103 protein-coding genes are annotated in these 106,355 nt (G+C 68.5%); 64 read left to right on the forward strand and 39 right to left on the reverse strand.

Annotated elements, in window-relative coordinates; translation table 11 throughout:
* Positions 1-239 precede the first annotated feature (239 nt).
* The 3 genes from Q9R02_RS13205 to Q9R02_RS13215 all read left to right on the forward strand — a co-directional run bounded on the left by Q9R02_RS13205 (position 240) and on the right by Q9R02_RS13215 (position 4,738).
* Positions 240-1,217 (forward strand): Ltp family lipoprotein, encoded by a 978-nt coding sequence (locus tag Q9R02_RS13205; protein ID WP_305997166.1) that lies wholly within the window; start codon positions 240-242, stop codon positions 1,215-1,217.
* A gap of 69 nt (positions 1,218-1,286) precedes the next feature.
* Positions 1,287-1,994, forward strand: coding sequence for a hypothetical protein (locus Q9R02_RS13210; RefSeq protein WP_305997167.1), 708 nt, complete (start codon positions 1,287-1,289; stop codon positions 1,992-1,994).
* A 194-nt stretch (positions 1,995-2,188) separates the two neighbouring features.
* Positions 2,189-4,738, forward strand: coding sequence for a zinc ribbon domain-containing protein (locus tag Q9R02_RS13215; RefSeq protein ID WP_305997168.1), 2,550 nt, complete (start codon positions 2,189-2,191; stop codon positions 4,736-4,738).
* Positions 4,739-4,833: 95 nt separating this feature from the next.
* Here the strand turns inward: Q9R02_RS13215 and Q9R02_RS13220 are convergent, their stop codons facing one another.
* The 3 genes from Q9R02_RS13220 to Q9R02_RS13230 all read right to left on the reverse strand — a co-directional run bounded on the left by Q9R02_RS13220 (position 4,834) and on the right by Q9R02_RS13230 (position 7,316).
* On the reverse strand, positions 4,834-5,100 hold the full coding sequence (locus Q9R02_RS13220) for a hypothetical protein (RefSeq protein WP_305997169.1): 267 nt from the start codon (positions 5,098-5,100) through the stop codon (positions 4,834-4,836).
* Between the two features lie 86 nt (positions 5,101-5,186).
* Positions 5,187-5,651 carry an HD domain-containing protein gene (locus Q9R02_RS13225; protein ID WP_305997170.1) on the reverse strand — a complete coding sequence of 155 codons (465 nt, stop codon included), beginning with the start codon at positions 5,649-5,651 and terminating at the stop codon, positions 5,187-5,189.
* Positions 5,652-5,747: 96 nt separating this feature from the next.
* Positions 5,748-7,316: an HNH endonuclease signature motif containing protein gene (locus Q9R02_RS13230; protein WP_305997171.1), complete on the reverse strand. Its 1,569-nt coding sequence runs from the start codon at positions 7,314-7,316 to the stop codon at positions 5,748-5,750.
* Positions 7,317-7,355: 39 nt separating this feature from the next.
* Here Q9R02_RS13230 and Q9R02_RS13235 point away from each other — a divergent pair, with 39 nt between their 5' ends.
* The 11 genes from Q9R02_RS13235 (at position 7,356) to Q9R02_RS13285 (ending at position 20,521) form a co-directional block, all read left to right on the forward strand.
* Positions 7,356-9,461, forward strand: coding sequence for a hypothetical protein (locus tag Q9R02_RS13235; RefSeq protein WP_305997172.1), 2,106 nt, complete (start codon positions 7,356-7,358; stop codon positions 9,459-9,461).
* A gap of 264 nt (positions 9,462-9,725) precedes the next feature.
* Positions 9,726-10,508, forward strand: coding sequence for a hydroxypyruvate isomerase family protein (locus Q9R02_RS13240; RefSeq protein ID WP_305997173.1), 783 nt, complete (start codon positions 9,726-9,728; stop codon positions 10,506-10,508).
* A complete protein-coding gene (locus Q9R02_RS13245; protein ID WP_367575476.1) occupies positions 10,505-11,449 on the forward strand; it encodes a 2-hydroxy-3-oxopropionate reductase in 945 nt (314 codons plus the stop codon). The genes Q9R02_RS13240 and Q9R02_RS13245 overlap by 4 nt, the downstream gene beginning before the upstream one ends.
* A 100-nt stretch (positions 11,450-11,549) precedes the next feature.
* On the forward strand, positions 11,550-13,328 hold the full coding sequence (gene gcl / locus Q9R02_RS13250) for a glyoxylate carboligase (protein ID WP_305997175.1): 1,779 nt from the start codon (positions 11,550-11,552) through the stop codon (positions 13,326-13,328).
* A gap of 73 nt (positions 13,329-13,401) precedes the next feature.
* On the forward strand, positions 13,402-14,538 hold the full coding sequence (locus Q9R02_RS13255; protein WP_305997176.1) for a glycerate kinase: 1,137 nt from the start codon (positions 13,402-13,404) through the stop codon (positions 14,536-14,538).
* A 12-nt stretch (positions 14,539-14,550) separates the two neighbouring features.
* Complete coding sequence (gene allB / locus Q9R02_RS13260; protein ID WP_305997177.1) at positions 14,551-15,909, forward strand: allantoinase AllB; 1,359 nt, start codon at positions 14,551-14,553, stop codon at positions 15,907-15,909.
* A gap of 9 nt (positions 15,910-15,918) precedes the next feature.
* A complete protein-coding gene (locus Q9R02_RS13265) occupies positions 15,919-16,611 on the forward strand; it encodes a winged helix-turn-helix domain-containing protein (protein ID WP_305997178.1) in 693 nt (230 codons plus the stop codon).
* Between the two features lie 130 nt (positions 16,612-16,741).
* Complete coding sequence (locus tag Q9R02_RS13270; protein ID WP_305997179.1) at positions 16,742-17,221, forward strand: peroxiredoxin; 480 nt, start codon at positions 16,742-16,744, stop codon at positions 17,219-17,221.
* Between the two features lie 93 nt (positions 17,222-17,314).
* Positions 17,315-18,508 carry a GAF domain-containing protein gene (locus Q9R02_RS13275; protein ID WP_305997180.1) on the forward strand — a complete coding sequence of 398 codons (1,194 nt, stop codon included), beginning with the start codon at positions 17,315-17,317 and terminating at the stop codon, positions 18,506-18,508.
* 118 nt (positions 18,509-18,626) lie between these two features.
* Complete coding sequence (gene exaC / locus Q9R02_RS13280; RefSeq protein ID WP_305997181.1) at positions 18,627-20,150, forward strand: acetaldehyde dehydrogenase ExaC; 1,524 nt, start codon at positions 18,627-18,629, stop codon at positions 20,148-20,150.
* Positions 20,150-20,521: a DUF779 domain-containing protein gene (locus Q9R02_RS13285; protein ID WP_305997182.1), complete on the forward strand. Its 372-nt coding sequence runs from the start codon at positions 20,150-20,152 to the stop codon at positions 20,519-20,521. Before exaC ends, Q9R02_RS13285 begins: the two co-directional genes overlap by 1 nt.
* A 73-nt stretch (positions 20,522-20,594) precedes the next feature.
* On the opposite strand, the gene Q9R02_RS13290 is transcribed toward Q9R02_RS13285, so the two are convergent.
* From Q9R02_RS13290 to Q9R02_RS13310, 5 genes are all read right to left on the reverse strand, one after another.
* Positions 20,595-21,338, reverse strand: coding sequence for an endonuclease domain-containing protein (locus Q9R02_RS13290; RefSeq protein WP_305997183.1), 744 nt, complete (start codon positions 21,336-21,338; stop codon positions 20,595-20,597).
* A gap of 355 nt (positions 21,339-21,693) precedes the next feature.
* Positions 21,694-22,494 (reverse strand): ABC transporter permease, encoded by an 801-nt coding sequence (locus Q9R02_RS13295; RefSeq protein ID WP_305997184.1) that lies wholly within the window; start codon positions 22,492-22,494, stop codon positions 21,694-21,696.
* A 12-nt stretch (positions 22,495-22,506) separates the two neighbouring features.
* A complete protein-coding gene (locus Q9R02_RS13300) occupies positions 22,507-23,472 on the reverse strand; it encodes an ABC transporter permease (RefSeq protein ID WP_305997185.1) in 966 nt (321 codons plus the stop codon).
* 2 nt (positions 23,473-23,474) lie between these two features.
* Positions 23,475-24,659, reverse strand: coding sequence for an ABC transporter substrate-binding protein (locus Q9R02_RS13305; RefSeq protein WP_305997186.1), 1,185 nt, complete (start codon positions 24,657-24,659; stop codon positions 23,475-23,477).
* Positions 24,660-24,771: 112 nt separating this feature from the next.
* Entirely contained in the window at positions 24,772-25,860 is a 1,089-nt protein-coding gene (locus Q9R02_RS13310) for an ABC transporter ATP-binding protein (protein WP_305997187.1), read from the reverse strand.
* Positions 25,861-26,082: 222 nt separating this feature from the next.
* Here Q9R02_RS13310 and Q9R02_RS13315 point away from each other — a divergent pair, with 222 nt between their 5' ends.
* The 9 genes from Q9R02_RS13315 (at position 26,083) to Q9R02_RS13355 (ending at position 33,692) form a co-directional block, all read left to right on the forward strand.
* Positions 26,083-26,865: a FadR/GntR family transcriptional regulator gene (locus tag Q9R02_RS13315; RefSeq protein WP_305997188.1), complete on the forward strand. Its 783-nt coding sequence runs from the start codon at positions 26,083-26,085 to the stop codon at positions 26,863-26,865.
* Positions 26,852-27,607 (forward strand): cache domain-containing protein, encoded by a 756-nt coding sequence (locus tag Q9R02_RS13320; protein ID WP_305997189.1) that lies wholly within the window; start codon positions 26,852-26,854, stop codon positions 27,605-27,607. Before Q9R02_RS13315 ends, Q9R02_RS13320 begins: the two co-directional genes overlap by 14 nt.
* Before the next feature lie 193 nt (positions 27,608-27,800).
* On the forward strand, positions 27,801-28,298 hold the full coding sequence (gene uraD / locus Q9R02_RS13325) for a 2-oxo-4-hydroxy-4-carboxy-5-ureidoimidazoline decarboxylase (RefSeq protein WP_305997190.1): 498 nt from the start codon (positions 27,801-27,803) through the stop codon (positions 28,296-28,298).
* Entirely contained in the window at positions 28,295-28,636 is a 342-nt protein-coding gene (uraH, locus tag Q9R02_RS13330; RefSeq protein ID WP_305997191.1) for a hydroxyisourate hydrolase, read from the forward strand. Before uraD ends, uraH begins: the two co-directional genes overlap by 4 nt.
* Positions 28,637-28,800: 164 nt before the next feature.
* Positions 28,801-29,178 (forward strand): ABC transporter permease family protein, encoded by a 378-nt coding sequence (locus Q9R02_RS13335; protein WP_305997192.1) that lies wholly within the window; start codon positions 28,801-28,803, stop codon positions 29,176-29,178.
* Between the two features lie 128 nt (positions 29,179-29,306).
* Positions 29,307-30,944, forward strand: a complete 1,638-nt coding sequence (gene purF / locus Q9R02_RS13340; protein ID WP_305997193.1) for an amidophosphoribosyltransferase — start codon at positions 29,307-29,309, stop codon at positions 30,942-30,944.
* Between the two features lie 69 nt (positions 30,945-31,013).
* Positions 31,014-32,147 carry a phosphoribosylformylglycinamidine cyclo-ligase gene (gene purM, locus Q9R02_RS13345; RefSeq protein WP_305997194.1) on the forward strand — a complete coding sequence of 378 codons (1,134 nt, stop codon included), beginning with the start codon at positions 31,014-31,016 and terminating at the stop codon, positions 32,145-32,147.
* 158 nt (positions 32,148-32,305) lie between these two features.
* Positions 32,306-33,016: an alpha/beta fold hydrolase gene (locus Q9R02_RS13350; RefSeq protein ID WP_305997195.1), complete on the forward strand. Its 711-nt coding sequence runs from the start codon at positions 32,306-32,308 to the stop codon at positions 33,014-33,016.
* 25 nt (positions 33,017-33,041) lie between these two features.
* Positions 33,042-33,692 carry a nucleotidyltransferase domain-containing protein gene (locus tag Q9R02_RS13355; RefSeq protein ID WP_305997196.1) on the forward strand — a complete coding sequence of 217 codons (651 nt, stop codon included), beginning with the start codon at positions 33,042-33,044 and terminating at the stop codon, positions 33,690-33,692.
* Here Q9R02_RS13355 and Q9R02_RS13360 read toward each other — a convergent pair.
* Positions 33,689-34,612: a LysR substrate-binding domain-containing protein gene (locus tag Q9R02_RS13360; RefSeq protein ID WP_305997197.1), complete on the reverse strand. Its 924-nt coding sequence runs from the start codon at positions 34,610-34,612 to the stop codon at positions 33,689-33,691. The two genes, Q9R02_RS13355 and Q9R02_RS13360, sit on opposite strands and share 4 nt — an antisense overlap.
* Before the next feature lie 149 nt (positions 34,613-34,761).
* Here Q9R02_RS13360 and Q9R02_RS13365 point away from each other — a divergent pair, with 149 nt between their 5' ends.
* Genes Q9R02_RS13365 through Q9R02_RS13395 form a run of 7 tightly spaced genes read left to right on the forward strand, consistent with a single transcriptional unit; the run spans position 34,762 to position 41,415 of the window.
* On the forward strand, positions 34,762-35,790 hold the full coding sequence (locus Q9R02_RS13365) for an amidohydrolase family protein (RefSeq protein ID WP_305997198.1): 1,029 nt from the start codon (positions 34,762-34,764) through the stop codon (positions 35,788-35,790).
* A gap of 14 nt (positions 35,791-35,804) precedes the next feature.
* On the forward strand, positions 35,805-36,497 hold the full coding sequence (gene ligK, locus Q9R02_RS13370) for a 4-carboxy-4-hydroxy-2-oxoadipate aldolase/oxaloacetate decarboxylase (RefSeq protein ID WP_305997199.1): 693 nt from the start codon (positions 35,805-35,807) through the stop codon (positions 36,495-36,497).
* 2 nt (positions 36,498-36,499) lie between these two features.
* Positions 36,500-37,450, forward strand: coding sequence for an amidohydrolase family protein (locus tag Q9R02_RS13375; protein WP_305997200.1), 951 nt, complete (start codon positions 36,500-36,502; stop codon positions 37,448-37,450).
* A 1-nt stretch (position 37,451) separates the two neighbouring features.
* Positions 37,452-38,771, forward strand: a complete 1,320-nt coding sequence (locus tag Q9R02_RS13380) for a protocatechuate 4,5-dioxygenase subunit alpha/beta (protein WP_305997201.1) — start codon at positions 37,452-37,454, stop codon at positions 38,769-38,771.
* 21 nt (positions 38,772-38,792) lie between these two features.
* Entirely contained in the window at positions 38,793-39,749 is a 957-nt protein-coding gene (locus tag Q9R02_RS13385) for a Gfo/Idh/MocA family oxidoreductase (RefSeq protein WP_305997202.1), read from the forward strand.
* Positions 39,746-40,720 (forward strand): aldo/keto reductase, encoded by a 975-nt coding sequence (locus Q9R02_RS13390; protein ID WP_305997203.1) that lies wholly within the window; start codon positions 39,746-39,748, stop codon positions 40,718-40,720. Before Q9R02_RS13385 ends, Q9R02_RS13390 begins: the two co-directional genes overlap by 4 nt.
* Positions 40,717-41,415 carry a substrate-binding domain-containing protein gene (locus Q9R02_RS13395; RefSeq protein ID WP_305997204.1) on the forward strand — a complete coding sequence of 233 codons (699 nt, stop codon included), beginning with the start codon at positions 40,717-40,719 and terminating at the stop codon, positions 41,413-41,415. Before Q9R02_RS13390 ends, Q9R02_RS13395 begins: the two co-directional genes overlap by 4 nt.
* A gap of 38 nt (positions 41,416-41,453) precedes the next feature.
* On the opposite strand, the gene Q9R02_RS13400 is transcribed toward Q9R02_RS13395, so the two are convergent.
* Positions 41,454-42,647, reverse strand: a complete 1,194-nt coding sequence (locus Q9R02_RS13400) for a 4-hydroxybenzoate 3-monooxygenase (RefSeq protein WP_305997205.1) — start codon at positions 42,645-42,647, stop codon at positions 41,454-41,456.
* Between the two features lie 279 nt (positions 42,648-42,926).
* On the opposite strand from Q9R02_RS13400, the gene Q9R02_RS13405 reads away from it, so the two are divergent.
* Entirely contained in the window at positions 42,927-44,201 is a 1,275-nt protein-coding gene (locus Q9R02_RS13405; protein WP_305997267.1) for an MFS transporter, read from the forward strand.
* Here the strand turns inward: Q9R02_RS13405 and Q9R02_RS13410 are convergent.
* From Q9R02_RS13410 to Q9R02_RS13425, 4 genes are all read right to left on the reverse strand, one after another.
* Positions 44,198-44,947: an IclR family transcriptional regulator gene (locus Q9R02_RS13410; protein ID WP_305997206.1), complete on the reverse strand. Its 750-nt coding sequence runs from the start codon at positions 44,945-44,947 to the stop codon at positions 44,198-44,200. The two genes, Q9R02_RS13405 and Q9R02_RS13410, sit on opposite strands and share 4 nt — an antisense overlap.
* An 89-nt stretch (positions 44,948-45,036) precedes the next feature.
* Positions 45,037-46,920 carry a bifunctional sugar phosphate isomerase/epimerase/4-hydroxyphenylpyruvate dioxygenase family protein gene (locus tag Q9R02_RS13415; RefSeq protein WP_305997207.1) on the reverse strand — a complete coding sequence of 628 codons (1,884 nt, stop codon included), beginning with the start codon at positions 46,918-46,920 and terminating at the stop codon, positions 45,037-45,039.
* Positions 46,920-47,819, reverse strand: coding sequence for a shikimate dehydrogenase (locus Q9R02_RS13420; RefSeq protein WP_305997208.1), 900 nt, complete (start codon positions 47,817-47,819; stop codon positions 46,920-46,922). The genes Q9R02_RS13415 and Q9R02_RS13420 overlap by 1 nt, the downstream gene beginning before the upstream one ends.
* A gap of 103 nt (positions 47,820-47,922) precedes the next feature.
* Complete coding sequence (locus Q9R02_RS13425) at positions 47,923-48,693, reverse strand: IclR family transcriptional regulator (protein WP_305997209.1); 771 nt, start codon at positions 48,691-48,693, stop codon at positions 47,923-47,925.
* Between the two features lie 228 nt (positions 48,694-48,921).
* Here Q9R02_RS13425 and Q9R02_RS13430 point away from each other — a divergent pair, with 228 nt between their 5' ends.
* Complete coding sequence (locus tag Q9R02_RS13430) at positions 48,922-50,247, forward strand: MFS transporter (protein ID WP_305997210.1); 1,326 nt, start codon at positions 48,922-48,924, stop codon at positions 50,245-50,247.
* 277 nt (positions 50,248-50,524) lie between these two features.
* On the forward strand, positions 50,525-51,031 hold the full coding sequence (locus Q9R02_RS13435) for a hypothetical protein (RefSeq protein WP_305997211.1): 507 nt from the start codon (positions 50,525-50,527) through the stop codon (positions 51,029-51,031).
* A gap of 119 nt (positions 51,032-51,150) precedes the next feature.
* On the opposite strand, the gene Q9R02_RS13440 is transcribed toward Q9R02_RS13435, so the two are convergent.
* Positions 51,151-51,402 (reverse strand): DUF3073 domain-containing protein, encoded by a 252-nt coding sequence (locus Q9R02_RS13440; protein WP_305997212.1) that lies wholly within the window; start codon positions 51,400-51,402, stop codon positions 51,151-51,153.
* A gap of 311 nt (positions 51,403-51,713) precedes the next feature.
* Here Q9R02_RS13440 and Q9R02_RS13445 point away from each other — a divergent pair, with 311 nt between their 5' ends.
* Entirely contained in the window at positions 51,714-52,433 is a 720-nt protein-coding gene (locus Q9R02_RS13445; RefSeq protein ID WP_305997213.1) for a septum formation family protein, read from the forward strand.
* Positions 52,434-52,506: 73 nt separating this feature from the next.
* Here the strand turns inward: Q9R02_RS13445 and clpB are convergent, their stop codons facing one another.
* Positions 52,507-55,113 (reverse strand): ATP-dependent chaperone ClpB, encoded by a 2,607-nt coding sequence (clpB, locus tag Q9R02_RS13450; RefSeq protein ID WP_305997214.1) that lies wholly within the window; start codon positions 55,111-55,113, stop codon positions 52,507-52,509.
* A 235-nt stretch (positions 55,114-55,348) separates the two neighbouring features.
* Here clpB and Q9R02_RS13455 point away from each other — a divergent pair, with 235 nt between their 5' ends.
* The gene (locus Q9R02_RS13455; protein ID WP_305997215.1) at positions 55,349-56,245 is read left to right on the forward strand and encodes a DUF4031 domain-containing protein; all 897 of its coding nucleotides are present in this window, start codon (positions 55,349-55,351) and stop codon (positions 56,243-56,245) included.
* Positions 56,245-57,015 (forward strand): 2-phosphosulfolactate phosphatase, encoded by a 771-nt coding sequence (locus Q9R02_RS13460; RefSeq protein ID WP_305997216.1) that lies wholly within the window; start codon positions 56,245-56,247, stop codon positions 57,013-57,015. Before Q9R02_RS13455 ends, Q9R02_RS13460 begins: the two co-directional genes overlap by 1 nt.
* Positions 57,016-57,158: 143 nt before the next feature.
* Here the strand turns inward: Q9R02_RS13460 and Q9R02_RS13465 are convergent, their stop codons facing one another.
* On the reverse strand, positions 57,159-57,740 hold the full coding sequence (locus tag Q9R02_RS13465; protein WP_305997217.1) for a YceI family protein: 582 nt from the start codon (positions 57,738-57,740) through the stop codon (positions 57,159-57,161).
* Between the two features lie 83 nt (positions 57,741-57,823).
* On the reverse strand, positions 57,824-58,222 hold the full coding sequence (locus tag Q9R02_RS13470; protein WP_305997218.1) for a YccF domain-containing protein: 399 nt from the start codon (positions 58,220-58,222) through the stop codon (positions 57,824-57,826).
* Positions 58,223-58,368: 146 nt separating this feature from the next.
* Between Q9R02_RS13470 and Q9R02_RS13475 the strand changes: the two genes are divergently transcribed.
* Positions 58,369-59,811, forward strand: coding sequence for an amino acid permease (locus Q9R02_RS13475; RefSeq protein WP_305997219.1), 1,443 nt, complete (start codon positions 58,369-58,371; stop codon positions 59,809-59,811).
* Positions 59,812-59,884: 73 nt separating this feature from the next.
* Here the strand turns inward: Q9R02_RS13475 and Q9R02_RS13480 are convergent, their stop codons facing one another.
* Positions 59,885-60,484: a phosphoribosylanthranilate isomerase gene (locus Q9R02_RS13480; protein WP_305997220.1), complete on the reverse strand. Its 600-nt coding sequence runs from the start codon at positions 60,482-60,484 to the stop codon at positions 59,885-59,887.
* Between the two features lie 107 nt (positions 60,485-60,591).
* On the opposite strand from Q9R02_RS13480, the gene Q9R02_RS13485 reads away from it, so the two are divergent.
* Both Q9R02_RS13485 and Q9R02_RS13490 read left to right on the forward strand, forming a co-directional pair.
* The gene (locus Q9R02_RS13485; protein WP_305997221.1) at positions 60,592-61,185 is read left to right on the forward strand and encodes a HutD/Ves family protein; all 594 of its coding nucleotides are present in this window, start codon (positions 60,592-60,594) and stop codon (positions 61,183-61,185) included.
* Positions 61,182-61,832, forward strand: a complete 651-nt coding sequence (locus Q9R02_RS13490; RefSeq protein WP_305997222.1) for an MBL fold metallo-hydrolase — start codon at positions 61,182-61,184, stop codon at positions 61,830-61,832. The genes Q9R02_RS13485 and Q9R02_RS13490 overlap by 4 nt, the downstream gene beginning before the upstream one ends.
* 102 nt (positions 61,833-61,934) lie before the next feature.
* Here the strand turns inward: Q9R02_RS13490 and Q9R02_RS13495 are convergent, their stop codons facing one another.
* The 3 genes from Q9R02_RS13495 to Q9R02_RS13505 form a co-directional block, all read right to left on the reverse strand.
* Positions 61,935-63,641: a DEAD/DEAH box helicase gene (locus Q9R02_RS13495; RefSeq protein WP_305997223.1), complete on the reverse strand. Its 1,707-nt coding sequence runs from the start codon at positions 63,639-63,641 to the stop codon at positions 61,935-61,937.
* A gap of 81 nt (positions 63,642-63,722) precedes the next feature.
* A complete protein-coding gene (locus Q9R02_RS13500; protein WP_305997224.1) occupies positions 63,723-65,090 on the reverse strand; it encodes an MFS transporter in 1,368 nt (455 codons plus the stop codon).
* A gap of 196 nt (positions 65,091-65,286) precedes the next feature.
* On the reverse strand, positions 65,287-66,300 hold the full coding sequence (locus tag Q9R02_RS13505; protein WP_305997225.1) for a LacI family DNA-binding transcriptional regulator: 1,014 nt from the start codon (positions 66,298-66,300) through the stop codon (positions 65,287-65,289).
* A gap of 129 nt (positions 66,301-66,429) precedes the next feature.
* Here Q9R02_RS13505 and Q9R02_RS13510 point away from each other — a divergent pair, with 129 nt between their 5' ends.
* Genes Q9R02_RS13510 through Q9R02_RS13520 form a run of 3 tightly spaced genes read left to right on the forward strand, consistent with a single transcriptional unit; the run spans position 66,430 to position 69,646 of the window.
* Positions 66,430-67,596, forward strand: a complete 1,167-nt coding sequence (locus tag Q9R02_RS13510; protein WP_305997226.1) for a Gfo/Idh/MocA family protein — start codon at positions 66,430-66,432, stop codon at positions 67,594-67,596.
* Positions 67,596-68,810 (forward strand): dihydrodipicolinate synthase family protein, encoded by a 1,215-nt coding sequence (locus tag Q9R02_RS13515; protein ID WP_305997227.1) that lies wholly within the window; start codon positions 67,596-67,598, stop codon positions 68,808-68,810. Before Q9R02_RS13510 ends, Q9R02_RS13515 begins: the two co-directional genes overlap by 1 nt.
* Positions 68,807-69,646 carry a sugar phosphate isomerase/epimerase family protein gene (locus Q9R02_RS13520; RefSeq protein WP_305997228.1) on the forward strand — a complete coding sequence of 280 codons (840 nt, stop codon included), beginning with the start codon at positions 68,807-68,809 and terminating at the stop codon, positions 69,644-69,646. Before Q9R02_RS13515 ends, Q9R02_RS13520 begins: the two co-directional genes overlap by 4 nt.
* A 78-nt stretch (positions 69,647-69,724) precedes the next feature.
* Here the strand turns inward: Q9R02_RS13520 and Q9R02_RS13525 are convergent, their stop codons facing one another.
* On the reverse strand, positions 69,725-71,185 hold the full coding sequence (locus tag Q9R02_RS13525; protein ID WP_305997229.1) for an MFS transporter: 1,461 nt from the start codon (positions 71,183-71,185) through the stop codon (positions 69,725-69,727).
* Positions 71,186-71,245: 60 nt separating this feature from the next.
* Here Q9R02_RS13525 and soxR point away from each other — a divergent pair, with 60 nt between their 5' ends.
* The gene (gene soxR, locus Q9R02_RS13530; protein WP_305997230.1) at positions 71,246-71,698 is read left to right on the forward strand and encodes a redox-sensitive transcriptional activator SoxR; all 453 of its coding nucleotides are present in this window, start codon (positions 71,246-71,248) and stop codon (positions 71,696-71,698) included.
* Between the two features lie 88 nt (positions 71,699-71,786).
* Here soxR and Q9R02_RS13535 read toward each other — a convergent pair whose 3' ends face one another.
* Positions 71,787-72,431, reverse strand: a complete 645-nt coding sequence (locus Q9R02_RS13535) for a YoaK family protein (RefSeq protein ID WP_305997231.1) — start codon at positions 72,429-72,431, stop codon at positions 71,787-71,789.
* 69 nt (positions 72,432-72,500) lie between these two features.
* Here Q9R02_RS13535 and Q9R02_RS13540 point away from each other — a divergent pair, with 69 nt between their 5' ends.
* Complete coding sequence (locus tag Q9R02_RS13540) at positions 72,501-73,196, forward strand: hypothetical protein (RefSeq protein ID WP_305997232.1); 696 nt, start codon at positions 72,501-72,503, stop codon at positions 73,194-73,196.
* A 3-nt stretch (positions 73,197-73,199) separates the two neighbouring features.
* Here Q9R02_RS13540 and Q9R02_RS13545 read toward each other — a convergent pair whose 3' ends face one another.
* Positions 73,200-74,420 (reverse strand): MFS transporter, encoded by a 1,221-nt coding sequence (locus Q9R02_RS13545; RefSeq protein WP_305997233.1) that lies wholly within the window; start codon positions 74,418-74,420, stop codon positions 73,200-73,202.
* Positions 74,421-74,663: 243 nt separating this feature from the next.
* On the opposite strand from Q9R02_RS13545, the gene trmB reads away from it, so the two are divergent.
* Positions 74,664-75,614, forward strand: coding sequence for a tRNA (guanosine(46)-N7)-methyltransferase TrmB (gene trmB, locus Q9R02_RS13550; protein WP_305997234.1), 951 nt, complete (start codon positions 74,664-74,666; stop codon positions 75,612-75,614).
* On the forward strand, positions 75,611-76,243 hold the full coding sequence (locus Q9R02_RS13555) for a DNA-3-methyladenine glycosylase I (protein ID WP_305997235.1): 633 nt from the start codon (positions 75,611-75,613) through the stop codon (positions 76,241-76,243). The genes trmB and Q9R02_RS13555 overlap by 4 nt, the downstream gene beginning before the upstream one ends.
* Positions 76,244-76,316: 73 nt before the next feature.
* Here the strand turns inward: Q9R02_RS13555 and Q9R02_RS13560 are convergent, their stop codons facing one another.
* The 3 genes from Q9R02_RS13560 to Q9R02_RS13570 form a co-directional block, all read right to left on the reverse strand.
* A complete protein-coding gene (locus Q9R02_RS13560; RefSeq protein ID WP_305997236.1) occupies positions 76,317-77,069 on the reverse strand; it encodes an aquaporin in 753 nt (250 codons plus the stop codon).
* A 172-nt stretch (positions 77,070-77,241) separates the two neighbouring features.
* Positions 77,242-77,637, reverse strand: a complete 396-nt coding sequence (locus Q9R02_RS13565; RefSeq protein WP_305997237.1) for a VOC family protein — start codon at positions 77,635-77,637, stop codon at positions 77,242-77,244.
* A 26-nt stretch (positions 77,638-77,663) separates the two neighbouring features.
* Positions 77,664-78,347 (reverse strand): alanyl-tRNA editing protein, encoded by a 684-nt coding sequence (locus Q9R02_RS13570; protein ID WP_305997238.1) that lies wholly within the window; start codon positions 78,345-78,347, stop codon positions 77,664-77,666.
* An 81-nt stretch (positions 78,348-78,428) separates the two neighbouring features.
* On the opposite strand from Q9R02_RS13570, the gene Q9R02_RS13575 reads away from it, so the two are divergent.
* The 4 genes from Q9R02_RS13575 (at position 78,429) to Q9R02_RS13590 (ending at position 82,370) form a co-directional block, all read left to right on the forward strand.
* The gene (locus Q9R02_RS13575) at positions 78,429-79,010 is read left to right on the forward strand and encodes a carboxymuconolactone decarboxylase family protein (protein WP_305997239.1); all 582 of its coding nucleotides are present in this window, start codon (positions 78,429-78,431) and stop codon (positions 79,008-79,010) included.
* A gap of 5 nt (positions 79,011-79,015) precedes the next feature.
* Complete coding sequence (locus Q9R02_RS13580; protein WP_305997240.1) at positions 79,016-79,912, forward strand: RNA polymerase sigma-70 factor; 897 nt, start codon at positions 79,016-79,018, stop codon at positions 79,910-79,912.
* A 112-nt stretch (positions 79,913-80,024) separates the two neighbouring features.
* Positions 80,025-81,014 carry a DUF7674 family protein gene (locus tag Q9R02_RS13585; RefSeq protein ID WP_305997241.1) on the forward strand — a complete coding sequence of 330 codons (990 nt, stop codon included), beginning with the start codon at positions 80,025-80,027 and terminating at the stop codon, positions 81,012-81,014.
* Positions 81,015-81,404: 390 nt separating this feature from the next.
* A complete protein-coding gene (locus Q9R02_RS13590; RefSeq protein WP_305997242.1) occupies positions 81,405-82,370 on the forward strand; it encodes an IS481 family transposase in 966 nt (321 codons plus the stop codon).
* A gap of 210 nt (positions 82,371-82,580) precedes the next feature.
* Here Q9R02_RS13590 and Q9R02_RS13595 read toward each other — a convergent pair whose 3' ends face one another.
* On the reverse strand, positions 82,581-83,033 hold the full coding sequence (locus tag Q9R02_RS13595; RefSeq protein WP_305997243.1) for a MarR family winged helix-turn-helix transcriptional regulator: 453 nt from the start codon (positions 83,031-83,033) through the stop codon (positions 82,581-82,583).
* A 182-nt stretch (positions 83,034-83,215) separates the two neighbouring features.
* Here Q9R02_RS13595 and Q9R02_RS13600 point away from each other — a divergent pair, with 182 nt between their 5' ends.
* Both Q9R02_RS13600 and Q9R02_RS13605 read left to right on the forward strand, forming a co-directional pair.
* Complete coding sequence (locus tag Q9R02_RS13600) at positions 83,216-84,301, forward strand: ABC transporter permease (protein ID WP_305997244.1); 1,086 nt, start codon at positions 83,216-83,218, stop codon at positions 84,299-84,301.
* Between the two features lie 225 nt (positions 84,302-84,526).
* Entirely contained in the window at positions 84,527-85,537 is a 1,011-nt protein-coding gene (locus Q9R02_RS13605; RefSeq protein ID WP_305997245.1) for a glycoside hydrolase family 26 protein, read from the forward strand.
* Between the two features lie 16 nt (positions 85,538-85,553).
* Here the strand turns inward: Q9R02_RS13605 and Q9R02_RS13610 are convergent, their stop codons facing one another.
* Both Q9R02_RS13610 and Q9R02_RS13615 read right to left on the reverse strand, forming a co-directional pair.
* Positions 85,554-86,246, reverse strand: a complete 693-nt coding sequence (locus Q9R02_RS13610) for a response regulator transcription factor (RefSeq protein WP_305997246.1) — start codon at positions 86,244-86,246, stop codon at positions 85,554-85,556.
* On the reverse strand, positions 86,243-87,541 hold the full coding sequence (locus Q9R02_RS13615) for a sensor histidine kinase (RefSeq protein ID WP_305997247.1): 1,299 nt from the start codon (positions 87,539-87,541) through the stop codon (positions 86,243-86,245). The genes Q9R02_RS13610 and Q9R02_RS13615 overlap by 4 nt, the downstream gene beginning before the upstream one ends.
* A gap of 186 nt (positions 87,542-87,727) precedes the next feature.
* Here Q9R02_RS13615 and Q9R02_RS13620 point away from each other — a divergent pair, with 186 nt between their 5' ends.
* From Q9R02_RS13620 to Q9R02_RS13650, 7 genes are all read left to right on the forward strand, one after another.
* A complete protein-coding gene (locus Q9R02_RS13620; protein ID WP_305997248.1) occupies positions 87,728-88,819 on the forward strand; it encodes an ABC transporter permease in 1,092 nt (363 codons plus the stop codon).
* Positions 88,820-88,862: 43 nt separating this feature from the next.
* Positions 88,863-89,567 (forward strand): ABC transporter ATP-binding protein, encoded by a 705-nt coding sequence (locus Q9R02_RS13625; protein WP_305997249.1) that lies wholly within the window; start codon positions 88,863-88,865, stop codon positions 89,565-89,567.
* Between the two features lie 64 nt (positions 89,568-89,631).
* Complete coding sequence (locus Q9R02_RS13630) at positions 89,632-90,246, forward strand: helix-turn-helix domain-containing protein (RefSeq protein WP_305997250.1); 615 nt, start codon at positions 89,632-89,634, stop codon at positions 90,244-90,246.
* A complete protein-coding gene (locus Q9R02_RS13635) occupies positions 90,243-91,145 on the forward strand; it encodes an EamA family transporter (protein ID WP_342006921.1) in 903 nt (300 codons plus the stop codon). The genes Q9R02_RS13630 and Q9R02_RS13635 overlap by 4 nt, the downstream gene beginning before the upstream one ends.
* A 24-nt stretch (positions 91,146-91,169) precedes the next feature.
* A complete protein-coding gene (locus Q9R02_RS13640; protein WP_305997251.1) occupies positions 91,170-91,658 on the forward strand; it encodes a hypothetical protein in 489 nt (162 codons plus the stop codon).
* Between the two features lie 70 nt (positions 91,659-91,728).
* The gene (locus tag Q9R02_RS13645; protein ID WP_305997252.1) at positions 91,729-92,070 is read left to right on the forward strand and encodes a DUF1801 domain-containing protein; all 342 of its coding nucleotides are present in this window, start codon (positions 91,729-91,731) and stop codon (positions 92,068-92,070) included.
* Positions 92,071-92,233: 163 nt separating this feature from the next.
* Positions 92,234-92,824, forward strand: a complete 591-nt coding sequence (locus tag Q9R02_RS13650; RefSeq protein WP_305997253.1) for a suppressor of fused domain protein — start codon at positions 92,234-92,236, stop codon at positions 92,822-92,824.
* 399 nt (positions 92,825-93,223) lie between these two features.
* On the opposite strand, the gene Q9R02_RS13655 is transcribed toward Q9R02_RS13650, so the two are convergent.
* From Q9R02_RS13655 to Q9R02_RS13665, 3 genes are all read right to left on the reverse strand, one after another.
* Complete coding sequence (locus tag Q9R02_RS13655; RefSeq protein WP_305997254.1) at positions 93,224-94,093, reverse strand: DMP19 family protein; 870 nt, start codon at positions 94,091-94,093, stop codon at positions 93,224-93,226.
* Between the two features lie 77 nt (positions 94,094-94,170).
* Entirely contained in the window at positions 94,171-94,680 is a 510-nt protein-coding gene (locus Q9R02_RS13660) for a hypothetical protein (RefSeq protein ID WP_305997255.1), read from the reverse strand.
* A complete protein-coding gene (locus Q9R02_RS13665) occupies positions 94,677-95,129 on the reverse strand; it encodes a DM13 domain-containing protein (RefSeq protein ID WP_305997256.1) in 453 nt (150 codons plus the stop codon). The genes Q9R02_RS13660 and Q9R02_RS13665 overlap by 4 nt, the downstream gene beginning before the upstream one ends.
* A 193-nt stretch (positions 95,130-95,322) precedes the next feature.
* On the opposite strand from Q9R02_RS13665, the gene Q9R02_RS13670 reads away from it, so the two are divergent.
* Together Q9R02_RS13670 and Q9R02_RS13675 are read left to right on the forward strand one after the other, a co-directional pair.
* A complete protein-coding gene (locus Q9R02_RS13670) occupies positions 95,323-96,021 on the forward strand; it encodes a response regulator transcription factor (protein ID WP_305997257.1) in 699 nt (232 codons plus the stop codon).
* The gene (locus Q9R02_RS13675; protein ID WP_305997258.1) at positions 96,018-97,157 is read left to right on the forward strand and encodes a sensor histidine kinase; all 1,140 of its coding nucleotides are present in this window, start codon (positions 96,018-96,020) and stop codon (positions 97,155-97,157) included. Before Q9R02_RS13670 ends, Q9R02_RS13675 begins: the two co-directional genes overlap by 4 nt.
* A 2-nt stretch (positions 97,158-97,159) precedes the next feature.
* Here the strand turns inward: Q9R02_RS13675 and Q9R02_RS13680 are convergent, their stop codons facing one another.
* The 3 genes from Q9R02_RS13680 to Q9R02_RS13690 all read right to left on the reverse strand — a co-directional run bounded on the left by Q9R02_RS13680 (position 97,160) and on the right by Q9R02_RS13690 (position 99,533).
* Entirely contained in the window at positions 97,160-97,939 is a 780-nt protein-coding gene (locus Q9R02_RS13680) for a COG4705 family protein (protein ID WP_305997259.1), read from the reverse strand.
* Between the two features lie 96 nt (positions 97,940-98,035).
* Positions 98,036-98,704 carry a pentapeptide repeat-containing protein gene (locus Q9R02_RS13685; RefSeq protein WP_305997260.1) on the reverse strand — a complete coding sequence of 223 codons (669 nt, stop codon included), beginning with the start codon at positions 98,702-98,704 and terminating at the stop codon, positions 98,036-98,038.
* Positions 98,705-98,795: 91 nt separating this feature from the next.
* The gene (locus tag Q9R02_RS13690) at positions 98,796-99,533 is read right to left on the reverse strand and encodes a hypothetical protein (RefSeq protein ID WP_305997261.1); all 738 of its coding nucleotides are present in this window, start codon (positions 99,531-99,533) and stop codon (positions 98,796-98,798) included.
* A gap of 278 nt (positions 99,534-99,811) precedes the next feature.
* On the opposite strand from Q9R02_RS13690, the gene Q9R02_RS13695 reads away from it, so the two are divergent.
* Complete coding sequence (locus tag Q9R02_RS13695) at positions 99,812-103,330, forward strand: DEAD/DEAH box helicase (RefSeq protein WP_305997262.1); 3,519 nt, start codon at positions 99,812-99,814, stop codon at positions 103,328-103,330.
* Positions 103,331-103,336: 6 nt separating this feature from the next.
* Here the strand turns inward: Q9R02_RS13695 and Q9R02_RS13700 are convergent, their stop codons facing one another.
* Positions 103,337-104,002, reverse strand: coding sequence for a GntR family transcriptional regulator (locus Q9R02_RS13700; RefSeq protein ID WP_305997263.1), 666 nt, complete (start codon positions 104,000-104,002; stop codon positions 103,337-103,339).
* Between the two features lie 90 nt (positions 104,003-104,092).
* Positions 104,093-104,740 carry a TetR/AcrR family transcriptional regulator gene (locus Q9R02_RS13705; RefSeq protein WP_305997264.1) on the reverse strand — a complete coding sequence of 216 codons (648 nt, stop codon included), beginning with the start codon at positions 104,738-104,740 and terminating at the stop codon, positions 104,093-104,095.
* A 70-nt stretch (positions 104,741-104,810) separates the two neighbouring features.
* Here Q9R02_RS13705 and Q9R02_RS13710 point away from each other — a divergent pair, with 70 nt between their 5' ends.
* On the forward strand, positions 104,811-105,122 hold the full coding sequence (locus tag Q9R02_RS13710; protein WP_305997265.1) for a hypothetical protein: 312 nt from the start codon (positions 104,811-104,813) through the stop codon (positions 105,120-105,122).
* Between the two features lie 71 nt (positions 105,123-105,193).
* Positions 105,194-105,376 carry a hypothetical protein gene (locus Q9R02_RS13715; RefSeq protein WP_305997266.1) on the forward strand — a complete coding sequence of 61 codons (183 nt, stop codon included), beginning with the start codon at positions 105,194-105,196 and terminating at the stop codon, positions 105,374-105,376.
* The last annotated feature ends 979 nt before the right edge of the window (positions 105,377-106,355 follow it).

The following is a 106,355-nucleotide window of genomic DNA, read 5'->3' on the forward strand; positions in this document are numbered from 1 at the left end:
GCGCCTCCACACCCGCACGCTGCTCACGGCGACGCGCCTCACGCGCCTGCTTATCGATCATGGTCATCAGTGTCTCCGATCAATCAGGAGCACCGCCCCTCACACAAACCATCTGACACCCTCAGTAGGATTTCTTCCGTACAGAGCACCGGCCGAATTGGGGGCGTCGGGGCCTGCTTTGTATGCACTTTCGCCGAGCCCCTTCAGCGTTTCACTCGCGCATTCAGAAGGAATCACTCGTGAGCAATCCCTATCCCCCGACCGGCCAGCCGGCTCAGCCGTCCTACCCCGCGCCGCCGCAGGGCGGTTACCCGCAGGGCCAGCCTCAGCCGCCGTACGGGGCACCCCAGAACGGGGCACCCCTGTACCAGGCTCCGCAGTATGGGGCACCGCCGCAGTTCACCCCGCAGTACAAGCCGCAGGACGTGGGGACCAAGTCGTTCCTGGTGACGTGGCTCCTCTCCTTGCTGGTGGGCGGGTTCGGTATCGACCGCTTCTACCTGGGCAAGGTCGGAACCGGCATCGCCAAGCTCCTGACCTTCGGCGGTCTGGGGATCTGGGCCCTGGTGGACCTGATCCTGGTGCTGACGAACAAGCAGACAGACAAGCAGGGCCTCAAGCTGGAAGGCTATGAGAAGCACAAGGTGGTCGCGATCATCGTCACCGTCGCGGTGATCGTGGTGGGCGGTATCGGCAACGTCGTGAACGGTGTGAACTCGGGGTCCAAGTCTGCGCCGGCACTTGATGGTTCCGATGTGTCCGTGTCCACGCCCACCACCGCCCCGGCTGTGGATCCGGCCATCGCGGCCGCGGAGGCGTCCGCATCGGCAAAGGCCCAAGCGGAAGCCGCCGCCAAAGCCAAGGCGCAGGCAGAGGCTGACGCAAAGGCACAGGCCAAGGCCGAGGCGGAAGCCGCCGCCAAACGGGGGACTCCGGGCCAGCAAAATGCCAAGCGCAAAGCGGAAAGCTATCTCAACCTCACCGCGTTCTCCCGCTCCGGCCTGATCGGCCAACTCGAATTCGAGAAGTTCTCCGCAGCAGATGCCACCTGGGCGGTGGATCACCTCGAGGTCGATTGGAACGTCCAGGCAGAGAAGAAGGCAAAGAAGTATTTGGAAATGACGTCGTTCTCCCATGCAGGGCTCGTCGACCAGCTGACCTTCGAAGGTTTCACCCCGGAGCAGGCCGAATACGGCGCCACCAAGGCAGGCATCTGACCAGCTCGAATCCGGGTGGGGCCCGGAGCAACCCTGGCCCCACCCTCTCCGCCCCATAAACTGCTCTGCGTGCCTAATCAGATTCACCGCAATCGTCACACGTCGTCCCGCCGTCACCGAGCCGCGCTCCCCGCCGCATTGGCGCTGACGCTCCTCGCCCTCACGGCTTGCCAGGCGACGCCGCCGACGTCGGGTGGCGGCGAGCGATCCGCCACGTCCGGTTCAACGTCCGGTTCAACGCCAGGGACCAGCGCCACGGCGATCGCCGTCGGGAAGGGCCCGCAGTCTCCGTACACCGTCCAGCAGCAGCCTGCACCGGGTTCCTGCCAGTACCGCTACACGGCGGACAAGCAGCCGCTGCCGGATCCGAAGTGCACTCCCGGAGCCCTGAACCCGAAGGTGACCCAGGAGAATCTCAAGACCACCATCTGCCGCACCGGCGGATACACCAGTGACATCCGTCCACCCGTGAACATCACCGGGCGCGAGAAAGATCTGAACGCCAAGAGCTACTCCTTCAAGGGCAGCCTCAGCGAGGCGGAGTACGACCATCTGATCAGCTTGCAGCTGGGCGGGGACCCGAACGATCCGAGGAACCTGTGGGTCCAGCCGCCGAGCCCTGGGCACGACCCGTCCAAGGGCGTGAACAACGACAAGGACCCGGTGGAGTCCAAGCTTGCCGCTGCGGTCTGCAAGGGAACCATCAGCCTCTCCGACGCTCAGATCGCCATCGCCACCGACTGGACCACGGCGCTGAAGAAGCTCGGGCTGGGGTGAGCAACCCTTGGTCACAGCATGGATTGTCATATCGAGTCAATATGACTTGAAAACTTCGCCAAGGTTTGTCTAGCGTCGAGAAGAACCCCATCGCTTCGACGGCGGTGGGGTTCTCTCGTACGGCCGCGGGCACACAGATTTCGCACCAACCGGTGCACTGGCCGCGGCGATCCGGCCAAGTCATTGGGGTGACCATGTCCATTGAAAACCACTCGCACCACCCGGAACCGGAGCTGCCGCCCGCCGGCGGCGGCCCGGTCGTTTCGTCTCCTGCACGGTCCTTCGCGCCGCAGTCCTTGCTGCCCTCCATCATGGTCGGGGCGGTCAGCTACGGCGGAACGCTTCTGGTGTCGCTGGTGATCGTGCTTCTGGCGATCGCAGGGCTGAGCTCCGCAGATCAAGCGAAGGCTCTTGACAATCCCTTTCTGCCCCGGGAAGTCACCCCATCTCCTTGGCAATGGCTCTTTCAGCTCGCCGCCCAGCTGGTAGCCATGAGCCAGTTCGGGGCTCTGGGCACCTCAGCTGAAGTCACCGCGCCGTTCGTCGGCTCCGTTCACGGATCCGCTTCCGTCTTCGCACTCCCCCTGCTCCTGACCGTGGTCTCACTGGGGCTGTGCTTCGCCGCCAGCCGGTGGACGGCCCGCCATCGACAGGCGCCGGGTTTGACGGGCGGGCTCTGGAGCGAGGCGCTCGTGACGGCCGCAGTGTTCGCACTCCTGGTCAACGTGGTAGCTGCTCTTGCGTCGATCACGGTTCCAGTACCCCAGGTGAAGGTGAGCCCCATCAACGCGGTGACCTTCGGATCCGTCCTCGGATCCCTGGTGCTCGGGTATGCGGCCTCGGCAGCAGGCCTGTGGTCCGTCCGGACATCGGCCCAAGATCCGCGCAAAGCAGCCCTGGCGAAATGGCTCCGGCCTGCGTCCGCTGCCGGAGTGCACGGCGCCCTGTTCCTGGTCATCGCCGTCCCCGCGTTCGTGATCGTCGCCGGGGTGAAGGCGGGCTGGGTCGCGACGCTCACCGCGCCTTTGTGGGCGCCGCCCGCCGGGCTGTACCTTCTGGGTCTCGGTCATCTGAGCCCGATCAGCGCGAGCTGGTCGACGTCCTCCTCCTTCATGACCTCCACCAGTTCCCAGGACTCCGTGTTCGTGTTCGCCCCGGGACTCGATCCGGCGTGGGCCGGCTGGCTCCTGGTTCTGCTGGCCCTGCTGCTCACCGTGGTGACCTCGGTGTTCTGGTTCCTGCGGAGGGACCATGCGCGGATCAACGGAATCGGCGGATGGCTTGCGCTTCCGGCGGCATTCGCGGCACTCGGCCTGGTGGCGGTGGCGCTCAGCCCCGCTTCGGCCTCCGTAGACGGATCATCATTCGTCTCGGCCAGCTCGGGCTCTTCGCTGACACTCCTGACGCCGCTCATCATGCTCGTCTGGGGCGCCGGGGCCGAAGCCTCCGCACGGTATCTGGCGCCGCAACTGGTCCGGTTCGTCCCTGCGCCGCTGGCGGCCCACCTGCTCGGTCACGGTGAGGTCACCCAAGGTCCAGCCCTGGATACTGACGCTCCAGCGGGTACGACGCCGGCCGGCGACGGCGCGGCGACAGTCGCCGCACAGCCGGGCACCGCGCCGTCGGGCACTCAGCCGGTGACCGCACCACCGGCCGGCCACCCGGCATCCGCCTCTCCGGCGCTCACCACCCATCCGGCGCTGGCACCGCGGGAGCCGCTCACCCCGAAGGCCAAGAAGGCCCTGGCCTTCTCCTTCGGCGGGGCAGGCCTGGCGGTCCTCCTTGTGGTGGGATCGCTCGTGGCGGTGAATGTCATCAAGGACTCCAATGGTCCGGATAAGCCGGTGACCGCATATTTGCAGGCCTTGGTGGACGGCAAGGCGTCCAGGGCGCTGGAATTGGCCGATCCGGGGGTGGCGAATGACCAGCGGGTCCTGTTATCCGATGCCGTGTATTCGAAGGCGTCCAAGAGGATCGACGCATTCGAGATCGTCTCGTCCAAGGTGACCGAGGACAGCGCCGCCGTGGTGGCGGATGTCCACCAGGACGGGCGGAAGAACCGCTCCACGTTCACTTTGCACAAGGCTTCGCCGGAGTTCCTGGACGAACACTGGACGCTGGATTCAGGGCTGCTGAACAAGTTGACCATCACCCCCAGCGTCTCCGTGCGGGCTGTCACGGTCAACGGACAGGAAGTTCCCGTGACCGTGTCCACCAGCGGATACCAGAGCAGTGGCCAGACCTACCCGGCCTTGCCTGGGGAGTACACGCTGGGCCTGTCTGCCTCGGAGAAGTATCTGAGTGCGGAGAAGTCCACCTCCTTGGTGACCATCGATGGCGGGACGGCCTCCGCACCGCTGACGGTGGGACCATCGAATGCGCTGGTCTCGGAAGCATCCACGCAGGCGGACGCCCACCTGACCGAGTGCCTGAAGTCCACGGAGGCCAATCCCTCGGGCTGCCCGTTCGGCACCTACCTGAGTTCCTCCACCCGGAACATCAAGTGGTCCCTGGTCAGGAAGCCGGCATACCAGTTCAGCAACGAGGCCACGGGGCCGTTCAGCTCGGGATGGCAGATCCATAGCGATGAAACCGGCAAGGTCAAGGTGAGCTACGAACGGGACAGCAGCTATGGATTCGGCACACCGTCCTGGAAGCCGGACTCGGAGACGCAATCCTTCACGCTCCGCGCCACCGTGACTGTGGAGAACGGCGCCGTGAAGCTGGAATACTCGCGGTACTGACGGTGTCTATGGGCTGATGACGTCCATGCTCCATTCGCAAGGAGGGGCCGGGTGATCCCGGCCCCTCCTCTTGTCGGCGCCACTGAAGAGCCTCGTCACTCCGCCCCGGACTCGTCCAGGATCCGGGCGAGCGTCTTCCGATGAGGCTCCGGCCAGCCCAGCGGATCTTCAGGATCCACTTCGCCCTGTTGCAGGGCCCACCACAGGGTGGAGGTCATGGGGCATTCGCCACAGGTGCGCGGGGAAACCACACCGAACTGCCCAATACGCGGCGGATAGTCCCAGCCGGCGCTGTACGCTTCCTCTGACGTGAGCGTCTCCGCCCTGCCGCAGACCTCGCAGACATGCTCGAATGCGTTCATGCCACCGAGCTTATCCAGGCACTCAGACATCGGACCTGCCCACAGCCAGCGCCTTGACCGCCAGGGCACCGCTCCATGCCTCGAAACTACTCCTCCGATTCCCCTAACAGTTCGGCAGCCGCAGCGTACTTGGCCGTCAGCCTCACCCGGGCGTCCTCGGGCAGTAGCGCCATTCGTGCGGGGTCCGTGTTGTCGGCGAGATCCGCGCGCTTGACCATCGGAGCCAGGCGGTCCGCCCGGATCCGGGCGAAGTAGTCCTCCTTCGCCTCACCGGACCTCTTGGTGACCGCATCCACAGCGGTCACCACGTCGTCCGGGAACCCGAGCGAACGCAGCACCGCCAGGGTCACCTCAGTGTCCTCAACCACGTCGTGCAGAAGCGCCGCCGCGCGGGCCTCCACCGGTGCGTCCGGATACAGGCGCACCAGGTGCCTCTCCACCCTCCGCGGGTGCTCGATGTATGGCAGTCCGGCCTTGTCCGTCTGGCCGAGGTGGGCCTGCTCGGCCACTTCATCGGCGAGCTCCACAAGACGGTGATCAGTGATCTCCATGGTCAAATCCTCTCGGTATTCTCCGCCTATGGCCGTTGCCACAGGCAATGCCTGCTACGGGTCCGGACGCACAATCGGCTCAGGCACGATGAGTCCTCAGAACGGCGGATCAGAATCCCCGTGTTCGGCTCCGCCCTCATCCCGAAATCGCGAGTCCTTCCTGTCCCTTGGCGAACTGCTCCCCGTCCAGCTTGCCGGCGTCGGCGGCCTGTCCACATGGTGCCGCCCTGTGGGACTCGTCCATTCCAGGTCCCCACCGCCCGCCTGCCGGACCTTCCATCTGCCGTGATGTTTCAGCATGTGGTGTCGCCGGCACAGGCCCGCCAAGTTCCCTACCGCTGTTTCACCACCGAGCGCTGCATCATGCGCGTGGTCCAGGTCCAGCTCGCGGGCTTTGATCCCGCACCCTGGGAATCTGCACCGGGAATCACGTGCCGTGAGGAATCTCCTCAGCTCCTCACTCGGCCGGTACCTGTCCACTGCCAGCACGGCCCCGGTGATCGGGTCCGTCAATACCCGGTTCCACACCGTCGCGTTCCCCATCAGCTGCTTCGCCGCTTCCGGGTCGATCGGGTGTTTCCCGTTCAGCTCTGCCGCCACCCTGCCGCGCCCCGCCCTGTCCGTAGCATGTCGGCTGGACGGCCCGTCCCCCAAGGCCGGGCCGTCCAGAAGGGTCAGCACCGGAACCGTCACCTCCACATGTGCCACGATCCCGGCGAGAATCCCATCCTCGGAGTCCATCCCGCTCGGGATACCCCGCAGCAGCACATCCGCGAGGAGATCCGCCCGCAGCTGATCGACCGTCCTGCAATCCTTGTGCGGTCGGCCATTCAGCGGCGCATCATTCGATGCTCCCGTCTTCACCGTCCCCGGACACGTCGCCGCACTCGATTCCACATGAGCCTTCGCCATCCGCGTCAGCCGATCATGAATCCCGTGTGCGGCCGCCGCCGGCAGGATCGCCGCCAGTTCGGCCATCCCGTCATCCAGCGGCTTCACCATCACGCGACGTTCCTCGGCAGCACGCTCGTGACGTGTGGCCAGCAGCTCCGGCTGCGCTTTCTCCGCCTCCCGCGCTGCGAGCCTCCGCACCCGGGAGGGAGTCTGCTCCTCCGCACACGGCACCACCACTGATTCGAACCCGGCCCGTGCCCCAGGATCAGTCAGCGCGGCACCGGCTCCCTGAATCGCCCGCACGTGCGCCAAGCCGATCCGTCCGTCGAAAAGCGCATCGAATGTCGCAGGGAACTTGTCCAGGAGTTCAACTGCCTCCCCCATCTGCCGCTGCACGGTCCGATCGCTGGCGCGCGTCGCCGTCGCGGCCTCCGCCGCCACCGAACGCTCCGCCATCTCGGCCGCCCGCGAATCCCACAACCCGTCCGCGAAGCCATGCGATGCGCCGTCGTCGTTCTCCGCCATGATGCCCGCCAACCGCGAGAGCATCGCCAAGGTGTACTCGCGCAGGGCCTGCAGGCCCGCGATGGAGGACTCCAGGGACTCCAGCGTGGAGATCATCTCAGCGAGCAGACGCTGCTGGTCCGCCGCTTCGTCGGATGCCGCGTCCTGAGACGCAAAGCCTGTGGTGGTCTCCATGAATCCATCAAAGCAGGGGGGTCTGACATTGTTTTCCGGCTCGGAAAAGTGGTCGGAAGCGATTTTGTTCACCCGTCCATATCCACCGGGTGAGTAGGGGGTGGGTACGTGATGAAGATCGTCCCTGGGCAGAGCTATGAGATCCCCAGTACGCACCTGACGTGGGAAGTGATCACGCCCTGGGCGAATGAGACCTTCACCGTCGAGGGCGATGCCTTCAGCGACTACGACCATGCATCGCTCGGTGAGATTGCGCTGAGCGGCCCCGGCGGCGAGTTCCTGGCCCGCCTGATGCTCAGCGAGCTGATCTATGAGGATCTTCAGGTACGGTCCCCGCCCGAAACTCTGTCAGTCCCCGTCCACTACTCTGTGCCCAAGGCCGAAATCCGGCCGGCTGGAATGGGGGGAACCATGCCACCACGTAAGCGGCACCGCAGCAGAACCGAACAGCCGGCCCAAGCCGGCCCTCCAACATCCGGCGCCGAGGCGTCCGGCACCGGCGAGACACCGGAGCCACCGGCCCTGACACCTGACGAACTGGCAGCGCTGCTCTACGATCCGGCCCGCAGCACTCCAGTGGTCGTCGTGTCGCTGGTGTCCGATCCCGGAGGAGAGAACATCGACGTCGCGCGCCTTCGGAACGAGCTTCAAGACGTGGCTCCCGTCCACACGCTCATCAACGGGCCTCAGACCTACGCGTTCATGGACCTCATGCCTGAAGATCTCAACATCTTCGGCAAGGCCGCACGGGCGTACCCCGTGGGCACCGCATGGATGTCCCGCCGCGACCTCAGCCCCCTCCACCTGGTGAAAGACACGGACGCTCAGACGGCTGCCGCCCGGGTACTGAAGGACGCCCAGGGCATGGCGGAAAGCACCGAGTGGCACTCCGAATCCCCGGCGCCGACGGCTCCCACGCCTGTCATGCGGCCCGGAAGCGTCATCGGCTTCCCCACGGAGGATCAGGCGTGGGTCACCTTCGATGACGGCGACAAAGCACTGATCGACCGCGATCCCGGCCTTCCCCCGGTCCCCCTGTCCTGGCTGCTGAACCAGGGCCAGGCAGTGGCAGGTCTGCACGACCAGGCACGGATGAGGCTCCATGTGCCCCTCCGGACTGCGCGACTGGTCCTCCCCGAGCTCTATCCGGCCGGCAGTGTGGCACTCGCCCTGGTCACCGCGGTGTCCGCCCATGACGCGACGTTGGCGCTCCTCCCCGGAACCGACATCCGAGTGCCGGTTGACGCCATCTCCTCCAATGAGCTTGACAGCCCGGAAGATCTGCTGAGCGTCGGCGAAGTGGTGGCGGCCCGGGTGGGCTATCACAGCGGCGCACTGACGCTGAGCCTTCTGGACGTGGACGATGACGAACCCATCAGGATGGCCCCCGCACTGCTTCAGGGCGGCACCCCCTGGCTTCAGAAAGACCGCCATCTGTACTCCGAGGAGCCACCTCAGCACCCCGAGGCGCCGCCGCAGCCGCCGGCATCATCCGAGGCCGTCGCACCGTCCAAGACTCTGCACCAGGTCCAACTCGCTCTTGCCACCGCCAAAGCGGAGATCAGCAGACTGAACGACGACGTCGCGCGGCTGGCCGCCGGCGACGCACGGATGGCGCAGGAGCTGGCTGAAAACCGCCGGCTGGCCGCAGAAGCGGACCGGCTCGCGCGGGATCTGCACGACGCCCAGGACAGGACCCGTACTCTGCAGGAGGATCTGAGCAGGGCCCGCCAGGATCTCCGAACACTGAAGACCAAGCACCGGAACACCGTGTCCGGCCCGGGCCGGCTTGAGCCCGAATGGTTTGCCGATCCGTCCGACTGGTTCAGGATGGAACTGGACCTGGCGTGGGCCGAACGTGTCGGCGCCGCGGAGAAAGCCGAGTTCCCCCTGAGGGAGTACAGGTTCGGACCCCGGTTCGTGGAGAGCCTGCTCGCTCAGCCCGTTCAGAAGAGGGGCAAGCTCTTCCGTGCCCTTGTGGACCTGATAGCCAACCGCCAGGACGCCCTCCGCACCCGCGGAATCCACGAACTTCGCAGCTCCGACGGCGGCGATTCCCCGCCGCGGACCCGCCAGGGCGACAACGGCACTGAGACCTGTTTCCGCATGTACGCCGAAGAGAATGCGCCCGCCGCGCTGCGGATTCACTATTGGAAAGGTGAATCCCAGCGGATCGAACTCAGCCGCGTGGTGATCCACGACGACTACGAGCCGTGAGCATCACCGCTGATGGGTCCGGGCGCCTCCGAGTCGCGCCGCCCGGCTGAGGACCAGGGGTGGGGCGCGCATTCACACGCCCCACCCCTACTTTTTGTATCCCATTCACCATTCCGTGACCCACCCCACTTGACGCCCCCCGACCCCGTTCGTAGACTTTTCACTAAGCAAAACTTTCTTTCCACTCTACGGAAACAGGCCGAACCCGGCCGCAGGGTGGAATGAGCGCAACCGCAGGGCGATGAAGCCCAGGAAGGACACGCCATGACGTACTCCGTGAACTGCTCCATCCTCTTGACCGAGCTCCCCCTTCTGGAGCGCGCAGCCGCTGCCAAGGCGGCCGGTTTCGACGCCGTCGAGTTCTGGTGGCCCTTCGCCGAGGCCGTTCCGGCCGACGCTGATGTCGACGCCTTCGTGAACTCCATCCAGGACGCCGGCGTGCAGCTGGCCGGTCTGAACTTCTTCGCCGGCGACATGGCCGGCGGCGACCGCGGCCTGGTCTCCTGGACCGGCCGTGAGAGCGAGTTCAAGGACAACATCGACGTCGTCGTCGGCATCGGTGAGCGCCTCGGCACCAAGGCCTTCAACGCCCTCTACGGCAACCGCCTCGAATCCTCCACTCCGGAGGCCCAGGACGAGCTGGCCGTGCAGAACCTCGTGGCCGCCGCCCAGGGCGTCGCCAAGCTCGGCGGCACCGTGCTGCTGGAACCGGTCTCCGGCGCCCCGCTGTACCCGCTGAAGACCGCCGCGGAGACCTTCGCGGTCATCGCCAAGACCCAGGGGGCCGGCGTGGACAACGTCAAGTTCCTGGCGGACTTCTACCACCTGGCCGTGAACGGTGACGACGTCGCCGCCGTGATCGAGAATCATACCAAGGACTTCGGCCACATCCAGATCGCGGACAACCCCGGCCGAGGCGCCCCCGGCACCGGCGAGCTCCCCCTCGGCGAGTGGGTCACCCGTAGCCGCGAGCTCGGCTACGACGGCGCCATCGCCCTCGAGTACAAGCAGCCGCAGGAATCCGCTTTCGCCTGGCTGGTCCGCTGAGCGCCGACGCTCGGCCCGGACTCACTGACCACCTTCAGCACGAACGACCAAAAGGACTTCCAATGACCAACGTCACCGTCATCGGCCTCGGCATCATGGGCCTCCCCATGGCCAAGAACCTCGTCAACGCCGGCTTCAACGTCACCGGCTTCAACCGCTCCCAGGACAAGATCGACGCCCTCGTGGCTGCCGGCGGCAAGGGCGCCTCCAGCATCGCCGAGTCCGTCCAGGACGCCGACGTCATCATCACCATGGTTCCGGACTCCCCGGACGTCGAGGGCGTCGTCTCCGGCGCCGAGGGTGTCTTCGCCAACGCCAAGTCCGGCGCACTGTGGATCGACGCCTCCTCCATCCGCCCGGATGTGGCCGTGCGCCTCTCCGCCGCCGCCCGTGAGGCCGGCCTCCGCCCGCTCGACGGCCCCGTCTCCGGTGGCGAGCAGGGTGCCATCGACGGCGTCCTGTCCATCATGGTCGGTGGCGAGGCCGCTGACTTCGAGGCTGCTCAGCCCGTCCTGAACGCCGTGGGCAAGACCATCGTCCACGTGGGCCCCTCCGGCTCCGGCCAGACCGTGAAGGCTGCCAACCAGCTGATCGTGGCCGTCAACATCCAGGCACTCGCCGAGGCCGTCGTCTTCCTCGAGGCCTACGGCGTGGACACCGACGCCGCCCTCAAGGTCCTCGGTGGCGGCCTGGCCGGCTCCAAGGTCCTGGACCAGAAGGGTCAGAAGATGCTGGACCGCAACTTCGACCCCGGCTTCCGCCTGGCCCTGCACAACAAGGACCTCGGCATCGTCACCTCCGCCGCCCGCGAGGCCGGCGTCGTCGTCCCGCTCGGCTCCGCCGTGGCGCAGCTGGTCTCCTCCCTCGTCGCCCGCGGCGACGGCGGCCTGGACCACTCCGGCCTCTTCAAGCTCACCACCGAGCTCGCCGGCAAGAACTGACCCTTCTCACACAGAACTTGTACGACGGCGGCAGCCGGCTCTCGCAACAAGCGGCGGCCGCCGTCGTACACCCTCACTTTCAAAGCTTTAGGAGCACAAAATGGCAAAGATGCGCACCGTTGACGCTGCCGTAGCCATCCTGGTGAAGGAAGGCGCCATTGAGGCGTTCGGCCTGCCCGGCGCGGCAATCAACCCCTTCTACTCCGCGATGCGCGCCAACGGTGGCATCCGCCACACGCTGGCCCGCCACGTGGAAGGCGCCAGCCACATGGCTGACGGCTACTCCCGCGCGGCCGATGGCAACATCGGCATCTGCATCGGAACCTCCGGCCCCGCCGGCACCGACATGATCACGGGTCTGTACGCGTCCTTCGCGGACTCGATCCCCATGCTCTGCATCACCGGCCAGGCCCCCGTCGCCAAGCTGCACAAGGAAGACTTCCAGGCCGTGGACATCGAGTCCATCGCCAAGCCCGTCACCAAGATGGCCATGACCATCCTGGAGCCCGGCCAGGTCCCCGGCGCCTTCCAGAAGGCCTTCCAGCTCATGCGCTCCGGCCGTCCGGGCCCGGTCCTCCTGGACCTGCCCTTCGACGTGCAGATGGCCGAGATCGAGTTCGACATCGACGCCTACGAGCCCCTCGAGGCCTCCAAGCCGGCCGCCAGCGATGTTCAGCTGAACAAGGCCCTGGACATGCTGCTCGCCTCCGAGCGTCCGCTGATCGTCGCCGGTGGCGGCATCATCAACGCCGGTGCCTCCGAGCAGCTCGTCGAGCTGGCCGAGACCCTGAACGTGCCGGTCATCCCGACCCTCATGGGCTGGGGCACCATCCCGGACGACCACAAGCTGATGGCCGGCATGGTGGGTCTGCAGACCTCCCACCGCTACGGCAACGCCACCTTCCTGGAGTCCGATTTCGTCATCGGCATCGGCAACCGCTGGGCCAACCGCCACACCGGTGGCCTGGACCTCTACACCCAGGGCCGCAAGTTCGTGCACATCGACATCGAGCCCACCCAGATCGGCCGCGTCTTCGCGCCGGACCTGGGCATCGCCTCCGACGCCGGCGCCGCTCTGGAGGGCCTGGTCCGCCTGGCCAAGGAGCGCAAGGCAGCCGGTCAGCTGACCGACTACACCGCCTGGGTGGACGCCGCACAGCAGAAGAAGGGCTCGCTGCAGCGCAAGACCAACTTCGACAACGTGCCGATCAAGCCGCAGCGCGTGTACCAGGAGATGAACAGCGCCTTCGGCAAGGACACCACCTACGTCAGCACCATCGGTCTGTCCCAGATCGCCGGCGCGCAGATGCTGCACGTCTTCGGTGCCCGCAAGTGGATCAACGCCGGTCAGGCAGGCCCCCTGGGCTGGACCGCTCCGGCCGCCCTCGGCGTCGTGCGCGGCAAGCCGGGCGAGACCGTCGTGGCCCTCTCCGGTGACTACGACTTCCAGTTCATGATCGAGGAGCTGGCCGTCGGCGCCCAGTTCAACCTCCCGTACATCCACGTGGTGGTGAACAACTCCTACCTCGGCCTGATCCGTCAGTCCCAGCGCGGTTTCCAGATGGAGCAGAACGTCTCCCTGGCGTTCGAGAACATCAACTCCCCGGAGACCGACGGCTACGGCGTGGACCACGTCAAGGTCGCCGAAGGCCTGGGCTGCAAGGCCATCCGCGTGCAGAACCCGGACGATCTGGGTGCCGCATTCGAGAAGGCCCGTGCCCTCATCGAGGAGTTCAAGGTTCCGGTGGTCGTCGAGGTCATCCTGGAGAAGATCACCAACATCTCCATGGGCACCGAGCTGAACAACCTGACCGAGTTCGAGGAGCTCGCGGAGAAGGGCGCCGACGCCCCCACCGCGATCGTCGCTCTGCTCGACTAGCATCCAAGCATGGGCGGGCCGGCACGCCGGCCCGCCCATTCCACCAGTCCCCGCACCGACGAAGGAGTTGAGCATGCGGATCGTGATCGCCCCGGACAAGTTCAAGGGCTCGCTTTCGGCCCCCGAGGTCGTGGAGCATCTGACCACCGGTCTGCGCGCCGTCGACCCCACTCTTGAGGTGCTGGGCCTCCCCGTGGCCGACGGCGGAGAAGGAACCCTGGACGCCGCCATCGGCTCCGGTTTCACCCGCCGCAGCGTCACCGTGGCCGGCCCCACCGGCCAGCCCGTCGAAGCCGACTTCGCCGTCCGCGGCGACGAGGCCGTCATCGAAATGGCCCTCGCGTCCGGCCTGGCCGTCCTCCCGGGCGGCGAGAAGGACGGCCGCGGCGCCACGAGCCTCGGCACCGGCCAGCTCATCCGCGCCGCCCTGGACGCAGGCGCCCGCACCGTCATCCTCGGCGTCGGCGGCAGCGCCAACACCGACGGCGGCGCAGGCGTCATCAAGGGCCTCGGCGGCCGCTTCCTGGACGCGCAGGGCGAAGAACTGCCCGACGGCGGCGCCGCGCTGGCGCTGCTGGACCGCGTCGACCTCTCCGGGCTGGACGTCCGTCTGGAAGGCACCCGCTTCATCCTCGCCAGCGACGTCGACAACCCCCTCCTGGGCGACAACGGCGCCCCTGCGGTCTTCGGCCCCCAGAAGGGCCTCTCGCCGGAGGACGTCACCGAGATCGACGCCGCGCTGGCCCACTTCGTGGACGTCCTGGGCCGTGAGATCGGCGCCAAGGCCGCCACCGATGCCGCCGCACCCGGCGCAGGTGCCGCCGGCGGTGTCGGCTACGCCGCCCTCGCCGTCCTGGACGCCGAGCGCCGCCGCGGCGTCGACGTCGTCCTCGACTTCACCGGCCTGGCTGGAAAGCTCGCGGGCGCCGGGCTGGTGATCACCGGCGAAGGCAGCCTCGACGAGCAAAGCCTGGGCGGCAAGACGCCCATGGGCGTCGCCGACGCGGCCCGCGCCGCAGGCATCCCCATCGTGGCCGTCTGCGGCCGCACCCTCCTGAACGAAGAACAGATTTCCACCTCCGGGTTCCAGGCGGTGTACTCCCTGACGTCCATCGAGGACGATATCGACAAGTGCATCAACGAAGCCGGACCGCTGGTGGAGAAACTCGGCGGAATCATCGCCACCAGTCTGATCAAGCAGAGCAACTAGGACAGGATCAGCATGTCTGAAGAACAGAACACCGCAGCAGCATTCGATCTGGTCATCCGTGGCCAGCGTGTGCTGACCAGCGCGGGGATCGCCCCCCGCGAAGTTGCCGTCAAGGACGGCCGCGTCGTCGCCATGGAGCCCCTGGGCAACGGCCTCGTGGGCGCCGAGACGATCGAGCTCGCCGACGACGAGACCCTCATCCCCGGCCTGGTGGACACCCACGTGCACATCAACGAGCCCGGCCGCACCGACTGGGAAGGCTTCGCCTCCGCCACGCGTGCCGCCGCCGCCGGTGGTGTCACCACCGTCATCGACATGCCGCTGAACTCCATCCCGCCCACCACCAATGTGGAGAACCTGGCCCTCAAGCGCTCCGTCGCCGAGAACCAGGCGTTCGTGGACGTCGGGTTCTGGGGCGGTGCCATCCCCGGCAACACCGGCGACCTGCGCCCGCTGCACGACGCCGGCGTGTTCGGCTTCAAGAGCTTCCTGCTGCACTCCGGCGTGGACGAGTTCCCGCACCTCGAGGCCGAGGAACTGGAGACGGACCTGGCCGAACTGCGCAAGTTCGACTCCCTCATGCTGGTGCACGCCGAAGACTCCCACGCGATCGACCGTGCGCCGCACGCCGAGGGTGACATCTACGCCAAGTTCCTCGCCTCCCGCCCGCGCGGTGCCGAGAACAAGGCCATCGCCGAGGTCATCGAGCGCACCCGCTGGACCGGCGCCCGTGCCCACATCCTGCACCTGTCCTCCTCGGACGCCCTGCCGATGATCGCCTCCGCCAAGCGCGACGGTGTGAACCTGACGGTGGAGACCTGCCCGCACTACCTGACCCTGAACGCCGAGGAGATCCCCAACGGCGCCACGGCCTACAAGTGCTGCCCGCCGATCCGCGAGGCCTCCAACCGCGAACTGCTGTGGAAGGGCCTGGAAGAGGGCACCATCGACTGCATCGTCTCCGACCACTCCCCCAGCACCCTTGACCTCAAGGACCTGGAGAACGGTGACTTCGCCGTGGCCTGGGGCGGCGTGTCCTCCCTGCAGCTCGGCCTGTCCCTGATCTGGACCGAAGCCCGCCACCGCGGCATCCCGCTGGAGAAGGTCGTGAGCTGGATGTCCACCCGTCCGGCCGAGATCGCCCGCGTCCCCAACAAGGGCCTCATCGCGGTCGGCTACGACGCCGACTTCTCCATCTTCGCCGCGGACGACGCGTTCGTGGTGGACGTGAAGAAGCTGCGCCACAAGAACCCCATCACCCCGTACGACGGCCGCGCCCTCTCCGGCGTGGTCCGCAAGACCTACCTGCGCGGCCAGGTGGCCGACGGCACCCAGCCGATCGGCAAGCTGATCCGCCGCGGGGGCATCTGAGGCGGCTCCATGAGCGCCCAGGCGATTCACCACCGCTCTGACACCGGCCATCCCGGCCCGGTGGGACGCCCCCTTTCGGCGGCGTCCCACCGGGGGCCGGTGCCCGGTCAGGACGATGGGCAGGGTGCGCGGCCTCGCATGGCCGCCCACGGCGCCGGGCTGTTCTTCCAGACTCCTCAGGAGCTCACCGACGAACAGTTCGCCCGACTCGAGGAACTCATCCTCACCCGGCTGCATCACATCAATCCCGAAGCTGAAGCCATCCTCTGGAACGTCCCCGACGCCGAACTCGAAGCAGCCCGCGAGGCATCCCTCGCCGAGGACGCGGCGGCCATCGCGGCAGCGGACGACGTCGCCGGTTCCGGCGATGACGGTGCGCACGTCCACGAAGTCGACGTCGACCTCGCCGCCGACCAGGTGCGCGTTGACGGGGCTCCGGTCTCCTTCAGCGGCGTCGAGTACCGGCTCCTGCGGTACCTCGTGCAGCACTGCTCCCGTTCGGTTCCCCGTCAGGAGCTGGCCGACTTCCTGATCTCCCTGGATGCCACTGCGGCTCCGCGGTCCATCGACGTCTACGTCAGCCGGATCCGCCGCAAGCTCGGCCCCGTGCGTCACGTAGTGGAAACCGTTCGCGGAGGCGGCTATCGTTTCCAGGCCGGACGGCACTCCCGCGTCCGCGGCCCGGCCGAGTACTCCATCTGAGTGACGCACCGCCGTCGCCGGAATAGCGAAGCCGCGGCGAACGCTGTATCCACCAAGACCATCTGCGGGACGGGCCACCGTCCGGCCCGCAGCACCGACCAGACCGACGAGAACTGATCGAGGATCCATCATGACTGCAACTCCCGCTGTGAAGCTCATTCCGGGCGCCGAGGCCCCGGACTTCACCCTCACCGACGGCAAGGGCGAGGCTCACCGCCTCTCCGACTACCGCGGCAAGAACGTGGTGGTGTACTTCTACCCGAAGGCCGCCACCCCAGGCTGCACCACCGAAGCGTGCGACTTCCGCGACTCCCTGGCCGGCTTCAAGGGCCATGGCTATGAGGTCCTGGGCATCTCCCCGGACCCGCAGGAAGCCATCGCGAGCTTCGCCGATGACTTCAGCCTGAGCTACCCGCTGCTGGCCGATCAGGACCACAAGGTGGCCCTGGCCTACGGCGCCTGGGGCGAGAAGCTCCTGGACGGCGAGGTCGTCGAAGGCCTGGTCCGTTCCACCGTGGTGGTGGACCCCGAGGGCAAGGTGAAGCTGGCCAAGTACCAGGTCGCCGCCGACGGTCACGTCGCCGCCCTGAAGGACGAACTGGGTCTCTAAGTCCCTCTCGCCCGTCTCCGCGAGAAGCCAGTTGAGCACAGTGTTCCGCTTCGGGACTGTGCTCAACTGGCTTCTCGCGTTCATACTGGCGGGGTGGGAACCGGCATGCGCGCGGAGGTCGCGGACTCCTGGCACCGCTCCGCCGCGGCGGGGGTGCTCGCCGAGGAGGCGGCGGCCCCTATCACCCTGGACCACGCGGAACTGAAAGACGTCCGCGCGGCGCATCCGCTCGCCCAGGTCTTCCCCCTGCTGGACGACGTCCTGGGCCAGGCCGCGCGCGACTGCGACGCCGTCATGGCGGTCTCCGATGAGGCCGGACAGCTCCTCTGGGTGTGCGGCTCCGCCTCGGCGCTCCGCCGGGCCGAGGGCATCGGCTTCGTCGAGGGCAGCAACTGGGACGAGCGGCTCGCCGGCACCAACGCGCCCGGCCTGGCCCTCCGCCTCGACGGCCCGTCCATGATCACGCGCGCCGAGCACTTCCGGCAGTCGGTGCAGAGCTGGAGCTGCGCCGCCGCGCCCATCCACGACCCCACCACGTCCCGCCTCCTCGGCGTCCTGGACGTCACGGGCGGTGACACGATCGTGGTGCCGCAGACCATGGCGCTCATCCGGGCGGCCGTGCGCCTCGCCGAGTCGGAGCTCGCACGGGAGGTGCGCACCGCCGTCGCGCCGGAGCCGGTGCTTCGTCCCCAGCTCCGCATCGAGCTCCTCGGCCGCGGCGAGGCTCTCCTCCTGCTCGACGACGCGCGGGGCCACCGTGCGCGCCTCCGCCTCTCGCCGCGGCACTCCGAGCTGCTGGCACTACTCGCAAGCGCGCCACAGGGGCTCTCCGGCGATGAGCTCGCCGTGCTGCTCTACGAGTACGACGGCGGCTCCTCCACCTTGCGCGCGGAGGTGAACCGTCTGCGGAACCTCCTCAGCGAGGACTTCCTGGCGTCCCGCCCGTACCGGCTCAAGGCGGAGGTGGGCGGCGACTGGCTGGCGGTCGAGGCCAAGCTCGCCGCGGGCGACGTCGGGGGTGCCCTGAGGATCTTCCGGGGGCCGCTGCTGCCGCGTTCCACGGCGCCCGGCGTGGTCCGGCTGAGGGAAGCCCTGAACCATCAGCTACGGGCCGCCCTGCTGGCCACCGGGCAGCCGGACCTGATCTCCGCCTGGACCCGCTCGGCCTGGGGCTCCGACGACTACGAGCTCTGGTCGCGCCAGCGGGACCTGCTCTCCCCCGGCGCCCCGCTGCGTGCCCTGGCCGAAGGGCAGCTGGCTCGGCTGGAACGCGAACTGGGGCTCTGAGGCGGGTCGCCGCCGTCGTCGTCGAGGAGGCCGCTGGGAGGCAACATCGCTGCAACGTCGCCGGACCTAGCGTGTGAATTGCGTCACCGTCGACGCCATTTCATGCAAGGGAGCAATCATGACCGTCTACGCAGCGCCCGGCCAGGCCGACTCGCTCGTCTCCGTCCAGCCCCGCTACGAGCACTTCATCGGCGGCGAGTGGGTCGCCCCCGTGAAGGGCCAGTACTTCGAGAACATCTCGCCCGTCAACGGCAAGCCCTTCACCGAGATCGCCCGCGGCACCGGGGAGGACATCGAGGCCGCGCTCGACGCCGCCCATGCCGCCAAGGACGCGTGGGGCCGGACCTCCCCCGCCGAGCGCGCGAACATCCTGAACCGCATCGCAGACCGCATCGAGCAGAACCTGCCCATGCTCGCCGTCGCGGAGACGTGGGAGAACGGCAAGCCCGTCCGCGAGACGCTTGCCGCGGACCTGCCGCTCGCCGTCGACCATTTCCGCTACTTCGCCGGCGCCATCCGCGCCCAGGAGGGCGGCATCAGCGAGCTGGATGACAGCACCGTCGCCTACCACTTCCACGAGCCGCTCGGCGTGGTCGGCCAGATCATCCCGTGGAACTTCCCCATCCTCATGGCCACCTGGAAGCTGGCGCCGGCCCTGGCGGCGGGCAACTGCGTGGTGCTCAAGCCGGCCGAGCAGACCCCGTGGTCGATCCTCAAGGTGGTGGAATTGATCGCGGATCTGCTGCCCGCCGGCGTGCTGAACGTGGTCAACGGCTTCGGCGTGGAGGCCGGCAAGCCGCTCGCCTCCTCCAACCGGATCGCCAAGATCGCGTTCACGGGGGAGACCACCACGGGCCGGCTGATCATGCAGTACGCCAGCCAGAACATCATCCCGGTGACGCTGGAGCTGGGCGGCAAGAGCCCCAACATCTTCTTCGAATCCGTGGCGGCCCAGGACGATGCGTTCTATGACAAGTCCCTGGAGGGCTTCGCGATGTTCGCCCTCAATCAGGGCGAGGTGTGCACCTGCCCCAGCCGCGCGCTGGTGCAGGAATCCATCTACGAGCGCTTCGTCTCCGACGCCGTGGTCCGCACGGAGAAGATCGTGCAGGGCAATCCGCTGGACGACGCCACCATGATCGGCGCCCAGGCGAGCCGGGACCAGCTGGAGAAGATCCTCAGCTACTTGGAGATCGGCAAGCAGGAGGGCGCCAAGGTCCTCACGGGCGGCGAGCGCAACGTCCTGGAGGGCGATCTGGCGGAGGGCTACTACGTGCAGCCGACCATCTTCGAGGGGAACAACTCCATGCGGATCTTCCAGGAGGAGATCTTCGGGCCCGTGGTGTCCCTGACCTCCTTCTCCGATGAAGCCGACGCGCTGGGGATCGCCAACGACACCCTGTACGGCCTGGGCGCGGGTGTCTGGTCCCGGGACAACGCGCAGCTGTACCGGGCCGGCCGGGCCATCCAGGCGGGCCGCGTGTGGACCAACTGCTACCACGCGTACCCTGCGGGGGCGGCGTTCGGCGGGTACAAGCAGTCCGGCATCGGCCGGGAGAACCACAAGATGATGCTGGACCACTACCAGCAGACCAAGAACCTGCTGGTCTCCTACGCGCCCGACGCCCTCGGATTCTTCTGATGGCCAGAGTGGCGGTCACCGAGGAGGCGGCGGAGCTGATCCGCCGCCTCACGGAGGACAACGGGCCGCTCATGTTCCACCAGTCCGGGGGCTGCTGCGACGGCTCCGCGCCCATGTGCTATCCCGACGGCGAGTTCCTCCTGGGAGACGCGGACGTGCACCTCGGTGACCTGCCGGTGGGGCTGGAGCGGGCCGTGCCGGTGTGGATGTCCGCCGCGCAGTTCGAGTACTGGAAGCATACGCACCTGACCATCGACGTGGTCCCCGGCCGTGGCGCCGGCTTCTCCCTCGAGGCACCCCTCGGCGTCCGCTTCCTGATCCGCTCCCGCATCCTGACCGACGAGGAGTACGCCGAGGACGAAGGCCTCTGAGCCCCCCTTCCTCCCCCCACCCCCCCCCCCGCGAGAAGCCAGCTGAGCGCGGTGTTCCGCCGCCGCACCGTGCTCAACTGGCTTCTCGCGTGGCGGGAGACCAGCCGGATTGCTCGAGAATCCTGCGGATCTTAGTCACAGCGTGGGGAAAGTTCCCCACGAGATCGTCCTTGCTGATCCGGATTTCACGCCAGCCGAGCTGTTCGGTGAGCGCCTGGCGCCGGATGTCCTTTTGGTACTGGTCGGACCCTTCGTGGTGTTCCCCGTCGTACTGGATGGAGATCCGTCGTTTCCGATATGCCAGGTCCGGCCACACCGCCGCTTTGCCGTCCGGAGTCCGGAGAATATGGTTGAGCACCGGTTCCGGCAATCCGTGCTCATAGAGCGCAAGTCTCAAAGCGGACTCCTGGGGTGAATCCGCTCCGACCCTGATGAGTTCCAGAGCCGCTCGGGCGTTCTTCACCCCTCGCATGCCTGGGTGCTTACGGATCACCGCGTCCAGCTCTTCAACCGAACAGATCGCACGCCTCGGAACCGGCGCCTCAGGCCCGTGTTCGCACACGAGAAAATCCCCGGCCGCGACCAGATCCGTGAGGTCCAGGCGCACTGCGAGATCCAGCCAGGTCCGCGCGGGGCTGGTGATCCTGAGGCCCTCGAGCAGAACCACCTCGCCTTCTTTGAACGTCACCACCCGCCCGACCACGTTCTTGCGTCGAGCACGATTCCGCCCCCTGGCTCGCCCCAGGTACACACGCCAGTCCCCGCGCAGGCGTGATGGCAAAGGCATGTGGTGGACCCCGGCCGCGGTCAGGTCCATGATTGCTGCGCCGGGGTCATCGGCCGTGTAGGCACGCAACGCCGCAGGCCCTCGCAGATCTGCCTCCAACGGGATCCGAATGCCTCGTGAAACCACCCTCAGATCACTCGCCCGTACCCGGCCCCGGCTGACACCGTGAACCTTTCCCTCGGTGACGGTGAACGATCCGGCGGCTAGAACGGGAGGAAGCGGTTGACGCAGCATGCTCCATAGTGGCCGGGATTCAGGTCGCCTGGACGGTTATCCACAGGCTCAGCACTCCCACACCCACGCGAGAAGCCACGTGAGCACGGTCTCGGGACGGAACACCGTGCTCACGTGGCTTCTCGCGGGGAGGAGGGGGAAGGGGGAGCCCCTACTTCGCCGCCACGGTGTCGGAGGAGAGCTTCTGGGCCAGCCAGATCGGCAGGATCGAGACCACGATCAGGACCACGGCCACCACGTTGACCACGGGTGCCTGGTTGGGGCGGAACAGATTCTGCAGGATCCAGATCGGCAGGGTGGTCTCCCCGGCGCCGATCGTGAACGTGGTCACGATGATCTCGTCGAAACTCAGGGCGAAAGCGAGCAGGCCACCGGCCAGCAGGGCCGAGCGGACCTGCGGGAACGTCACCTGCCAGAACGTGGTGAACACTCCGGCGCCGAGGTCGGCGGAGGCCTCCTCAAGCCCCGGGTTCACGCGCCGCAGCCGGGCGATCACATTGTTGAACACGGTCACGATGCAGAAGGTCGCGTGCGCCACCACCACGGTGAACATGCTCAGCGGGATCCCGAGGATGGTGGTGAACATGTTGTTCAGTGCGATGCCGGTGACGATGCCCGGCAGCGCGATCGGCAGGATGACCAGCAGATTCACCACGTCCCGGCCGAAGAAGCGGTACCGCTGCAGCGCCAAGGCGAGCAGCGTCCCCAGCACCAGCGCCAGCAGCGTCGCCACGGCACCCACCCAGAGGGAGGAACCCAGAGCCGAGCGCACGCCGTCGTTCTCAAACGCCCGGGTCCACCACTCCAGGGTGAAGCCCTTGGGCGGCCAGCCGAACGTCTTGTCCGCATTGAAGGAATTGACCACCACCAGCAGCAGCGGCGCGTAGATGAAGAACAGGACCAGCCCGGTGATGACACCCAGGGCCCATTTGGCGCCTCGTGAAAGCCTCATGGCGGGCCCTCCTTACAGTTCGTCCAGGGCGCCGGTCCGGCGCACCACCAGCAGGTAGATCATGATGATCACGATCGGGATCAGGGAGATCGCGGAGGCGAACGGCAGATTGTTCGCGGCGCCCACATTGCTGTAGACCACCGTGCCGAGCATCTGCGTCTTGCCGCCCACGATCTGGGCCGTGATGTAGTCGCCCAGCGTCAGGGAGAAAGTGAAGATGGTCCCGGCGATCACGGACGGCACCAGGAGGGGCATCACCACCAGCCGGAGCGTCGCCCAGGGCTTGGCGCCCAGGTCCCCGGAGGCCTCCAGGAGGTTGTCCGGCACCTTCTCGAACCCCGCGTGGATGGGCAGGATCATGTACGGCAGCCAGATGTACGCCAGCGTGAGGACCACGGCGGTCTCGGAGTACCCCGGGGAGTTGAGCCCCAGCGGCGCTCCGAGCCATTCGAGCAGCCCGCCCTCCGCCAGCACGTTCCGCCACGCGTACGCCTTCACCAGGTAGCTGGCCCAGAGCGGCATGAGCACGGCCGCCAGGAGGAGCCTCTGCCAGCGGGCCGTGGCCACCTTCGCGATGAAGAACGCCAGCGGAATGGCCACGACGGCGTCGATCACCGTCACGAGCACGGCGATCCACACGGTGCGGAGCGCGATGCCCTGGTAGACCGGGTCCAGCACGGCCTGCTTGATGTTGTCCAAGGTCCACGCCTGGGAGACCTTGCCCGTGAACGAGTCCACGCTCCACAGCGCGGTGATCAGCAGCGCCGCGAGGGCCGCGATGTAGACGAGGACCAGCCAGCCGGCCGGCGCCGTGAGCAGACCCGCCAGGCGGGCCCGGGGTGACCGGTAGAGGAAGCCCGAGAGCGCGCTGGTCCGGGCGCGGGGCACGTCGCCGTGCCGGGCCGGAGCGCCGCTCTGAGCGGGGCCGCCTCCTGGAAGTGGGCCCGGGGCGCCGGGCTGGCTGAGCTGGATCGACATGACTAACCCTTGATTTCCGTCCAGGCCTTGGTCCAGGCCGAGTAGTCGGTGCACTTGGCGTCGGAACGGCCGTCCAGGCACTTCTCCACCGGGGTGGTCCAGTACCAGATCTTGGAGGCGTAGTCGGCGTCCTTCACGTGGTAGGTGTCGCAGAACTTCTTGTCCGAGGTCAGGTCACAGGCCTTCGGGTTGGCCGGGGCCTCGCCGAAGTACTCCGCCACGGCGGCCTGTGCCGTGGGGCTCGCGATGTAGTCCAGCCACTTGTAGGAGCAGTTGGGGTTCTTGGTCTTGGAGCCGATCATCCAGGTGTCGGACCAGCCCGTGGCGCCTTCCTCCGGCAGCACGGTGGCCACCTTGGTGCCGTTGCCCTCGGCGATGTTGGCGCCCACCTGCCAGGTGGTGCCGAGCACGGTGGAGCCGGAGCCGAAGGACTGCACCTCCTTGGTGACGTCGTTCCAGTACTCGCCCACGTTCTTCTTCTGGTCCTTGAGGAGGTTCTTGGCCGCGTCCAGCTGCTTCTCATCCAGCGCGTACGGGTTCTTGATGCCCAGATCCGGCTGGTGCTTCATGAGGTACATGGCAGCGTCCGCGATGTAGATGGGCGAGTCGTAGGCGGTGACCTTGCCGGCGTACTGGGAGGAGCCCTCGAAGACGGACTTCCAGGACGTCGGCGCCGGGCTGACCTTGTCCGTGCGGTACATCAGGACATTGGCGCCCCAGCCGTGTGGCATGCCGTAGTTCTTGCCGTCCACCGTGTTCCAGGCCTTGTCCTTCAGGAACGGGGAGACGTCCGCGTAATTCTTGAGCAGGCTCGTGTTGACGGCCTGGACGTCGCCGCCGGCCACGAGGCGGAGGGAGGCGTCGCCGGAGGCGGAGATGACGTCGTACTGGCCGGTCCGCATGAGGGTCACGGCTTCGTCCGACGTGCCGAACGGCTTGAAACTGACCTTGCAGCCGGTCTCCTGCTCGAACGGGTGGACCCAGTCGACCTTGGGGTCGTTGGATCCGTCTTCGACGTATCCGGGCCAGCCGAGGATGGAGACCTGGCCTTCGCCCTGCCCGATCTCGGTCTTGGTGGGGGCCGGGGCGGCGCTGCCGCCTCCGCCGGTGGTGCCACAGGCCGTGAGGGCGAGAGCCGCGATCGCGGCGAGGCCCACGGCCTTGAGGCGCATGCTGGTGCGTGCCACTGGAGTGTCCTTTCACTGGGTGCTGCTGAGGTGAATCGTGCGGTGAATTCTTGACGGGGGGAACGACGACGGCGCGCGGCCGGCGTCGGTGAAGTGCGGTGAGGTGTCGCGATCAGGCGGCGTCGGGCAGCCAGACGGCGTCGTGCTCGGCCCAGGCGACGGTGACCCGGTGCCCCTTCAGGGCGTCCGTGTCCGGCACGTCCCCGTGGACGAGGGCGATGACGGTGGGGCCGGCGTCGAGCTCCACGTGCACCTGGGTGGCGTGGCCGACGTAGACGGCGGAGGTGACCCGCCCGGCCAGGACCCGGGCGCCCGGGGTGAGGTGGCCGGCGTCGTGCGCCGTGGCCTCCCAGTTCAGGTGCAGGCGCTCGGGGCGCACCACGAAACTCGCGCCCGGCCCGGAGGCGGTCCCGCCGATGCCGGCGGTGAGGATGTTGGAGGTGCCCACGAAGTTGGCCACGAACGCGGTCTGCGGGCTGCGGTAGATCTCGTGGGCGGAGCCGGTCTGGGCGATGCGGCCGTTGCTGAAGACGCCGATCCGGTCGCTCATGGTCAGGGCCTCCTCCTGGTCGTGCGTGACGAAGATGAAGGTGATGCCCAGGGAGCGCTGCAGTTCTTTGAGTTCGATCTGCATCTGCTGGCGCAGCTTGAGGTCCAGGGCGCCGAGGGGTTCGTCCAGGAGAAGGACCTTGGGCTCCACCACCAGGGCGCGGGCCAGGGCGACGCGCTGGCGCTGGCCGCCGGAGAGCTGCGCGGGGCGGCGGGCCACGAACTTGCCCAGCTGCACACGCTCCAGGGCCTGCGCGGCACGTTCCCGGCGCTCGTTCTTGCCCATGCCGCGGACCCTCAGGCCGTAGGCGACGTTGTCGATCAGGGACATGTGCGGGAAGAGCGCGTAGTCCTGGAAGACGGTGTTGACGTCCCGTTCGAAAGGGGCCTTGGTGCTGACGTCCGCGCCGTCCAGTTCGATGGTCCCGGAGCTCGGGAGCTCGAAGCCGGCGATCATCCGCAGGACCGTGGTCTTGCCGGAGCCGGACGGGCCCAGCATGGAGAAGAACTCGCCCTGCCGGATGTCCAGATCCACGCCGTCCACGGCATTGACGTCGCCGAAGGTCTTGACCAGCTTCCGCAGGCGGATGGCGGGGACCTCGGCCGGGGCCGTGATGGGAGCCGCCGTGGGGCTCTGTGCCGTTTCACTCATCGCAGTGCCTTTTCTCGTGTTCCGGGGCCTGGGGAGGGCCCGTGGTCCTGGACGATCTCCGCGTGATGCGGCTCACATCCGAGCTTCTGCGCTAAAGACTATTACTTCAGAGGATTTATGTATAGACCCCACTCTGAAGCCGGACTACCATGGCCGATACCGGGCACATCTGTCCGTCAACCCACACCGGACCACGGAAAACGCAGCACGAGGGGGCTGGGAATGTCGCTTTCGCCACTCGGGGCCTCGCGCAGCCTGGCGGCCCTGTTCACGCCCATCAAGTCGGGCGGGCTGGTGGACGAGGTGTGCTCCCGGATCGAGCTGGCCATCGAGACCGGGCTGCTCAGCGCCGGGCAGCGGCTCCCCAACGAGGTGGAGCTCGCCTCCGCCCTGGGCGTCTCCGCGGTCACCACGCGCGAGGCGCTCTCCCAGCTGCGCGGCCAGGGCCTCATCCGCACCGTCCGCGGCCGCAGCGGCGGCAGTTTCATCGCCGACGACGCGCTCCCCTCCCCCGACAAGGCGCGACGCCGACTGGCCTCGCTCACGCGCCTGCAGATCACCGACCTGAGCCTCCACTACCAGGCCATCGCCTCGGCGTGCGCGGCGCTGGCCGCCCGGCGGGCGACGCCGGATGATCTGGAGACCCTTCACGAACTGGCACAGGGCCCCGGCGGCGGTGTCACGGACCCTCTCGCCTGGCGTATGACCCACTCCGAATTCATGCTGGAGGTCGCCGCCGCGGCCCGTTCGGCGCGACTGGCCCGCGAACTCCTGCGAATCCAGGCGGAACTGGGCACCTTGACGCTTCTCCCGTTCGGGGACGAAGCTTTCCGTGCGGAAGCGAGCCGGCTCCACGAGGCGCTCGCCTCCGCAATCGAGCGGCAAGACCCCCCGGCCTCCGAGGCCCTTGTCCGCGAACTCATCCACAACACCAGTTCATGGCTGCTCGACGAACTCTCCGCCGGGCCGCTCAGCCGCAAGGAGGCGGCTCATGACCCGCACTGACGCCACAGACTCCCCCCTGACTCCAGACATCACCCCGGCCTCCCCCGCGGCCGGACCCGCCGAAGACACCCCCGAGTCCTTGCGGCAGCTGGACGCCCTGCTGAGCGGCCTCACCGCACAGCTGGCCGGCTGGGCCGAGCGGACCACGGACTGGCTCGGCCGCACCTCCCGCGTGACCAGCACCTCCGTGGACAAGTTCGTCCGCCCGGCCGTGGAGACGCTCCTGCAGCAACCCGGATCCCCCATCGCCGGGGCCGGATTCATCGCCACTCTGGGACTCCTGGCGCCGGACCGCAGTTACATGGCCTGGTGGCAGGGCGACGACATGGAACGCGTGGACGCCCTGGCCAACTTCAGCCCGCAGCCGGTCAGCCGGTACATGCGCGCCGAGTGGTTCCGCGTCCCCGTCTCCACAGGGAAACCGCATGTCACCGGCCCGTACATCGACCTGCTCTGCACGGACGAGTACGTCTGCACCTTCACGTACCCGGTGTTCCGGCTCGGCGCCATCGCGGGAATCGTCGGGATGGACGTCACGGCACAGAAGCTGGAGCTGATGGTCCTGCCTCTGCTTCGGCAGCTGGGCCCCACCGCCGCGATGGTGAACCAGGCCGGACGGGCGGTGGTCGCCGTCGCGACGTCGACGGACGCCGGCGACGCCGTCCGCGCGGCTCCCGGCGCCAGGAGCCATCCGGTGGGCGGGCACTTCACGGTGCTCACCGCCGTTGAGCCGGCCAGCTGAAGCGTCCCGCAACCCCATCGCTCTCGCGAACCGTCAGTTGATCGCAGTCGCATCGGATACGACTGCGATTAAGTGACGTCTCGCGTCAGAAGAGGGGCCGGAACGGACTGTGACGCTTGACACCTCCACGCCTGAACACGTTGAATAATTACGCATACCGAAAATCAACTTCCGCATTGCGAAATAGGTGTTTATGAACCTCGAGGAATTCAATGCCCTGTCCCGGGAGGACGCCATCGCCGTCGTCCGCCCGGCCCTGGACATCCAGCGCTGGATCGAGGCCGTGGTGGACGCGCGTCCCTACGGCTCCGCCGGCGATCTGAGCGAGACCGCCGGCACCGTGGCGCACCCGTTCAGCGCCGAGGAGCTCGAGTCCGCTCTGGCGCACCACCCGCGCATCGGCGAGAAGGCCAAGGGCGACAGCAAGGAAGCCGCGCTCTCCCGCAATGAGCAGTCCGCCGTGGACCCCAACGACCGCGAGGTCCAGGATGCCCTGGCCAGCGGCAACGCCGCCTACGACGCCAAGTTCGGCCGGGTCTTCCTGATCCGTGCCGCCGGCCGCAGCGCCCAGGACATCCTGGCCGCTCTGAACGAGCGCCTGGGCAACACCCCTGAAGAAGAAGACATCATCGTGGCGGACCAGCTGCGGCAGATCGCCGTGCTCCGCCTGGAAGGAGCCGTGCAGGCATGAGCGTTTCCCAGATCACCACCCACATCCTGGACACCGGTTCGGGCCGCCCCGCCGCCGACGTCCCGGTGGTCCTCTCCGTGAACAACGACGGCGCGTGGAGCGAAGTCGCCCGCGGCGTCACCGACGCGGATGGCCGCATCAAGAACCTCGGCCCGGAGGCCGTGGCCGGCGGCACCTACAAGCTGACCTTCGCCACCGGCGGCTACTACGCGGCCAGCGGCCAGGACACCTTCTTCCCGGAGGTGGACCTCACCTTCTCCGTGGCCGACTCCGGCGAGCACTACCACGTGCCGCTCCTGCTGAGCCCGTTCGCGTTCTCCACCTACCGCGGCTCCTGAAGCCCGGCCTTCAGCCACGCGAGGTAGCAGATCACGCCCCTAAAACTCGGTTTTAGGGGCGTGATCTGCTACCTCGCGCGTGGGTTACAGGGTGCGTCACGGGACTGCGGGGATCCGGAGGGAGCTCGCAGGGAACATCCAGTGATCCGGGATACCCTTGATCCATGCAGCAGGACCGCGCCACTCACGCCGACGCCAGCCTCGAAGAGCGTCAGATCACCGTTCGCACGGCACCCAAGTACGTGCCGTTCCTGGTGGCCGGTGGACTCATCGGCCTGGTGGTCGCCGCGATCTCCGCATTCGGCTTCCCCACGGTGCAGTCCGTGAGCAACCCGGCCCGCTCCTATGACCCCAGCACGGTGTTCGGCTTCCTGGCCGTCCTGTATGCCGGACTCGGCGTAGCCCTGGGCGCCGTGGTGGCCCTGGTCCTGGACCGCGTGGGGCGCCGCAACAGCCGCGTCGCCACGGTCCGCGCACTCAGCAGCGAGGAGAACCGCGCCGAAGAGGAGCGCACCGCTGCCGCCGAAGAGCGCGAGGACTGAGTCCCCCGGACTCCCGCACGAGAAGACTTCATACGACGGATCCGCAGGCCGGACGCCCATGGCGTCCGGCCGTCGTCGTACTCCCTGACGAGTGTCCTGGGTATCCCACGGCATGCGATAATTGACCAGTGGCACGCGGCGACGGAAAACTCTCACACGATCTTCTCCCCGGTGAAAAGGGCCCTCAGGACGCCTGTGGCGTCTTCGGCGTCTGGGCACCCGGTGAAGAAGTAGCAAAGCTCACCTACTACGGACTGTACGCACTGCAGCACCGTGGTCAGGAATCCGCAGGCATCGCGACGAGCGACGGCCAGCGCATCAACGTCTACAAGGACATGGGTCTGGTCTCCCAGGTCTTCGACGAGACCACCCTGAACACCCTGACGGGCCACCTTGCCGTGGGTCACTGCCGGTACTCCACCACGGGTGCCAGCCACTGGGCCAACGCCCAGCCGACGCTCGGCGCCACCGCCAACGGCACCGTGGCCCTGGCTCACAACGGCAACCTGACCAACACCGCCGAGCTGCGCCAGATGATCATGGACCGCACCGGCGGCGCCCTGAGCGGCGAGATGAAGCAGGGCAACACCTCGGACACCGCCCTGGTCACCGCGCTCCTGGAAGGCGATGAGGGCAAGACCCTGGAGCAGACCGCCCTGGAGCTGCTGCCCAAGATCAAGGGTGGCTTCTGCTTCGTCTTCATGGATGAGGGCACCCTGTACGCCGCCCGCGACACCTACGGCATCCGCCCGCTGGTCCTCGGCCGCCTGGAGCGTGGCTGGGTGGTGGCCTCCGAGCAGTCCGCCCTGGCCACCGTGGGCGCCAGCTACATCCGCGAGATCGAGCCGGGCGAGTTCCTGGCCATCGATGAGAGCGGGGTCCGCACCCAGCGCTTCGCCAAGGCCACCCCGGCCGGCTGCGTCTTCGAGTACGTCTACCTGGCCCGTCCGGACGCCGCCATCGCCGGCCGCTCCGTGTACGAGGCCCGCGTGGAGATGGGCCGCCAGCTGGCCCGCGAGAACATGCATGAGGCGGACATCGTGATCCCCGTGCCGGAGTCCGGCACTCCCGCCGCCGTCGGCTACGCCGAAGAATCCGGCATCCCGTTCGCGCACGGCTTCGTCAAGAACTCCTACGTCGGCCGCACCTTCATCCAGCCGTCCCAGACGCTGCGCCAGCTGGGCATCCGCCTGAAGCTGAACGCCCTGGATTCCGTGATCCGCGGCAAGCGCGTGGTGGTGGTGGACGACTCGATCGTCCGCGGCAACACCCAGCGCGCCATCGTCCGCATGCTGCGGGAGGCCGGCGCCAAGGAGGTCCACGTCAAGATCTCCTCCCCGCCCGTGCAGTGGCCGTGCTTCTACGGCATCGACTTCGCCTCCCGCGCCGAGCTCATCGCCTCCGGCGCCTCCATCGAGGAGATCGCCAAGGCCATCGGCGCCGACTCCCTGGGGTACATCTCCGAGGACGGCATGATCGCCGCGACGCACCAGCCGCGCGAGCGCCTCTGCACCGCCTGCTTCACGGGCAAGTACCCGATCGCACTGCCGGATCCGGAGCTGCTGGGCAAGAACGTGCTGGAGCGCGACGGCGACGCCTCGGCTTCCGGCACCGCCCGGCCCGCCGTCGAGCTGCCCTCCCCGGCGGAGGACGCCCGCGTGACGGCCTCCGGCGACGTCGTGGCCGGTGCGACCGGCTGCGACCCGGGCCCGGACTCCGAGTTCGAGAACTTCCTGACCGAAGAAGACAAGCACCCCGCGTCCTGAGCACCCCACCCGGGCCACAGCCTTGCGCCTGACCGAGAACCAGCCCAGAGCCTGAAAGAGAACCAGACCATGAGCTCCTCCCCCGCAGAGAACGGCATCACCTACGCCTCGGCCGGTGTCGATGTGGAAGCCGGCGACCGCGCCGTCGAACTGATGAAGGACGCCGTCAAGGCCACCCACAACTCCTCCGTGCTGGGCGGCGTGGGTGGTTTCGCCGGCCTCTTCGACGTCTCCCGCCTGGTCAGCTACAAGAAGCCGCTCCTGGCCACCTCCACGGACGGCGTGGGCACCAAGGTCGCGATCGCGCAGGCCATGGACATCCACGACACCATCGGCTTCGACCTGGTGGGCATGGTGGTGGACGACATCGTGGTGGTGGGCGCCGAGCCGCTCTACATGACCGACTACATTGCCTGCGGCAAGGTGGTCCCGGAGCGCATCGCGGACATCGTCCGCGGCATCGCGGCCGCCTGCTCCGTGGCCGGGACCGCCCTGGTGGGCGGCGAGACGGCCGAGCACCCTGGCCTGCTGGGTGAGCATGAGTACGACGTCGCGGGCGCGGCCACCGGTGTGGTCGAGGCTGACGCGCTGCTGGGCCCGGACCGGGTCAAGGCGGGCGATGTGGTGATCGGCATGGCCTCCTCCGGCCTGCACTCCAACGGCTACTCCTTGGTCCGCCGCGTCATCAACCACGCCGGCTGGGAGCTGGACCGTCAGGTCTCCGAGCTGGGCCGCACGCTGGGCGAGGAGCTCCTGGAACCCACCCGCGTGTACGCCGCGGACTGCCTGGACCTGGCCCGCGCCTTCCCGGTGAACTCCTCCGCCGCCATCCACGGTTTCAGCCACGTGACCGGTGGCGGCCTGGCCGCCAACCTGGCCCGCGTGCTGCCGCAGGGCCTGCTGGCCACCGTGGACCGCAACACCTGGGAGCTGCCGGCCATCTTCAAGCTGGTCTCCGAGCTGGGCAATGTCCCGCTGCCGGACCTGGAGCGCACGCTGAACCTCGGCGTGGGCATGGTGGCGATCGCCTCCCCCGAAGCCGCCGACGCCGCCGTCGCACGTCTGAACGAGCGCGGCCTGCCGTCGTGGGTCATGGGCACCGTGGCCGAGGACAGCGGCGCCTTCACCGGCACCGTGGACTACGTCCAGGGCGCCAAGGGCGTGGACGGCGGCGCCGTCCGCCTGGTGGGCCAGTACGCCTGACCCTCGCTTTCATCGACTGCTCCATAAGGTGCCGGAATCCCTGGTTTTCGGGGTGAAAACGGCATCGTATGGAGCAGTCGATTTTTAAGCCGCCCGTGAGATCCCATTGAACGGAATTGCCGTGGGACACGGAGACCACCGGGCCTAGCGTGTGAGCCATGACACACTTTGTTCTGGTTCACGGCGCCTTCCATGGTGGATGGTGCTGGTCTGACATCGTCGCGGGACTTGACGCGAAGGGCCACACAGCAGTGGCCCCGGACCTTCCCGGCTCCGGGGATGATCCCACCCCCGTCTCCGAGGTCACCCTCGAATCCGCCGCCGCGCGGATCGTGGAGGAGCTCAAGGCCGAGGACGGACCTTCCGTCCTGGTGGCCCACAGCATGGGCGGGATCGTCATGACCCAGGTGGCCGCCCAGGTCCCGGAGCTCATCTCGAAGATGATCTACGTGACCGCATTCCGGCCGGTGGACGGCGAGTCCCTCCTGGCCCTCGCGGGACTCCCCGAAGGCGCCGGAGACGGCGTCCAGGCGAACAGCACCGTGGCAGGAGATCCACCGGTGGTCATCTTCGACATGACCAAGTCCCACGAGGTCTTCGGCACCGGCGTCCCGGCGGATATCGCCCAGGCCGCGGCCGAGCGGCTGACGCCTCAGCCGGCTTCCCTGTTCGCCACCCCGGTCAGCATTGCGGGTGCGCAGCTTCCGCCCACCGAGTACGTCATCTGCACCCAGGACCGCGCGATACCGCCGGCCCTCCAGGAGCTCATGGCCGCCCGCGCCCCAGAGGCCACGATCCACCGTCTGGACACCGGCCACTCCCCGTTCTACTCCGCGCCGGAGGAGCTGCTGGAGATCCTCCTCGGCTGAGCCGGACCCGGGGTATTCTCGGTGCATGCTGACTCCGACCCCCGTGACCCCTTGGGTTCTCCAGACCCCGCAGGACGTGGCCCGGCTCCTGGACGCCGTGGACGTGCGCTGGTGGCTGTCAGGAGGCGTGGCCCTGGACCACTGGCTGGGCCGGAAGATCCAGGAGCGCGGCAACACCGATGTCAGCACGACGTCGGCCGACGTGGCCCGCCTGGTGGACCTCCTGCCGGAGCGGTTCAGCGCCTGGGTCGCCGTGGACGAGGTGCTGACTCCGTGGAATGAGGTGCCGGAGGGCGTCGACGTGCAGCCCGTGTCCATTCACGACGATCAGGCCGGTACCTGGGTGCTCCGGGTGAACGTGGAGGACGGGATTCAGCGGGCCTGGCTGTACCGCCGGGACCCTCGTCTCCAGCTCCCCTGGGAGCGGGCGGTCCTGGACGTCGGCGGCATCCCGACCGGCGCACCCGAGGTTCAGCTGGTCTGGAAAGCCCTGCGGCCGCGCCCCCAGGATGACGTGGACAAGGACGCCGTGCTCCCGGCCCTTTCCGAGGAGGCCCGTGCCTGGTGGGAGCGGTCCATTCTGTCCGTCCATCCGCACTCCACCTGGTCGATCCATCTGCGCAGCCCCTTCGCGCCGGCCAAGGCCAGCTGGAACCGGCCCCGTCGCAACGCTTAGCCCTGTTCCGGCCCCTCAGTGCGGTAGGCCTCCGAGGCCACGGCGTCGAACACCAGCGAGCGGAACCACCGCTGAGCAGGGGACAGGCTCGCCTCGCGGCGGGTGTAGAGCGCCACGGGGTTGCTGGCGCCCGGCCACGGAAGGTCCGTGATCGTCAGGCCGGGGAACCAGCCCCTGAAGACCTCCGCCACGTGCCGTGGCAGGAACACCACCAGATCCGTCGCTTCCAGAACTGCGGGCACCGTTGCGTAACCCTCGACCGTCAGGGCCACCTGATCCATCAGGCCATGCTCCACGAGTGCTTGAAGAGGGAAGACGTGACCACCGCGGGCGGACACCCGGACGAACCGGCGCCCCTCGAACATCTCCGGCCCCACGGGAGGCAGAGCGTGCTTCCCCGCGCACAGCGCCACATACTCCACGTCCCGGACCGTGGTCCGCCAGAGGAGTGGATCGGCCATCAGCATGACGGTGATGGCCAGGTCGATGGTGCCGCGGCTCAGGCCGTCCTGCACCTCATCGGAATCGAGCCGCTCCACTTTCAGCTGGATTCCGGGCGAGGCGCCGGCGAGCGCCTCCATGATGGGCGGCAGGAAGGTCTGCTCACCGATGGACGTCAGGCCCAAGGAGAATTCACCGGTGAACGTCATCGGGTCGAAGTCCCCCGGGTCACTCAGGGCGTTCTCGATCTTCACCAATGCGTCCTGCAGCGGACCGAACAACGTGGTGGCGCGCGCCGTGGGGACCATGGCGTGGCCTTCCCGGCGGAACAGGTCATCTCCGAACTGTTCCCGGAGGCGCCGGACCGTGTAACTCACCGTGGGCTGGGTGACGTGAAGGCGGTGCGCGGTGGCCGTCAGGCTCCGCAGCTCGTACAGCACCACGAAGGTCCGCAGCTGGTTCAGGTCGACGAGTTGCACTATAGATCCCCTCTATATATGGAGGCTCGAATATCTATTCGACTATAGCGTGTGGCGCGGCTTACAGTCGTTGCAACGGCATCCGGCAGAGGCGCCGGCGCGGGACCCCACAGCAGTCGGTCCACGGCCTGGAGGGACAAGGACGCACGATGATCATCGACATTCATGGCCACTACACCACGGCACCGGCTCCGCTGGGCGCCTGGCGCGATCTGCAGATCGCCTTCACGGAAGGCCGAGGAGAGGCCCCCGATCCGGCCACGCTGCGCATCAGCGACGACGACATCCGCGAAAGCATCGAGGCGAACCAGCTCAGGCTCATGAAGGACCGCGGCAGCGATGTCACCGTCTTCAGCCCCCGCGCGTCGTTCATGGCCCACCACATCGGCGACCTCGCGGTCAGCGAGACCTGGGCGCGGATCTGCAACGACCTCTGCGCCCGCGTCAGCGAGCTCTACCCCGAGCACTTCGTCATGGGCGCCATGCTCCCCCAGTCCCCCGGCGTCGCACCGGAGACCACCCTCGCCGAGCTCACCCGCGCCGTCGAGGAACTCGGTGCGGTCACGGTCAATCTCAACCCGGATCCCTCCGGCGGCAAGTGGACGGCGCCGGCGCTCACGGACCGCTCCTGGTACCCCGTGTACGAGAAGCTCGTCGAATACGAGATCCCAGCGATGGTGCACGTGAGCACCTCCTGCAACCCGGCGTTCCACACCACCGGCGCGCACTACCTCAACGCGGACACCACCGCCTTCATGCAGCTCCTGCAAGGCGATCTGTTCCGAGACTTCCCGGACCTCAAGCTCGTGATCCCGCACGGCGGCGGCGCGGTGCCCTACCACTGGGGACGTTTCCGCGGTCTCGCGATGGCGCTGGGCAAGCCGGAGTTCGAGGAGCACCTGCTGAAGAACGTCTTCTTCGACACCTGCGTGTACCACCAGCCCGGCATCGACCTCCTGACCTCGGTGGTGCCCACGGACAACATCCTCTTCGCCAGCGAGATGATCGGCGCCGTCCGCGACATCGATCCCCGCACCGGCCACCACTTCGACGACACCAAGCGCTACGTCGATGCCACCCCGAACCTCGACGACGCCCAGCGCGCCCAGGTGTTCGAAGGCAACGCCCGCCGCGTCTACCCCCGCCTCGACCGCGCCCTCGCGGCGCGGGGGCTCTGAACAGAGGACCCCTCATGCGATTGAACAATCTCGGCATCGTCCACACCCGCATCGACCGGCCGGACCCGGCCGACGTCGAGCGCCTGTCCCGGTTCGGCGTCGCCACCATCCACGAGGCCATGGGCCGCGTGGGACTGCTGCGCCCCTACATCCGGCCCGCCTACCACGGTGCCAAGCTCTGCGGCCCGGCGGTCACCGTGCTCCTGCAGCCGGGCGACAACTGGATGTTCCACGTCGCCGCTGAGCAGGTGCAGGAGGGTGATGTGATCGTGGCCGGCTGCACCACGGAGAGCGAGGACGGCTTCTTCGGCGAGCTGCTCGCCACCTCCCTGACCGCCCGCGGCTGCAAGGGCCTGGTGATCGACGGCGGTGTCCGCGACGTCGAGGACCTCGAGAAGATGGAATTCCCGGTCTTCTCCCGCGCCATCAACGCGAAGGGCACCGTCAAGGCCACGCTCGGTTCCGTGAACATCCCCGTGGTGGTCGCCAACGCCGTGGTCAACCCCGGCGACGTGGTGGTGGCCGACGTCGACGGCGTGGTGGTGGTCCCGCGCGAACTGGTCGGGGCGGTGGCGGATGCCTCGCAGAAGCGCGAGGACAACGAGGAGGCCAAGCGCGTGAAATTCCGCGACGGCGTCCTGGGCCTGGACATCTACGGCATGCGCGAGCCGCTCGCGAAGGCCGGCCTGGAATACGTGGAGGACTGAGCATGGCACACGGAGACACCACCGGCGATTTCGAGAAGTCCCCCGGCTGGCTCGACTGGTACGACGGCCCCAGCACCCCCGCCTTCACCCTGCCCGAAGGCGCCGTGGACGCCCACTGCCACGTGTTCGGCCCAGGCGGGCAGTTCCCCTACGCCCCGGAGCGCAAGTACACGCCCTGTGACGCCTCCGCGGATCAGCTGTTCGCGCTGCGTGATCAGCTGGGCTTCGAGCGCAATGTGATCGTCCAGGCCACCTGCCACGGCGCGGACAACCGGGCCCTGGTGGACGCCCTGCAGCGCAGCAACGGCCGCGCCCGCGGCGTCGCGACCGTCCGCCGCGACGTGACCGCGGAGCAGCTCGCCGAGCTGCACGCGGCCGGTGTCCGCGGCGTCCGCTTCAACTTCGTCAAGCGCCTGGTGGACCGCGTGCCCACCGACTCGCTCGAGGAGATCGTGGCGAAGATCGCCCCGCTCGGCTGGCACGTGGTCATCTACTTCGAAGCCGAGGACCTTCCGGAGCTGTACGGCTTCTTCTCCTCGATCCCCACGGATGTGGTGGTCGATCACATGGGCCGGCCGGATGTCACCAAGGACCCGGACGGGCCCGAGTTCGCGCTGTTCCTGCAGTTCATGCGGGAGAATCCGAACGTGTGGACCAAGGTCTCCTGCCCCGAGAGGCTCTCCGTCACCGGGCCGCGCGCCCTGGACGGCGAACAGCACGCCTACACCGACGTGGTGCCGTTCGCCCGCCGCGTGGTCGAGGAGTTCCCCGGCCGCGTCCTCTGGGGCACCGACTGGCCCCACCCCAACCTCAAGGACCACATGCCCGACGACGGGCTGCTGGTCGACTACATCCCGCGGATCGCGACGACACCGGAACTGCAGCGGCAGCTGCTGGTGGAGAACCCCCGTCGCCTCTACTGGCCCGAATCACTGAACACCCAGGGAGCATGACATGGCACTCGACAAGCCGTACAAGGACGTACCCGGCACCACGATCTTCGACGCCGAGCAGGCCCGCAAGGGCTACCACCTGAACCAGTTCTGCATGTCCCTGATGAAGCCGGAGAACCGCGAGCGGTTCCTGGCCGACCAGGAGGCGTACCTGGACGAGTGGCCGCTGAACCCCCGCCAGCGTCAGGCCGTCCTGGACATCGACCTGAACACCTGCATCGCCGAGGGCGGCAACATCTACTTCCTGAGCAAGATCGGCGCCACCCACGGCCTGAGCTTCCAGCAGATGGCCGGCTCCATGACCGGCATGTCCGAAGCCGCGTACCGGGACATGATGGTGGGCGGCGGACGCCGCCCGGAGGGCAACCGCCTGAAGGACCTGGACGGCTGGACCCCGCCGCAGCCCGGCGAGAAGGCCGAGACCCTGCGCCAGGACGCCCCGGCCGCCTACACCTCCGCGCTGTTCACCTCCCATGTGCCCGCCATCGGCGCGGCCATGGACCTCGGCAAGACCGAGGAGCCGTACTGGAAGAAGGTCTTCGACGGCTACGAGTGGACCCGCAAATGGGCCAAGGAGAACACGCCGGACGTGGTCATCCTGGTCTACAACGACCACGCCACGGCCTTCGACTCCTCCATCATCCCCACCTTCGTGCTCGGCACCGGCTCCGACTACCCGGTGGCCGATGAGGGCTACGGGCCGCGCCCGGTGCCGGACGTGAAGGGCTACCCGGAACTGGCGGCGCACATCGCCCAGTCCGTGATCCAGGACGACTTCGACCTCACCCTGGTCAACGAGATGGTGGTGGACCACGGCCTGACCGTCCCCCTGTCCCTGGTCTTCGGCGACGTCGAAGAGTGGCCCTGCAAGGTCATCCCTCTGGCCGTCAACGTGGTCCAGTACCCCGTGCCATCCGGGCGCCGCTGCTACGAACTGGGCCGCGCCCTGCGCCGCGCCCTGGACAAGTGGGACGGCGAGCAGCTCAACGTGCAGATCTGGGGCACGGGCGGCATGAGCCACCAGCTCCAGGGCCCTCGCGCCGGCCTCATCAACGAGGAGTGGGACAATGCGTTCCTGGACCACCTGATCGCCGACCCCGTGGGCCTGACCGAATGGCAGCACATGGAGTACGTGGACGAGGCCGGTTCCGAGGGCATCGAGCTCGTGGACTGGCTGATCGCCCGCGGCGCGATGGATGATCAGTTCGGCGGTGGATCCCCCGAGGTCAACCACCGTTTCTACCACGTGCCCGCCTCCAACACCGCCGTGGGTCACCTCGTGCTGACCAATCCGTCCGTGCAGGACCCGGCCACGGCCTGAACCGACCCCTAGGAGATTCGAATGAGCAACAGCAGGACCCGCGTCGCCGTCGTCGGCGCCGCCGGCGCCTTCGGCATGAAGCACCTGGACGGCCTGGCGAACATTCCGGAGGCCGAGGTCACCGTGGTGAGCGGCACCCGCCCTGAGCCCACCCAGGCGGTGGCCGAGAAGTACGGCGTGCCGCACGCCGTCGTCGGCCTGGACGCCGTGCTGGAGCGCGACGACGTCGACGCCGTCATCCTCGCGACGCCCACCGGACTGCACGCTTCGCAGACGCAGGCCGTGCTCGCCGCGGGCAAGCACGTGCAGGTGGAGATCCCGCTGGCCGACTCCCTGGCCGATGCCGAAGCGACCCTCGCGATCGCCGACGCCTCGGACCTGGTGGCCATGGTGGGCCACACCCGCCGTTTCAACCCGTCCCACCAGCTGGTCCACCAGCGCATCGCCGCCGGCGAGTTCAACGTGCAGCAGATGGACGTGCAGACGTACTTCTTCCGCCGCAGCAACACCAACGCCAAGGGCGAGCCGCGGACCTGGACCGACCACCTCCTGTGGCACCACGCCGCGCACACCGTGGACCTGTTCGCCTACCAGGCGGGGAAGATCGTGCAGGCGAACGCCATTCAGGGACCGGTCCACCCGGAGCTGGGCATCGCGATGGACATGTCCATCCAGCTCAAGAGCGAGAGCGGCGCGATCTGCACGCTGTCCCTCTCCTTTAACAACAACGGCCCGTTCGGCACCTTCTTCCGCTACATCGGCGACACGGAGACCTACATCGCCCGGTACGACGATCTGGTCAACGGCCGGGACGAGCCGATCGACGTCTCCAACGTGGCGGTCAGCATGAACGGCATCGAGCTGCAGGACCGGGAGTTCATCGCCGCGATCCGCGAGGGCCGGGAGCCGAACTCCTCACTGCGCCAGGTGATCGACTGCTACCGGGTCCTCGGGGCGCTCGAGGAGCAGCTGGCGTGATCCTGCCACGGATGGGCCTGGGCTGCATGAACGTCAGCCACGCGTACGGCGTCGCCCCCACCCCGGAGGAGGGGGCGACGCTGATCCGCGCTGCGCTCGACGACGGCGTGCGGCTTCTGGACACGGCCACCCTGTACGGCGGTGGGCGCAATGAGGAGCTGGTGGGGCGGGCGATCGCCGGCCGGCGCCACGAGGTGATCCTGGCCAGCAAGGGCGGGATGGCCCTGGTGGACGGCGTCAAGACCATCGATGGACGCCCGGAGACACTGCGGGCCCAGGTGGAGGCCTCCCTGGGCCGGCTGGGCGTGGACCACATCGACCTCTACTACCTGCACCGCTGGGACAAGAGCGTCCCCATCGGGGAGAGCGTGGGCGCCCTCGCCGAGATGGTGGAGGCCGGCAAGATCGGCGCCATCGGGCTCTCCGAGGTGTCGGTGGCCCGTCTGCGTGAGGCGCAGGCCGTGGCTCCCATTGCCGCCGTCCAGAACGAGTACTCGCTGTGGAGCCGGAATCCCGAGCTCGGGATGCTGGAGGCGACGCGGGAGGCCGGGGTGGCCCTGGTGGCGTTCTCCCCGGTGGCGCGCGGTTTCCTCGCCGACGGGGTGTCCAGCCCGGCGGATCTCTCCGAACGGGACATCCGCCGGGCGATGCCGCGTTTCCAGCCGGAGCACTGGGCGGCGAACGCCGCGCTCCTGCCCGCCTGGCGGAATCTCGCCGCGGACGCCGGCTGCACCCCCGCTCAGCTGGCCCTTCTGTGGCTGCTGTCCCGGGGCGATCACGTGGTCCCGATCCCCGGGACGACGAGCGTGGCCCATCTCCGCGAAGACTTCGCGGCTCTCGGTCTGCAGGCCGATCCGGCCGTGCTGGCCCGGGCCGATGAGCTGATCGGCACCGCGACGGTGTCCGGGCAGCGCTACAACCCGGCGCAGTCGGCCGAGGTCGATTCGGAGACCTTCGAGGACGCGGCATGAAGGCCATCTCCTCGATGGCCACCCGACAGGTGCTGTCCGACCTCCTGAGCGCGGCGGAGTCCGCCGGGCTCGGATCGGTGGCGCTGGAGTCCGTGGGCGGTGTGGACGCGGCCAAGCGCGTGGCCGGCGGCGAAGCGCTGGACCTGGTGTTCCTGGCGGACGGTGCGCTCAGCACCTTGGCCGAGGCCGGGCACGTGGACGGCGCGACGATCAGGCCCCTGCTGCTCTCCCAGGTGGCCGTGGCCGTCCCGTCCGGTGAGGACCGCCCGGCCACGCGCCCGGAAGACGTGGCTTTCCCGGACGCCGACGGCGTCCGTCAAGCACTGCGGGAGGCCTCCCGGATCGGGTACTCGACCGGGCCGAGCGGCACCGCGCTGCTCCGCATGATCGACGCCTGGGGCCTGATGTCCGACGTCGGCGATCGCCTGGTGCAGGCGCGTCCCGGCATCCCGGTGGCGCGGCTGCTCGCCGCCGGCGAGGTGGATCTCGGCTTCCAGCAGCTCAGCGAGCTGGTGGGGGAACCGGGAGTCCGCATCCTGGGTGTTCTGCCGGCCGATTGCGCCGTCAGCACCGTGTTCTCCGGTGCCGTGGCCACCGCCTCGGAGAACCCCGCCGCCGCCGCGGCGGTCCTGGATCACCTGGCTTCTGCCGCAGCAGTCGAGCTGAAGACGGCACACAGTTTCGATCCCTGCTGAACCGGCCCCGGGCCGTGAGGCCCGGGGCCGGCGACGGCTCAGGCGCGCGGGGACGGCCAGCCGGTGTAGCACTCGGCCAGGTAGGAGGCGCCGTGGCGGGAGGACACCACGGAGTTCAGTTCACCCAGGCGGCGGGCCTGATCGAACTCGCTGTCCCCGGGGGCGGCGTGCAGCATGGAGGTCATCCAGTAGGAGAAGTGCTGGGCCTTCCACACCCGGCCCAGGGCGACGTCGCTGTAGGTGTCCAGGCCTCCGGTGGAGCCGGTGCGGTAGTAAGAGTCCAGGGCCTCGAAGAGGACCTTCACGTCATGAATGGCCAGGTTGAGGCCCTTGGCGCCCGTGGGCGGGACCGTGTGGGCGGCGTCGCCGGCCAGGAACAGTTTGCCGTGGCGCAACGGCTCCTGGACGAAGCTGCGGAACGGGAGCACCACCTTCTCCAGGACGGGACCCTCCTTCAGCTCAAAGCCGTTGCCGTTGACCCGCTGCCGCAGGGTGGACCAGATGCGCTCGTCATCCCAGTCGGCCACGTTCTCCCGCGGATCGCACTGGAAGTACATGCGCTGCATGATCTCCGTGCGCTGACTGATGAGGGCGAAGCCGTGCTCCGAGTTGGCGTAGATGAGCTCATCCGAGCTGCGGGGTGCGTCGGTGAGGATGCCGAACCACGCGAACGGGTACTCCTTGAAGTACCGACGGCGCGTCTGCTCCGGGATGAGGCCGCGGCAGTAGCTGCGGGACCCGTCGGCGCCCACCACGAGGTCGGCGCGGAGCTCGGACTCCCGGCCGTCCCCATCGGTGAAGGTCAGCGCGGGGTCCGTTTCCGCGCCTTCGATGCTCACCCCGGACACGCCGTACCGGACGTCTCCGCCGTCGGCCTCCCGGCGGGCCGCGAGGTCCGCGAACACCTCGGTCTGCGGGTAGAGCCACACGGACTCCCCCACCAGGTCCTGGAAGTCGATCCGGTGGCTCTCCCCGTTGAAGCGGAGCTCGATCCCGTCGTGGCGGTCGCCTTCCCGCAGGACACGGTCCGAGACGCCGGATTCCACCAGCAGCTTCACGGTCCCGTGCTCCAGGATGCCGGCCCGGACGGTCTCATGGATGGCCTGCCGGCTGCGGGCTTCCAGGACCACGGACTCGATCCCCTGGCCTGCCAGCAGGTGGGAGAGCATGAGGCCGGCCGGGCCTCCGCCCACAATGGCGACCTGGGTGGTGCTGGTCGTGCGTCGACTCATGGACAGACTCTCTTTCACCTGCAGACCGGCCCTCCATCGGACCGGCTCCGGACAACTGCTCCGAGTGTGCTCCAGATCACCGCCGCCACGCCAATGGCATTCCATTGAACGGAAGCCGATGCACCTGCTCGCCTCCCAGCCCGCCGATCCAGATTTTCCATTCAACGGAATGCGCCATTCCGGACGCAGCACCGAAAGTGATACACCTCTCACCATTCATCCTCTGACGGAGGTTCTCCCGTGACACAGTCGTCCCCCTCCCGCACATCCACCCCGGCGATGCTCTGCTGGCTCGCCATGGTCCTCGACGGATTCGACCTGGTGGTTCTGGGTGCCGTCATCCCCACCCTGCTGAAGTCCAAAGAACTCGGCTTCGACCCCGCCGGCGCCACCCTGGCCGCCACGATCTCCCTGGTGGGCGTGGGCATCGGTGCCCTGTTCATCGCCCCGCTCTCCGACACCTTCGGCCGCCGGAAACTCCTGGTGGCCTGCGTCGCCTGGTTCTCCATGTTCACGCTCGCCGTGGTGATCGCCCCGAACGTGGCCGTTTTCAGCCTCTTCCGACTGTTGGCGGGCCTCGGCCTCGGTGCCTGCCTGCCCGCAGCCCTCGCCTATATGAACGATCTGGCGCCCGCCGCCTCCGCTGCCCGGGCCACCACCCGCACCATGACCGGATACCACGCGGGCGCCGTCGTGACGTCCCTGCTGGCCTTGCTGCTGATCCCGAACTGGCGCGCCGTGTTCGTCATCGGCGGCCTCGCCGGACTGGCGCTGGCGCCGCTGCTGTGGTTCAAACTGCCCGACTCCGCCCCGCGGCCTGCCGCGGCGGGCGCCGAGAACACCACGAACGACGGCGCGGGCCGGCGTTCAGCGTCGAAGCCCGGCTTCGCGGCCCTGCTGCAGAAGCCCTACCCGCTGGTCGCCGCGGGCGTCGCCGCCGCATCCTTCATGGGCCTCCTTCTGGTGTACGGCCTGAACACGTGGCTCCCCACACTCATGGCCGGCGCCGGCTATTCGATGAGTTCCTCCCTGACGCTGCTGTTCGTCCTGAACGTGGGCGCCGTTGCCGGCCTCCTGGTGGCCGGCTGGCTCGCCGACCGCCACGGGACCAAGCGCATCGTCCTGCTATGGTTCGGGCTGTCCGCCGTACTGCTGGCCTTGCTGAGCCTGAAGCTGCAGAATGAGGTCCTGCTGGATCTGGCCGTGTTCATCACCGGAGTGTTCGTGTTCAGCGCCCAGGTGCTGGTATACGCGTGGGTCAGCCAGCCGTTCCCCCGGCATCTCACCGGCACGGCGCTGGGGTTCTCCGCCGGCGTGGGCCGGCTGGGAGCCATCCTTGGCCCGGCCGTGACCGGCGCCCTGGTGACCGCGAAGATGGCGTACCCGTGGGGCTTCTACGTGTTCGCCCTGGCCGCGGTGGCAGCGCTCCTGGCCTTGGCATTCATCCCGCGCCGAGTGACCCCGGAAGCCCCGGACGCGGCCGTCGGACAGCCGGGCGGCCGCTTCCGGCGGTCCACGGCGATCGACGAGGTGCCCCGTTCCCTGAACGGCTAATCGCGCCGCAGGTCTTCCAGCCCGCTCCGAATCCGGCGGGAGGCGAGCTGAAGGGCCCGCACCACCTCCCGCAGCCGGACCTCGTCCAGCGGGACCACCACGCCCAGCGCGGCCACCGCCTGTCCCTTGGCATCCAGGATGGGTACGGCGATGCCCCAGGTCTCCGGGTCGATGGCGCCGGCCAATTGGGCATAGCCGTTCCGGGCGGCCTCCGCGAGATGCTGCCTCAGCACCTCGGCGGCGGCGAAGCCCCGGGCTTCCAGCCCCTCGAGGTACGCGGTCTGCACGGTGCGGGACTGGAACGCCATGAGCGCCAGTCCTGCGGAGGAGATGTGGACGGGGAGGCGGCCGGCCACCGTGGCCCGGTTGACCACGGATCCCGGACGGGAGAGCCGTTCCACGAACAGGGCGTCCTCTCCGTCCAGGACCGCCAGGTTGACGTTCTGACGCAGCACTGTGTGGATGTCCTCCATGAACGGCAGCGCCACGGTCCGCAGTTCCAGGGTGGGGGAGTTCCGGCTGACCAGCTCCCACAGGTGCAGACCGAGTTTCACGGAGCCGCCCGCGCCGAGGTCCAGGAGGCCATGGGCAGCCAGTTGCCGGACCAGGCGGTGGGTGGAGGAAAGCGGCAGGCCGGCGCGTTCGGCGAGCTCGGACAGCGGCAGCAGGACGGTGCCCTCGGGGAACGCAGCCAGCAGCCGGACCACGCGGTCCACCACGGAATCACCGGATGGGGAGTTCGCCATGCACTTCTCCTAGGACGGCCCGGCACCCCAGGTCTGTTCATTCAATGGAACAGACCCAGGGTACCGCCGAGGTCTCCCGGGACGGAACGTCAGGCCACGCCTCTGGACTGCCGGGCGTCGTACTGCACGGCGTGCCGGACCGGGGCGTTGGCGGCACCGTAGCCGTCATAGCCCCCGCGCCGCTCCACCACCTCGAAGAACACCGAGCCCACCGTGGCCGTGTAGAAGTGCAGGAACTCGCCCTCCCCGTCACGGTCGTAGAGCAGATCCAGCTCGCGCAGGGTGGCCAGGAAGTCCGGCTCCAGGGAGAAGCGGGCGTCAAGGTCCTCGTAGTAGTTGGCCGGAATCGGCAGGAACTCCAGTCCGCGTTCCTTGGCGGCCCGGGCCATGGCGACGAGGTCATCCACGGCGACGGCGATGTGCTCCTGATAGCTCTTGCGCCCAGGGGCGCCGTCCGGGGCACCCTGCTGGACGATCGGGGCCAGGTTCAGGACCAGGCGCACCGCCCGGTCCGAGGTCTGCATGACCTGGGACCGGACCAGCCCGGTGGGGCTCGGCACCTCGGCGAACGGCGCCGGCTCCAGCGCCAGGGCACTCGTGTAGAACAAGACCGCCTCATCGAAGTGCTGCCACGGCTGGGCGAGGTTGACGTGATCGATCACGGCGTACAGGGACGTCGGTCCGGCGTCCTGTCCCTCCCCGAACTCGTGAGTCCACGCCGCCGTCCCGTCCGGGCTCGCCTGGCACAGGAAGATCTCCGTGGAGTCCGGAGCCGCGACCCCCTGGAACATCTCCTCGTCCGCCTGCACCGTGCGAGGCACCACGGGCGCCTTGAGCTGCTGGGCCCGGGCCGAGGCCAGCACCGGGGAATCGACGTCGAAGCCCAGAGCCGCGATGGCCGGCTCCGCCTGGGAGGGCGCCTGCTCGTTGATGATGACGCGCGCCTGCCCCAGGGTCCACAGCTGGACGTCCTTGGTCCGGTGGCGGCCCGCGAACGCGAAGCCGAGCTGCCCCAGCAGCGTCTCCAGTCCGGCGGTGTCGTCCGCCTTGACCTCGGCGAAGTCGAACCCGGTGGTTTCCGGCACCCGGGGCAGGGTGGCCAGCTCCATGGGATGACGACGGCGGTGCGCGGCCGGCGCGCCGCCGTCCTGCACGGTGAGCCGGCGTGCGCTCTGCTCCTCGAGCCAGATCAGCGAGCGCATGGCGTCCACCGCCGTGCGGTCCACATCGGACTGCCGGAAGACATCGTTGAAGACCTCCAGGGACACCGGGCCGGAGTAGCCGGCGCGGACCACATGGGCCATGAACTTCGCAAGGTCGAACTGCCCTTCACCGGGGAAGACGCGGTGGTGCCGGCTCCAGGACAGCACATCCATGGACAGCCGCGGGGCGTCGGCGACCTGGACGAAGAAGATCTTCTCCGGGCGGAACGCCTCGATGGGGGCGGTGTCCCAGTCTCGGGAGAGGATGTGGAAGGAGTCCAGACACGTGCCGAGGTTCGGATGATCCACCATCTCGACGAGCCGGTGGGCGTGCTCGTAGTCATTCACGTACTTGCCCCAGGCGAGCGCCTCATACGCCACCTTGACCCCGTGTTCCCCGGCCAGCCGCGCCAGGCGCGCCAGCTGCTCGGCGCGCAGGCCGTCGTCGTCGATCTGCGCGGTGGCGACGTTGCTGCACACCAGGATGGTGTCCATGCCCAGGCGGGACATGAGGCGGAACTTCGCCTCGGCGCGCCGGAGGTTCTCCCGCAGAAGGTCCTCCGGCACGCTGTCGAAGTCGCGGAACGGCTGATAGAGGTCCAGCCCGAGCCCCAGGTCCGCGGCCAGGGCGCGCACGTCCTCCGGACTGAGCGGGGAGGTGATCAGGTCCTGCTCGAAGAGCTCGATGCCGTCGAAGCCGGCGATGGCACAGGCCTGCATCTTCTCGCGCAGGGTGCCGGACAGGCAGACGGTGGCGACCCCCGTGCGCATCAGAGGCCCGCCCCGGCCGTCGCGGGGGCTTCCTCGGCCGCGATCAGCTCCAGGAAGTGCTCCCGCATGCGGCCGGCGTCGGCGTCGCGCCCTGTGAAGAGCCGGAAGGCGTCCGCGGCCTGGCCCACGGCCATGCGGCCGCCGTCCAGGACCCGGCATCCGGCAACCCGCGCCTCGCGCACCAGCTGCGTCTCCAGCGGCCGGTACACCACGTCCGCCACCCAGTGGCGGCTCTCCAGGAGCCCGGTGTCGAACGGCGCGCCCGGGTGGGCGGCCATGCCGACCGGAGTGCAATTCACGACGCCGTCTGCCTCCGCGAGCAGCGCCGGCAGCTCGGCGGCGGCGTGGGCCGTCACCCTCGTCTGGGGGAACAGCTCACCGAGCGCCTCCGCCCGCTCCGCACAGCGCCCGGGATCGGTGTCCACAAGGTCGAAGACGCGGACACCCGCGGTCAGCAGGGCGTCCGCGACGGCGGACCCGGCCCCACCGGCCCCCAATTGGACCACACGGTCCAAGGCTGCGCCCGGGAGGCCGTCCGCGAGCGCCCGGCTGAATCCGGAGAAGTCCGTGTTGTGGCCGATGAACCGTCCGTCACGGATCAGGACGGTATTGACGGCGCCGAGCCGGCGGGCATCGTCAGACATCTCGTCCAGGTGCTCCAGCACCAGCTGCTTACAGGGATGCGTGACATTCAGGCCATTGAATCCCAGCCGCGAGGACCAGAGCAGCACATCGCCGATCGCGTCAGCGGGAAGCCCGATGCCCGGGAGGTCGAGCGGACGGTACAGGTACCTCAGGCCCTGGACATCGCCCTCCCGTTCGTGGAGGGGCGGCGTCAGGGAGGGCAGAACGCCGTCCCCCACCAGACCGATCAGGACTGATTCTGCGTGAGTGCTCATGCTCAGTGCTCCTTCAGAGGCACCATGGGGCGGTGCCGGGCCAGGCGGCCCGGGCTCCCATCCCGTTCGGATTCGGTACGTGCATGGTCAGGAAGTGGTCCGCTCAGCGCAGGGGGAGCCTGGCCGTGAGCTCCGCCGCCGCATCCTTCAGGAGCGGCACCACCGTCTGCAACTGCTCCACACTCATCCGGAAAACAGGCGCCGCCGTCGCGAGCGCCGCGAGCGCCACGCCCGTGGCACCGAGGACCGGCACGGCGATGGCCCTCATGCCGATCTCGTTCTCCTCGTCCATCAGGGCGTAGCCACGGCGCCGCACGGTCTCGATCTCGGCACGGAAGGCCTCCCGGTCCGTGATCGAGTGCTCCGTGAGCGCGTCCAGCTCCAGCCCGGCCAGGAGCGCCTCCCGCTCGTCCTCGGAGGCGAAAGCCACCAGGACCTTGCCCACCGCGGTGGTGTGCAACTGCCCCAGGTGGCCCGGGTCACTCGTGACGCGGAACATCTGCGGCCCGTCGACCTTGTTCACCGTGAGGTAGCGGTGCTGGTCCCGTACGGAGAGGATGGTCGCCTCGCCGGTCACGTCGGTGACACGCTCCAGGACCGGGCGCGCCGTCCCGGCGAAGCCGTGATGGTTGGACACCCGCTGTCCCAGCTGGAAGACCCGCAGCCCGAGGTGGTACCGCCGGCCTTCCGGCTCGTAGTCGACGAAACCGTCACGGGTCAGGGAGCCCAGCAGGCGGTAGGCCGTGCTGAACGGAAGGTCGGAACGGCGAGCCAGTTCGGCGGCGCTCGCACCACGAGGCTCATCGCCCAGGAGCACGAGCAGGCTCAGCGCCTTGCCGATCATGTCCGTCTTGGCGGTTTCCTTCTCACTCATGGGCAGAAGATTGCCACATTATGAGAGCTGTGTCTAGATCGTGAGAAAAAATCTTGACAGTGACCGCGCTCACAGCCAGAATCTTCTATATCGCAATAACAGTTCCCATCATCCGGAAACTGACTCCTCGAGGCGGACCTTCTCACTCACTGTCCTCCCGGACCCTGGCCGGCCCCGGCCGGCGACAACACTCCAGATGCGACATCGCCGTCACACCGAAGGAACATCATGAATCAGACCCTTCCGCCCGCAGCACCGGGCGCCATCCCCTCCGGAGCGGCCACCAGCCACTCCGGCACTCCCCGGAAGGCCGCACTCGCAAGCTTCCTCGGCAGCGCGGTGGAGTACTACGACTTCTTCATCTTCGGGTCGGCAGCGGCGCTGATCTTCCCCCACGTGTTCTTCCCGGACGCGGACGCCAACGCCACCGTCATGTCCTTCGCGACCTTCGGCTTCGCCTATGTGGCCCGTCCGGTCGGCGCGGTGTTCCTGGGCCACTTCGGCGACCGGATCGGCCGGCAGAAGGTGCTCCTGTTCACCCTGGTGCTGATGGGCGGGTCCACCTTCATCATCGGCTGCCTCCCGGACTTCAAGACCGTCGGATGGTGGGCCCCCGCACTGCTGGTGCTCGCCCGCCTCTGCCAGGGCCTCTCCGCGGCCGGCGAGCAGGCCGGCGCCTCCTCCATGACCCTGGAACACGCACCGGACAGCCGCCGCGCCTTCTTCACCTCCTGGACGCTGACCGGAACACAGGGCGGCCAGATCCTCGCAGCCTTGGTCTTCATCCCCGTGGCCGCTCTCCCGGACGCCGTCAAGTACGGCATCGGCTGGCGCATCCCGTTCTGGCTCAGCGCCGTCGTCGTAGTGGTGGCGTTCTTCATCCGCCGCAGCCTGCACGAGCCGGCGGCTTTCGCGGAGACCAAGAAGGTGCGCCTGCCGTTCGCGGAGCTGATGACTCACCACTGGCGTGACGTGGTCCGCGTGATCTGCTGCGCCTTCATCGCCGCCATCAGCACCGTGTTCGGCACCCTGGCCATCAGCTACGGCAAGGACGTGGCCCATGTGAACAGCACCATCACCCTGTGGCTCGTGGTGGTGGCCAATGTGGTGGCCTTGGGAACCCAGCCCTTCTTCGGAACGCTTGCCGACCGGATCGGCCGCAAGCCGCTGTTCATCTACGGCGCCCTGTCCAGCGCGGTCATGACGCCGCTGTTCTTCCTGAGCCTGCAGTCCGGTTCGGTCCCGCTCATGTTCGTGGCCGCGATCGCATACTTCTCCTGCGGTTACGCCGCCGCGAATGCCGTGTGGCCGTCCTTCTACGGCGAGATGTTCAGCAGCCAGGTCCGCTTCTCCGGCCTCGCCATCGGCACCCAGCTCGGCTTCCTGATGGCCGGCTTCGCGCCCACCATCGCCTCCGCCATCGGCGGCACCAAGCCGGGCGGCTGGGTGCAGACCTCGGTCTTCGCCGCCGTCATCTGCCTCATCGCCGCCGGCGCCGCACTGACCGCCAAGGAGACCGCCAAGGTGCCCACCCGGGAACTCGGCCTGAAGTGACCCCCTGAGCATCGACTGCTCCACAGAGTGCCGTTTCCGCCGGATTTTCCGGGCGAAACGGCACTCTGTGGAGCAGTCGATGTCGTTTAACGGGCGGAAACACCTCTGGCGCCGGACCCCGGGCGATGGGAACATATGTCATCGCACCAGATGCACACTCACGAATATTGGGGGAATCATGTCCAGCAGCTCTTCTGCGTCTGGATCCACTTCAGATCCGGACGTCCCACCGTCGCCTGAAGAACAGCCTCGCTACGGCGCTCGAGCCTCGACTGGCGTGCCCGCCTGGCAACCCGAGGTCCGGGCCCCCGCCAGAGTCTCTTCGCCCTCGTCCACCGGCGACCCCGGCCTGGCCGGCGGAACGCTGCTTGCACTCGGCACGGTTCCCCTGGGCGTCTTGGCGTGGGCCCTCCTCTGGAACGCGCACGTCATCTCGTCCGTGGTCGCGTTCGCCGTCTCCCTGCTCGCGGCTCAGCTCTACATCATCGGCAGCAGGCACCGCGTCACGAGGACAGGGGCATGGGTCGTCATGGCCATCACAGTTCTCACCATGGCCCTGAGTTTCCTTGCAGGGATGTGGTTGGACATGATCGACGTCGTCGGCGGCCACCCCTTCGCCTGGATCGGATCGTCGGGCCCGTGGGAAGAGCTCTCCTGGAATCTCTCCGAGAACCGCGAGTATCAGAACGAGATCATCCAGAACCTGTGGTCGTCCCTGCTCTTCGGCGGCCTCGGCTGCTTCTTCACCTTGCGCCGCCTGTTCGCCGCCACCAAGGGCCGCTGAGAAGCCGGCTCACGGAAAGGTCCCCGCACATGACGAAGGCACCGGCGCATGACGAAGGCCCCGGCCGGATCGCTCCGGCCGGGGCCTTCGGTGTGGACGAGTGTCACCGGGTCATCGCATCAGCTGATGCGGCGGGTGTCCGTCTCATCCTCATCGTCGTCATCTTGATCGGCGTATTTGTCCTCATACTCCGAATAGTCGGGTTCAAAAGGATCCGCCTCCAGCGACGCGGCAGCACCACGGCGGCTGCTCATCTGTGAATTGGATGCCCCGAGTTCTCGTTGCAGCGCAGAATAGTCAGTGTTCGGGGAGTAGTACTTGATGTCCCGAGCCTGCTTGGTTGCCTTAGCCTTTTGACGGCCGCGCCCCATGGCGTGACCCCCTCTGTACGTCGATCCGGAGGTGGTCGCCCTGGCAGGTAGCGAGGCCCCGGAATGTTTGGTCAATGTTTCGTAGTTCTAGATTACATGCTTTCCCCTCCAGACGCGTGGTCGAGACCATGCGTCCGGCCCGGCCAGAGCCTGGGAGCCGGCCGGGAGAATGCCAGGAGCAGCGCGCTTCGGTAGAGTCATGGGTAGCAACAGTCCCGCGTGATCACGTGTTTTCTGCGGCCCCGACCGGGCCCGCAGCGCTTCAGCACTGCCCCGGGACGGCATGACGGAGAACAGGGTGGAGTTTGGCTATGAGCGAACCGACGCAGGGACCCGACGACGCCGGAGGCGCCGCCGGTGGCACCCCGGGTGGGCAGAACCTGCCGCCGGAGCCCGACCACGCCCCGTCGGTCCAGAACCTGCAGAACGCCTACCCGGGCCATACCCCTCAGCCGTTCTCCCGCACCACCGCCGCGAACCGTGACCGGAAGAGGCTCATGATGATCGGCGGCGCCGCCCTGGGCGGCGTCGTGGTGATCCTCCTGATCATCTGGCTGGTGAACCTGGTGGTCGGAGGGATGACACCCCACGTCGCCCCGGACGGGACCGCCACCACCTCCCAGAGCAGCCAGGCGCCGTCGTCGTCTCCATCCGGCGGCAGCACCACCCCGCCGTCCGGGGCCCAGACCATCAGCGCCCTGGATGCGAAGCAGGGCGAATGCTTCTGGGGCTACCCCAATGACAGCAACTCGCAGCTGGTGGTGGTGGACTGCGGCACGGCGCATTCCGCACAGCTGGTGAACGTCTTCTACTACCAGAGCAAAGACGCCTTCCCCGGCACGGACGCCTTCAAGACCAAGGGCCGCGAGCTCTGCCGCACGGCCACCCTCTCGCCCGATGTGGACTCGGTGGATCTGCGTCAGCGCTACGCCTACCCCAGCCAGAAGAGCTGGGACGCCGGCGACCGTCGCGTGGACTGCATCATCTTCACCGAGGCCGGAAACTCGCTCACGGAGAGCCTGGCCAAGTAGGCCCGGGCCTCCTTGGCCGGACGCAGCGAAGGGCCGCATCCCTGAGAGGATGCGGCCCTTCGTTCTGCCTGGACTACCCGCGGGTGACGCTCAGCTCGCCGAGGTCCTCGCTCGTGTCCACGGCCACGGTGTCCCCGTCCACGATCTCGCCGCCCAGGATGGCGCGGGCCAGCCGGTCCCCGATCTCCTTCTGCACCAGGCGGCGCAGGGGCCGGGCGCCGAAGGCCGGATCGTAACCGGTCATGGCCAGCCAGGCCCGGGCACCGTCGCTCACCTCGAGCGTCAGGCGGCGATCCCGCAGGCGGTGGGCCAGTTCCTTGACCTGGATCTCCACGATCTCGTTGAGCTGCTCCACGGAGAGCGGATCGAACATGATGACCTCATCCAGACGGTTCAGGAACTCCGGCTTGAAGGAGGCCCGGACCACGTCCATGACGGCGGTGTTCTTGGTCTGCGCGTCCAGGGTCTGGTCCACCAGGAACTGGCTGCCCAGGTTCGACGTCAGCACCAGGATGACGTTGCGGAAGTCCACGGTGCGGCCCTGGCCGTCGGTGAGGCGGCCGTCGTCGAGCACCTGCAGGAGGATGTCGAAGACCTCCGGATGCGCCTTCTCCACCTCGTCCAGCAGGACCACGGAGTACGGACGACGGCGGACGGCCTCGGTCAGCTGTCCGCCCTCCTCGTAACCGACGTACCCGGGAGGGGCGCCGACCAGGCGGGCCACGGCGTGCTTCTCCGAGTACTCGCTCATGTCGATGCGGACCATGGCCCGCTCGTCGTCGAAGAGGAAGTCCGCCAGGGACTTGGCCAGTTCGGTCTTGCCGACGCCGGTGGGGCCGAGGAACAGGAAGGATCCGGTGGGCCGGTCAGGGTCGCTGATGCCGGCCCGCGCGCGGCGCACCGCATCCGAGACGGCCGCCACGGCCTTCTTCTGCCCGATCAGGCGCTCGCCCAGGAACTCCTCCATGTGCAGGAGCTTCTGACTCTCACCCTGGAGCATGCGCCCGGCGGGGATGCCCGTCCACGCCTCGATGACCTCGGCGATGTCCTCCGCCGTGACCTCCTCGGCCACCATGGCGGCGGGCTTCTCGCCCTGCTGTGCTTCATTGTTCTGGGCCTCGGCGGCGGCCGCGGCCCTCAGCTCGGCCTCCAGCGTGGGGATCTCACCGTAGAGGATGCGGGAGGCCTCCGCGAGGTCGCCCTCGCGCTGGGCCTTGTCCGCCACGGAGCGCAGCTCGTCCAGCTTGGCCTTGAGCTCCCCGACCCGGTTCAGGCCGGCCTTCTCCGCCTCCCAGCGGGCGTTGAGCGCGGCCAGCTCCTCCTTCTTGTCCGCCATGTCCGCGCGCAGCGCGGCCAGACGTTCCAAGGATGCCGGGTCCGTCTCGTCCGCCAGGGCCAGTTCCTCCATGGTGAGGCGGTCCACGGCACGGCGCAGCTGGTCGATCTCCTCCGGGGCGGAGTCGATCTCCATGCGCAGCCGGCTCGCCGCCTCGTCCACCAGGTCGATGGCCTTGTCCGGGAGCTGCCGGCCGGAGATGTAGCGGTTGGAGAGGTTGGCGGCCGCCACCAGGGCGGAGTCCGCGATCGCGACCTTGTGGTGCGCCTCGTAGCGCTCCTTCAGGCCACGGAGGATGCCGATGGTGTCATCCACGCTCGGCTCGCCCACGTACACCTGCTGGAATCGGCGCTCCAGGGCCGGGTCCTTCTCGATGTTCTCGCGGTACTCGTCCAGGGTGGTGGCGCCGATCAGGCGGAGCTCACCACGGGCCAGCATCGGCTTGAGCATGTTCCCGGCGTCCATGGCGGATTCGCCGGTGGCGCCGGCGCCCACCACGGTGTGGATCTCATCGATGAAGGTGACGATCTGCCCGTCCGAGTTCTTGATCTCCTCCAGGACGGCCTTCAGCCGCTCCTCGAACTCGCCGCGGTACTTGGCGCCCGCCACCATGGACCCGAGGTCCAGGGCCACGAGGGTCTTGCCGCGCAGGCTCTCCGGGACGTCCCCGGCCACCATGCGCTGGGCCAGGCCTTCCACCACGGCGGTCTTGCCGACGCCGGGCTCACCGATCAGCACGGGGTTGTTCTTGGTACGGCGGGAGAGGACCTGGATGACGCGGCGGATCTCCGCGTCACGGCCGATCACCGGGTCCAGCTTGCCGGAACGGGCCACGGCCGTGAGGTCAGTGCCGAACTTCTCCAGAGCCTGGAAGGTGTTCTCCGGGTCCGGGCTGGTGACCTTGCGGTCGCCGCGGACGCCGGGCAGGGCGGCACTGAGCGCCTCATGACTGGCACCGGCCTCACGCAGGAGACGCGCGACGGCGTCGTTCCCGGCGGAGAGCCCCAGCAACAGGTGCTCGGTGGAGACGTAGCTGTCCCCGAGGCGTTCCGCCTCGTTCTGGGCGGCCTGGACGGCCTGCAGGCCCTGACGGGAGAGCTGGGCCTGGGCGACACTGCTTCCGGAGCTGGAAGGCAGGGCCTTGATGGCGGCGCTGGCCTGCACGCTCACTGAGTCAGGATCCACGCCCGCCGCCTTGAGCAGCGCGACGGCCACGCCTTCCCGCTGATCCATGAGGGCCTTCAGCAGGTGGGCGGGCTCCACCTGGGGGTTGCCCGCGGTGGAAGCGTTCATGGCGGCCGCGGACAGGGCCTCCTGGCTTTTGGTGGTGAACTTGATGTCCAAAAACGGCTCCTTCCAGCACGCGCGCGGACCTTGCGGGGTTCTTCCTTCATCCAAGCGCCGACGCCTTACAGTCGTCAACGCATCTAAGTTGAGTCTAGTCAGCTCAACTTTGGGAGTCAAGTTATCCACAGGGCCGGTGGCGTCCAACTGGTCCGGACTATTTGTCGGTATCGGACCCTCAAAACGACAGATCGTCCCGACCAGTTGGCGTGGCACCTCGGCATAGGATTCCAGCATGACCGTGCTGATCGATCCCCCGTTCTGGCCCGCCCACGGCACGGTGTTCTCCCACCTGATCTCCGACTCCTCCCTGGACGAGCTGCACGCCTTCGCGGAGGCCGCCGGCATCCCCGAGCGGGCCTTCGACGGCGACCACTACGACGTCGCGGAGCGCCACTTCGAGCGGCTCGTCACCCTCGGCGCGGTCAGCGTCAGCGGCAAGGAGCTCGCCCGGCGTCTCGCCGCGAGCGGCCTGCGGATCCCCGCCCGCGAGCGCCCGTCCAAGCTGCTGCCCGCCCTGCGGCACCGCTGGGAGACCCTGCTTCCGGGATGGCCCAGCCTGGGTGAGGAGCTGCTGGAACGCTGGGGTGAACCGCACCGGCACTACCACTCCCGGGTCCACCTGCTGAACGTCCTGGAGGCACTGGAGCTCCTGCTGCCGGAGTCCGGCCTGGCGGAGGACGCCCGCCGTCCTCTGCTCCTGGCCGCCTGGTTCCACGATGCCGTCTACCAAGGCGTCCCTGGGCGGGACGAGGAGGACTCCGCCCTGCTCGCGGAGCACTCCCTGCACTTCCTGCCCGGATCCGAACGCGCCGAGGTGGCTCGCCTGGTCCGGCTCACCACGGACCATGCGCCGGGCCCGGAAGACCTGCCCGGGCATCTCCTCTGCGATGCGGACCTCTCCGTTCTCGCCTGGCCCCAGCCCCGCTACGCGCGCTACCTGGCCGCGGTGCGCGCCGACTACGCCCATGTCCCGGACGCGGACTTCGCGCGCGGCCGGGCGGCCGTCGTCGGGCAGCTGCTGGCTCTGGACCCGCTGTTCCACAGCGCGACGGCGCGGCGGCTCTGGTTGCAGGATGCGCAGCGCAATTTGCGCTCGGAGCTCGCCGCGGCACCGGAGGAGAGCGCCTGATGCATGCCGCGCACCGGCAACTGCCGTACACCGTCCGCCTCGACTGGGGCCTGAAGGGTGCCACCGCCATCCTGCCCGGCGCCCAGGCCGCCGTCGTGGTGGACACCTTGTCCTTCTCCACCACCGTGTCCGTGGGTGTGGAGGCCGGACTCGCGGTCATCCCGTTCCGCACCGCACCGGGCGATGGGGAGTTGCAGGCCTCCGCAGCGCGCCTCGCCGCCGAACGCGGCGCACTGCTCGCGGGGCCGCGCAGCCTCACGCAGCTGAGCCTTTCGCCGTCGTCGATTCTGGCGCACGCGGCTCGCTCTGAGGGCGGCGAGCTGGTCCTGCCGTCGCCCAATGGCTCCGCCATCTCCCAGCACCTGGCCGGGCACGTGCCCCAGCTGCTCGCCGGCACACTGCGCAATGCGGGCGCGACGGCGGCCTGGCTGTCCCGGCATCTGCCGCCGTCCGCCGTGATCGCCGTCGTCGCAGCCGGGGAACGCTGGCCGGGCGGCGCCCTGCGTCCTGCGCTGGAGGATCAACTGGGCGCCGGGGCAATCCTGGCTGCGCTGGCTCGCCCGGCGGCGCAGCTGTCCCCGGAGGCGAGGGCCGCCGTCGCGCTCTTCGAGGCGTTCCGCGACGATCTGCCGGAGCAACTCCTGGAGAGCGCCAGCGGCACCGAGCTGGTCATGCACGGCTTCGGGCACGACGTCGAACTCGCGGCGCAGCTGGATGCGTGCACCGTGGCGGCCCGCTACCAGGACGGGGCGTTCCGCGCGGTTTCCTGAGCGGGAGAGCAAGCGGTGGTGCTCCTCCGGACGCAGAAAGGCCCCGGAGAACACCTCTGCGGTGCCATCCGGGGCCCGGGCGGTCGGATGCCCCACCCTTCCCCCTCTGGGCGGTGCCCGTCACGTCAGTGCAAGGGAGGTTTCTAGTCCGAGTCGCCGTCCGTGTCGCCATCCGCGACGGTCTTGACCGCCGAGATCTCGAACTCCAGAAGGATCCGGTCCGAGACCAGGACACCGCCCGAATCGAGCGCGGCGTTCCAGTTCACACCGAACTCCTTGCGGTCGATGCGGCGGGAGCCCTCGAAGCCGGCACGGAGGTTCCCGGACGGGTCCTTCTCCACGCCGATGAACTCGATGGGAACCGCGGTCTCCTTGGTGACGCCCTTGATGGTGAGGTCGCCGTTGACGATGTAGCTGTTCTCCTCCACCTGGTCGATGCGCTTGGACACGAAGACGATCTCCGGGAACTGTGGGGCATCGAAGAAGTCGTTGGTGCGCAGATGCCCGTCACGATCGGCGTTGCGGGTGTCGATGCTGGCCACCTGGATGGTCAGCTTCACAGTGGACTTCGTCGGATCGTCGGCGTCGACGACGATGACTCCTTCGATGTCGTTGAACGCACCGCGGACCTTGGTGACCATGGCGTGCCGGGTCGAGAACCCGATGCGCGTGTGGGCTGGGTCAAAGGTCCACTCCCCGGCGAGGGAGCTGTCAATTTCTGGCATTCGTGCCACCTCCTGATTTCACCATCTCAAGGTATCCCGCGTTGCGACGGTGCACCAGAAGTTCAGCCCGTTTGAAGTGCAGTTCAGCGGTACGCGGCGAACTGGGCGTCCGTGGGGACGATCTCCTTCCCGAGCGGCATGAGGGACACGGGGATCAGTTTGAGGTTGGCGATTCCCAGCGGGATCCCGATGATGCTCACGAACATGGGGATGGCCGTGACCACGTGGCCGATGGCCAGCCACACGCCCGCCATCAGGAACCAGATGACGTTGCCCAGCAGGGGAAGCGCACCACCGCCGCCCGGCCTCTCCACCACTGTCCGGCCGAACGGCCACAGAGCGTACGCGCCGATGCGGAAGGCTGCGATGCCCCAGGGGATGGTGACGATCAGGAGGCAGCACAGCAGGCCCGCCGCGAAATAGCCGATGGCCAGCCAGAAGCCGCCAAAGACCAGCCAGATCAGATTCAACAGGGTCTTCATACCTCCAGTCTGCCAAGGAGGACCGACAGAATCCCTCGGGGTTTCCCCGGAGTGGACCCTTGTCCTGTCCCCGGGCGGGGGGCATAGTTCGTAGAGACCAGCCGGGTGACGGCCCGGCACCTTGTCCCTGAAAAGCGAGGCCCGGCATGTCATCAGCACCCAACCCCCTGTCGATCTTCCGGAAAAAGCCCATCGAGGAGATGGAGGAGGAGGGTGGCGGCGAAGGCGGACTGTTCCGCTCCCTCGGCCTCTGGCAGCTGACCGCGATCGGCGTCGGCGGCATCATCGGCGTCGGGATCTTCTCCCTGGCCGGCCTGGTGGCCCACGGCGACAGCGCCAACCCGGGAGTGGGGCCCGCAGTGCTGATCTCCTTCCTCATCGCAGGCGTCGCCTCCGCCGCCGCGGCCCTCTCCTACGCCGAGTTCGCCGGCATGATCCCCAAGGCCGGCTCCGCGTACACCTACGGCTACGTGGCCCTGGGCGAGGTGATCGGCTGGTTCATCGGATGGGACCTGCTGCTGGAATACGTGGCGATCGTGGCCGTGGTGGCCATCGGCATCTCCGGCTACCTGAACTTCTTCCTGGCGGGCCTGGGATTCCAGCTGCCCGTGGAGCTGACCTCCACTTTCGACGAGGGCAAGGGCGGCTGGATCAATCTGCCCGCCATCCTGGTGTGCCTGCTGGTCACCTGGATCCTGAGCCGCGGCACCAAGGCCTTCGGACGCTTCGAGCTGATCGCAGTGGGCCTGAAGGTGGTGCTCATCCTCTTCATCATCGGCCTGGGCGTGTTCTTCGTGAACACCAAGAACTACAACCCGTTCATGCCCACCGGGTTCGGGCCTGTCTTCACGGGCGCGGCCACCGTCTTCTTCGCGGTGTTCGGCTACGACGCCATGAGCACCGCTGCGGAGGAGGCCAAGGAGGGGAAGAAGCACATGCCCAAGGCCATCATCCTGTCCCTGGTCATCGCCATGGTCCTGTACGTCATGGCCACCCTGGTCCTGACCGGCATGCAGAACTACAAGGACATCGACCCCAAGGCGGGCTTCGCCTCCGCCTTCTCAGGTGTGGGCATGCCCGTGATCGCCACGATCATCTCCGCCTTCGCCGTGCTGTCCATCCTGACCGTGATGCTCACCTTCCTGCTGGGCGTCACGCGCGTCTGGTTCTCCATGAGCCGTGACGGGTTGCTGCCCAAGTGGTTCTCCAAGGTGGACCACGGCGGCACCCCGCAGCGCGTCACGTGGATCGCGGGCGGCGCGGCGGCGCTCCTGGCCGGGGTCCTGCCCATCCGACAGGTGGCGGACCTGACGAACATCGGCATCCTGGCCGCCTTCGTGGTGGTCTCGGTCTCCGTGATCGTGTTCCGCTACTCCCGGCCGGACGCTCCGCGCGAGTTCCGGCTGCCGTTCATGCCGGTGGTGCCGCTGATCGGCGTCGTATCCTCGCTGTTCCTGATCTCCCAGCTGCACTGGGAGACGTGGCTGCGCTTCGGCGTCTGGCTGGTGATCGGCCTGATCATCTACTTCAGCTACGGCAGGAAGAACTCGGTAATGAACCCGGGCAGCCCCCGGAACCTGGTGGATTGAGTTGAGTGCTCAGTTGTGGCGGCTTGAACGCCGTGTATCCCGCCACAACTGAGCAGTCAAGGCGATCGAAGAGCTACTCCCCCAGCGCGGCGGCCACGAAGGCGCGGATCTTTCCCAGATCCTTGACGCCGCGGGAGCTCTCCACGCCGGAGGAGACATCCACACCCCAGGCCTGGGCGGCCTCCGCCGCGGAGGCGACGTTGCCGGCGTCGAGCCCTCCGGCCAGCAGCCAGCGGCGGCTGTCCAGCCCGCGCTCCCGCACGGAGGCGTAGTCCCAGGATTCACCGGACCCGGGGATGGACGCGTCCACCAGCAGCAACTCCTCGCCCCAGTCGGCGAAGACGCGGTCCGGGTCGTCCATACGCACGGCCCGGATCACGGAGAAACCGCGCTCCTGCAGGGCGTCGACCTCCTGCGGGGTGCGTTCGCCGTGCAGCTGGATCCAGCTGAGCCCGGCCTCCTCGGCCAGCTCAGCCGCCTCCGCAATGCTCTCGTGACGGAAGACGCCGACGGCGGCCACCTCCACCGGCACCTCGGCGAGCAGGGCGCGCGCCTGTTCCGCGCTCACCTGGCGCGGGCTCGGGGTGAGGACGAATCCCACCGCATGCGCTCCGGCGTCGACGGCGGCACGCACCGAATCAGGCGTGCTCAGGCCGCACACTTTCACGAACATCAGGGGTCCTCCCGGGAAAAACAGTCCCTATGACGGTATCAAGACCGCCCCGTTCCGCCCCTATCGGAGTCCCGTCCTAAGCTGTGTGATGTACCGAGAGGAGCCTCATGGAGATCATCCGTTTCGCCGGCATCCGGCCCGAACCGTGGCGCAACGGCGGGGGTGTCACGCGCGAAATCGCACGTCATCCGCTCACCGGCGAGTGGGACTGGCGGGTCAGCATCGCCGAGGTCGGCACCGCAGGCGCCTTCTCCACCTTCGCGGGCATGGAGCGTGTCATCTCCGTGATCGACGGGGAGCTGCTGCTCCTGACCGTGGACGGTGTGGAGCACGCCATGGAGAAATACCGCCCGTTCCGCTTCTCCGGGGATGCCGAATCCGGTTCCGCACTCCCCATGGGTGACATCCGGGACCTCAACGTGATCGCCCGCCGCGGCGCATACAAGGGGTACCTGTCCATTCTGGAGCTCTCCAAGAAGCGCGCCCACCCGGTGTTCGACGGGCAGCTCGCCATCCTGCTGGAAGGCAAGGCGGCGGCGAACGACGACGGCGGCGAGGGCACCGGTGAGCCGGTGGAACTGAGCCGCTACGACGCCGTCGTGGGCACCGATGAGGGCAGCCCCGAACTGCTGGGACGCGGCTTCGTGGCCGTCATCTCGATCGACCCTGTCAGCGAAGACTCCAAGGAGGAGCCCGCATGAGCACCCTGCTGCACAGCGATGACAACATCACCATCCGCACCATCTCCGTGGGCGGCATGGACAACAACGTCTACCTGCTCACGGCGAGGGCCACGGGCGCCCAGGTGCTGATCGACGCCGCGGACGACTTCCCGGCGATCCAGCGGCTCCTGGCCGAGGGCGCCGCCGATTCGGCCGCGACGGCGTCGCTGGAGCTGATCGCCACCACGCACCAGCACTGGGACCACGTGCGCGCCCTCCGCGATCTGGTGCACGCCACGGGCGCCCGGACGGCCGCCGGCGTGGACGACTCCGCAGCCCTCCCCGTGCCGGTGGACGTGCTGCTGGAGCACGGCGATGTGAGGGCGTTCGACGGTTTCGGGCTCACGGCGGTGCACCTGCGCGGCCACACGCCGGGGTCGATCGCGTACGTGTACCGGGACCCGTCCGGCCGGGCACACGTGTTCAGTGGGGATTCCCTGTTCCCGGGCGGCGTGGGCAACACGGACCGCGACCCCGCCCGCTTCGCGCAGCTCTTCCGCGACGTCAGCGACCGGCTGTTCGCCCTCTACCCGGACGACACCGCGGTGTACCCGGGCCACGGCAAGTCCACCACCCTGGGCGCCGAGCGCCCTCACCTGCCCAAGTGGAAGGCGCGGGGCTGGTAAAGGTCGCTAAACGCCATCGACTGCTCCGTAAAGTGCCATTTAACCCGGATTTCCGGGGATTCTGGCACTTTACGGAGCAGTCGATGCGTGGTTAAGCCGGGATCAGCGGCCGCGGCGCTCGTTCGACGCCGGGGCGGAGGCGCGGCGCGGGCCCTTGCGGGGCGGGCGGCCGGAGCCGGAGTTCTGACCGCCGGAGCCGAAGGAACCGCCGGAGGTGCCACCCGTCGTCGACGACCACACCGGGGCGCTGCCGCCACGGGGCGCCGAGGAACGCGGAGCGGAGGACCGGGCGGAGCCGGCGCGCTCGGGGCGTCCAGCACGCTCGCCGCGCGGGGCGGCGTGCTCCGGGCGGGCCTGGCCGGAACGGTCGTTGCGGGAGCCGGTGGCGCCGCGCTCGGGACGGGAGCCGTCACGGTTCGCGGCTCCGCGGCGGCGGCCGCGTCCGCCCTCGGAGGCCGGAGCCTTGGCGGCGTCCGCCGTCGCGCCCTGACGGGAGCCGGACGGCGAACCGCCCTGGCCGCCACCGCGGCGGGCGCGCTTGCGCTGGGCGTTGGCGCCGGTGGAGCTGCCGCCGCCCTGCTGCGGGGCCTTGGCCGCGACGGCCGCGGCACGGGAGGCGGGGTCCACGACGGCGGCCTGCTCGCCCACGAAGTCCAGGATCTCGGTGGAGCCGGGCTTCACCGGGGTGAAGGGCGCGTTCACGCCGGCGGCGCGGAGGAGCTTCTGCACCTCGGAACGCTCCTCTGGCAGGACCAGGGTCACCACCGTGCCCTCGGCGCCGGCGCGGGCCGTGCGGCCGGACCGGTGCAGGTAGGCCTTGTGCTCTGCGGGCAGGTCGACGTGGATGACCAGCTCCACCTCGTCCACGTGCACGCCGCGGGCCGCGACGTCGGTGGCCACCAGGACCTTGACCTCGCCGCTGGAGAACTCGGCCAGGTTGCGGTCACGGGCGTTCTGGGAGAGGTTGCCGTGCAGGTCGACGGCGGGGATGCCGTTGGCGGTGAGGACCTTGGCCAGCTTCTTGGCGGCGTGTTTGGTGCGGGTGAACAGCACGCGCTTGCCCACGCCGGACGCCAGCTGGTTGATCAGGACCTTCTTGGCCTCCTTGTCCTGGGCCAGGAACACGTGGTGCTCCATGGTGGTCACGGCCGCCTTGGGCGCGTCCACGGAGTGCGTGACCGGCTTCTGCATGTAGCGGTTGACCAGCTTGTCCACGCCGTTGTCCAGGGTGGCGGAGAAGAGCAGGCGCTGGCCGCCGGCCGGGGTGGCGTCCAGGATACGGCGCACCACGGGCAGGAAGCCGAGGTCGGCCATGTGGTCCGCCTCGTCCAGGACGCTGATGCTCACCTGGTCCAGGGATACGACACCCTGCTTCATGAGGTCTTCGAGGCGGCCCGGGCAGGCGATGATGATGTCCACGCCGGCTGCGAGGGCCTTCTCCTGACGGGCCTGGGGGACGCCGCCGTAGATCACGGTGGTGCGCAGGCCGAGCGCCTCGGCGAGGGGGGCCACGGTGCGGTCGATCTGGGTGGCCAGCTCACGCGTGGGGGCCAGCACCAGGCCGCGCGGGCGGCGGGTGCCGGACGGGCGGCGGCCCGCTGCGTCGTCATCGTCGGCCAGGCGGGAGACGAGCGGGATGGCGAAGGCGAGCGTCTTGCCGGAGCCGGTCTGGCCGCGGCCGAGCACGTCACGCCCGGCCAGGGTGTCCGGCAAGGTCTTGACCTGGATGGGGAACGGCTCGGTGATGTCCAGGCTGATGAGCGCGGAGGTGATCGCGGCGGGCACGCCCAGTGAGGCGAAAGAAGTCATAGGGGAAGTCCTTGGGGAACTGTGGCCCAGGACAGGAAGCCAGGGCAGCCGGCGCCGCGCAGTGGGCGCAGGCCAGACGTTCTAGTCTACCAGCGTGCGGGTGCGTGGCGCGATCACCAGCATGGCCACCCCGCACAGCACCGTCACGGCGAACAGTCCCGCGTAGGAGTTGGCCGCGCCGGCCAGGGCCGCGAAGACCAGCCCGGAGACCGCCACGCAGAGGGCGTTGCCCAGGGAGTCGGCCATGGCCAGGGCGGAGCTGTTGAAGCCCTGCTCCCCCGGCCGGGACATGGCCAGGACCATGACGCTCAGGCGCGGGAACATCAGGCCCATGCCGGCGCCGCCGAACAGCCACACCCCGATCAGCAGCCACGCCGGACCCTGCAGCAGAATCACCACGAAGATGCCCGTGACCACGCCGAACACCACGGTGGAGCCGATCCGCACGGCGCGGTGGTGGGGCAGCCGGGCGGCCCCCAGGCGCCCCTGGATGCCCGAGGTGATGCCCCAGGAGACGGCGCTGCAGGTCAGGGCCAGGCCCGCGAAGGACGGCTCGAAGTGGTAGACCTCGTACAGGGTGCGGGGCAAGTACACCTCGGTGCCGAAAAAGGCCGCGGAGCCGATGGCGCGGGTCAGGACCACGCTGGGCAGGCCCCGCTGCGCGGTCAGCGTGCCGCGCGGGATGAGCGGACGGATGGCGAAGATGCAGAGCGCGATCATGGCCACGGCCAGCACCCAGCCCACCACGGGGATCTCCGCACTCAGGTTCAGCCCCATGACGGACGCGGCGGCCACCACGGACCAGAACAGACGGCCCCACGGATAGGGCGCGACGGCGGTGGGCGGCTCTTGCGTGCGGCTGAGCCGCTGCAGGGCGGGGACCAGGCCGAGGAGGGCGGGGATCACCAGGATCAGGACGCCCAGGAACACCCAGTGCCAGCTGAACGCCTGCGCCACGAGACCCCCGATGTAGGGGCCGACGATGGAGGGCAGCACCCAGGCGGCGGCGAACGCGGCGAACATCTTCGCGTGCAGATCCGCCGGGAAGACCTTGCCCACCAGGACGGTCAGGGCGACGCCGTTGGCGCCTCCCGCGAAGCCCTGGATGATGCGGCCCAGGACCAGGAGGGGCATGGTGGGGGCCGTCCCGGCGATGATCAGGCCGAGGGTGAAGAGCGCCACCGAGCCGTAGATGGCTCCGACCGGGCCACGGCGGTCGGACCAGCTGCCGGCCAGGACCATGCCGATCACGCTGGCGGCCATGGGACCGGCGAATGCCAGCGCGTAGAGCTCCTGCCCGCCGAGCTCACGGGCGGCGACAGGCATGACCGTGGTGACGGCCATGGATTCGAACGCGTTGAAGATCACCAGCGCCAGCAGGCCGAGGGTGGTGAAGAGGTACGGAGGGGTGAAGATCCCGGTGCGGGTGATGGTGGCGGCGGAATGCACAGATCCATTGCACCGCCGGGGTGAACACCCTGCCAAGACGGGAGTGACGCTGTCCAGTCAAGCGAACACGAGTGCACAGACGGACAGGTTCCGGCGACCCCTCCCGGCCCCCGCGAGACGGCATTTGATCGCAGTCCGGGGCCGGCGCACTGCGATTAAATGCTGTCTCGCGGGCGGGGGCGGGAGGAGGGAGGGTTCAGACCCGGCGCGTGGACTCGCGCAGGATCACCTGGCCCCGCACCGGCTCGGCTTCACCGCCCAGGGCCACGCGGGCCGCGGCGGCGCCGATCCCCTCCAGGGGCAGGTGCACCGTGCTCAGGCCCGGCTGGAAATCGCGGAGCGTGTCGATGTCGTCGAATCCGGCCAGACCGTAATCCGACGGAGCGTGCAGGCCCTGCTCCCGCAGGGCCGCGGCGACTCCCATCGCCATGCGGTCATTGGCGGCGAAGACCACGGGCCATTCGCCGCGCTGGCGCGACTCCCGCAGGACCGGTACCAGCGCCGCACCCGCCGCGAACCCGCCGTCGCGCCCGAAGGCCGCCCGCCGCAGGCTCGCCTCGCTCAGCCCACGCGCGGCGAGGGCGCCCCGGAAACCGCGCAGCCGCTGATCCGAGGTGAGCAGCCCCTCCGGTCCGCCGACCAGGTGGAAGGACCGCGCGCCGTCGTCGATCAGCGCGTCCGCGAGTTCTCCGGCGAGCCGCTCGTGCGGGATCTCCAGGACGCTCGCGTCATCCGTGAGCGCGTGCCCCAGCAGGACCAGGCGGCCGTCGTTGCGGAGATAGCGCTCGGCTTCCCGGCGAAGGGCGGCGTTGTCCGGCGACTCCTGTCGGCTTCCGGCGAGCACGACGGCGTCCGCGCGCCGGGACGCGAACACCTCCAGGGCGGCGCGCTCCTCCGCCGGGCCCCCGTCCGTGCCGGCCAGCAGGAGGGTGCGGCCCTCGGCCTGGGCGACGCGCTGGACACCGCGGGCGATCGAGGAGAAGTACGGGTCCGCGATGTCGTGGACGATCAGGCCGAGGAGGCCGCTGCTGGAGCGGGCCAGGGCCTGGGCCTGGGCGTTCGCCACGTAGCCGAGGGCCTGTGCGGCGTCCCGGACACGCTCCGCGACCCCTGCGCCAGGGGTCCGCGCCGAGCCGTTGAGGACCCGGGAAGCCGTGGCCAGGGAGACCCCGGCGGCCTGCGCCACCTGGCTCAATGTCACTGCGCCCATCGTCCTCCTTCGTCGCTGGCATCATCTCATGCCGGGAAAGTTTCGGAAAGCGCTTGCCAAGTGGCGAGGCGCGCGTCACACTGGGTTCGGAAAGCGTTTTCCATACGTCGAGACCCCTCAGGAGAGCCGATGACCACCACCCGCACGCTCCGCATCGCCATGAACGGCATCACGGGCCGCATGGGCTACCGCCAGCACCTGCTGCGTTCCATCCTGCCGATCCGCGACGCCGGAGGCTTCCTCCTGGAGGACGGCACCCGTGTGCAGGTGGAGCCGATCCTGGTGGGCCGCAACGAGGCCAAGATCCGTGAGCTGGCGGAGAAGCACAAGGTCGGCGAGTGGTCCACCGATCTGGACGCCGTCATCAGTGACCCCACCGTGGACATCGTGTTCGACGCCTCCATGACCAGCCTCCGCGCCGCCACCCTGAAAAAGGCCATGCGCGCCGGCAAGCACGTCTTCACGGAGAAGCCCACGGCGGAGACCCTCGAGGAGGCCGTCGAGCTGGCCCGGATCGGGCGGGACTCCGGCGTCACCGCCGGCGTGGTGCATGACAAGCTCTACCTCCCGGGCCTGGTCAAGCTCCGTCGCCTGGTGGACGAGGGCTTCTTCGGCCGCATCCTCTCAATCCGCGGCGAGTTCGGCTACTGGGTGTTCGAAGGCGACGTCCAGGCCGCCCAGCGCCCCTCCTGGAACTACCGCAAGGAGGACGGCGGCGGCATGACCACGGACATGTTCTGCCACTGGAACTACGTCCTGGAGGGCATCATCGGTTCCGTGAAGTCCGTGACCGCGAAGACCGCCACGCACATCCCCGTCCGCTGGGACGAGTCCGGCCGCGAGTACCGGGCCACCGCGGACGACGCCTCCTACGGGATCTTCGAGCTGGAGACCCCGGCCGGCGACCCGGTGATCGGCCAGATCAACTCGTCCTGGGCCGTGCGCGTGCACCGCGACGAGCTCGTGGAATTCCAGGTGGACGGCACGCACGGCTCCGCCGTCGCCGGCCTGCGCAACTGCGTCGCCCAGCAGCGCGCCCACACGCCCAAACCCGTCTGGAACCCGGACCTGCCCGTCACGGAGCCGTTCCGCGAGCAGTGGCTGGAGGTCCCCGCCAACGCCGAACTGGACAACGGCTTCAAGCTGCAGTGGGAGGAGTTCCTGCGGGACGTCGTCGCCGGCCGCAAGCACCGCTTCGGCCTGCTCTCCGCGGCGCGCGGCGTGCAGCTGGCCGAACTCGGCCTGCAGTCCTCCGCCGAACGGCGCACCCTGGACATCCCGGAGATCGTGCTCTGATGGCGGCCCTCCTTCTGCCCGCCGTGGACGGCGGACTGTATGAACGCGCCCTCCGCCCCGCCACGGCGTGGGCCCGGCCAAGCACACCCCTGACCTCCCGGCACGCCTACGCCGCGGCCCACGTCATCCCGAGCACGACGGCGGAGAACACCTCCGGCGCCCCGGCGCGGCTGGACTGGGACGCCACCCTGGCCTACCGCCACGAGCTCTGGTCCTACGGCCTGGGCGTCGCCGACGCGATGGACACCGCCCAGCGCGGCATGGGCCTGGACTGGGCGGCCACGCAGGAGCTGATCCGGCGCAGCGCGCAGGAGGCGGCCGCCGTCGTCGCGTCCGGGCAGCCTGCACTGGCCGGGAAGACGGTCCGTGACCTCCTCGCCTGCGGCGCCGGGACGGACCAGCTGGATCCGGCGGACGTGCCGGACGGTGAGGCGGGGCTCGCCGTCGTGCTGGAGGCCTACCGCGAGCAGCTGGCCGTGGTGAGCGGTTCCGGCGCCAAGGTCATCCTCATGGCGTCCCGCGCGCTGGCGCGGGTGGCGCGTGGCCCGGAGGACTACCTGCGGGTCTATTCGACGCTCCTGCGGGAGGCCACCGAACCGGTCATCCTGCACTGGCTGGGCACCATGTTCGACCCGGCGCTTGCCGGGTACTGGGGTGCCGACGATGTCGCCGCGGCCACGGAGACGTTCGTAGGGCTGATCCGTTCGCATCCGGACGCGGTGGACGGTGTGAAGGTGTCCCTGCTGGACGCCGCGCACGAGGTCGCCCTGCGCGCCGCACTGCCGGACGGCGTCCGGCTCTACACCGGTGACGATTTCAACTACCCCGAGCTGATCGATGGGGACGGCGAGCGCCACTCGGACGCGCTGCTGGGCGTCTTCGCGGCGATCTACCCGGCGGCGTCGGCGGCGCTGCAGGCGTACGACGCCGGCCGCCCGGCCGAGGCGCGCGGGCTCCTGGATTCGACGCGTGAGCTGGGCCGGCAGCTGTTCAGCGCACCGACCTTCTACTACAAGACCGGGATCGCGTTCCTGTCCTGGCTGAACGGCAGCCAGCCGGGCTTCCAGATGGTGGGCGGGCTGCATTCGGGCCGTTCCGTGCCACATCTGGTGCGGACTCTGGAGCTGGCGGACGAGGCGGGGCTGCTGCTGGACCCGGAACTGGCGGCGGCCCGGATGACCGGATTCCTGAGCGTGAACGGAGTGATCCTGTGAGTGACTTCTCCCGCCTGTCCCTGAACACGGCCACCACCAAGAAGTGGACGCTGCAGCAGGCCGTGGACGGCTGCGTCCGGGCCGGCATCCCGGCAATCGGGCCGTGGCGGGACCGTGTGGCCGAGGCCGGGCTGGAGAACGCCGCCCGGATGATCCGCGACGCCGGCCTGCGCGTCTCCTCGCTCTGCCGCGGCGGCTTCCTGACGGCCGCCGATCCCGAGGGGCAGGCTGCGGCGCTTCAGGACAACCGGCAGGCCGTGCTGGAGGCCGTGGCCCTGGGTACCTCGGAGCTGTTCCTGGTGGTGGGCGGCCTGGCACCGGGCGAGAAGGACGTGCTGGCGGCGAGGCAGCGGGTGGCGGACCGTCTCGCGGAGCTGGTGCCGTTCGCGTCCGCACACGGGGTACGCCTAGTTCTGGAACCGCTGCACCCGATGTACGCGGCGGACCGGGCGCTCATCTCGACCCTCGGTCAGGCCCTGGACCTCGCGGCGCCGTATCCGGTGGAGGCCGTGGGCGTGGCCGTGGACACCTTCCACGTGTGGTGGGACCCGGAGCTGAAGGTGCAGATCGAGCGTGCCGGCCGCGAGGGCAGGATCGCCTCCTACCAGGTGTGCGACTTCAACCTGCCCATCGCGGCAGACGCCCTCCTCTCCCGCGGCATGATGGGCGACGGCGTCATCGACTTCGCCACGATCACCGCGTGGATTCGCGACGCCGGGTTCACCGGGGACATCGAAGTGGAGATCTTCAACCAGGAGATCTGGGACGCCGACGGAGACGAGGTCATCGCCACCATGAAGGAGCGCTACGCGGAGCTGGTCCTACCGCACGCGTGAGCGTCCCAGCCCGTCACCGCGAGCGGTCATTTAATCGCAGTGTTTCCGCGGCGGACTGCGACTAAATGACCGTTCGCGTCAGGGGGCGGGGTGTGTCCGCACTCGCCCCGCCACCGACGCACCCAGCACCGCCACGGCACCCGTCAGGGCGAACACCCCGGCGAAGGCCTCGCCGGACCCCAGGACGTGGAACACCAGGCCCGTCGCCGCGAGGGAAAGGGCCGCGCCGAGGGAATCGGCCACGTTCGCCGCGGAGCCGTTGAACCCCTGGTTCCCCGGGTTGGAGAAAGCCAGCACCAGGACGCTCAGCCGGGGGCTCATGACACCCATGCCGGCGCCGGCCAGGAGCCAGCCGGCGATCAGGGCCGCCGGGTGCCAGTCCCCCACGGTGGCGGCCAGGACTGTCACGATCGCCACCACCAGGAACAGGGCGCCGAGCCGCACGAACGCGGCGTCGTTCATCCGTGCTGAGAGCCGGCCTTGCACGGCGGAGCCCACCGACCAGGCCACTGCGGAGAAGGTCAGGGCGAGCCCGGCCGTGGAGGGTTCGAAGCCGTGCCGGTCCATCAGGACGTACGGCACGTAGACCTCGGCCCCGAAGAACGCGGCGCCGGCCAGGAACTTCATCATGATCACGGACGGCAGGCCCCGCCGGCCCGTCAGGACGCCACTCGGCAGGAGCTTGCGGACCGTGACGAGCGCCAGGACGACGGCGGCGAGCGCCACCAGCCAGGACCACTGCCCTACCTCGACGGACAGGTTCAGCCCCAGCACGGCGAGCGCGACGACGGCGGCGAACCCGGCCCGCGCGCCGGTGCCGCGGGAGGCGGCCGGGTCGGCCGTGAGCTGCTGGGAGGTGAGGTCGCCTGGTGCGGCGGGCGCGCCGCCGTCGTCCACCTGCTCACGGGCGGCGAGGCGGCGCAGGGCGGGGACCAGCATGGCGAGGGCCGGGATCACCAGGAAGACCACACCCAGGAACACCCAGTGCCAGCTCAGGTACTGGGCCACGAGCCCGGCACAGAAGGGGCCCACCATGGACGGGACCACCCAGGCGGCGGAGAACGCGGCGAAGATCTTCGGGTGCAGCGCGGCGGGATAGGAGCGGGCCACCAGGACGTAGAGCACCACGTTGATGGCACCGCCGCCGAAACCCTGGATGAGGCGTCCCGCCAGGAACACGGGCATCGACTGGGCCAGGCCCGCCACCAGGAGACCCAGGGCGAAGACGCCCGTGGACGCGAAGAGCGGAAGCGCGGGGCCGCGCCGGTCGGTCCAGGCTCCGGCGAGGACCATGCCGACCACGCCGCTGGCGAGCGGGCCGGCGAAGGCGAGGGCGTAGAGGGCGGTGCCGTTCAGATCGCGCGCCACGAGCGGCATGACGGTGGTGATCGCCATGGCCTCGAAAGCGGCCAGGAACACGAGGGCGCACGTGCCGAGAGTGGTCAGGAGGTGGGCCGGGGACAGGACCCCCTGCAGGGCTGCGTCTTCGGGCGGCGCGTGATCGTGCGCGTCTGTGCCGGAGGTGCGAGTGGATACCATGGTCCTGACGCTACGACCTCAACTATGGTTGAGGTCAAAGCCGATCGGAAGGAGCCGGCCGTGCCACAGATCCCGGGCGGGAAGACGCATGAACTCAGCATCGGTGAGCTGTCCGCACGCAGCGGCGTACCGGCGTCGGCCCTGCACTTCTACGAACGCCAGGGGCTCCTGCAGGCCGGCCGGAACGGGCTCAATCAGCGCGTCTACGCACGGGACGCGCTGCGGCGCGTGGCGTTCATCCGCACCGCCCAGCGAGTGGGGATGGCCTTGAAGGAGATCCAGGCGGCGCTGGACTCTCTGCCGGAGGGCCGGACGCCCACCAAGAAGGACTGGTCGCGGCTGTCCCGGCGCTGGCGGGAGGAGCTGGACGCGCGGATCGCGGCGCTGACGCACCTGCGGGACGATCTGGACTCCTGCATCGGCTGCGGCTGCCTGAGCCTGAAACGCTGTGCCTTGCAGAACCCGGACGACGAGCTCGGCCGGCAAGGCAGCGGGCCGTTGCTGTGGGAGTGAGGTCCGTTTCTTGTCCGCGAACCGTCATTTAATCGCAGTGTTGTCGCGTGCCACTGCGATTAAATGACGGCTCGCGGGGCGGAAGGGCTCAGGCCTGAGCCCGGCGTAACGCGACTGTCGTCCAGCACAGGAGCATCGCGGCCGCGAACCACAGGCTCGTCAGTCCCGTCAGGCTGTAACTCACGGCGCCCACCACGGCACCGGCCGCGATCATGCTCCACAGGGTGAAATGCCGCAGCCACACCCCATGCGGCTCGGCACCCGTGAGCGCCGCCGCGAAATGCTGGCCGGTCTTCACGAGCGTCCCGGTCATGTACGTCAGCGCGATACTGACCTCGCCGTTGCGGGTGTAGGAGGTGTTCACCACGCCCATCGCCATGGCCAGCAGCGGAGGCACGACGACGCCGGCCGAGAGCGCCGGGAGGAGCGCGGCCAGGGCGATGAGCGCCGTCGTCGTGGCCAGGACCGCGGGCAGCCTCCGGGTGCCGGCGTTCCGGAAGGCCAGGGTGCTGAGCACGACGCCCAGGCTGAAGAATCCGATCAGGCCCAGGGCGAGCCCGGCGCCCGTCAACGAGCCGTGCACCAGGTCCGAGCTGGCGCGCGTGGTGTTGCCGCTCATGAAGGAGACGAAGTACCCGCCCAGATGGATGTACGCCACGGCGTCGATGAATCCGGCGACGGCGGACAGTCCACCGGCATAGAGGATGCCCCGCCAGGGCAAGGACGCGGCCACGGCAAGGCCTTTCGGACGGAGGATCAGGACGGATTCAGCGTAGCGCCGCCGCTGGCTAGGATCGGGATCATGACCTCCGCACCCGCCGGGCCCGGCCTGCCGGGCACCACACCGCGCAAGCCGTCGGCCGCCCGTCAGATCCTGTGGCTGATGCTGCTCGTGGTGACCGGGGTGCCGCTCCTGTTGGGCGCCTGGATCGGGCTGGTCCTGCTCGGGGAGGACCGGGGCTGGGGGCAGAGCGCGAATCAGGTGTTCGCGTGGGAGATCGCGGCCATGATGGCGCTGGTCCTCTGGCCGCTGGCGATCCGCGGTTCGCACCGCCAGTTCTGGCACAACCGGGGCAGACGCCCGCACGAGGTCGCCGAATGGGGCTCCGAGCCCACGGCGCCGGTGCCGAAGGTCCCCTTGCGCCCGGGCCAGTGGATCGGGAGGGCCACGGTGGTGGTCCTCGGCGGCGCAGGGATCCTGGCCGTCAGCGGGCCGCAGGAGGTCACGCTCCTGATCCTGAGGGCACTGGGAGTGGAGAGCATCGGGCCGGACTCCGTGTGGGGTGCGCTCCAGCTGGTCACGGTGCTGCTCCTGATGGGGCTGTTGCTGCCGGTCATGGCTCTGACCGAGAGGTCAGTCCGGAGGCACCCGAAAGGCAGCCAGGAGCGGTTCCGCTTGGAGGTTCAGCAGCACTGGTACCTGGCCGCCGTCACGGCATGGGTCATCAGCGTGGCGATGGGACTGATGTTCTCCGCGCTGATCCTCGCCTATCTCTGACCGTCATTCCACGTACCGGCGCCGCCCGGCCATCCAGCCGAACACGGCACCGGCCAGGGAGATGCCCAGGAACATCCATCCCGCCACCGTGAAATGACCGGTGTTCTGGTGGATCTGTGCCACCAGGAACGTGCCGGCCGACCCCACGCCGTAGCCCACGCCCTGCATCATCCCGGACAGCCGCGCGGCCGTGTGCTGGTCCCGGGTGCGCAGCATGATCATGGTCAGCGCCACCGCGGTCAGGGCACCTTGGCCGAGCCCGAGCAGCGAAATCCACACCCAGATCCCCTCGAGCGGGCCCAGGATGCTGAGCGCGAACCCCGCCCCGGTCATGAGGGCCAGCGTGGCGTTGATGATCCGCTGGTCCCAGAGCTTCGCCGCGAGCGCGGGCGCGAACAGCGACCCCAGCATCTGCAGCAGGATCGAGACGGAGACCATCACGCCCGCGGTGCCGCCGTCGATCCCCCGGTCCCGCAGCACCGGCGCCAGCCAGGCGAACACGCTGAACGAGCTCATGGCCTGCAGCACCATGAACAGCGTGACCTGCCACGCGACAGGAGAGCGCCACACGTCCGCGCCCTCGTGGTCCGCGACGGCCGCCCGGTGCGGCGCGTGCACGGCGAGCGGGGCGAAGAGGAGCGCGACGACGGCGGCCGGCACCGTCCACGCGAACAGCGCCGTCGTCCATTGGCCGCTGAGCTCGAAGAGCGGGTAGGTGAAGCCGGCGCCGAGGGCGGCTGAGGCGCAGATCGCGGTGGTGTAGAGGCCGCCCATGAGGCCGAGGCGGTGCTGGAAGTCGCGCTTGACCACGGTGGGGAGGATGACGTTGCACAGGGCGATCGCCGCCCCGCAGAGGGCGGTGCCGAGCAGGAGGAACGGCAGGTGGCCCAGGGTCCCGAGCTCCGTGGGGCGGATCGCCAGGCCGCCCGTGAGCACCAGCATGGCGCCAAGGAGGACACGTTCCGCGCCGAAGCGGCGGGCCAGGACCGGGGCGAGCGGCGCGAAGACGCCCAGGAGGGTCGCGGGCACCGTGGTGAGTGCGGTGACGGCCCATTCGGGGATGGCCCCGGCGGCGCGGATCTCCACGAGCACGGCCGCGAAGCTGGAGAAGACGGTGCGCAGATTGAGCCCGATCAGGACCAGGCAGACCCCCAGGAAGGCGAGCCGGGCGCGGCTGGGGGCGGTGGTCTCGAGGGCGGGGGTCTGCGTCTGCACGCTATCCATTGTCCCGCCCCGGCCGCATTCACCGCCCCGCCCCGGCCGCGGCCCCTCCGCCCAAACCGACCGTCCTGCCCGGGCCCCTCCGCTGAAACAGTGGGTTTCCGTTGAAACAGTGGGTCTAAACCACTGTTTCAACGGAAACCCACTGTTTCAGCGAGGGAGGCAGCCTCGAAAGAGAAGGGTCACGCCGGACGCCGCCCGCCCGGCTGTCACCCCGCCCCGGTACCCTGGAACACGATGAACGGCATGGATTCCCCCACCCCCACGGACGCCCCTGAACCGCACCAAGGCGCGGAGCAGCACCAGACGCACCACCCCATCACGGAGGGCAGCCAGGCGTCCTTCGGGACGTACCGGCGCAATCCGGTGAGCTTCGTACGCCGCGGGACCCGCCTGCAGGGCCGCCGCCAGGCCGCCTGGGACGAGTACGCGGACCGCTGGGTGGTGGACGTGCCGCGCCAGGTGGCGGACACGAGCGTGCACCCGGACTACGTGTTCGACGCCGAGGCCGCCTTCGGGCGCACAGCACCCCTGGTGGTGGAGATCGGCTCCGGACTGGGCGAGGCGGTCACGCACGCCGCCGCCGAACACCCCGAGTGGGACTTCCTGGCCGTGGAGGTCTACACGCCCGGCCTGGCGAACACCCTCATGAAGATCGCCCAGGGCGGACTCACCAACGTCCGGGTAGTCCAGGCGAACGCCCCCGAGGTCCTCTCCACCATGCTTCCGGCCGGTTCGGTCAACCAGGTGTGGGTGTTCTTCCCGGACCCGTGGCACAAGGCCAAGCACCACAAGCGCCGCCTCATCCAGCCGGCCTTCGCGGAGCAGGTGGCCCAGGCCCTGGAACCGGGCGGGCTGTGGCGGATCGCCACGGACTGGTCCAACTACGCCATCCACGCGCGCGAGGTGCTGGACGGTTCGGCGGACTTCGACAACGTGCACGAAGGCGAGCGCAGCGGGGCGGACAGCCCCCTGACGCAGGTGTGGGCGAGCGGTGTGGAGACCGTGGTGGGCGGGGCACCGGTGCGGGAAGGCCGCGCGCCGGTCAGCACCTCGCACACGGGCCCCAACGAGGGCGTGGACCAGGACGGCGGCTGGGCCCCCCGCTTCGAGGGCCGCACCCTGACGAGCTTTGAGCGCAAGGCCCTCGAGGCCGGCCGCATGGTCTTCGAACTGACCGGGAAGAGGAAGCCGTGAGCGACGTCGTCGTGCCCGTTCCGCTGAACACGCAACAGAGCGCGACCGTCCTGGGCGAGGACGGCCTGCGCCGCCCCGCCTGGGCGGCCACCGACACGCTCATGCGCGAGTACTACGACACCGAATGGGGCATGCCCGTCCGGGACGAGCACGGCCTGTTCGAGCGGATCGCCCTGGAGGGATTCCAGGCCGGACTGTCCTGGGCCACCATCCTGAAGAAGCGGCCGGCGTTCCGCGAAGCGTTCGCCGGCTTCGTGCCGGACGCGGTGGCGGCGTTCACGGACGACGACGTGGAGCGGCTCATGCTGGACGCCGGAATCGTGCGGAACCGGGCGAAGATCCTGGCCACCATCGCGAATGCGCGCGCCACCGTGGCGCTGCGCGACGAGGGCGGGCTGGTGGACTTCGTGTGGCGGTTCCGGCCGGCCGAGACGCCGTCCCCGCGGACGTTCGCGGAGATCCCCACGGTGTCCGAGGAGTCGAAGGCGCTGTCCAAGGCGCTGAAGAAGAAGGGTTTCGCCTTCGTGGGGCCCACCACGATGTTCGCGCTCATGGAGGCGATCGGGATGGTGGACACGCACCTGGTGGACAGCCACCGGCGCGGCTCCTCGGGGGTTTGGACGGCGTAAGTCTGGACGGCGTAGCCTGCGGACGAAAAGGCGGCGGCCACCGGAAGGTGACCGCCGCCGTCGTCGTGCCGGATTACTTGGAGACGCCCTCGAAAAGCGGCTTGTGGATGAAGCCGGCGATCAGGCCGCCGACGATCGGTGCCACGATGGAACCCCACAGCTGTCCCAGGGCCGTGCCACCGCCGAAGACGGCCGTGGCGATGGAACGGGCCGGGTTGAAGGAGCCGTTGGTCACCGGGATGGCGACCAGGGCGACCACCGTCAAGGTCAGGCCGATCGCGATGGGCGCGAAGTTCCCGGCCCCGCGCTTTCCGGTCACGGCCAGGATGACGGTCACGAAGATGGCCGTGGTCACGACCTCCGCCAGGAAGAACGCGCCCAGGCCATAACCGCCCGGGGAGAGCTCGCCCCAGCCTGTGGAGGCGAAGCCGCCCTTCTGGGCCTCGGCGAACGCACCGTCCTTGCCGCCGGCCAGGATGCCGGCGAGGACCGCGGCGGCCACCACGCCGCCGACGATCTGGGCGATGAGGTACCCGGCCACGTCTTTCCAGGCGAAGCGGCCCCCGGCCGCCAGACCCAAGGTGACCGCGGGATTGAAGTGGCCACCGGAGATGGGGCCGAAGGCGTAGGCGCCGATCAGCACGGAGAGCCCCAGGGCGAAGGCCACCCCGAGGAATCCGACGTTCAGACCACCCTGGCCCTTGCCGAAACCGGCGGCGAACAGGGCGGTGCCGATGACGGAGAACACCAGGAAAAATGTGCCGACAGCCTCAGCGCCAAGCTTGGCGACGACTGAGGGAGCGTCGGGAGCAACGGATTCAGACATGGTTCCTCTTTCCGATCTCATGAGTTTGGAGTAACAATCCACAGCCTAAGCTCGGCATTCCCGCAGGCCAAGCGACCGTTTTCATTTTTTGACAAGAATATTCACGGAGTTTCTCATTTCGTGATCTTGCAGCCGAGGCGCCCCGGACGGCAGGTCCGGGATGTCTCAGTCCTCACGCACCGGGCACCGGAACCGGCGCGATCCGGGCCTTGAGAAGGCAGAACTCATTGCCTTCCGGATCAGCCAGGACGTGCCAGTTCTCTTCGCCGGTCTGGCCGATGGCCGCCGGCTTCGCACCGAGCGCCAGGAGGCGCTCGAGTTCCGCGTCCTGGTCCCGGTCCGTGGCGTTGAGGTCGAGGTGCAGCCGCGACTTCCCGGGCTCCGGGGCCTCCCGGTAGCTGAAGAACAGCGTCGGCTGCGAGCCGCCGAAGCCATCCCGGGCACCGATCTCCACGGAACCGTCCTCCTCCCGTCCCAGGACCACGAAGTCCAGGACCTGGCACCAGAAGGCGGCCAGGACCTCCGGTTCGCGGCAGCCGAAGACGAGTTCACCGATGCGGCAGGCCATGTGCAATCCTCCAGTCTGTTTCAGTTTCAGGCGTGTTCGGCCTCGTAGCGGACCTTCAGCGCCCCGCGTTTGACCTTGAGTTCCAGGATTTTCACGTCCCGCAGATCGGCCAGGCTGGCCACATGCGTGCCACCGCAGGGCTCGGAATTCACGCCCGCGATCGTCACGGTGCGGTGGCCTGCATCGTCCATGCTGGCGGTGACGGCACCGCCAGTGGCGAGCACGGAGTCCAGGGCCGCCTGCAGCTCGGCGCGGACCGCGTCGCGGAGCTCCGGCGTCGCGAGTTCGGCCTCCAGGCCCTCCGGGTCGAAGTCCAGGCGCGCCTGCCCCGGGTAGTGGCTGTGGCCGGTGCTCTGCCAGCCGCGCGACTCGCCGAGGTGGCCGAGCACGTGCCCGGCAGTGTGCAGCGCGGCGTGCCGCAAGCGCCGCTCAGGGTCGACGGCGCAGCCCACCTGAGCGCCGACGGCCGGCAGCGCGGCGTCGTCGGCGGCGCTGAGGATCACCAGCCCGTCCTCGGTGCGCGACGGCGTCACGGGAGTCCCGCCGACCGTCCCCTCATCGGAAGGCTGGCCGCCGCCCTTGGGATGGAAGATGTTGGGGCTGAGCGCCACCCAGGCGCCGTCCTCGTCCCGGCCATCGGCCACCACTGTGGCCTCCGTGGCGAAGAGATAGGTGTCGCGGTAATAGGCCTGGTCCTGGGAGATGCTCATGAATTCACCCTAGCTGTCACAGATCCGGCCCGGGCGGTGTCTTCATGTGCACCAAGGAAGTACCGACCCGCAGGAGGAGTCATGACCACCCGAATTCCCGCCACCGAGATCACCGGCCTCTACGGCGCGCTGGTGAAGAAGTTCAGCACCAAGATGTTCGGCCGCGTCCCGGAGTCCCTGGGCGTGATGTGGCACAGCCCGGCCGTGCTCAAGGCGTCCATGGGCTTCGGCCAGAAGCTGCAGAAGTGGGATCACTGTGACGAGTCGCTGAAGTCCTTTGCGCACATGGCCGTGGCCTCCTACATCGGCTGCACCTGGTGCCTGGATTACAACTACTTCATGGCCTACAACCAGGGACTGGACTTGGAAAAGGCGCGGCAGATCCCGTGCTGGCGCGACTCCGATGTGTTCAGCCCGCTGGAGCGCGACGTCCTGGAGTACGCCGAGGCCATGAGCAGCACGCCGGTCACGGTGTCTGACGAGCTCTCGGCCCGGCTGCTGGAACGGCTCGGAGCACCGGCACTCGTCGAGCTGACCAGCGTGATCGGCTTCGCCAACCTGACCACGCGCGGCAATGTGGCCATGGGCATAGAGTCCGAAGGCTTCGCGGAGTCCTGCGAGCTGAAGCCCCTCGCCGCGCGCAGCGGCCGCACGGTAGCCTGAGCGCCATGAGCCCCGGCGTCGCTGACAGCGAGGACCCGTTCGTCACCCACCGCAGCCTCCTTTTCACGGTGGCTTACGAGGTGCTCGGCTCCGCTGCGGACGCGGAGGATCTGGTGCAGGAGGCCTGGCTGCGGTGGGCCGGGCTGGCCCCGGACGCCCGCGCCGAGGTGCGCGACCCACGTGCCTATCTGGTGCGGACCGTCACGCGCCTGGCGCTGAACCGCCTCCGCACGCTGGCGCGGCGGAAGGAAGACTACATCGGGGAATGGCTGCCGGAACCGCTGCTCACCGTGCCGGATGTGGCCGACGACGTCGAGCTGGCGGAGAGCGTCTCGATCGCCATGCTGACGGTGCTGGAGTCGCTGACGCCGGTGGAGCGGGCGGTGTTCGTGCTGCGCGAAGTGTTCGACACCCCGTACGAGGAGATCGCGCAGGCCGTGGACAAGACCCCGGCCGCCGTGCGGCAGATCGTCAGCCGTTCCCGCTCCCATGTGGCCGCGCGTCGCCCGCGCGTGCACGTGGACCGCAGCGAGCAGCGCGAGGTCGTCGAGCGGTTCCTGGCGGCGGTGAGCACCGGAGATGTGCAGGGGCTCATGGATGTGCTGGCACCGGATGTGGTGCTGATCGCCGACGGCGGCGGGCTGGCTCAGGCGGTCAAGGTGCCGGTGCTCGGCCTGAAGAAGGTCATCAACCTGCTCAAGTCCTTCCCGAAGGCCGCCGTCAACCCGCGCAGTGCCGTCCTCTGGCTCAACGGCCTGCCGGGCCTGCGGATCGACGACGAGGTGGCCGGCCCCACCCTCATCAGCGTGGCGGTGGAGGACGGCCGGATCACCAGGATCTTCGCGATGCGGAACCCGGAGAAGCTGGGTGGGGTGGAAGACGTGGTTCCGCTGGCGCGTTGACGGGGTTGTGGATCCACGACGAGCCCATCACTCGCGGTGGGTCGTTCGAGATACTTCAAGGGGCATACGGCATGACAGGGCCCATACTGAAATTCAGACCAGGAGGACAGAAATGAGTGCCGTAAATCGGAAAGTATCGACCGAAGAAGAGTATCGGAGACTCCGCGACGAAGCCTCACATGTCTTCGATCTCGCCGTCAGGTTTCCCAATCGTCCGCACCGGAGGTCGCCTGCTCATATTGCAATTCTTGACTGGGACTGGTTTCTCGGCGATGACTTCCCGACGGCCCTCAAGGCTCTCGCGAAGCGCGATGGGACCGACATGGCCGTACTCGTGGCTGTAGATCCGGACGACCCTGGCGAGCTCCACATGGAGGACGACTTCCCCGCAGCAATCATTCAGCCCAGTGCATTTTCTTCCGAGGCTTACAATCAGATCATCCTTCCAAAGCTGACAACACTCGGATTTGACGGAATCTACATGAGAGCTGACGTTATCGCGATCTACTCACGGTCATTCAGATGGTCCATCTGGGCGGAAAGAACCTGGGAGTTCGCAGTCATCTGCGCCGAATTTGACCTCCACTTTCTTGGATCCATGGACATTCCCGTCGCTTTCGACTTCAGGCAGGCAGTCAACAATCTTTGGCCGTCAGTAGATTTCTCAAAGAGTCGTGAAGAACAGACTGAAAACCGGCAACGGCACCTGTCTCGTTTCGCCCAGAGCTACTCGGAACAGGTGCCACAGCCCGTCGGCGTCAAGGCTGAGAACGTTGCATCGATTGGCGCTCTCATTCACGAATTTCCGGAACTCACGGAAATTCTTCAAGAGTCATTAGAAGATAATGAGGGCCAAGTCCTCGCCCACCTGATCATGGCAGATGTTTTTCGCTGGATGGCCGCCCACGTCGAAAATGACCGGAGCGCGTGCCAGTCCATTGTGAATTGGCTTGAAAGAGAATTTGAGAGAGGTCCTGACGAAGTTAAGAATCTCATCATCGTCAGCGGAGTAGAGCTGATACCCGACCCGGGCGACACGGGCGCCGAACTCCGGGACATGCTCGGACCCTTGTTAAAGAGCATGGACCCCTGGATCATCTAGCCATCCGCATAAGCCGAGGTCGAAACACTTGCCCCCGACGCCACCCCCTTTGACCGCCGCTCTCGCGACTCGAATGAAGAGAAGGCTTCGCAAACGTCGAAAACGTGGACGACTTCCTCCGCGCTGAACCATTGACCACACGCTGCATCGTCGGGAGAACTCGAAGTCGAGACGGCGCCCCGGCACACGGGGCGACTTTCTGGTGAGCAAGGCCCGGAGTACAGATGACGGTGTCTAATGGGAGCCTTCAGAACGAGTGTCCGGCTCTCTTGTAGTCTGCGCACTAGGTGTACCCGGCCAGGACGTTGGTGGCGGCGAGCCTGGTTGATTGAACGAGAACCTCCGAGTGGGATGTGGCTTGTCTAAGGCCCACTCCCACCGGAGGTTCTCGTGTCCCACAGTAGTGCCCGTTTGACCGTCCGTGGTCGGCGGCTGATCGTTCAACGACCCCGGGCTGGCTGGCCCCAGTCTCACATTGCCGCGGCGATGGGTGTCTCGCGCAAGTGCGTGAAGACGTGGCTCGACCGATACGCTGCCGAGGGCGAGGCCGGTTTGGCAACCAGGTCATCAAGGCCGCACACGATGCCTACCCGCACCAGCGACGAGGTGGAACGGAAGGTCCTCGCGGCCCGTGCCGAGCACCGTGATGGTCCGGACGTGCTGGGTCCGAAGGTCGGGGTGCCGCCGCGGACGGTGTCACGGATCCTGCGCCGTCACGGCGTGCCGTATCTGCGTGAGTGCGACCCGATTACCGGCGAGGTGATCCGTTCCTCAAAGCAGACCGCTGTGCGCTACGAACGCAAACGACCAGGCGAGCTGGTCCACATGGATGTCAAGAAGCTCGGACGCATTCCCGACGGAGGCGGTTGGCGGGTTCACGGCCGCGGCAACGCGTCGATCCAGCGTGACCGGAACGCCAAGGTCGGGTTCGATTACGTCCACTCAGTAGTCGATGACCATTCCAGATTGGCTTACAGCGAGATCCTGGCCGATGAGAAAGGCCCGAGCTGCGCCGCGTTCCTTGAGCGCGCCATCGCGTACTTCGCCGACCACGGAATCACTCGGATCGAGCGGCTGATGACCGACAACGCGTGGGCCTACCGCTGGTCACTACGCGATGTATGCGCCACCCACGGCATCCGGCAGAAGTTCATCAAACCCCACTGCCCCTGGCAGAACGGGAAAGTGGAACGCCTGAACCGCACCCTGGCAACCGAATGGGCCTACCGCCAGGCCTTCACCAACAACGACCAGCGATCAGCCGCCCTTGCACCCTGGGTCGAGTACTACCACAATGAACGACGCCACAGCGCACTCGGAGGCCAACCACCCATCAGCCGACTGCAACCAAGCTGATGGCCGGGTACAACTAGTGCGATCAGCGACGAATCCGGACCTGACGGGTCGAGGCCCGGAAAACCGGCGCCTTCGAATCCACGGAAGCGACCATGGCGAAGCGACGGAAATGACTGTTCGAGCCGTCAGAGACTGACATACTCGAACGACTTCGGAAGCGGCGCCCAGCGCCAACTTCCCAACGCCTCAAAATGCCAACGCCGTTCAGCCTTACCCCTCCCCCATCGCGTCATTGAAGCGGTCCAGCATGAGCGCGAACGCTTCGAGTTCCTGCGTGCTCCAGCCCTCCAGACGCTCCCGCATCACGTCGTTGATGAGCCGGGCCGAGGCCTGCAGCGCGGCTTCACCGGCATCCGTCAGCCGGAGCGCCTGGCTCCGGCCGGTGGATCCTTCCTCGTCCGTGGCCATGAGGCCGAGCTTGGCCAGAGCGGCGAGCTGGCGCGAGACCGTGGAGCGGTTCAGTTCGAAGTGCGCGGCCATGTCTATGGCACGGCAGCCCGGATGGGAGCGGATGTACTCCAGCATCGAGTGGTCAACGGGCGACAGGGCCTGATTCGCGCGCCGCACGCGCGCGCTCCCCCGGCGACTGACCGTGGTGAGGTTCGTCTGAATACGCGCAATCGCGGCGTCGTGCGCCACCCCGTCCTGCCCAGCTGCTCCCATGCCCCAAGCGTAGTTCGAGCGGCCCCAGCCCCTTGACTGCTCAGTTGTGGCGGGATGACGGCCGGGAATGCCACCACTACTGAGCACTCAACGGGGTGGGACGATAATCGATTGTTGCACAATGCAACTTATGGATCTATAGTTGTTAGCGAACCTAATCTTCTTGGATTGAAAGCCGGCACATGTCCACGCACCGCCTCCCCGCCGTCAAGACCCTCCCCTCGCCGCGCCCGCGCTTCTGGCCGAGCGGCAAGAGCTGGGGGCACATCTTCATCCACCTGCTCATCCCCCTGGTCATGGGCACCGGCATGGCGTTCGCCTACCTGGGCGGCTTCCACGCTCCCGCCCCGCACAACGTCCCGCTGGCCGTGGTCGGCGCCGGGCCCGAGGCGAAGGTGTTCGCCCAGACCCTGAACGACAAGGGCGACGGCAAGCTCCAGGTCGCCACCCTGGCCACCGAGGCGGACGCCCGTCAGCAGATCATCGACCAGAAGATCACCGCCGCCTACGTGCCGGCCAAGGACCACGCCACCCTGATGGTGTCCAACGCGTCCAGCCAGGCCGGCGCCGCCACCGCCGAGGAGGTCTTCCTCCCGATCGCCTACCAGCAGCACCTGCCCTTCAACGTGGAGGACGTCCGCCCCGGCAATGAGAACGACCCCGCAGGCCAGGCCCTGTTCTTCATGCTGGTCGCCATGAGCGTCGGCTCCTACGCCAGCGTCGTGGCCCTCGCCGCGGCCACCGCCAAGCTCAACGTCGGCGTCCGCCTGCTGACCGCCGCCGGCGTCGGCGTCGTGATGTCCGGCATCAGCACCCTCGTGGCCGGCCCGGTCTACCATGTGCTCACCGGCAACGAATGGGCCATCTGGCTCATGGGCGCCCTGTACTCCTTCGGCATCGTCACCGTGGGCCTGGGCCTGCACCCGATCCTGGGCAAGTGGACCACCCCGGCCCTGACCATGCTGTTCGTGATGTTCAACTTCACCAGCAGCGGCGGCGTGTTCCCGTCCTTCCTCTCGCCGTCCTTCTTCGCCGGGCTCAACACCTTCTGGAACGGCGCCGCCTGGCTGACCTCCGCCAAGGACCTCACCTACTTCCCCGGCGCCCAGTTCGGCGTCGAAGGACTGAAGCTGGCCCTGTGGGCCCTGGTGGGCGTCGGGCTGATCGTCGCCACCCACCTGGCCACGGTCAAGAAGCGTCAGCTGGCCGACGACGCCGCGCTGGTCACCGCCGAGGAAGAGGAATCCTCGATCGTCGCGGCCGGCTGAGCCGGGCTCACCACGCGAACGCGGCGTCAGAAACCGCAGCGCGGGGCCGCTCCTCGCCCGATCCGGGACCGGAATCGGGCGAGGAGCGGCCCCGCGTTCGTGCGAGATGAAGGTCTGGTGCGAGGGGTGTCAGCGCACGTACGATTGAATTCCGTCATGCCGGTGACTCGTGGTGTCGTATCGGCTTTCGGGCCGGTCATATGGCTCTCCACGGAGGAACCCTCAATGTCCCACGCTCACTCGCTCCGGTCCACCGCGTCCGGGCGGACCACGCCCGCCGCACTGTCGCGGAGGGCTCTTCTCGGATCTCTCGGCGCGGCGGGTCTCGCCGCCACCTTCACCGCTTTCGCACCCACCGCGGCACAGGCCGCGACAAGCACCAAGAGACTCACCTTCGGCGTGGCCAATCCTGGCGGCCCTCTCGACTCGTCGTATCTGTCCTCGCTGACGTCCCTGGTGGGCGAGGCACCGCGACTGCTGGAGTTCTACAAGGACTTCCGGCAGCCCGCCCCGGTCTCTGAGATCTCGGCGGCCCTCAATGCCGGCGCCCGCCCGGTCATCACCTGGGAGCCGTGGGCCGCGGACGGCGGCCTCACTCAGCCCGGTTACTCGATGGCAAGCATCGCGGCCGGCGCCTTCGACGGCTACCTGAACAGCTGGGCCTCCGCCCTCGCCCCCTATGGCGACAGCGTCTCCATCCGCTTCGCCCACGAGATGAACGGCAATTGGTACCCCTGGTGCCCCGGGGTCAACGGGACCACCGCCGCTGACTACGTGGCCGCCTGGCGCCACGTCTGGGCCGTCCTGGCCGCCGGAGGGGCCACGCCGCGGTGGATCTGGTCCGTCAACGACCCCTACCCGGGTTCCGTCCCCCTGGACCAGGTGTACCCGGGCAATGATGTGGTGACCGAGCTGGCCCTGGACTCCTACAACTTCGGAACCAGCCAGAGCTGGTCCACCTGGAAGACCCCGTCTCAGGTGTTCGCCCCCGGGCTGTCGGCCCTCCGCGCACTCGGAACGGGCAAGTCGATCCTGGTCTCGGAGACCGCATCCAGCGAACTGGGCGGCTCCAAGCCCAACTGGATCCGGGACGGTATCGCCTACCTGGACGCCCAGGCGGACGTCAGCGGCTTCATCTGGTTCGACTTCCTCAAAGAGACGGACTGGCGGATCAACAGCAGCACGGCCTCATCCACCGCGTTCCGGAAGGCTCTGGCCAGTCGGTCCACGGTCTGAGCCGGACCATTCGCCGTCACGCGTCCGGGACGCGGATGATCTTCTTCTGAACGGCCACCGTGATGGCGGACGTCCTGTTGTCCACGCCGAGCTTGGCGTAAATGTGCACCAGGTGAGTCTTGACCGTGGCCACGGAGATGAACAGCTGCCGGGCCATGGCCGTGTTGGTCAGGCCCGTCGCCAGCAGTTCCAGGATCTCCACCTCCCGCGCGGACAGCTGCGGTTCGGGGTTGCGGAGCCGGCCCACCAGGCGGGCAGCGACCTCGGGAGCCAGCGCGGTCTCTCCCGCGGCTGCGGCCCGCACCGCGGCACGGATCCGCCCGGACTCCGCGTCCTTGAGCATGTACCCGCTCGCCCCGGCATCCAGGGCGCCGAGAATGTCCGAGTCGCTGTCATACGTGGTCAGGACCAGGACGGGCACCGGCACAACGCCGCCGTCACCGCCGCGGATGGCCCGCGTGGCCGTCACCCCGTCCATACCGTCACCCATCTGCAGGTCCATGAGCACCAGATCCACCGGATCGCCCAGAGTCTGCCGACGGCGCAGTTCCTCCAGCGCGGCGGCTCCGTCCGAAGCCTGAGCCACCACCTGGATCCCGGTCTCCGCCACCGGAGACTCCCGGGCAGACGGGACGTCCGGTTCCTCCAGCATGGCCTTGAGGCCGGCCCTGACCACGGGATGGTCGTCCACCAGCAGCACTCTGATCATGGCTGTTCCTCGCCTTCCACCAACATCTCATTCGCCCCGCCGGACCGTTCCGGGACCCGGATCGCCACCACGGTCCCCTCCCCTGGGGCGGATTCCACCACCAGGCTCCCACCCAACGCCTCGACGCGCCCCCTCAGCAGCCCGAGACCCAGCCCCGCGCCCGGGGACGGGACGGACGGGTCGAAGCCCGCGCCGTCGTCGAACACGTCCAAGGTGAGCTCCTCCTCGAGGAAGCCCAGCGTCAGCACGGCGTGCCGTGCCCGGGCGTGCCGGAGCACGTTCGCCAGCGACGCCTGGGAGGCCCGCAGCAGGTCTTGTACCAGTTCAGGCCCAAGATCCCGGGGATCACCGCTGAGACCGAACCGCACCTGAAGATCGCTCCCCGCGGCCTGCGCCTGCCGCTGGGTGTCCTCGCACAGCGCGGTCAGCAGCTCCGGCAAGGTCACCGATGCGGAGGCCCCCGGCGAGCGCACGAACTCCCGCGCCTGCTCCAGCGCCGCGGACGCGGTCTCCTCCACCACGCGCAGCCGCTCCCGCGCCACGGCGGCATCCCCGGCGTCCAGGGACCGCTCCGCCGCCCGGCTCATGAGCACGATCGAGGAGAGCCCCTGTGCCAAGGTGTCGTGGATCTCCCGGGCCAAGCGGGTCCGTTCCGAGAGCACCCCGGCCTCGCGCTGGGTGGCGGCGAGTTCGGACCGGGCCGCCCGGAGCGCGGCCGCCACGCGCCGCTGCTCCTCCGCCTCGCGGTACAGAGCCTGGTAGCTGAGAGCCGTCACCACCGCGAAGGCCGCTCCGAAACTCGGGCCGATCACCAGCGCCGCGTTCCAGGCTCCGGGCGCGGTATGCAGGCCGAGCGCCAGGAGCAGCACCACAGTGGTCCCCACCACCGCGGCGAGGCCCCAGCCGCGCGGGAGCAGATGCAGCTGCAGGAAGAACAAGGGGAACGCCAGCCAGACGAAGTCCGCAGAGATCAGCAGCAGGACGGCCCACAGGAGCACGACGACGCCCAGCCACGCCCGCGCGTACGGCACCGGGTCGAAGCGGCCGGCGTCGAGGGCGTGCCGTTTCTCCGCAGCCGTCCCGCCGAGATAGACCCCGGCAAGGAGGGCGGCCGCGCCGTACACGGCGTACGGGGCCCAGGCGGGACTCCCCGGCGTTCCGGGGAGCGCCAGCGTGTACCGGACCACCCCGAGCAGCAGGAGCGCCGCGAAGCCGAGATGGAGGCTGACACGCAGCACGCGCAGGATCAGCTGCGTGCCGTGCCCCGGCGTCTCCGGGTCAGTTCCGAGTCCCATGCCCCAACGATAACGGCGAGGACCGACAGGGTTTCCGGCACCGATCAACCGATCGGTTGATTTCCGGCTCAACCTCACCATCCACGCAGGTCAACCACCCCGCCGATGTGCCGGAGACGGATCCGCGGGACGCTGGAATCACCCCGGGAAATCACCGGGGAAACACCGCTTCAGGAGCCACACACCATGTTCCTCGCCCTGCGCGACATCCGCTTCGCCAAAGGCCGCTTCGTCCTCATGGGCGGCGTGGTCGCACTCATCACGGTCCTGCTGGTCATGCTCTCCGGCCTGACCGCCGGACTGGCCCACCAGTCGACCTCGGCCATCGGCGATCTGCCGGCCGGCCGCGTGGTCTTCGGCGCCCCGAAGGGCACCGACGCCAAGGCCAGCTACGCGGACTCCGAGGTGACCCCGGAGCAGGCCACCGAATGGTCCAAGGCTGCCGGCAGCACGGTCATCCCGCTGGGCATCTCGCAGGGCAAGCTCCGCACCGGCAAGGCCACTGACGCCGCCGCGGACGGGGCCCGGACCGCCAATGCGGCCTTCTTCGGCTCGGAAACGGTCAATGGGGAACAGATCACTCCTGTGGAGCCGGGCAAGGGCGAAGTGGTGCTCAGCCAGTCCCTGGCCACCTCCCTGGACCTGGCCCAGGGCGGGACGCTGAACAGCAACGGGCTGGACCTGACGGTCAAGGCCGTGGTCCCGGACGAGTGGTACTCCCACATGGCCGTGGCCTGGGTGGGGCTGGCGGACTGGCAGCAGATGAACCGCGGGCGGGCCGCCACCGCGCTCGTGGCACCGGGCGTCGACGCCGCCGCCGCGCAGCGCGCGGACTCCGCCACCGCCATGGTGAGCGTGGAGCGCAACGCGAGCTTCCAGGCCCTGGAATCCTTCAAGAGCGAGAACGGCTCGCTGCTGCTGATCCAGGCCTTCCTGTACGGCATCTCCGCCCTGGTGGTGGGCGCGTTCCTGAGCATCTGGACGGTGCAGCGCACCCGCGACATCGCGGTGCTGAAGGCGCTCGGCGCCACGCAGGGTTACGTCCTGAAGGACGCCCTGGCCCAGGCACTCTCCGTGCTGATCAGCGGCACCGTGCTCGGCGCCGTCGTCGGCGGTGTGGGCGGCTGGTTCGCCTCCCAGGCGGCGCCGTTCGTGCTCGGCCCGATGACCGTGGCCGTGCCCGTGGTCGGCATCGTGCTGCTGGGCCTGGCCGGCTCCGCGCTGGCGGTCCGCAAGGCCACCCGGGTGGACCCGCTGCTGGCCCTCGGCGGCAGCTGAGCCGCGCACGCCCGACCATCCCCACGACATTCAGGAGAACCCCATGACCACCGCCCCCGCCCTCGAACTGCACTCCGTCACCGTCGATTACCCGGACGGCTCCGGCACCATCACCGCCCTGGACCAGGTGTCCCTCACCGTGAACCGCGGCGAGTTCCTGGCCCTGACCGGCCCGTCCGGCTCCGGCAAGTCCACACTGCTCTCCGTCGCCGCCACGCTGGTGGCCCCGACCGCCGGCCGCGTCCTGGTCGACGGGCGCGAGGTCCAGGGGCTGGGGCGTTCCGGGCAAGCGGAACTCCGTCGCGAGAAGCTGGGCATCATCTTCCAGCAGCCCAATCTGCTGCCCTCGCTGACCGCCGTCGAGCAGTTGCTGGTCACCCAGCACGTGCGCGGCTTCGGCAGCCGCAAGCAGCGCGCGACGGCGGTGGAGCGGGCGCGCACGCTGCTCGCCGCCGTCGGGCTCGAAGGTCAGGAGAACAAGCGTCCACACCAGCTCTCCGGCGGCCAGCGGCAGCGCGTGAACATCGCCCGGGCGCTCATGGGGCAGCCGAGCGTGCTGCTGGTGGACGAGCCGACCGCGGCGCTGGACGCCGAGCGCAGCCACGCCGTGGTGGAGCTCCTGGCCCGGATCACACGGGACTTCGGGACCGCGACGGTCATGGTCACCCACGATCTGGAGTTCGTGGACCTGTGCGACCGCGAGGTGCACATGCGGGACGGGAAGCTCAGCGAGAGCGTCGCCGCCTGATTCCAGCAACGCGGGGTCATGCGGCGAACGTATAGTGCACGACTTAGTGCACTATGATGCACTCATGAGTACCGACGCCGACCTCCTCGCCGCCACCATCGGCGCCCGGGTGAAACACGAACGCCAGGCCCGCGGCTGGACCTTGGACCAGCTCTCCGACGCCGCGGGCGTGAGCCGCCGCATGGTGGTGAACGTGGAGCAGGGCGCCGCCAACCCCAGCATCGCCACGCTCCTGCGTCTCAGCGACGCCCTGGGCGTCGGCCTCCCGGCGCTCGTGGAGCCGCCCCACACGCACGGCGGCAAAGTCACCCGCCGCGGCGACGGCGCAGTCCTCTGGACCGGCGAACACGGCGGTCGCGGCGTCCTGGTGGCGGGAACCGCCTCGCTCGACGTCGTGGAACTCTGGGACTGGACCCTGGAAGCCGGCGACAGCCTCAGCAGCGAGCCTCACGCGCCGGGCACCAAGGAACTTCTGCAGGTGCTCAGCGGACAGCTCACGGTGACCGTGGCAGGCGAGCCGTTCACGCTCGGTGCGGGCGACGCGCTCAGCTTCAGCGGCGACGTCGAGCACTCCTACGCCAATCCCGGGCAGGACACCACACGCTTCTCCCTCTCCGTCTTCGAACCGGGCGTCGGGGCCGGTCACCTGAATCCGGCCCACCGGACGGTGGCACCGTGAGCTTCGTCCAGCGCCGCGACGCCGCCCTCCCGCCGTGGATCCCCGCGATCGTGGCGATGTTCTCCGCCCAGTTCTGCTCGGCCCTCTCGATCGGGCTGATCGACGTCATCGGCCCGGCCGGCACCGCCTGGCTGCGCCTGTGCATGGGTGCGCTGATCTTCCTCGCCCTCGCGCGGCCGCCGCTGAAGAAGGTACGACGGCGGGACGTGGCGCCGCTGCTCGGCCTCGGCGCCGCCTCGGGCGGGATGATCGTGTTCTACATGGCCGCGATCGACCGGATCCCGCTCGGCACCGCCGTGGCGATCGAGTTCCTGGGCCCGCTGATCGTGGCGGCGGTCCGCAGCCACAATCTGCGCATGATCGTCTGGCCGCTGCTCGCGCTCGGCGGTGTGGTGCTCCTGACCGAGCCGTGGGCCGGGCAGGTGGACCTGCTGGGCGTGGGCTTCGCCGTCCTCGCGGGAGCGTCCTGGGCCTCTTACATCCTGCTCACCCAGCAGGTCGGCGACCGCTTCACCGGGCTCAGCGGCCTGTCCATGACGGTGCCGATCGCCGCCGTGGTGACGTCCGTCGTCGGCGTCCCGCAGGCGATCGGCCACCTCTCCTGGGGCATCGCGGCCGCCGCGTTCGGGCTGGCGCTCCTGGCGCCCGTACTGCTGTTCGCGCTGGAGATGTATGCGATCCGCCGCATGACCGCGACGGCGTTCGGCACGCTCATGGCGCTGGAACCGGCGTTCGGGCTGCTGCTCGGCCTGGCCGTGCTGCACCAGGTGCCGTCGTGGCTGCAGGTCACGGGCATCGTCCTGGTGGTCCTGGCCGCGGCGGGCGCGCAGCGCGGCGGGACGCGGACCCCGCCGGCCGTTGTCGAAGCGAAGGACCCGGCCGTCACTCCCGCTGGTTGAGGGGGCCGGACTGGTCTCCGGGTTATGTTCTCCCTCATGGACAGCAGGACAAAAGATCGGGCGCGCTCGATCTTCACCTCCGGGCAGGTCGGCCTGATCCCGCCTCACGAGCTCCCGGACGTCGCGACCGAACTCCTCGTCATGGGGTACGACAGCCCCACGCTTCGCGAACTTGCGGGGCTTCCCCCGGGCGATCGCTCAGATGCCGCGGAACTCTGGGAAGCAGCTCGCGAAGAACTCGGATTCCGCCCCGAAACCGATGAAGAAGCTGCACGTTTCCTTCTCCGGCACTGGGCCCAGGAGATCGCTGAGGGGCGGCTCGAGGTCGTTCCGGGGTCGAGGCGGATGCTTCGCGTCGGGTGGTTCCCGCTCGATCAACCGGAGGAGCTGGTCCCTCTGCTGAACCTCCTGGACGACTGGGACGAAATCCCCAGGTTCCGCGAGCGGATCGCCTCCGAACTCCTCGTCTTCGCACAGGACTACGTCCACGAAAGGCCCCGGCCATCGTCGTAGGCTGGAACCGGTTGCCCGCCGAAATCGCAGGCAGCCGGCACTCACGGCACCTTACGAAGGAGGCTCACCCATGATTTTCGGCAAGAAGGGCGACGACGCGGCCCTGGCGAAGCTCCGCGAAGCCCCCGCGCCCTACGGCGGGATCGGCGAGCGCCTGCACGCCCTCATCCGGGAGAATGCCCCGGGCCTGGAGCCTGTGGTCCGCTGGGGCCTCCCGTTCTACGTCAAGGACGGCGAGGACATCTGCTACATCAAGACCGGCAAGGACTACCTGGCCTTCGGCTTCGGCGAGTCCGTGAACCCGGCCTTCCAGGAGGGTGCGAACCTGCACCCGATCGTCTGGAACATCACGGCCCTGGATGCCGACACGGAGGCCACCCTCGCGGACCTCATCCGCAAAGCGGCGGGCTGACACCCACACCTCGGCCGGCTTCTTCCAGGCTGAAATGGCCGGCAGAGATCACGTGAATCGGGTCAGGAGGGGTCTGCTGCACGAATTGGTGGCAGTTTGTTCATGCGGCAGACCCGTGGGGTGTCCCTAGAGTGTCCACTCTGCAACCGCCGAGGAGGTAATAATGACGCCCGTTTCGGACCGTGAGACGCCTGGTCTCATCGCGCACTTCGAGCGCACTTTGGGGTTGATCACGGCTGGATGGTCAGTTGATCCTGATGGAATAAAGATGCCATATCAGGTCGTCCAGTTCACCGGCGGGTCCGACGAGGATTCGGTCGGCTACGCGACGCTCGGCTTGAGCAAACACTCGCTGGTGTCGACAGTGTCCGACCAGACTATTCGTCATGAGCTTCTGATGCTTGCCCCGAAGGGCATGAAACCGGATCTCCCTGCTGGCCTGCTTCAGCAGGTTGCGTCGATGGTTCTTAAAACTCATCATGCGCTGCTCCGCGGGAATGCTGTCGGTCCAGCAGGTGCACTCGTTCCAGGATCGGAGCTGACAGCGCTGTATGCAACTATGCCGAGCTACATTCCTACCGATTTCGCGACCTACTCTGGCGCCGACGGCGACGTCGCCGTGGCATGGTTGGTGCCGATCACTACAGGTGAAGCGAACTTCGTCTCCAGCCACGGCTGGAGTGCATTTGAAGATGCCCTTGTCGAGCAGGATCCTGATCTGGTCGACTTCAACCGGCATGAGATGGAGCTGTAGCCGGACTGCCCCGGGTTGATGTCCGGGCCGCTGTTCGTGAAACTACAGGCGGAGTATCCGGGAACGGATCGCACCGCTCTGTCCGCACTAGGACGGACGCTATAAGGTCCTCTGGAACCATCTGCCCGGACATTGCGCCGACAAAGACCAGGAGCCGTCGCGAGGAAACGTCACGCCGTGATGCTCCCCCGTCACGGATCCAGCGACTGTCCACCCTTGCAACGGATCGGCGTTGCCGAGGGTGACCAGGAACAAAAACCCGTGGGAGACAGTTCTGACACTTCTTTCAGCGAGCCACCGATGAAATCCTTCAGCTTCGACGCCCGCGACATAAACGACCGTTTAAGACGCGCGACGACGGCGGGCAACCCGCCGTCGTCGTCCGCTTCTGAAGGGTGGTTACGCCTCGACGCCTGCGTCCTCCAGCTCCTCCTCGTCGATCTCCTCGATCTCGACCACCGCGATGACCTCCTCGCCCTCGGCACGCAGCATTAGAGCCTCGTCCTCGAGTTCGATCATGAGGTACTCCTCGCCGTCGGCCAGGAAGTGCCAGGCCAGGACGGTCTCGCCCTGGTAGACGTGGTTGGGATCGCCCAGGGTGATCTTCTCCAGCTCCACCTCGGCCAGGTCGCAGAGCTCGCGGATGATGATCTCGAAGTCCGGCATGTCCTCCACCGCGGCGGCCTCGGCGGCGGCGCGGCGCTCCTCGAGGTCCTCCACGGTCTCCAGCCGGGCCTCGATCACGGCCTCCAGGCCGTCCTGGTCCACCACCTGGAGGGTCTCCAGGTTCCGCAGCCACTCTGCGTTGAGGGCCATGATGTCCTCGGTCTCCAGGAGCGCCTCGAACTCGTTGTCCAGCTCCTCCTGGGCCAGGACCGCGTCGCTAACCTCGGCGTCCTCGTCCTCGGAGTCGCCGTCCAGGTACGCATCCGTCTCCTCTTCAGAGAGGGCGTCGAAGGCCTCGGCGGTGCGGTTGAAGAGTTCCAGGTGCTTGACGGCGCCCATGCCCTCCAAGCCGCCGCGGACGTAGGCATCCACATCCTCACGGTCTTCGGCGGTGAAGACGTACTGGGCGAAGCCGCCGCCCAGGGCCTGAGTCAGGTAGAAGTCGACGTAGTAGCTGCGCAGGGCCTCGGCCGCGATCTCGTCCTCGCCCAGGAACTCCTGGTACATGGCGTTGACCACGGTGACGTTGCCGTCCACCACCTCATCGGGGCCGGCTTCAAGGCTCTCCTTGAACAGGACGACGGGAAGCTGCTTATCGGTCATGCTGATCCTCACTCGAGAAGTCCACGGGACACCTCCGACCGTACGCGCCCAGCCTGGGCGCGGCCGGTGAGGACAGGTCAAGGACGGGTGAACCTTGGGTGAACGACGCCGGGGTGCCGGCGCGTGCGCAGCCACGGTACCAGCTGCACCACGGACAGCCGCGCGGCCGCCGCCGGGAACAGGAGCACGACGGCGCCGAGCGCCAGCATGACGGGGTACTGGACGATCAGCTGGTCGCTGAGCCAGTAGCTGGCCAGGACCAGCGTCGCCGCGGCCGCGACCCAGCGCGGCAGCACGCCCAGCACCAGCAGCACCCCGAGCGCCCCTTCCGTGAGCGGCACGGCCACGCCCGCGAGCGCCGGGGCCGCGCCGATCGTGTGGGCCAGGAGGTCCGCATACCAGCCCGGCACCCGGCTGTTGCCCGCGGTGCTCTGCACCACCAGCCCGATGTCCGCGGCGCCGAAACCGGCCGCGAACTTGGTGCGCGACTCCCCCAGCCACAGCACACCCAGCGCGACGCGAGCCGCGACCGCAAGGTACGGAAGGAGGCGGGCCGGCGTCGTACGCCCTCTCAGCTGCGCGTTCATTGCAGCTTCGCCGCCCCGAAGACGGCCTTCGCCTTGTCGCAGTGGATGACCACGTAGCCGTAGTCGCCCGTCATGATGCCGTTGAGCATGAAGCTCTGGGAGGCGGCGTCGGACTTCACGGGGGCGATTTCCTTGCCCGCCATGACGGATGCCTCATCCGTGCCCTTGGTGAGGTACACGTGCAGGTCCGGGCCCATGTCGGAGCTGAATCCGGAGAGCATGAGGTCCCCGCTGGTGAGGGTGGCCATGCCGGCGACCTTCTTGCCATTGAGGCCGGCGAAGCCACCCGTGAGGGACGCCGCATGGGACATGGACTCGGTCATCATCGGTGATGCCGCCGTCGTCGCCGGCGCCGCGGAAGGAGCCGACGACGACGCCGGGCTGCCGCAGGCGGCGAGCCCCAGGCTCGCGGTGGCCAGGAGAACGGTGGCGAATGCTGCTTTGCGCATGATGGATTCCTCGGTTCGTGAGAGTTCTCGGATTCGGATATCGGAGGCCGGGCTCCGGCGATACCTTCACCGTAGGAAACCGATGCGGCCCGGTGGCGGGTCCTGTCAGCTCTGTAAGTGATGTCAGGGCTGTAAGGGTTTCGGCGCTGTAAGGACCCGCTCGGCTGTCGGGGCCCACTGGTAGCCTCCTGCCATGAACAGCTCCCCGGAGATCCTGGTGGTGGAGGACGACCGAACGGTCCGCACCGTGGTGGGCGACTACCTGAGCACGCAGGGCTTCTCCGTCACGCTTGTGGACAACGGGGCGGACGTCCTGAGGCAATTCGCGGAACACCGGCCTGATCTGGTGGTCCTGGACCGCATGCTGCCGGGCCTCAGCGGGGACGAGGTGTGCCGTCGGCTCCGTGAGATCTCGGACGTGCCGATCATCATGCTGACCGCCCTGGACGCTGTGCCGGACCGCATCGCGGGGCTCGAATCCGGCGCGGACGACTACCTGGCCAAGCCGTTCGCACTCAAGGAGCTGCGGCTGCGGATCGACGGCCTGCTCCGCCGGGCCCGGCAGGCCGGCTCCTCGCCGCTGGAGTTCTCCCTGGGACCGTTCCGCGTGGATCCCGCCAAGCGACGCGTGTGGCGGGACGGAGCGGAGATCTCCCTGACCACCCGCGAGTACGAGCTGTTCCTGTTCTTCCTGCGCAATCCGGGCCGGACCGTGACCCGGGAGGAGATCCTCCAGGAGGTCTGGGAGTGGCATTTCGGGGACGCCTCCAACGTCACCGTGCACATCCGCCGTCTGCGGGAGAAGGTCGAGGCGGACCCGCGCTATCCAGCCCATCTGGTGACCGTGTGGGGCTCCGGCTACCGCTTCGACATCCGGGGTGAGCGGGAGTGATCGCCGCCCAGGACTTCCTGCAGATCATCGTCACCACCTTGGCGGTCACCCTGGCCGTGACCCTGCTGGAGGTGGTGCTGCTGCGCTTCTCCCGGCGGGCCTCGGTGGCCAGCCGGGGGCTGATCGTCACCCTGGGGGCGTTGGCGTCCGTGGTGCTGTCCGTGCTGGTGGTGGCCGGGGAGATGTACCTCTCCGGGCATGACACCCAGATCCTGCTCTGGATGGTGTGCGCCTCGGCGGTCCTGTCCCTTGCCGCGGCCTGGCTGGTGGGGCGGGGTCTGGCCCGTTCACTCGGATCCCTGCGGCTCACAGCTGGAGCGGTGGACGGGTCCGTCCCGGTCCACGCTGACCGGGACGCGCCGCGGGAGGTCCGGGCGGTTTCGGAGCAGCTGGCGGAGACCTCCCGGCGCCTGGCCGAGGCACGCGCCGAGCTGCGTGAGCTGGAGAAGGCCCGCAGTATGTTCTTCGCGTGGATCAGCCACGATCTGCGCACCCCCATCACCGGGATCCGCGCCCTCGCAGAGGCACTGGAAGAGGGCGCCGCGGACGACAGGGCCGACTACCAGCGGCAGATCCTGACCCAGGCGGACCGTCTGAGCCGCCTGGTGGACGACCTCTTCGAGCTGTCCCGTCTCCAGGCAGGCACCTTCCAGCTGGCCCGCCAGGAAGTCGACCTGGCGGACGTGGTGTCCGACGCCGTCGCGGACCTCATGCCTGCTGCCCACCGCCGGGGGGTGACGGTCAGTGGGGAGGAGGTGTCCGGCGTCGTACTCCCGGTGGATCCTCACGCGGTGACGCGAGCGGTGTCCAATCTGCTGGCCAATGCGATCCGCTTCGCCCCGGAGGGGTCTGAAGTCAGCGTCGCCGTGCGGGCCGAAGGAGCCAGCGCCCTGATCCGGGTGCGGGACCACGGCCCCGGCGTCCCGGCGGCGGATCTGGAGCGGATGTTCGACGTCGGCTGGCGTGAGCTCGCGGCCGAAGGCACCTCTGCAGGTGCGACTCCGGCGACCGGAGCGGGGGCCGGGCTGGGCCTGGCGATCGCGCGGGGGATCGCCGAGGCGCACGGCGGCCATGCGGCGGCGCGGCGGGCAGAACCCGGGCTGGAGGTGTCGATCTCGCTCCCGCTGAGCGGCTGAGGCTACCGGGAGACGCTCGCGGTCTCGAGAGGCTGCCCGGCGGTCTTCTGCTGCCGGTGCATCGCGGCCACGCCGACGACGATGAAGACGGCGAGCACGGCGGCCACAGGGCCGTCGCCCCAGCCGATGCCGCCGGCGGCCGGTTCCTTCCCGGACCAGTCGGCGAAGGAGGCCCCGAGGGGCCGGGTGACGACGTAGGACGTCCAGAACGCGAGCGTGGCGTTGAGGCCGGCGAAGCGGTAAGCGAGGCCGGGGATGGCGAAGAGGACCGCGAAGACCAGGCCGGCGTCGAGGAATCCGAGGTGCGCGGTGTAGGCGAGGAGGTCGCCGGCGGCGGTGCCGAGGGCGAAGGTGGCCAGGACGGCGGCCCAGTAGAAGAGCTCGCGGCGGCCGCCCGTGATGCTGTGGATGGACAGGGTCCCTTCGACGCGGCGCCATACCAGGAAGATCACGGCGAGCGCGGCGGCGAAGGCGACCGTGGAGACCAGGTAGGGGATGCCGAGCACCACGTGGATGACGTCCGCCGCCATGGTGCCGAAGACGGCCACCATGGTCACGGCCAGCCAGTACACCCACGGGATGTAGCGGCGGCTGCGGAGCTGGATCCCCAGCGCGATCACGAAGACCAGGAACGACGCGCCGACGGCCAGATACGGGTCAACCGTGTTGACCATGAAGTCGGAGGCGGACTCGCCCAGGGCCGTGGTCAGGAGTTTGACCACCCAGAACAGCACCGTGACCTGCGGGACCTTCCGCAGCCCGGTTGAACGCACCTCGATCACGCAAGAACCACCTTTCACACGCACCAGCCCCTGAACCCTAGCGGTGCCGGGTGGGAGAACGCTGGGCGGTGGCTGTGGGCGGCTGGTTTCGGAGGGTCAGCCCTCGGTGACCTGGATGCCGGCCTGGAACGCCATCTGAACAGCCAGTTCGCGAACCTGCGATTCGGTCAGTGTGGCACCCCGCAGGCCCGTGATGGCGGTGAAGGCGTGGGCGTCCAGACCGCGCAGGTCCACGTCCGCGGCATCGAGGTCCCGGCTGTCGACCTCCTCGGCCTGGGATTCCTGGAAGGCGACGCGTTTGAGCTTCGCCAGGGGCACATCCAAAGTGCGCAGACGGCAGCCGGAGACTTTCACATCCTGGGCCGTGGATCCGGATAGGCCGAGATAGTCGATTCGGACGTCCCGCAGTTCCAGGCTGTCGATCTCGGCGCCGGAGAGGTCCAGGGTGCCGATCCGGCCGCCGGCCAGGCGGACGCGGCGGACCCGCGCGTTGCGCAGCACCAGTTCCGTGGCCTGCAGCTCCTCGATCTCCACGTCCACCAGGGTGGCGCCGGTGAGGTCCAGGCGGTCCACCTTGGCGTCCCGGAGGATGCTCTCATTCAGGTTCGCATGGCCTGCGTCGACCTCGCCCTCAAGGCCGGTGATCAGGCTTTCCTGCACCTCGTCGTAGCGGCGCAGCCCGTCCACTTCGCCGAGTGCGCGGGGCAGATCCGGGGCGGAAACCCGGGGCGCCGCAGGGCCCTTCTTCCTCGCTGTCTGTGCCATGTCTCCAGCGTAGGCGCCACACCCGGAAGCGCCAGAGGGATTCCGCCTGGCGCTGATTCGGCCGGGCCTGACGTCGTCGTATGTCCCCCAATCAGTGCGGTCGAGTTCCGATGAGCCCCGGAAGTGACGATGTGTTTCTCATCCAGTCCGCAAGATCCCGGTCCAGTAAGCCTGTCAGCTTCAGACAAGCGTCGTGTCCGTCTTGGATTTGGAGCCGAGTCTGCTGACCCGGAAGAGGGAAACCGGAGACAAACGGTTCATGATGCGCCGCCCGATTCCTCACCGCGTGCACGATCGAAACCACGCCCAGCGTCCAGCTCCGGGTGAACTGTGAGCCGTCCGCCGCCGCGACCAGACGTCCGCCGCGGAATGCCTTGCTCAGGACACTGTTCCACAGCCCCTCGTGAGAAAAATGAAACCGCTGTGGTTCCTTGCCCACGTAGCCGCCAGGTTCCAGCAACCCTCTCCAAAACCCGAACATGAGGCCTGCGACAAGATGCCCATGCGTCCGGCGTGCCTGCGGCAGCCTGTCCCAGGCCTGAGCCAGTTTGGAACGACTCGGGCTGTCCAGGCCGATGTCCTGTGAATACCAATCGGCTCCATAGGCCTTGACCAGTTGCACATCCATTGCGTTTCGCAATGCGACCTCCACGATGGCAATGTCCGCTAGAAACGCAGCAGCGATATCCCGGTCCCAGACATAGAAGTCCCTTGCGAGGGTCGCATCCTGCTGCGCCGCAGCCAAGTAGGTGCCCATCCGGATCGGCGTGACCGCGATGTCGAGAGCCTGACTGTGAGCGCCATTGACCCAGGCTTGGCTTCCCGCCACAAGTTCCCCCCGCTAATGTTGAAAGCGAAGTCCCCGGATCCGCCTCTCTGGACATGAGCCATGAAGCGGCCGGGGTTTTTTAGTTCCTCCAATCTAGTGTCTAGCGCGCCGGCTTCGCCGTCGTCGTGTGACCCCGTGCCTGTGCAGCTGCGCTCGCCCCGGGAACCTCGCCGGTGTGGGCCCAGGCCGGAGACGGTCCCCTCGCGCATTAGCGTCCAATGCGCTCCCCAACCTCGCTGCGCTCGGCCGGGGTCCCCTCGCGCATTAGACTTGGCAAGATGGCCACCTCGCAGGCCCAGGAACGCTTGGGCACCCTCGCCGCGCGCTTCAGCGAAGCCAGTGTGGAGCGCGGGTACGAGTATGCCCGCCAGGAACGCGTCTTCAATGTGGTGTTCGGCCGCACCACGGGTCTGCTCACGGGCCGCGTGGACGGGACCCACTCCTACCGCTCGGTGGCCAAACTCCAGCAGCAGGACGACTCCTGGACGCTCCTCACCGCCCTCTGCGACTGCCCGGTCCGTCAGGACTGCAAGCACGTGGTCGCGCTCCTCTTCACCGCCCTGGACCGGGGCCTGCTCGACTCCGACGACGTCGTGGCGCGCCGCCGCCGCGGTCCCGCGCCTCTGCCGGGAAGCACCTCCGCCCCTGCCGCCGCGGCGAGCAGCGCACCGAAGCCGCAGACCTCCGCCTGGGAGAAGGCCCTGGCGCCGCTGATGCCGGAGTCGGCCGCGCCGTCGTCGGCCACGGTGCCCCAGCTGGCCCTGCTCTTCGAGGTGACCGAGGCCAAGCCGGCCGTCTCCCGCGCCGGTCGCGTCTACAGCCCCGCCGAGCCCGCCGGGCTGCGCGTGCGCCCGCTGTCCATGGGCGCCCGCGGCAAGTGGATCAAGAGCGAGGTGGCCTGGACCAACATCAACTACCTCAGCTACTACCGGAAGTTCTCCCGCGAACAGACGGACGCCCTGTCCGAGTTTCTGGACATGGCCCGGATCCCCGGCCAGTACCCGGGCCAGACCGGCCAGTGGCTGGAGCTGACGCATTACAACGGACGGCACCTGGCCCAGGCCCTGGCGGATCTGTCGGCCAAGGGCATCGTCTTCGTGCAGGACGCCGATCCGCGCTCCCCCGGCGTCCGCCTGGAACGGGACATGGCCACGCTGGAACTCTCGATCGACCGGCGGCCGGACGGCGGCCTGGACGTCGCTCCCCGCGCGGATCTCCACGGCCGTCCCCTGGACCTGAAGCACCTGAACTTCACGGGCGAACCGGCGTCGCTGGCGTTCCACAGCGCCCCTGCCACGCCGGGCGGCACGGCGGACGGCACCCTGGTCCTGACACCGCTCGCCCCGGCGAGCGCCGAGATGATCGCCTTCGCCCGCGCGGCCGAGCCGGTGCACATCCCGGCCGAGGACGAGGAGCGCTTCCTCAGCGATTACTACCCGCGGCTGCGTCAGGGCGCCCCGGTGGTGGCGGCGTCGGAGGAGGTCAAGCTCCCCACCATCGGCAAACCGGTGCTGTCCCTCCTGGCGAACTACCGCAAGGATCACCGCCTGGACCTGCACTGGGAGTGGCACTACGAGAGCAACGGGAAACAGATCTCCCAGCCGCTCCTCTTCGACCGCCAGGACTCCGGGTACCGCGACGAGCGGGAGGAACGGCGCATCCTCCATGAGATCGGCAAGCCGTGGGAGCTGGTGCCGTCCCTGGCCACCGAACCCACCCTGGCGGCCGACGGCGCGTGGACCATGCCGGGCCTCGCCCCGGCCGCCACCCTGCACGGCATGGACACCGTGGCGTTCACGGAGGAGCTCCTCCCGGCGCTGCGCGCGCTCCCGGACGTGGACGTGGACGTCAACGGCGTGGTCCCGGACTACCGGGAGGCCGTGGAGGCGCCCGTGGTACAGGTGTCCACCCTGGAGAAGGACGACCGCGACTGGTTCGGCCTGGAGATCGTGGTGACGCTGGAGGGCGAGCAGGTGGCGTTCGGCCAGATCTTCTCCGCGATCGCCTCCGGCCAGACCCGCATGGTCCTGCCCAGCGGCAAGCACTTCCCCCTCGACACCCCGGAGCTGCAGCAGCTGCGCGAGCTCATCGAGGAGGCCCGGTCCCTGTCTGACCGGCCCGGCGAGGAGCTGCAGATCAGCCGCTTCCAGGTGGGCCTGTGGGAGCAGTTCGCGGCGCTGGGCGTGGTGAAGGAGCAAGCACAGGAGTGGCGGAACAGCGTGGCCGGCCTGCTGAACCTCGAGGACGCCACCCAGGATCTCGAGGCGCCGGCCGGGCTGAACGCCGATCTGCGCCCGTATCAGTTGCAGGGCTTCCGCTGGCTGCGCTTCCTCCACGACCACCGGCTGGGCGGCGTCCTGGCCGACGACATGGGCCTCGGCAAGACCCTGCAGGCCCTGGCGCTGATCTGCTCGCTGCGGGAAGACGGTGCCGGCAGCACCGTGCACGACGACGGCGACGCCGGCTCAGCCGGGGACGGCGCCTCCCCCTCGGTGCAGGAAAGCAGTGGTGAGGGGCCGTCGGAGGAGGCCGCGTCGTCGTCAACCGCCACGCGCCCGGCACCGTTCCTGGTGGTGGCGCCCAGCAGCGTCGTGTCCAACTGGGCGATGGAGGCCGCGCGCTTCGCGCCCGGGCTGAAGACCGTGGCCGTGGCCGAGACGTTCAAGCGCAGCGGCCTGGACCCGGTGCAGGAGTTCGCCGGGGCGGACCTGGTGGTGACGTCCTATGCGCTGTTCCGGCTGGAGCTGGAGCACTACCAGAACGCCGAGTGGGGTGCGCTGGTGCTGGACGAGGCTCAGTTCGTGAAGAACCACCAGTCCAAGGCGTACCAGGCGGTGCGGAAGCTGCGGGCGCCGTTCAAGCTGGCGATCACGGGCACGCCGCTGGAGAACAATCTGATGGAGCTGTGGGCGCTGCTGTCGATCGTGGCGCCGGGCCTGTTCCCCAGCCCCGGGAAGTTCTCCGAGTACTACCGGCGGCCCATCGAGCTGCACGGTCACCCGAAGCTGCTGGGCAAGCTGCGGCAGAGGATCCGGCCGCTCATGCTGCGCCGTACCAAGGAGCAGGTGGTCAAGGAGCTGCCGCCCAAGCTGGAGCAGGTGCTGACCGTGGAACTGAATCCGCGGCACGCGAAGGCGTACCAGACGCATCTGCAGCGGGAGCGGCAGAAGATCCTGGGACTGCTGGAGGACGCCAACAAGCACAGGTTCACGATCTTCCAGTCGCTGACGCTGCTGCGGCAGATGGCGCTGGACCCGTCCCTGGTGGACGAGGAGCTGAGCGGGGTGCGGTCCAGCAAGCTGGATGTGCTGTTCGAACAGCTGGAGGACGTCCTGGCGGAGGGGCACCGCGCCCTGATCTTCAGCCAGTTCACCGGGTTCCTGGGCAAGGTGCGGGAGCGGCTGGACGCGGACGGCGTGCAGTACGCATACCTGGATGGGGCCACGCGGAAGCGGCAGGACGTGATCTCCTCCTTCAAGGAGGGCGACGCGCCGCTGTTCCTAATCAGCCTCAAGGCCGGCGGTTTCGGCATCAACCTGACCGAAGCGGACTACGTGTTCCTCCTGGATCCGTGGTGGAACCCGGCCAGTGAGGCACAGGCCGTGGACCGGGCGCACCGCATCGGGCAGGACAAACAGGTGATGGTGTACCGGCTGGTGGCCAAGGACACCATCGAGGAGAAGGTCATGGCCCTGAAGGTCAAGAAGTCCAAGCTCTTCGATTCCGTGGCCGGGGACGAAGCTCTCGCCTCCACGCATCTCACCGCGGAGGACCTGGCGGGCCTGTTCCGGGAGTGAGCCTCCTTAGAAGTCCTCGGTGGGTTCCAGCACCTCGGGCTTCCACTTCAGGTGGACCGTGGCCAGGCGCTCCAGCAGTTCGAGGTCCCGCGCCGCGATGGCGTCAAAGAGTTTGCGGTGCTCATTGGTGACGTCCGGGGAGTAGGTGCGGCGGGTCATGAGCCAGCGGAGGCGGCTGCTGATGGTGCCGTACATCTCCATGAGGAGGTCGTTGCCGGCCAGGTAGACCACGGCCTCGTGGAAGTCCGCGGAGGCGAGCTGGGCGTCGACGTTGTCGCCGTGTTCGGCGGCCATGGCCTGGCGGTTCAGGACGGCCTCGAGTTCCTGGAGGCCTTCCGGCTCCCAGCGCCGCGCGGCGAGGAGGAACGCCTGGCGTTCGACGACGGCGCGCACTTCGTTGAGTTCGGCCACGTCGCGTGAGGTGAACTGGCGGACGACGGCGGGCATCCGGGGCTGCTGGACCACCAGGCCTTCCGCGGCGAGCTGTTTGATGGCCTCCCGGATGGGGATGCGGCTGATGCCGAGTTCCACCGCGGTTTCGCGTTCGACGAGCTTACTGCCCGGCTCACGGCTGCCCGTGAGGATCTGCGCACGGAGCACCCGGAGGGCGCGCTCGGACTCGGCTTCGGAGCCCTCCGCGTAATCAGCCAAATCAAAGTCGTGTGTCGACATGTCCAGAGTATGCAGTATCCGGGGCCTTCTCCTGTAATGGTTCCCGGATCATTAAGTGAACGCTCGTCCGGGCACCCGGAACGGGGACTCTCACCGGGCCAGGATCAGGCCTGGGACGGTGTCCGCGATCCAGGCCATGGCACGGTCGGCATCCCAGCCGCGGTCCTGGGTGAGGGAGAGGAACATGCGGGGGCTCAGGAGGGACAACAGGACGTCCAGCGCGCCGTCGAGCCCCAGATCATCACGGAAGGAGCAGCGCGTGGCGAGGTGCGCCAGGAAGTTCCGGTAACCCGCCTCCCGGAGCCGCTCGACGCGTTCGAAGGTGGCCCGGGCGTCCGGGTCGGTGCCGGCGGCGGAGCGGGCCACCTCGTTCATGGCGCTGGCCCGGACGAAGATGCCCTTGCCCGCGAGCACGAACCGCCGGAGCGCCTCGATGGGGTCCTGTTCCTCCAGCACGGCGCGGTACCAGTCGGTCTGTTCGGGCGGCGTGGGGGGCTCCTCGCCCAGAACGGCGTTGTCCACCACGGCGCCCAGGAGCTCCCCCTTGGTGTGGAAGACGAAGTGCACGGTCTGGACCGCCACACCGGCGCGAGCGGCGATGGCGCTCATGGTGGTGGCGTGGTAGCCATTGGCGACGAACTCCTCCTGGGCGGCGTGGATGATGGCCAGCCGGGTGGCCCGGGCCTTCTCCCGCCGTGTCAGCGGTGCGCCGTCGTCAGAACTCTTGACCTGCTTCACACTCCGGAGCATACTGCAGTTATTCACTAGTGAACGTCACTAGTGAATAACTCAAAGGAGATGAGATGCCATGTACGCCGTCATGGGGACCTGGAAGGTTCCGGGCTCCCGCGAAGAGATGATCGACGGCCTGGAGTCCAGCGTCATCCCGTTCATCAAGACCCTGCCCGGATTCCTCAGCGCGAGCTTCAGCTACGACGAGGAACGGGGCACCAATCACAGCCTTCTCATGTTCAGCAACCGCGAGAGCGCCCAACGCTTCGTCGACGTCAGCTACGAGCAGCGGCGCGAGGTCCAGCAGGAGGCGGGCGTCGAGCGGATGGGCGAGTTCGTCGTCGTCGACGTCCTGAAGATGGTGGAGGCCGCGGGCGCACCGGCGTGAAGCGCCTGTCCCTTTCCGGGGGGCGGGCGTAGCCTGGGAGGACACTGTTCAACGCCTGTTCAGGAGGGGTCATGGCAGACTTCCGGAGCTACACCGCAGAGGACCGCAGCAGCTTCGTGGCTCCGTCATGCGAGCTGTGCGGTCAGCACCGCCACATCCGCTGGGTACCGGCGGACGACGGCGGGGACCCGCCCCGCTGGACGCCGCGAGACGCCGGCTGCAGCAACGAGGCGTGCAGCGACTTCCGGGGGTAGGGCGCACGACTCATAATCGTGAGCGGCTGATCCACTGATTGGCGGCCGCACGTTGCGGTAACCCGATTTCGCTCTTGCTCGGTAACCTCTTTGTCGCACTGGTATTCGGACACTGAAATCGGCGCGCGAACTCGTCGAGTGCCCTCGCCCCCTTCAGCGGGGAATGCTCCGCGCGAACGGCGAAACGCAGGCGGATGTCCAGCCCCAACCCCCGCATGCGGGGACCGATCATCTTCAACGGTCAGGAAATCGCTGATGTGGAGCCTCAACGCCCACTCGCAGGCGCTGATCCCGACGAAGGACCTGGGTCCCGCGGTGAGCCGACTCAACCCCCGTCTGCAGGGATCAGACCCAGCCCATGACCGTGGTGTCCATGAATTCGAGCCTTAACCTCCGCTCGCCGAGACTGGCCAAATCTGCGGTTCAGTGCGCCGCATACGGATGACGGCAACCCCCGCTCTCAGGGACCAACCCCGGTCGTCCCGGAAATGACCGAGTACCCGGTGCCTCAACCCCCGGGTGCAGGGACCGCCCAAGGCGCTGGGGATCCCGCTCGGGGAACCGCGGCCTCAACCCCCACCGACAGCGACCACCCACGCCGGCTTTCTTCGCCCATTTGTTCGCCAACCCTCAACCCCCACCCACAGGGACCATCCCGTCGGTGCCGTCTACCTCGAAGACCTGCACCGGCCTCAACCCCCACCCACCGGGACCACCCCTGGTCGCGGGGCTCGGTTCCCTGGCCACGGCGCCGCAACCCCTACCCACAGGAACCACCCGTCGTAGTCGAGCACGAGGCCAGCGGCTCCTCGTCTCAACCCCCACCCACAGGGACCGCCCGGCGCCGTCGCGGATGGTGCGCGCGGGTTCTGGCCTCAACCCCCACCCACAGGGACCGCCCCGCCGTGGACGCGCTGACGATGTCGATGCAGCCCCTCAACCCCCACCCACAGGGACCGCCCGTCGAGCCATGCGTCAT

Origin of the sequence: Arthrobacter horti (genome assembly GCF_030731045.1) — a bacterium.
Lineage (GTDB): Bacteria > Actinomycetota > Actinomycetes > Actinomycetales > Micrococcaceae > Arthrobacter_E > Arthrobacter_E nanjingensis.

What these genes read in the sequence shown, in the direction of transcription:
- Q9R02_RS13615 (WP_305997247.1), bottom strand. Translation starts at nt 87,541, where the DNA reads ATGGGACTCGGAACTGACCCGGAGACGCCGGGGCACGGCACGCAGCTG.
- Q9R02_RS13480 (WP_305997220.1), bottom strand. Translation starts at nt 60,484, where the DNA reads ATGTTCGTGAAAGTGTGCGGCCTGAGCACGCCTGATTCGGTGCGTGCC.
- Q9R02_RS13595 (WP_305997243.1), bottom strand. Translation starts at nt 83,033, where the DNA reads ATGGGAGCAGCTGGGCAGGACGGGGTGGCGCACGACGCCGCGATTGCG.
- Q9R02_RS13560 (WP_305997236.1), bottom strand. Translation starts at nt 77,069, where the DNA reads ATGTCTGAATCCGTTGCTCCCGACGCTCCCTCAGTCGTCGCCAAGCTT.
- Q9R02_RS13215 (WP_305997168.1), top strand. Translation starts at nt 2,189, where the DNA reads ATGTCCATTGAAAACCACTCGCACCACCCGGAACCGGAGCTGCCGCCC.
- Q9R02_RS13525 (WP_305997229.1), bottom strand. Translation starts at nt 71,185, where the DNA reads ATGGTATCCACTCGCACCTCCGGCACAGACGCGCACGATCACGCGCCG.
- exaC (WP_305997181.1), top strand. Translation starts at nt 18,627, where the DNA reads ATGACCGTCTACGCAGCGCCCGGCCAGGCCGACTCGCTCGTCTCCGTC.
- Q9R02_RS13420 (WP_305997208.1), bottom strand. Translation starts at nt 47,819, where the DNA reads ATGAGCACTCACGCAGAATCAGTCCTGATCGGTCTGGTGGGGGACGGC.
- Q9R02_RS13235 (WP_305997172.1), top strand. Translation starts at nt 7,356, where the DNA reads ATGAAGATCGTCCCTGGGCAGAGCTATGAGATCCCCAGTACGCACCTG.
- Q9R02_RS13425 (WP_305997209.1), bottom strand. Translation starts at nt 48,693, where the DNA reads ATGAGTGAGAAGGAAACCGCCAAGACGGACATGATCGGCAAGGCGCTG.
- Q9R02_RS13220 (WP_305997169.1), bottom strand. Translation starts at nt 5,100, where the DNA reads ATGAACGCATTCGAGCATGTCTGCGAGGTCTGCGGCAGGGCGGAGACG.
- Q9R02_RS13400 (WP_305997205.1), bottom strand. Translation starts at nt 42,647, where the DNA reads ATGAGTCGACGCACGACCAGCACCACCCAGGTCGCCATTGTGGGCGGA.
- Q9R02_RS13270 (WP_305997179.1), top strand. Translation starts at nt 16,742, where the DNA reads ATGACTGCAACTCCCGCTGTGAAGCTCATTCCGGGCGCCGAGGCCCCG.
- Q9R02_RS13570 (WP_305997238.1), bottom strand. Translation starts at nt 78,347, where the DNA reads ATGAGCATCTCCCAGGACCAGGCCTATTACCGCGACACCTATCTCTTC.
- Q9R02_RS13300 (WP_305997185.1), bottom strand. Translation starts at nt 23,472, where the DNA reads ATGTCGATCCAGCTCAGCCAGCCCGGCGCCCCGGGCCCACTTCCAGGA.
- Q9R02_RS13630 (WP_305997250.1), top strand. Translation starts at nt 89,632, where the DNA reads ATGAGTACCGACGCCGACCTCCTCGCCGCCACCATCGGCGCCCGGGTG.
- Q9R02_RS13545 (WP_305997233.1), bottom strand. Translation starts at nt 74,420, where the DNA reads ATGGATAGCGTGCAGACGCAGACCCCCGCCCTCGAGACCACCGCCCCC.
- Q9R02_RS13485 (WP_305997221.1), top strand. Translation starts at nt 60,592, where the DNA reads ATGGAGATCATCCGTTTCGCCGGCATCCGGCCCGAACCGTGGCGCAAC.
- Q9R02_RS13700 (WP_305997263.1), bottom strand. Translation starts at nt 104,002, where the DNA reads ATGTCGACACACGACTTTGATTTGGCTGATTACGCGGAGGGCTCCGAA.
- Q9R02_RS13490 (WP_305997222.1), top strand. Translation starts at nt 61,182, where the DNA reads ATGAGCACCCTGCTGCACAGCGATGACAACATCACCATCCGCACCATC.
- Q9R02_RS13365 (WP_305997198.1), top strand. Translation starts at nt 34,762, where the DNA reads ATGATCATCGACATTCATGGCCACTACACCACGGCACCGGCTCCGCTG.
- Q9R02_RS13685 (WP_305997260.1), bottom strand. Translation starts at nt 98,704, where the DNA reads ATGGCACAGACAGCGAGGAAGAAGGGCCCTGCGGCGCCCCGGGTTTCC.
- Q9R02_RS13315 (WP_305997188.1), top strand. Translation starts at nt 26,083, where the DNA reads ATGTCGCTTTCGCCACTCGGGGCCTCGCGCAGCCTGGCGGCCCTGTTC.
- Q9R02_RS13455 (WP_305997215.1), top strand. Translation starts at nt 55,349, where the DNA reads ATGACCGTGCTGATCGATCCCCCGTTCTGGCCCGCCCACGGCACGGTG.
- Q9R02_RS13350 (WP_305997195.1), top strand. Translation starts at nt 32,306, where the DNA reads ATGACACACTTTGTTCTGGTTCACGGCGCCTTCCATGGTGGATGGTGC.
- Q9R02_RS13225 (WP_305997170.1), bottom strand. Translation starts at nt 5,651, where the DNA reads ATGGAGATCACTGATCACCGTCTTGTGGAGCTCGCCGATGAAGTGGCC.
- Q9R02_RS13415 (WP_305997207.1), bottom strand. Translation starts at nt 46,920, where the DNA reads ATGCGCACGGGGGTCGCCACCGTCTGCCTGTCCGGCACCCTGCGCGAG.
- Q9R02_RS13650 (WP_305997253.1), top strand. Translation starts at nt 92,234, where the DNA reads ATGACGCCCGTTTCGGACCGTGAGACGCCTGGTCTCATCGCGCACTTC.
- Q9R02_RS13410 (WP_305997206.1), bottom strand. Translation starts at nt 44,947, where the DNA reads ATGGCGAACTCCCCATCCGGTGATTCCGTGGTGGACCGCGTGGTCCGG.
- Q9R02_RS13335 (WP_305997192.1), top strand. Translation starts at nt 28,801, where the DNA reads ATGCAGCAGGACCGCGCCACTCACGCCGACGCCAGCCTCGAAGAGCGT.
- Q9R02_RS13440 (WP_305997212.1), bottom strand. Translation starts at nt 51,402, where the DNA reads ATGGGGCGCGGCCGTCAAAAGGCTAAGGCAACCAAGCAGGCTCGGGAC.
- Q9R02_RS13625 (WP_305997249.1), top strand. Translation starts at nt 88,863, where the DNA reads ATGACCACCGCCCCCGCCCTCGAACTGCACTCCGTCACCGTCGATTAC.
- uraD (WP_305997190.1), top strand. Translation starts at nt 27,801, where the DNA reads ATGAACCTCGAGGAATTCAATGCCCTGTCCCGGGAGGACGCCATCGCC.
- Q9R02_RS13475 (WP_305997219.1), top strand. Translation starts at nt 58,369, where the DNA reads ATGTCATCAGCACCCAACCCCCTGTCGATCTTCCGGAAAAAGCCCATC.
- Q9R02_RS13600 (WP_305997244.1), top strand. Translation starts at nt 83,216, where the DNA reads ATGTCCACGCACCGCCTCCCCGCCGTCAAGACCCTCCCCTCGCCGCGC.
- Q9R02_RS13620 (WP_305997248.1), top strand. Translation starts at nt 87,728, where the DNA reads ATGTTCCTCGCCCTGCGCGACATCCGCTTCGCCAAAGGCCGCTTCGTC.
- Q9R02_RS13445 (WP_305997213.1), top strand. Translation starts at nt 51,714, where the DNA reads ATGAGCGAACCGACGCAGGGACCCGACGACGCCGGAGGCGCCGCCGGT.
- Q9R02_RS13715 (WP_305997266.1), top strand. Translation starts at nt 105,194, where the DNA reads ATGGCAGACTTCCGGAGCTACACCGCAGAGGACCGCAGCAGCTTCGTG.
- Q9R02_RS13495 (WP_305997223.1), bottom strand. Translation starts at nt 63,641, where the DNA reads ATGACTTCTTTCGCCTCACTGGGCGTGCCCGCCGCGATCACCTCCGCG.
- Q9R02_RS13380 (WP_305997201.1), top strand. Translation starts at nt 37,452, where the DNA reads ATGGCACTCGACAAGCCGTACAAGGACGTACCCGGCACCACGATCTTC.
- purM (WP_305997194.1), top strand. Translation starts at nt 31,014, where the DNA reads ATGAGCTCCTCCCCCGCAGAGAACGGCATCACCTACGCCTCGGCCGGT.
- Q9R02_RS13515 (WP_305997227.1), top strand. Translation starts at nt 67,596, where the DNA reads ATGGCGGCCCTCCTTCTGCCCGCCGTGGACGGCGGACTGTATGAACGC.
- Q9R02_RS13310 (WP_305997187.1), bottom strand. Translation starts at nt 25,860, where the DNA reads ATGAGTGAAACGGCACAGAGCCCCACGGCGGCTCCCATCACGGCCCCG.
- Q9R02_RS13385 (WP_305997202.1), top strand. Translation starts at nt 38,793, where the DNA reads ATGAGCAACAGCAGGACCCGCGTCGCCGTCGTCGGCGCCGCCGGCGCC.
- Q9R02_RS13580 (WP_305997240.1), top strand. Translation starts at nt 79,016, where the DNA reads ATGAGCCCCGGCGTCGCTGACAGCGAGGACCCGTTCGTCACCCACCGC.
- Q9R02_RS13355 (WP_305997196.1), top strand. Translation starts at nt 33,042, where the DNA reads ATGCTGACTCCGACCCCCGTGACCCCTTGGGTTCTCCAGACCCCGCAG.
- Q9R02_RS13565 (WP_305997237.1), bottom strand. Translation starts at nt 77,637, where the DNA reads ATGGCCTGCCGCATCGGTGAACTCGTCTTCGGCTGCCGCGAACCGGAG.
- Q9R02_RS13320 (WP_305997189.1), top strand. Translation starts at nt 26,852, where the DNA reads ATGACCCGCACTGACGCCACAGACTCCCCCCTGACTCCAGACATCACC.
- ligK (WP_305997199.1), top strand. Translation starts at nt 35,805, where the DNA reads ATGCGATTGAACAATCTCGGCATCGTCCACACCCGCATCGACCGGCCG.
- Q9R02_RS13670 (WP_305997257.1), top strand. Translation starts at nt 95,323, where the DNA reads ATGAACAGCTCCCCGGAGATCCTGGTGGTGGAGGACGACCGAACGGTC.
- Q9R02_RS13465 (WP_305997217.1), bottom strand. Translation starts at nt 57,740, where the DNA reads ATGCCAGAAATTGACAGCTCCCTCGCCGGGGAGTGGACCTTTGACCCA.
- Q9R02_RS13290 (WP_305997183.1), bottom strand. Translation starts at nt 21,338, where the DNA reads ATGGACCTGACCGCGGCCGGGGTCCACCACATGCCTTTGCCATCACGC.
- Q9R02_RS13610 (WP_305997246.1), bottom strand. Translation starts at nt 86,246, where the DNA reads ATGATCAGAGTGCTGCTGGTGGACGACCATCCCGTGGTCAGGGCCGGC.
- Q9R02_RS13605 (WP_305997245.1), top strand. Translation starts at nt 84,527, where the DNA reads ATGTCCCACGCTCACTCGCTCCGGTCCACCGCGTCCGGGCGGACCACG.
- Q9R02_RS13710 (WP_305997265.1), top strand. Translation starts at nt 104,811, where the DNA reads ATGTACGCCGTCATGGGGACCTGGAAGGTTCCGGGCTCCCGCGAAGAG.
- Q9R02_RS13470 (WP_305997218.1), bottom strand. Translation starts at nt 58,222, where the DNA reads ATGAAGACCCTGTTGAATCTGATCTGGCTGGTCTTTGGCGGCTTCTGG.
- Q9R02_RS13430 (WP_305997210.1), top strand. Translation starts at nt 48,922, where the DNA reads ATGAATCAGACCCTTCCGCCCGCAGCACCGGGCGCCATCCCCTCCGGA.
- Q9R02_RS13255 (WP_305997176.1), top strand. Translation starts at nt 13,402, where the DNA reads ATGCGGATCGTGATCGCCCCGGACAAGTTCAAGGGCTCGCTTTCGGCC.
- Q9R02_RS13645 (WP_305997252.1), top strand. Translation starts at nt 91,729, where the DNA reads ATGATTTTCGGCAAGAAGGGCGACGACGCGGCCCTGGCGAAGCTCCGC.
- Q9R02_RS13265 (WP_305997178.1), top strand. Translation starts at nt 15,919, where the DNA reads ATGAGCGCCCAGGCGATTCACCACCGCTCTGACACCGGCCATCCCGGC.
- Q9R02_RS13505 (WP_305997225.1), bottom strand. Translation starts at nt 66,300, where the DNA reads ATGGGCGCAGTGACATTGAGCCAGGTGGCGCAGGCCGCCGGGGTCTCC.
- Q9R02_RS13655 (WP_305997254.1), bottom strand. Translation starts at nt 94,093, where the DNA reads ATGACCGATAAGCAGCTTCCCGTCGTCCTGTTCAAGGAGAGCCTTGAA.
- Q9R02_RS13585 (WP_305997241.1), top strand. Translation starts at nt 80,025, where the DNA reads ATGAGTGCCGTAAATCGGAAAGTATCGACCGAAGAAGAGTATCGGAGA.
- Q9R02_RS13405 (WP_305997267.1), top strand. Translation starts at nt 42,927, where the DNA reads ATGCTCTGCTGGCTCGCCATGGTCCTCGACGGATTCGACCTGGTGGTT.
- allB (WP_305997177.1), top strand. Translation starts at nt 14,551, where the DNA reads ATGTCTGAAGAACAGAACACCGCAGCAGCATTCGATCTGGTCATCCGT.
- Q9R02_RS13240 (WP_305997173.1), top strand. Translation starts at nt 9,726, where the DNA reads ATGACGTACTCCGTGAACTGCTCCATCCTCTTGACCGAGCTCCCCCTT.
- uraH (WP_305997191.1), top strand. Translation starts at nt 28,295, where the DNA reads ATGAGCGTTTCCCAGATCACCACCCACATCCTGGACACCGGTTCGGGC.
- Q9R02_RS13665 (WP_305997256.1), bottom strand. Translation starts at nt 95,129, where the DNA reads ATGCGCAAAGCAGCATTCGCCACCGTTCTCCTGGCCACCGCGAGCCTG.
- Q9R02_RS13640 (WP_305997251.1), top strand. Translation starts at nt 91,170, where the DNA reads ATGTTCTCCCTCATGGACAGCAGGACAAAAGATCGGGCGCGCTCGATC.
- Q9R02_RS13540 (WP_305997232.1), top strand. Translation starts at nt 72,501, where the DNA reads ATGACCTCCGCACCCGCCGGGCCCGGCCTGCCGGGCACCACACCGCGC.
- Q9R02_RS13395 (WP_305997204.1), top strand. Translation starts at nt 40,717, where the DNA reads ATGAAGGCCATCTCCTCGATGGCCACCCGACAGGTGCTGTCCGACCTC.
- Q9R02_RS13695 (WP_305997262.1), top strand. Translation starts at nt 99,812, where the DNA reads ATGGCCACCTCGCAGGCCCAGGAACGCTTGGGCACCCTCGCCGCGCGC.
- Q9R02_RS13375 (WP_305997200.1), top strand. Translation starts at nt 36,500, where the DNA reads ATGGCACACGGAGACACCACCGGCGATTTCGAGAAGTCCCCCGGCTGG.
- Q9R02_RS13510 (WP_305997226.1), top strand. Translation starts at nt 66,430, where the DNA reads ATGACCACCACCCGCACGCTCCGCATCGCCATGAACGGCATCACGGGC.
- gcl (WP_305997175.1), top strand. Translation starts at nt 11,550, where the DNA reads ATGGCAAAGATGCGCACCGTTGACGCTGCCGTAGCCATCCTGGTGAAG.
- trmB (WP_305997234.1), top strand. Translation starts at nt 74,664, where the DNA reads ATGGATTCCCCCACCCCCACGGACGCCCCTGAACCGCACCAAGGCGCG.
- Q9R02_RS13660 (WP_305997255.1), bottom strand. Translation starts at nt 94,680, where the DNA reads ATGAACGCGCAGCTGAGAGGGCGTACGACGCCGGCCCGCCTCCTTCCG.
- Q9R02_RS13575 (WP_305997239.1), top strand. Translation starts at nt 78,429, where the DNA reads ATGACCACCCGAATTCCCGCCACCGAGATCACCGGCCTCTACGGCGCG.
- Q9R02_RS13295 (WP_305997184.1), bottom strand. Translation starts at nt 22,494, where the DNA reads ATGAGGCTTTCACGAGGCGCCAAATGGGCCCTGGGTGTCATCACCGGG.
- Q9R02_RS13285 (WP_305997182.1), top strand. Translation starts at nt 20,150, where the DNA reads ATGGCCAGAGTGGCGGTCACCGAGGAGGCGGCGGAGCTGATCCGCCGC.
- Q9R02_RS13460 (WP_305997216.1), top strand. Translation starts at nt 56,245, where the DNA reads ATGCATGCCGCGCACCGGCAACTGCCGTACACCGTCCGCCTCGACTGG.